This window comes from Microbacterium arborescens, from assembly GCF_049707515.1.
GTDB lineage: Bacteria > Actinomycetota > Actinomycetes > Actinomycetales > Microbacteriaceae > Microbacterium > Microbacterium arborescens_B.
In genome coordinates this window covers 170,008-280,593 of sequence record NZ_JBNAFI010000005.1, presented here as the reverse complement: position 1 = coordinate 280,593, position 110,586 = coordinate 170,008, and the positions used below count along the sequence as shown (strand labels likewise).

Genomic DNA, 110,586 nt, shown 5'->3' with positions numbered 1-110,586 from the left:
AGAAAACCGGCGACCGCAGCCGTCAGGAGACCGAGCATCTCGATGCCGATGTAAGCGGCGACCGAGCCGAGCAGCGCTCCGGTGCCGACGGTGTTGGCTGCGGCCGTCACCGTCGCCCCGAGATAGACACCGAGCAGCAGGCCCGACCCTGCGCTGAAGGTGCCGGCGGTCACGGCCCCGGCAGCGAGCGACGCAGCGACGGGAGCGTTCAGAGTCACGACGGCCAGGAACACCTCGCCGAACCCGTCCATCCCGGAAAGCCCGGCACGCTCGCCCGGGTCTCCCGGGACGGTGGCTCCGGAGACAGCCAGCGCTCCACCGAGAGCTCCACCGCCGACGATCGCCAGGATCAGCACCGCGACGAGGCCCGAGACGCGGGCGTCAGGCGGCGACATCCAGCGAGAGCGGGAAGAGAGTGACGCCCTCATCCGACCATGACGGTTTCGGGCGCAGCACGGCGCGCCGCCGTGCGAGCTGCGAGGTATCCGCTCGACGCGGGCAACCACGTGAGCACGACGGCGGCGAGAACGACGCCGAGACTGATGAGCGCGACAGCCGTCGGCGCCGCTGCAGCGGCGATCACCTGCAGACCGGCGAGGATCGTCAGAACGACGCGTATGTAACGGCGACCGGCGCGGAGCGAGAACGCGATCCAGAGCACGATGACGACGGAGACCAGAGCGAGGAAGGCCTGAATGGCCACGGCTGTCGTCTGAGAGACCGCGACGAGTGTGTCGGTGTCCAGTTCACCGACGTCCGCGCCCGGCGTCGCTTGCAAGCTCGCACGCAGCGCTGCCTCGCCATCGGGCGAGAAGACGGCGAGAGCCGCTGTGGCACTCGAGGCGACAGTGAGGCAGGCCGAAGCCAGGAGCAGCCAGAAGGCCAGCACGAGCGTCCGGGGACGAACGGGGGCAGCGTACGGCGTGATCGACATGTGTCCGCTTTCGGTCGAGAGGAATGGAGTGATAGGGGCCGACGCGCTCAGCCCGCCGGCCCCGACGGAACGTCGCTCAGGCGACGGCCGGCTCGACGGCCCAGTTGAAGACCAGCCACACGATGGTCGCGGTCAGCGCGGACGCGACACCTGCCCCAGCGACCGCCGCGATGATCGTGAACGCGTTCTTACCCGCCTTGATGGCGGCGACGATCTGCGTCGCGGCTGCCGCACTGATGCCGAGCGAACCGGCGATCCACATGGGGCTGAAGCCCGTCACGATCAGGCCGGTGATCGCAACGGCGAGAGCCACGCCGATGGCGGCCAGCTTCACGATCGAGGTGGATTGCTGCTCGCGGACGACGCCCGCCGTGGTTGCACTCATGTACCGCTTCTCCTTCACTGGCATCCCCTGGCCCGCCGGGTGCGGGTCTGGTCAATGGATGTGACAGCGAAGCTAGTGACGACACGGACATCAGCGCGTCGGCCTCAAGGCGATACCTGTGTCGCCTTTCGGCCAATTTCGGCAGGAAGTCGCTCTACCGGAAGCTGACGAGTCCGAACCGCGCCGCCGTGATGAGCACCTGCACCCGGTCGCGGGCGTTCCACTTCAGCATGATGTTGCTCAAGTGGGCTTTGACCGTTCCTTCGGATACGTGCATCGAACGCGCGATTTCGCCGTTGGACTGGCCCGCTGCCAGATATCGAACGATCTCCGCCTCGCGCGCCGACAGTTTCTCCGATTCGGTAGGCAGTCGCAATGCACCGGTTTCAGCTGTCTGCAGGGCTCGGATCAGCTGGCCGCTGACCGCGGGCGACAGCGCTCCGGTCCCGCGGTGCACGGCTCGGATAGCGTCGGTGATCTCGTCGGGGGACGAATCCTTCACCAGGTAACCGGCAGCTCCTGCTCTCAGGACCGGAATCACCGCTTCGGCCGTCGCCATCGTCGTGATACCGATCACCTTGGTGGCGGGACTCGACGACAAGATCGCGATGGTGGCTTCCAGACCTCCGACATGGGGCATGCGCAGATCGACGAGTGCGACATCGGCCGCGGAGCGAACCACCACATCGGCGGCCACGTCGCCGTCTTCCGCCTCACCGACCACGCGCATACCGTCCGCAGCTGTGATGTAGGCGCCCAGCGCGCGTCGGACCAGCGAATCGTCATCGACGATCACCACTCGGATCTCCCCCACACCGGGAGGCTATCGCAACGGCTCCGACAGCCCGGGGCAACCAAGACGAAAGTCGAGACGCCTCTGGACAGAAGTAGATGGCCCGTGGGACTAGGTCGTGTTGCGATCTAGTCATGGACGCAATCGACGGCATCAACGCGTCGCACCACGCCTCAACCTGGAACAGCGAATGGATGCGGGGCCTCCTCCCCCTCTTGGTGATGCGTTCGCTCCAGGACGGCGCGTCGTACGGGTACGCGATCAGCGCGACTCTTACCCGATCTGGATTCGGGGCGGTCAAGGGCGGGACCCTGTACCCATTGCTGGCTCGCTGTGAATCCGCGGGCCTGGTCACCACGCAATGGCGACCAGGAGACGGCGGCCCTGGCCGCAAGTACTTCGCGTTGACTCCGCATGGTCAAGCGGAACTCGTCCGACTGTCCGAAGAGTGGCAGCGCTTCGTCACCACCGTCAGCACATTCACCACCCTCGAAGGGACTCGCCGATGACCACGAACGAACGCTGGATCTCACTCTTCAGCACCGAGCTCGAGCGCCGTGACGTACCCGACGAACGCATTCGGGAGGAGGTCGAAACGGTGCGGGTTCATCTCCGAGACGGCGACGACGACGCCGCCGAGGATGCCTTCGGCGACCCGGTGGCTTATGCGGCTACACTCGCGTCGCCCGGTTCCGAGGATCTACCGTCGAGGACGACGATTCTCTCCCTCTTCGCGGCCATCGCGACGTTCATCGTCTTCGTGATCGCATCGGTGCGGTGGATAGATGGCGATGGCTCGGCGTCGCCGTGGTCGATCGTCGGGGGCGTCGGCCTTCTCATCGCCCTGGTGACGCTGTCCGTCTCTCTCACCCGGCGCGCCATCGCCGCAGCGCTGCGAGACGAGCTCGATCTGCACACTGAAGCGCAATGGGCCCGGGCATCCACGCTGCTCCTGCTCCTGCCCTGGACCTTCGTCGGCTTCGCAGGCTTGATCCTGGCGCTTGCCGCGCTTCTGTGACTTCTCGATCCACCCACCCCATCAACACGAAGGAACGACCCATGCGCATCTTCAGCATCCTGCCTACCGCGAGCCTGTGGACGACGATCTGCGAAATGCTCCGACTGTGTAAGTGATGCCAGCGCTCGGCGCCGACCGACACCCGTGAGTTACGTCGGCCAGTAGACCATGATGGACCGCATGGCAGAACGCGTACTCCTGCCGACGCGGCAATTGCGCGGCGTTATTCCGTCGGTACCGGCCCTCACAGGGATCGAACGTCGGGCGATTCTCTCCATCGTGGTCGTGGCCGTCGTCACCGGAATCCTGCTTGCCATCACCCGGGGCGGCGACGACGCGCTGCAAGCCACGTTCGAGGTCGTCGTCACAGCACTGTTCGCGGGATTCGTCATCAGCCCACCGGCGACGATCATCGCGTTCGCCGCGTCGATGGGGTTGTCTCTGCTGGTCGGATCCTCGACCGAGATGCTCCTCGCGCTCGCGGTCGCGACGGGGTTCGCAGCGCGCACCGCCGGAACCCGGCTGCTCGCGGCGTACGTCGGGCTCCTCCTGGTCTCCGTCGCCGCAGCGGTCTTCTCGGCGGCGTCCGACCAGCTGTCGACCATCGTGATCTACCTGCTGCTCGCGACGGTCTCAGGGGGGATCGGGCTCCTGCTCCGGTTCGCTCGGAGCCGCGAGCAGCGCCTCCGAGAGCAACTCGCCCGGCAGACGATCATCGAGCAGGAGGTGCGTCAGTCGGAACGGCTTCTCATCGCTGACGAACTCCACGATGTCGTGTCGAGGGATCTCACGGTCATCGTGATGCAGTCCGAGCTCATGTCGCTCGAGGCCGGGACCGTCTCGCTGCACGAATCGCAGGTCACCATCCGCGACGCGGCACGACGGGCACTCCGCGACCTGCATCGGCTCGTATCGCGCGTGCAGAACGAACGTGCCGATACGTCGACACCGGAGTCGCTCCGCGTCGCGTTACACGAGGCGGAGCGTGATCTGACGCGAGCTGGATTCCCGCATTCGATGTCCGTGGCGGATGGCGCCGACGAACTGCCTCAGATCATCGACACGACGGTGGCCCGCATGGTGCGCGAGAGCGTGACGAACATCCTGAAGCACGCGGCCCCGGGACCGGTCTCCGTCTCTGTAGACATCGTCGACGAGGTGGTCAGGTTGCACGTTCGCAGCACCCTCGGCCGACGGCGTGCCCTCACCCCGCTCCCCTCGAGTGGCTACGGCAGTATCCGCATGCGTGAGAGGGCGGCCCTCCTCGGTGGAGGTTTCGACTCCCGGCGTGAGGGGCGCGAATGGGTGGTGACGGCAGCCCTCCCCATCGCCTGACGTGCGGCCGCGGAAGGCCTCAGCGCGGGGCGATGGGCTGGTCGGGCAGCGGCGGAGGCGGCGGATAGTCCCCGTACCCGGGCTGGGCGTGGGTCGCCTGCTGCGCCGGGGCCACGTGCTGTACGGGGGCGGACTGCTGCGTCGGCGCGGGAGCCCCGGGGCCGTAACCCTGCGGGTAGGTGGGGCGCCCCGTGTAGTATGCCTGCCAGTCGGGCGATCCGTCGGCGAGGACGGGGAGAGGCGTCCGGCCATCGGCGTAGGTCGGCCATGCCGGGGCAGCCGGCTGAGGAGCGCGAGGCATCAGCAGCGCGTTCACGAGCGGCACGAGGGCCGTGCCCACGGCGGCGAGGATCGTCAGCGCGACGACGACGCGCCAGTAGATCGGCAGGAACGTGAACCATTCGCCGCCGACCAGCGGGACGATGAGCATGACCGCGACGATGGCGAGGAAGGAGATCGTCACGTACGTGACGATCGAGAGGAAGGTCGTGGGGTTGCGCGCGTACGCCTTCGTGAACAGGCGGAGGTGGATGAGGGCGAGCTGCAGGATGAGGAGGATCAGCAGGAATCGCAGGAACCGCTCGTAACCCCAGCCGAAGCTCTCGGTCGGCGAGGGAAGCCAGATCATGACCGCACCGACCAGCAGCGCGATCACCCACGTACCCATGCTCGTCAGGGCGAACCACGCGGGACGGCGGGCAGCGAGGTGCGACTCGAGGATGGCGATGCCCGCGAAACCCGCGAGCAGCAGCACCGTCATGAACGCGCGCGCGACGATGCCGGTGCCGGAGCCGATCAGCACCCACACGACGCACACGATCGCCGCGGCGATGAGCGCGCCGATCGCCACCCAGATCGCGGCGCGCAGCAGCTTGTTGGATTCCGGAGACGTGATGGGCTTGCTCATCGGCCGAGTTCCTTCCGCGGTGACTCATCTCATCCTGGCACGCGCGGGCCGGGCGTGCCGGGTAGAGAGGATGCTGTGGTGAACCGTGGCCAGCTGCCGGCTGGGGAGGCGCGAGCGCGCGGAGCTGGTGAAGGGCACACTGTTCGCAGGGGCGACGCCGCCCGGCGGATGGAACGTGCGCATCGCGACCCCGACCCACTCCAGCGCCTGACAGATCACCCGATAAGGAGAACGGTATGAATCGTGGGACCGAACGCATCCGCGTTCTGATCGCCGACGACAACCGTGCCGTGCGCCGAGGTCTCCGTGTGCAGCTCGACGGCGCTCCCGGCATCCACGTCGTCGGCGAGGTCTCGAACGGAATCGACGCGGTACACGTCGCCCGCGCTGAACGCGCGGACGTCGTGCTCATGGACATCCAGATGCCCAAGATGTCCGGGCTCACCGCGACCCGACTGCTGGCCCGCCCGGACGGCGGGCGCACTCCCGTCGCCGTCATCGTGATGACCAGCTTCGCCATCGACGGCTACGTCAGCGAAGCACTGGACTCGGGAGCCGTGGGATATCTCCTCAAGAGCCACGATTCGGATCAGCTGGTCGGCGCGATCTACGCCGCCTCGCGAGGCGAGGCGCTCGTGTCCTCGCGGGTCACGGCGCCCCTGCTGCGTGAGTTCGTGCGCCGCGGCGGGGCGCCGGAAGACCCCGAGGCGGGCGCAGTGCTGACCGCGGCCGAACGTCGCGTGATCTCCGTACTGGCCGGCGGTGTCACGAGCAACGAGGGAATCGCGGAGAAGCTGCAGGTGTCGGTGCACACCGTCCGCTCGCAGCTGCATTCCGCCCTGAGGAAGCTCGACCTGGACGACCGGACTCAGCTCGCGTTGTGGGGAGCACGCCACCGGGTGTGAGCTGCGCCTCACCCATCCGGATGAAAGTTCCGCACCGGTTTGACGCTGCGAGGGCGTGCCGGAGCCCGGCATCCGCGCTCCTGGGAGGTGGCGAAACGAAAGGCCCCCGTCGAGCGGGGGCCGTGTTCGTGGTGGCGAGTGAGGGATTCGAACCCCCGAATGCAATGCAGTCTGATTTACAGTCAGATCCCTTTGGCCGCTTGGGTAACTCGCCAGTGCGCACCCGCCCGGCTTGTGCAGTCGACCAGAGGCGCGAGAACCCATATTACCCCCCGTGACCCCGTGCTTCGAACCACGACGGCGACGGCGTCACCTCGACGTTTCGGCCCTCAGACCTCGCCGGCGATCGCAGGCTCGAGGACGCGCTCGACGAATGCCTCGGTCCGCTGCCGCGTGCCGTCGATGCGTCGATCGACGCTCGCGCGGATCTCGCTCGGGGCGAGCGGACCGGCGATGCGCACATTCTCGTGACAGCCGAGGTCGGCGCAGATGTAGGTGCCGATGCTGTCGCCGACCTCTCCGGCCCGGCCCGCCTTGCGCGCGTTGAAGAGCGTCACTTGATCGCCCGGCTGCATCGTGTGGCAGAGGTTGCACAGCGCCGACCGCGCCCGTGAACTTCCCGAAGCCGCGCGCAGGACCACGCCGACGGGCTCGCCCTCGCGCTGGGTGATGATGTAGCCCCGCTCGCGGGAGTTCGGGTCGCGCCAGGCGAGGAAGTCGAGGTGGTCCCAGTCGAGCAGCACGAAATCGATCGGCATGGCGGCGATCCGACGATCGTCGGCGGTCGCGTTCACGAACGAGGCGCGCACGTGTTCTTCGGTCAGAGCTTGCACGCTGTCTAGCCTACGAAGCCTCGGGCAGCCGCGGGCCGTAGTCGGGCCGCCCTGCTCACGCCGATCCGGGCGTCCCCGGGCATGCCGCGACAGGCGCGGCTAGAGTATCGGCATGGCAGATTCCTCGTTCGACATCGTCAGCAAGATCGATCGCCAGGAGGCCGACAACGCGTTGAACCAGGCCCGCAAGGAGGTCGAGCAGCGCTACGACTTCAAGGGCGCCGACGCATCCATCGAATGGTCGGGCGAGTCGATCCTCATCAAGGCCAACTCGGAGGAGCGCGCCAAGGCCGTGCTCGACGTCTTCCAGACGAAGCTCATCAAGCGGGGCATCTCGCTGAAGAGCCTCGACTCCGGCGAGCCCACCGCCTCGGGACGCGAGTACCGCATCGTCTCGACGCTGAAGGAGGGCATCTCGTCGGAGGATGCCAAGAAGATCAGCAAGATGATCCGCGACGAGGGCCCGAAGTCGGTCAAGTCGCAGATCCAGGGCGACGAGCTGCGCGTGCAGTCGAAGTCCCGCGACGACCTGCAGGAGATCCAGCGGATGCTGAAGGCAGCCGACCTCGACGTCGACCTCCAGTTCGTCAACTACCGCTGACCAGCCCCCTCGCCCACGGCGACCGGCCGGATGCCTGCGAGAATCGGCATCCGCGGTGAGAATCCGGCGCTGACGCTGAGTCTCGGCGGGGATGCCGATTCTCGGCGGCGGCGCCTCGGATCGGCGCGTCGGGTCAGAGGGCGCCCGAGAGGAACGAGACCAGGCGGGCGCCGGCCGCGGCGCGAGCGGGCTCGGACGAGAGGAAGACGTCGTGGAGCGCGCCGTCGATGCGCGCGATCGTGACGGTGGCGGCGATGCGGGTCGCAGCGCGGGCGATGTCGTCGACAACCAGCACCGAGTCGGTCGACGTCATCGCGTCGTTCCAGCGCAGCGGCGGGGTCGACCGGGCTGAGAGCAGCACGAGAGCCGGCGCGCCGACGTCGACGCCCGCCGCCACCCGCGCGTGCCCCGCGATGACCGCCGCGAGCCACGCCGGATGGGTCGGGAACCCCCGCTCGGGCCGCCAGCCGTCCGGCGCATCGGGCAGGCTTCCGACCTCGCGCTGGGCGCGCGTGTAGAAGCCGAGGTCGACGGCCGGGTGATTGCCGCGCGGATCGAACCGGGCGCGAACCTCGACGAGCGGTGCGACGGCCTGCCTGCCGAGCGGACCGAGTTGCAGCTCGAGCCACGGACTGTTCAGCACCACGGCCGACGCCCGGCCCGGGTGGCGCGCCGCCCAGAGTGTCAGCGTCAGGCCGCCGGTGCTGTGGCCCAGGAGCACCAGTCGCCGCCCCTGACGCTCCGTGTCCATGGCGACCAACGCCGCCTCGATGTCGTCGTCGTAGACCTCGAGCGATGTCACGTACCCGCGGGCCTGACCGGGACGGATGCTGCGCCCGTATTTCCTCAAGTCGAGGGCGTGGAAGCGTGCGCCGCGGTCGGTGAACAAACGGGCGAGGCCCGTCTGGAAGAAGTAGTCCGACCAGCCGTGGACGTAGAGCACATCGATGTCGCGCCAGGGCCCGAACAGGCGCAGGCCCGGGTGCGGCATCGAGCGCACGAGCGTCGCGACGACCTCGCCCTCGTCGTCCGAGCCCAGCGCGAGCGTCGTCTGCTCGAAACCGGCGCCCAGCAGGTCGGGGCTCCAGGTCACCTCATCCGGTCGCATAGCCCCACCCTAGGACGTGGACGTCCGGGGATGCCGGAGGCCGACGGGCCGCCGCTGTTCGCGGGCGTCATCCCCGAGCTTCGCGGTCTCTCGAGTACCGGCGACCGGCCAGCGGGGGAAAAGCGGGTCAGCGAGCGGCGACCGGACTCTCGATCTGCGCGGGATCGTCGCCCGCGAACGCGTGTGACTTCGTCTCGAGGAAGGCGCACAGGCTCGACACCATCGCGAGCTCGGTCGAAAGCGCGAGCGCGGCGCCGGCGCCCAGACGCAGGTCGGTCTCGCGGGCTTCGAAGGTGATGCGCCAGGTGTTGCCTCCGGGAACGTCCGGCTCGATGTACGTCACGGTCTGCGCGTTCATCATCGTGATCGCCACCAGGCCCGTGTCGCGGCCGAGACTCCCATCCTGCGGGATCACCTTCACCGCGAGGGAGTAGCCGAATCGCTGGAATTCTTCGATCCAGGCGTCGAGGGTCTGCTTACTGCGGAACGTCATCGCGCTCGCCTCACTCGCCACGCGAGACGGACACCATCTCGTCTCGGTCGACGACCTTCACACGCGCACGCTCGGCGGGTGCTCCCAGCGCGATCTCGTGCTCGTCGAGGCGATGCCAGCCCTCGAGGTCGGTCCATGCGACCCCGCGCTCGGCGAGCAGATCGATCACGCCCTGCTCGGAGGGGTCGACCGGCTGCCACCAGGAGCCCTGGTCGTTGATGACGTGACGCACGGTCTCCATGGCGTCGGACTTCGTGTGACCGATCAGACCGACGGGTCCGCGCTTGATCCAGCCCGTCGCGTACACGCCGGGCACGCGCTCGTTCGAGTCCTCGTGCAGCACCTGACCCTCGTGGTTGGGAATGACGCCGTGCGTGGCGTCGAAGGGCACGCCCGGCAGCGGCGACCCGAAATAGCCGACGGCGCGGTACAACCCCTGCAGAGCGACTTCGCGCATCTCACCGGTGCCCTCGACACCGCCCTCGCCGTCCGGGCGGGTCCGCTCGTAGACGAGCGCGGCGACCCGGCCGGCGGCATCCTTCTTGACCTCCACGGGCTTGGCGTAGAAGTGCAGGTGCAGACGACGCGAGGCCTCTCCCCCGGCGCCGTTGGCACCGGGGCGCTGACGCCACGACTGCAGCACGCGGTCGATGACCATGACCTGCTTGTTCGACGCGATGGCCGCCTTCGAGGTCTCGTCGTAGTCGAAGTCCTCGTCGTACACGACGAGGTCGACGTCGCGCAGATCGCCGAGTTCGCGCAGCTCGAGCGGCGTGAACTTCACCTGCGCGGGGCCGCGGCGCCCGAAGATGTGGACATCCGTCACGGCCGACGAACGCAGACCCTGGTACACGTTGTCGGGGATCTCGGTCACGAGCATGTCGTCGGCGTGCTTGGCGAGCACCCGGGCCACATCGAGGGCGACGTTGCCGTTTCCGATGACGCCGACGGATGCCGCATCCAGCGGCCACTCGCGCGGGAAGTCGGGGTGGCCGTCGTACCAGCTCACGAAATCCGCGGCACCGTACGAGCCGTCGGCGTCGATGCCGGGGATGTCGAGGTCTGCATCGCGCACCGCGCCCGTGGCGAAGATGACCGCGTTGTAGTGGTGCTTGAGGTCGTCGAGGGTGATGTCCTCGCCGAAGCGGACGTTGCCGAAGAGGCGGATGTCGCCGCTGTCGATGACATCGCGCAGGGCGTTGATGATGCCCTTGATGCGCGGGTGGTCGGGTGCGACGCCGTACCGGACGAGCCCGTACGGTGCCGGGAGGTGATCGAACAGGTCGATCGAGACGTCGAACTTGCGCTCGGCCTTCAGCAGCAGATCCGCGGCGTAGATGCCGGCGGGCCCGGCTCCGACGATGGCCAGCCTCAGCTTGGTCATGGGTGTTCCTCGTTCCTGGTCGCACCCGAGCGCGGGTGCAGCGGGGTCTGTCAGCTCGCGCGGTCGACGACGACCTCGGCGAACCGGGTCAGCGCGTCGCGCACGGCACCGGCGGGCAGCGGCGCGAGGGCCGCGACGGCGTCGTCGGCCCACTTCTCGGCGAGTCGGCGCGTCTGTGCCGTCACCTCGTGGTCGCGCAGACGCGCGAGCGGCTCGTCGAGGATCGCGGGATCGGCTCCCTCGGCGATCTCGGCGACGCCGCGGTCGATCGTCGCGGCGAGCTCGCGCGACGCAGCGTCGTCGGCTCGCGTCAGCAGCAGGTAGGGCATCGTGGGGACTCCGGCCCGGAGGTCGGTTCCCGGCACCTTGCCCGTGGCCTCGGGGTCGGCCGAGAGGTCGATGACGTCGTCGAGCAGCTGGAATGCGACACCGGCCTTCTCGCCGAAGGACAGCAGCGGCTCCGCGAGCTCCTCCGGTCCGCCTGAGAAGAGCACGCCGACCTGCGCGGCGGCGGCGATGAGCGACCCGGTCTTGTCGGCGAGCACCTGGATGTAGAAGTCCACGGGATCGTCGCCCGGCTGCGCTCCGATGGTCTCGTGCATCTGACCGAGGACGAGGCGTTCGAAGGTGTCGGCCTGCAGGCGGATGGCCCGCTCGCCGATCCGGGCCATCAGCTGGCTCGCGCGGGAGAAGAGGAGGTCGCCCGTGAGGATCGCGACGTTGTTGCCCCAGACCTCGTGGGCGCTCGGGACGCCGCGACGCTTGTCGGCGCCGTCCATGACGTCGTCGTGGTAGAGCGAGCCCAGGTGGGTCAGCTCGAGAGCGGCGGCACCGGCGATGACGTCATCCGTCGCGCCGTCGCCGAGCTGGGCGGTGAGCAGCGCGAGCATCGGACGCAGGCGTTTGCCGCCGGCCTCGTACAGGTAGCGGGTCTTGGCATCGACGAGCGCATCGCTGACCGTGAGCTCGTCGCCGAGGCGCGCCTCGACGCGCTCGAGCCCGGCTTCGACGGTCGCGAGCAGCTTGCGGGTCCGGGGTCCGGCGAAGATGCGCTCGGTCATCCCGAGATGCTTCGCCAGCCGCGGCGCGGAGGGGCTCGATGTCACGCGTCCAGCCTACCGGCCGGGCGACGGCACCGATCCGCCCGGGCGGCTTCAGGCCGCCGGCTTGACAGCGCGGTGCAGCGCGACGATGCCGAACGACAGATCGCGGTGCGACACCTCGTCCCATCCGGCCTCGCGGATCCAGCCGGCGAGCGTCCGCTGGTCGGGCCAGTCGCGGATCGACTCGTTGAGGTAGTCGTACGCTTCGGCGTTCGAGCTCACGAGGCGTGCCACCACCGGCAGCACCCGGTCGTTGTAGAAGCGGTAGAGCCCCGCGAACGCGCGCGACGGCGGCTGCGAGAACTCGCTGATGAGCAGGCGTCCGCCCGGCTTGGTCACTCGCAGCATCTCGGCGAGCGCCTTCTTGGGCTCATTGACGTTGCGCAGTCCGAACGAGATCGTGACGACGTCGAACTCGGCGTCCCCGAACGGCAGGTTCGTGGCATCCGCTTCGACGAACGACAGGTTCGGGATGCCGCCTCCCGGCGCTTGCTCGCCGTAGCGGCGAACGCCCTCGGCGATCATGCCGGGCGAGAAGTCGGCGGCGACGACCTCGGCTCCGCTGCGGGCCAACGAGACCGAGCTCGCGCCCGTCCCGGCCGCGAGGTCGAGAATGCGCTCGCCCGGCTTCGGGTCGATCGCGCGGGTCGCCGCGATGCGCCACAGGCGATCCTGGCCCAGGCTCAGGACGTCGTTGGTGCGGTCGTAGGCACCGGCCACCTGATCGAACATGCCGCTGACACGCGACGGATCCTTGCCGAGGTCGGCGCGGTTGGGCTCGCTGGTCACGCGTCCGAGTCTAGGCGCGCCGCTGCGCGCCCGTGCCCGCTCCGCGAGGTCCCACTTCGGCCGGGTATGAGCCGGTGTTTCCCGGCCGAAGTGGGACCTCGGCGGGCGAGACGGCCGAAGTGGGACCTCGGCGGGTGAGACGCGGGTCAGGGGGCCGGGGCCGGGAGGGAGGCCAGGACCCCGAGCCAACGGGCGGCCGTGACCTCGTCGAAGGGGGCGCGGTGCGCGGTGACGGCCGCCTCGAGCTCGACGGCGAGGCTCTCGAGCTCCGCGACGACGGGCTCGGGGTACCCGTAGCTGACGCGGTGCTCGTCCCACTCGTCGCGGTCGTCGATCCAGATGCCGCGAGACGCGGAGTCGACGACATCCAGGTCCATGTCGATGGCCGTCGGCTCGCCGCCGTCGTCCCACCGGGCGTCCCACGCGATGTCGATGTAGACGCGGGTCGGATGCGGCGGCGCGTTCATCGTCAGCACCCACTCGCCGACCGGGGGCAGGAGCATGACGCACGGATGCGCCGCGACGAAGTCGCGTCCCGGCCGGTTGCTGCGGTCGCCGGGGCGCTGACCGAACCAGTCGCCGTGCTCGTCGCTGCCGAGGTAGGTGCAGGAGTGCACCCAGTGAGTCCCGCCGTCCCACTTGCGCCAGCGGAAGGTCACGGCGGTACCCGGAGCGGGACGGAGCATCACCCGCCGAGTCTAGGCTGGTCTGGTGATCGATTCTGCGCCCGCCGTCCGGCTGCGCGTCGTCACCCGCGAGATCGAGGCACCGGACGAGCTGCTGCTGTTCGCCGACCCGCAGCACCCCACGGTCTGGTCACGCCGGGGCGACCTGCTCGTCGCTCGGGGCACGGCCGCGACGTTCACCTCCGCCGAGCAGAGCCCCGGCCCCCGTGACGTCGCCGACTGGTGGCGCAGCATCGTCGGCGCGGCCGAGATCGACGATGCGGTCGGCCTGCCCGGGTCGGGACTCGTCGCCTTCGGAGCCCTCCCCTTCGATCCCCGTCCCGAGACCCGCGCCGACGTCGCGAGCCCGCCCCTGCACTTCGCGGTGCCGCGCATCGTCGTCGGTCGGCGGGGCCCCCGCGCCTGGGTGACCTCGATCACCGCCGACGGCGCGGCCCCCGTGGCCGAGGGGCCCGCCGCGACCGGATTCGGACCGCACTGGTCGGCGACGGCCGGACCCGGGGCGCTCACGCCCGAGGGCTATCAGGAGATCGTCCGCGCCGGCGTCGACGCCATCAAGGCCGGCGGTCTGCAGAAGGTCGTGCTCGCCCGCGACCTCGCGGGGACCGTGCCGGCGGGAGCCGACCTGCGGCGGCTCGTGCGCGCCCTGTCGTCGGCCTACCCCGACACGTGGGCGTTCGCGGTCGACGGTCTCATCGGCGCGAGCCCGGAGACGCTCGTGACGGTCTCCGGCGGCACGGTCACCGCCCGCGTCCTCGCGGGCACGATCGCCCGCGGAGCCGACGCGGACGCCGACACAGCGGCATCTCTGAACCTCGCCACCAGCACGAAGGATCTCGACGAGCACGGCTACGCCGTGCGAAGCGTCCTCGACGCGCTCCGCCCGTCGACGTCCTCGCTCGTCGCGGGCGAGCAGCCCTTCATGCTGAAGCTGCCCAACGTCTGGCACCTCGCCACCGACGTCGAGGGCGAGCTCGCCGGGGATGCCTCCGCCCTCGACCTCGTCGCGGCGCTGCACCCCACCGCCGCGGTCGCCGGGACACCGACCGTCGTCGCGCTCGACGAGATCCGCCGGCTCGAGCCCTTCAGCCGCGGGCGGTACGCGGGCCCCGTGGGGTGGATCGATGCGAACGGCGACGGCGAGTGGGCCATCGCCCTGCGCTGCGCGCAGTTCCGTCCGGGCGACCGCGCCGGCGACGGCGTGTCGATGCCCTTCACCGCCTACGCGGGTGCCGGCATCGTCGGCGCGAGCGACCCCGAGTCGGAGATGCTCGAGACGCGCGTGAAATTCCGTCCGATCATCGACGCGCTCGCCTGACGCCCCGATCGTCCGACCGGTTCACCGCGTCAGCGGAACCTCGATGAGCTGCCGTCCGCCCACGGGCGAGGTGAGCACCTGGTCGAGCGCCGAGCGCGTCGTCACGCGGCGGTACTCCCAGCCGTAAGCGAGCGCCAGCTGCTCCAGACGCGTCTCGTGCGGGGTGAAGAGCACCCGGTCGGCGGCCTCGGGCGGTGCGGTGCGTGCGACCTCGAGACCGTCGAAGATCGTGCCCCCGCCGTCGTTGCCGACGATGACCTGGATGCGGGGCTCCGGCTCGGCGCCGGGCAGCAGCAGCGAACCGACATCGTGGAGCAGCGACAGGTCTCCGGTGAGCACACGCGTCACCCCGGCCCGGGCCTCGTCCTGGCTCGCCACGGCGATGCCCATCCCCGTCGCGATGATGCCGTCGATCCCGGCGAGCCCCCGGTTGGCGTGCACCGGCACCTTCTTGCCGCCGAGCACCGTGTCGGCGACCCGCACGAGCCGCGACGAGGCGAAGAGCAGCCGGTCGTGCGGCCAGCTCGCGCGCCAGACCGCGTCGACCAGCGCCGCGCGATCGATCGGAGCCCGCAGCACCGCCATCTCGGCTGAGATCGCGCCCAGCCGCTCCTGCGGCACCGTCGAGGCGAGGCCGTCGGCGTCGGGCGCCGCGGGGCTCAGGTCGACGGCGGCGTCGCGCGATGCGCGCATCCACTCCCCGAGCCACGCCCGATCCGTCTCGCCGGGTGCCACCGTGACAGCCGCGACCGCGGTCGTCGCGGCGTTGAGGTTGAGGTCTTCGCCGGGCCCGCGCACCGCCACCACCTCGACCTCGGGGCGGGACAGGAGAGCGGCCACCTCGCGGCTGAGCGTCGGATGCCCGAACACGACCACGCGTTCGACGGCTTCGGCGAGTCCTCCGGAGGCGAGCACGGCACGGTAGCCGTGCACGAGGTTGCGCCCGAAGCGCGCTCCGCTGACGATCTCGGCGATCAGCGGCCAGCCCCCGCGGTGCGCGAGGTCTTCCGCCGCGGGCCCGGCGTCGGCGCCCGCCACGACGAGGGTGCGCTGCCCACGGGCGAGCTCCACCGGCTCGACCTGCACCGCCGCCGCCTCGGCTTCGCCGATGCCGCCCCCGCCCTGATAGTGCGCGCCCGAGGTCGTCGCATCGGCATCCGCTCCGGCATCCGGGAATGCTTCGGCATCCGCGTCCGGACGGACGTCGGCCGTCTCGGACTCCGCGTCGATGAGCCACGGCGGCAGCGCACCCGAGAGCGGGTTGCGATACGGGAGGTTCAGGTGAACGGGCCCCGCGGGTCGCGACCGGTCGCCGCGCGCGGCAGCCAGGGCCGCCACGGCGATCCGCCCGAGCTCGGCCGACTGGACCGAAGTGGGATCGGCGTCGATGGCGTCGGGCGTCGGGGCGTCGAGCTCGAGCCGCACGAAGCCCGAGAACAGGCCCGGCTGACGCGTCGCCTGGTTGGCACCGATGCCGCGCAGCTCCGGCGGGCGGTCCGCCGTCAGCAGCATCAGCGGCACGCCGGCGTGGTGGGCCTCGAGCACGGCGGGCAAGAGGTTGGCGACGGCGGTGCCAGACGTGCAGACGACGGCGGCGGGCACGCCCGACTCACGGCCGATGCCGAGAGCGGTGAACGCCGCCACCCGTTCGTCGATGCGGACGTGCAGGCGGATGAGGCCGCGCCGCTCGAGCTCTGCGGCGACGAGGGCAAGGGCCTGCGAGCGCGACCCCGGACTCAGGACGACATGTCGCACCCCCGCGGCGACGAGCGCTCCGAGCAGCGCGGAAGCGGCATCGGTGGCGGGTGCCCGAACCGCCGGAGGCGTCGACGCGTCGTCGGTCGCGCGCATCGTCAGGCGAGCGGACCGCGTGAGCCGGTCGGCCCTTCGGCATCGTCGTCACTCTGCGAGGAGCGTGTCGGCGGGACGTCGCGGGGATCGTCGGCCTCGGCGTCGAGAGCGGCGAGCTCCTCTTCGAGGCGGCGGATGCGCTCGTCCTGATCACGCACCGACCCGAGGCTGCCGAGGAAGTCGGGATCGTCGTCGGGTGCGCGGCGCGCCGGGACGTTCGCGCGGCGGACTCGTCCGACGACGAACCACAGGATGCCGCCCAGCACCGGCAGCAGCACGACGATGAGGATCCACACCGGCTTGCTGACTCCGCGGTGACGCGTCGCGTCCTGCAGCGCGCAGTCGACGATGCTGTACACCCAGAAGGCGAGTGCCAGCAGCACACCGATGAGCAGGAGCCGCGCCATTCCCCCATCCTAGGCGTCCGGCGGGTCACCCGGCCCGGTCGTACACTGGTCGGATGAATGCGCGCTCGGCCGTCGTCTACTCCGTGCTGCGGCTGCTCGCCTTCCTGGTCCCGTTCGGCATCATGATGCTGTTCCCGATCATGCGCGAGTACTACTGGCTCGCCGCGATCTTCGCCGCCCTCATCGGCCTGAGCCTGTCGCTGATCTTCCTGCGCCGCCCGCTCGACGACGTCGCCTCGGGCCTGGCGGCCCGTCGGACGCGCCGACGCTCGGGCGAAGAGACCGACGCCGAAGCCGAGGACGCCGCTTCCTGACCCAGCGCCCGCGAGCGCTCGCGACCGCCCGCCAGCGCGCGCCCGTCAGCGTTAGAGGGTCAGCCGACGAAGGCCCAGAACAGGAACGCCCCGAACGCGACGGACGTCAGCGACGTCAGCGCGAGCGCGACGACGAGCTCGCGCGGCTGACGGTACGTCCACACGATGAGGATCGCCGAGAGGGCCGGGAGCAGCGCGAACAGGCTCAGCCACGCGATCGGATACACCAGCGCGAGCAGGACGGCGATCCCGAACGGCGCCAGGACGAACACCGTGAAGACGATGCGCGTTGCGGTGCGACCGATGAGCACGCTGAGGGTGCGCTTTCCGGCGATCCGGTCCTGATCGATGTCGCGCAGGTTGTTCGCCAGAAGCACGGCGCAGGCCAACAGACCTGCACCGACCGCGCCGAGCCAGCTCTCCTGCGGGACGGATCCCGCCTGGACGAACGTCGTCCCCACGGTCGCGACGAGCCCGAAGAACACGAAGACGAAGAGCTCACCGAGGCCGGCGTAACCGTACGGGCGTTTGCCGCCGGTGTAGAACCACGCGGCGACGACGCACGCCGCCCCGATCAGCAGCATCCACCAATGACCGGTCCGCACGATGATCGCGATGCCGGCGACGGCGGCGAGCCCGAAGAAGGCGAGCGCCACGGCGAGGACCGTCCGCGGGCGGGCGAGCCTGCCGCCGGTCAGGCGCGCGGGGCCCACCCGCACGTCATCGGTGCCGCGGATGCCGTCGCTGTAGTCGTTGGCGTAGTTGACGCCGATCTGCAGCGCCACTGCGACCACCAGGCAGCACAGCGCGATGACCCAGTGCAGCTGGCGGTCGACGAGCATCGCGGCTCCGGTCCCGATCAGCACCGGCGTGATCGCGAGCGGGAGCGTCCGCAGGCGTGCCGCGCCGATCCAGTCGCGAGCCGTCGCCGTCCGGGGCGGCGGGGCCGAGACGAGGCCGCGCTTGGCGGGGTTACCGCCGCGCGTCGCGGGACGGGACTTCGGGGAGCGAGACGAACGAGCCACGAGGGATCATCCTAGATCGCGAGCATGCGACGCACGGCCGCGCGGTCGGGTTTGCCGCTGTCGAGCAGCGGCATCCGCTCCATCGTGACGACGCGGGCGGGACGCGCCGGCTTGCCGAGGCGATCCGCGACGGCGGCCCGGATCAGCGGAAGAAGGCCGTCGGCATCGGCGCCGGCGTCGGCGAGCGCCGAGGCCGCGACGACGACGACGGATGCCTGGCCCCACCGCTCATCGGCGACGGGGACGAGGACCGCGGAGGCGAGACCCGTCAGCTCCCGGACGACCGCCTCGACCCGGTCGAGCGAGACGTTGACGCCGCCGGAGATGATCACATTGTCGATGCGGCCGGTCACCCGCAGCTCGTGGCCGTCGAACTCGCCCGCGTCGCCCGTGCGGTACCAGCGCGTCTCGCCGTCGACGATGAAGGATGCCGCCGTGCGCTCGGGCTCGCCGAGGTACCCGTCGGCCAGGACGGGGCCCGACAGCTGCACCTCGCCGTCTCGAACCCGCACATCGACCCCGGTCAACGGGATGCCGTCGTAGACGCATCCCCCGCTCGTCTCGGTCGACCCGTACGTGCGCACGATGCGCGCCCCGAGCGCCTCGGCCCGTTCGCGCTGCGTGAGCGGAAGCGCCTGCCCGCCCACGAGGATCGACTCGTACGCCCGCAGCGACGCCGCGACGGCGGCATCCGCCTCGGCCGCGTCGAGCAGATCCGACAGCTGCGCCGGCACCAGGGAGGTGTACATCCCCAGCCGGCGCCCGCCGATGCTCGAGTGCATCGATGCTGTCACCGCCGCGAAGGCGACGGGCGAGAACGACCCGGACAGCACGGCCGGCTCGTGTCCGGCGAACAGGCTCCGCACGAGCACCTGCAGGCCCGCGACGTAACCGGGCGAAAGGGCCAGCAGCCACCGGCCCCGACCGATGCGGTCGGCGGTCGCCGCAGCGCTGGCGATGAGGGCCGAGCGGCTGAGGACGACGCTCTTGGGCACGCCCGTCGAGCCCGACGTCGTCACGACGGCGACGGTGCCCGGCGGGGCCTCCGCCGACGAGCCGTTCGGGAACGGAGCGCCGAGCGCGAGTGCGGGCCCGGCCCCGTCGAGCGTCCGCCGGAGGGCTCGGAGCACCTCCCGGGGTTCGGATGCGACGGGGACGAGTTCGACCGGCATGTCAGAGGCGTGCCGGGTCAGAAGTGATACGGATAGGGCGACCAGTCGGGGTCGCGCTTCTGCAGGAACGCATCGCGCCCCTCGACAGCCTCGTCGGTGCCGTATGCGAGCCGGGTCGCCTCGCCGGCGAACACCTGCTGCCCCACCATGCCGTCGTCGATCGCGTTGAAGGCGAACTTCAGCATCCGGATCGCGGTCGGCGACTTGCCCAGGATCGTCCGCGCCATCGCGATGGCTTCCCGCTCGAGCTCGGCGTGCGGGACGACGCGATTGACCGCGCCCATCTCGTAGGCGCGCTGCGCGGAGTACTCCTCCGCGAGGAAGAACACCTCGCGCGCGACCTTCTGGCCGACCTGGCGGGCCATGTATGCCGAGCCGTAGCCGGCGTCGAACGAACCGACGTCGGCGTCGGTCTGCTTGAACCGGCCGTGTTCGGCCGAGGCGATGGAGAGATCGCACACGATGTGGAGCGAGTGCCCTCCTCCGGCAGCCCACCCGGGGATCACGGCGATGACGACCTTCGGCATGAACCGGATGAGACGCTGCACCTCGAGGATGTGCAGGCGTCCCGCGCGCGCGGGGTCGCCCACGGCGGTCTCGTCGTCGCTGTACTTGTACCCGTCGCGTCCGCGGATGCGCTGGTCGCCGCCCGAGCAGAAGGCCCAGCCGCCGTCCTTCGCGCTCGGGCCGTTGCCGGTCAGCAGCACGACACCGATCCGCGGGTCCTGCCGCGCGATGTCGAGGGCGCGGTACAGCTCGTCGACCGTGTGCGGCCGGAAGGCGTTGCGCACCTCGGGTCGGTCGAAGGCGATGCGCGCGATACGGCCGTCGGTCGAGACGTGGGCGGTGATGTCGGTGTACGCGTCGGCCCCCGGGGCGAGCGACCATTGCGCGGGATCGAACAAATCCGAGACCATGCCGCCAGCCTATGCCGCCGGTGGGAGGATGAACGCGTGGACGCCGCCCTGCCCCTCCCCGCCCTGGCCGACCTGCTCGACCGCGCGCACGTGGTGGCACTGCCGCTGACGACCCGCTTCCGCGGCGTCGACGTGCGCGAGGCGCTCCTGCTCGACGGACCGGCGGGCTGGAGCGAGTTCTCCCCCTTCACCGAGTACGCCGACGACGAGGCGGCCGTCTGGCTCGCCGCCGCCGTCGAGTTCGGCTGGATGCCGGCACCCGAGCCCGTCCGCGACCGGGTCGCCGTGAACGCGACGGTGCCCGCCGTCGCCGCGGACCGGGTCCTCGACGTGCTGTCGCGATACGACGGATGCCGCACGGTGAAGGTGAAGGTCGCCGAGCGTGGCCAGGTGCTGGCCGACGACGTCGCGCGCGTCCGTGCCGTGCGCGAGGCGCTCGGCCCCGAGGGTCGCCTGCGCATCGACGCGAACGGCGCATGGAACCTCGATGAGGCCGAGCACGCCCTCCACGCGCTCGCGGAGTTCGATCTGGAGTACGTCGAGCAGCCGTGCGCGAGCATCGACGAGCTCGCCGAGCTGCGCCGCCGCATCCACTACATGGGCATCCCGGTCGCCGCCGACGAGAGCGTCCGCAAGGCCGACGACCCCCTCGCGGTCGCGCGAGCGGGAGCCGCCGACATCCTCGTGATCAAGGCGCAGCCGCTCGGGGGCACGCGGCGCGCTCTGCGTCTCGTGGCCGAGGCCGGACTGCCCGCGGTCGTCTCGAGCGCGCTCGACACGAGCGTGGGGCTGTCGATGGGCGTCGCGCTCGCGGCCGCGCTGCCGCAGCTGGAGTACGACTGCGGACTCGGCACGGCCTCGCTGTTCGCAGCGGATGTCGCATCCCCCGCGCTCCGCCCCGTCTCGGGTGAGATCGCGGCGGGGCGCGTCGCGGTCGACCGGGATGCCGTCGCCGCCCTCGCCCCCTCCGCGGAACGGCAGCGGTGGTGGCGCGAACGCCTCGAGCGGTGTCACGCGGTGCTGGCATCCGGGCCTCGTCCCGAGGACGACTGAGCCGGCGGAGAACGCTCAGCTGTCGAGCAGCGCCGTCGCGAGAAGTCCGATGCGCTCGTGCAGCAGCCGCGTCGTCTCGGGCTCGCCGAGGCCCTCGATGGCCGCCCGCTCGCACGTGGCGTCGGCGAGGTCGACCATCAGTTGCGCGACCTCGGCCGTCGGCAGCCGGAACCGCAGCTCGTAGACGCTGCCGATGTCATCGACGATCGTCCGTACGCGCTCGACGATGCCCTCCTGCAGGCGCAGATAGGCCGCAGCCATCCGCTCGTCGCGGATCGCCTGGGCACGAAGCTCGGAGACGAGCCGCGGCTCCATGCCGGCGAGCGAGGCCCCCACGACCTGCGGCACGAGCGAACTGGGATCGGGCGTCGCGGTTCGATCGAGGGCTCGCACCCGGTCGGCGACGAGGTCGAGCTTCTGGCTCGAAGAGCGCTCGACGAGCGCGAGGAACAGCTCGCCCTTCGACGCGAAGTTGGAGTAGAAGGCGCCGCGCGAGAAGCCGGCACGGTCGCAGACGGCTTCGACCGACGCGGCGTCCAGGCCGACCTCGGCGAAGACCTCTGCGGCGGCGTCCAAGAGCCGTGCGCGGGTGTTCTCGCGGCTGCGGGTGGCCGGGCGGGCCTCGGCATCCATGGTGCTCCTCGTGTTCACACCGATCATCCAGCCGGACCGGTGAGGGATGAACCTAGGATACATTGGTGTATCGGATACAGCGCTGTATCGAACACCCGTGACGATCGACCATACCTGGAGCGCCCGTGTCCACACTGCTGTTCACCCTCGGCCGGTGGTCGTTCCGCCACCCCTGGCGGGTCCTCGTGTCGTGGCTGCTCATCCTGGTCATCGCGGGCGGTGGCGCACTGATGCTGAACAAGGGCACCGACAACTCCTTCTCGATCCCGGGGACCGAGGCGCAGGAGGGGCTCGAACTGCTCAACCGTACGTTCCCGCAAGCGAGCGGCACGAGCGCGCAGCTCGTCGTCGTCGCCCCCGAGGGCGACAGCGTGCGCGACGACCCGTTCGCAGGCGAGATCGCCGACAGCGTCACGGAGTTCGGCGATCTCGGCGACGACGTCCTGGCTGTGACCGACCCCTTCGACGAGACGGTGTCGGGCCTGATCTCCGAGGATGACCGCGCCGCGATCGTCCGGGTGCAGTTCGACGGCGAGTCGACCTCGGTGAGCACCGAGACGAAAGACTCGCTCACGGCCGTCGCCGACCGGATGCGCGCCGACCTGCCCTCCGGCACGCAGATCGCCCTCGGCGGCGACCTGTTCTCGACATCGATCCCGGCGCTGTCGATCGTCGAGGTCATCGGCGTGCTCGTGGCGCTGTTCGTCCTGATCATCACGTTCCGCTCGTTCGCGGTCTCGTGGTTCCCCCTCGTCAGCGCACTCATCGGCGTCGCCCTGGCGACCTCGATGATCTTCGTCGCGACCCAGTTCGCCTCCGTCTCGTCCACGACACCGCTGCTGTCGGTCATGCTCGGCCTCGCCGTCGGCATCGACTACTCCCTCTTCATCGCAGCCCGCCACCAGGATCAGGTGCGCGCCGGCATGGACCCCGAGGAGTCGGCGGCCCGTTCGACGGGAACGGCCGGATCGTCCGTCGCCTTCGCCGGAATCACGGTGCTCATCGCGCTCGTGGGCCTGAGCTTCGCCGGCATCCCGTTCCTGACGACCATGGGCATCGCCGCCGCGGTCGCCGTCGCGATCGCCGTCGTGGTCGCCGTCACCCTCACCCCCGCCCTCCTCGGGTTCGCCGGGCCGCGCGTCGCCGGGTGGCCGCGCCGGGCCCGGCGGTCGCGCAAGCGTCCCGCGACGCCCCGCCGGGGCTTCGCCGAGCGCTGGGTACGGGGCGTGACGCGGCGTCCGCTCGTCACCACGATCGCGGTGATCGCCGGGCTCGGCGTCGTCGCCATCCCGTCGGCGAGCCTGACGCTCGCCCTCCCCAACGCCGGCGTGCAGCCGCCCTCGAGCGAGGCGCGTCAGGCCTACGATCTCACCGCCGAGCACTTCGGGCCCGGGGCGAACGGTCCGCTCATCATGACCGGCACCATCGTCACCTCGACCGATCCGCTGACCCTCATGCAGGACATCGGCGATGACATCGCCACCATCCCCGGCGTCAAGGAGGTCGCGCTGGCGACCCCGAACGAGACCGCCGACACCGGGCTCGTGCAGATCGTCCCCGAGACCGCGCCCGACTCCCCCGAGACCGCCGACCTCGTGCGCGAGCTGCGCGCGCAGCACGATCGCATCCTCGACGAGTACGGCGTCGACCTCAAGGTCACCGGGTTCACCGCCGTCGGCATCGACATCTCCGATCGGCTGGGCGAAGCGCTCCTCCCCTTCGGCATCTTCGTCGTCGGCCTCTCGCTCATCCTGCTGACGATCGTCTTCCGCTCGATCTGGGTGCCGATCAAGGCCGCGCTCGGATACCTCCTCTCGGTGCTCGCCGCCTTCGGCGTGGTCGCGGCGGTCTTCGAATGGGGCTGGTTCGCCGACCTGCTCCACGTCACCCGCGAAGGGCCCGTGATCAGCTTCATGCCGATCATCCTCATGGGCGTGCTGTTCGGCCTCGCGATGGACTACGAGGTCTTCCTCGTCTCGCGCATGCGCGAAGACTACGTCCACGGACGGCGCGACCGGGGCGGCCGTGCCGACCGCCTCACCGCCGTCGGGGCCGTTCGCACCGGCTTCACCTCGTCGGCGCGCGTCGTCACAGCTGCGGCGGTCATCATGTTCGCCGTCTTCGCGGCGTTCGTTCCCGAGGGAGACTCCTCGATCAAGCCGATCGCCCTGGGACTCGCCGTCGGCATCGCGGTCGACGCCTTCCTCATCCGGATGACGCTGGTACCGGCGGTGATGGCCCTCCTCGGCGAGAAGGCGTGGTGGATGCCGCGCTGGCTCGACCGCATCCTCCCCCACTTCGACATCGAGGGCGAAGCGGTCGAGCGCGAGCTGTCGCTGCGCGACTGGCCCGAGCGCAACACCTCCGCGGCCCTGGTCGCCGAAGACGTCGCCGTCCACGCCGACGACGACGGCCACGTGCCGCTCTTCTCGGGCGCGACCTTCCGCGTCGAGCCCGGCGAATCGCTCGTCGTCTCGCACCCGGATCCGCGCATCGCCCGCGCCTTCGCGCTCACCGTCGCGGGACGCCTCCGGGTGGACGAGGGGCGGCTCCGCGTCGGCGGCCACCTCCTGCCCGAACGCGCGCCGTGGGTCCGCTCACACGTCGGTCTCGCGCTCCTCGAGGGTGCGGCCGACCCGATCGGCGAACTGCGCCGCGCCACGGCGGGCGGCACGACGATCGTCGTCGTGGACGGCCTCGACCTCCTGGCCGGTGCCGACCGCGATCAAGCCGCGGCGGTGCTCCGCGACGCGGCGTCGGACCTCGACGAGCGCCACGCGGGCGCCGGTGCCCTCACCGTGGTCGCCGTCGTCCGCCGCGAGCTCGCCGTGCTCGACATCCTCGCCGACGCCCATCGCGCCGCTCCTCGTACCCTCCCCCTGCACGGCGGTGCACCCGCGACGCCCGCATCCGAACCGTCGCACCCGAACACCGAGGTGATCTCGTCATGACCCTTCCCATCGAGCGCGCACGGTCGCGCAAGCCCGTCACCTGGCTCACCATCGTCGGCGTCATCCTGCTGCCCGTGCTCATCGGCGGCGTGCTGGTCGCCGCGCTCTACAACCCGGCCGAGCGACTCGACAACATGCGCGCCGCCATCGTGAACAACGATCAGGCGGTCGAGATCAACGGCCAGCTCGCCCCGCTCGGCCGGCAGCTGACCGCGGGCCTCGTCGCAGGCTCGGACGAGGTGCCGAGCAATCTCGACTGGGTCATCTCGAACGACGACGACGCCCGCGCCGGCCTCGCCGACGGCACCTACGACGCGGTCGTCACGATTCCGAGCGGCTTCTCGGCCGCGGCCACGTCGACCGCACCGGGCGGCACTCCCGAAAAGGCCACGATCCGCGTCGACACCGCTCCCGATGGTCTCGTGGTCGACGACGCGATCACGGCGCAGATCACGCAGGCGGCGACCTCGCTCATGGGCTCGCAGCTGTCGACCGTGTACCTCGAGAACGTCTTCCTCGGGTTCACGACCCTCGGCGATCAGCTCGGCGACGCCGCAGACGGCGCCCGTCAGCTCGCTGACGGCGGTCGGCAGGCGGCTGACGGCGCCACCCAGCTCGCCGATGGCGCCGGCGCACTGGCGAGCGGCGCCGGCACCCTCGCGGGTGGCGCGTCCGAGCTCGCCGGCGGTGCATCCGAGGTCGCGGGCGGCGCCGGCGACCTTGCGGGAGGGGCATCTCAGCTCGCCGCGGGCGCCGATGCGGCCGCCACCGGCCTCACTCAGTGGTCGGCGGGCGCACGGGTGATCGCCGAGAACGGTCGCACCCTCGCCGGTGGGCTGGGCGCCATCGCCGACGGCTTCACCGCGAGCCCCATCCCCGAGGTGCCGCAGAGCGTCGTGGATGCCGCGAAGGCGGTCGAAGCCGACCAGGCGAGCATCAACGCGAGCCTCACGCAGGCCGCCGGCACGCTGCAGGCGCTCGCGCAGCAATGCGCAGCATCCCCCGCCCCCGAGGACTGGTGCGCAGACGTGGCCGCGGCGTCGTCAGCCGTCGACGCGAACCTGGGATCGGTCCAGGGCATCGTCTCCAACGCCGGTGCGATCGCCACCGGCCTGCAGGCGCTTCCGGCGCTGGGATCCGGTATCGCCGAGCTGTCGTCCGGACTCGACGAGCTCTCGGGCGGCATCGATCAGCTGGCCGCCGGTGCGGACGCTGCGGCGACCGGCGTCGCTCAGCTGTCGGACGGTGCGGATCAGCTCGCCGGCGGTGCCGGGCAGCTCGCCGGCGGCGCCGGCCAGGTCGCCGACGGGGCCGGCCAGCTCTCCGACGGGGCGTCGCAGCTCTCGAGCGGCGCGGGTGAGCTGTCGACGGGCGCGGGCGACCTCGCATCCGGCGTGCAGACCGTCGCCGACGGCACCGGCACCCTCGCCGACGGGCTCGACACCGCCACGGCCGCGCTGCCGTCGTACACCGATCAGCAGGCGAGGGATCTGGCGAGCGTCGTCGCGGCGCCCGTCGAAGCGGAAGGCCTCGGCTCGGAACTGTTCGGCGCGTCGGCGATCCCGCTGCTGACGGGCCTCGCCCTCTGGCTCGGCGCGATCGGCTCGTTCATCGCGCTGCAGGCGATCCCCCGCAGCGCCCTGACCTCGCGACGTCCGTCGTTCGTGCTGGCGCTCCGCGCCTTCGCCCCCGCCGCCGTGATCGGGCTCGTCCAGGGCGTGCTCGTCGCCGTGGTGGTGCAGCTCGCCGCGTCGTACGACCCGTGGACCTGGGCGGCGTTCGCCGGGCTCTCCGCTCTCGCCGGCGTCGCGTTCGCAGCGGTGAACCAGGCGCTCGTGGCGCTCTTCGGCGGAGCGGGCCGCTGGGTCGCCGCCGGCGTCGCGGTGCTCGCGGTGGCGACGGGCGTCGTCTCCACCGTCCCCGGCGTGCTGTCGCAGATCGCAGCGCTGCTGCCCACGGCATCCGCCTACCAGGGTCTGCTCGCGGTGCTGACCTCGACCGGCGGCGCCGGCGCGGCCGTCGGCGCCCTGATCATCTGGCTGCTGCTGTCGCTGATCGTCACCGTGCTCGTCACCGCTCGCGCCCGCACCACCTCGGTGCGCGCCCTGCTGCGTCGCCCGGTCACCGCCTGACTCGCGTCCGCCCCCGCCTCCGCGTGAGGCGGGGGCGGAGCTTCTGCTGCCACGGCGGCCATTCGAATACCCTCAACGGGTGACCACGACGACCGAGGCATACGGCGCGCGTGCTGCGGAGTACACGGAGCTGCTCGGCACGATGTCAGCGGTGCATCCTTCCGACCGTCAGATCATCGAGTCATGGGCCCGGCGCCTGACAGGACGAGTCCTGGACGCGGGGTGCGGTCCCGGTCACTGGACGGACTACCTGACCCGACTCGGGCTCGACGCGCGCGGCATCGACCTCGTGCCTGCGTTCATCGATCACGCCCGGTCCACCTACCCCGGCATCCCGTTCGGCGTCGAGAGCATCGATGCCATCGACGAAGCCGATGGGGCACTCGCCGGCCTGCTCTCATGGTTCTCCACGATCCACTACGAGCCCGAAGCCGTCGCTGTGCCGATCGCCGAGTTCGCACGGGTTCTCCGCCCCGGCGGTGAACTGGTGATCGGGTTCTTCAGCGGGGACGCCGTCGAACCTTTCGATCACGCGGTGGTGCGGGCGTTTCGGTGGCCGGCCCGAGAACTGCAGCAGATCTTGACGGAGAGCGGATTCGATGTGCGGGAGACGCACGTCCGGGAAGCGCGCGACCAGCGGCCCGTGGGCGCGATCGTCTGCGAACGACGCGCCTGACGGCACCCCGAGGCCGCCGTTCGCGTGAGGATCAGCGGGTGCGGTGAGGATCGGCGGGAGACGCTGAGTCTCGGCGCTGAAGGCGATTCTCAGACGTACGCGCCGACCGCCGCGCGACGCTCAGCTCAGGCCGCTGTAGGCGTGCAGGCCCTTGAAGAACTGGTTGACGATGACGAAGTTGAACAGCACCGCCGAGAAGCCCACGATCGACAGCCACGCGCTGCGGTTTCCGCGCCAGCCGCGCGTCGCGCGCGCGTGGATGTAGCCGGCGTAGAGCACCCAGATGACGAAGGTCCAGACTTCCTTGGTGTCGAAGCCCCAGTAGCGACCCCACGCGTCGTTGGCCCAGATGGCACCAGCGATGAGCGTGAAGGTCCAGAAGATGAAGCCGATGATCGCGAAGCGGTAGGCCAGCGACTCAAGGGCGTCGGCGCTCGGCAGGGTGCGCAGGAACCGGGCGCCGTCGCGGGAGCGCGATGCGGATGCCGCGTCGTCGGCCGCGGCGCCGACGCGGGCGATCGCGCGGGTCTCACGTCGCGACTGCATGAGCTGCACGATCGAGAGGGCGAAGGCCAGCGCGAGGAAGGCCGAGGCGAGCGACGCGACGAACACGTGGATGACGAGCCAGACCGACTTCAGCGGGTCGGCGAGCGGCACGACCACGACGTAGAAGCTCGTGGCGGCGCCACCGAGCAGCACCACGACCAGACCCGTGATGAAGGTGCCGAGGAAGCGGAGGTCGTAGCGGAACAACACGACGAGGTACACCATGACGACGAGCACCGTGCCGGTCATCGCGAACTCGTACATGTTCGACCACGGCACACGCTCGGCGGCGATGCCGCGGAGCACGGTCGCACCGACGTGGAGCAGGAATCCGATCCACGTCAGGGTGGTGCCCATGCGAGCCCACAGCAGGCGCGGGCGGTCGCCGGGACGAGCGTTCAGGGCGAGCTCGGCCTCGGCTTCGGCGGCGCGGATCTCGCCGAGCGTCTGCCCGCCACCCGCAGCGACCAGAACGGGTGCGGCAGCGGTGGCAGGCGCGGCGTCCTTCGCCTTGAGGGCGAGGTCGGAACGACGAGCCAGATCGACCGCGTAGGCGATGAAGGCCAACGCGTAGACGGCCACCGCCGTCCACACGAGCAGGACCGAAACGGCATCCAGCGACAGGTCTTCGGGCATGGTCCTCAGTCTACGTCGGGCGCTTGCGCGCGGGCGGGGCGGGGCCGACGGGGGCGCTCGGCCTCCGCCGGCAGCTCGACCTCGTCGCGCCCGAGGGCGGCGAGGTGGGTGCGCGAGAGGTCGGCGACCGCCTGCGCGATGGCCGGGTCCTCGCCGCGGGCGAGGCCGGCGTACTCCACACGTACGGCGCCGTCGACCGGCGTCGCCTTGACCCAGACGCGCCGGCGCGGGACGAACAGCCCCGCGAGCAGGCCGAGGGTCGCGAGGATCGCGAACACCAGGACGAAGGGTGCGCCGACGTCGCGGTGGACCGACAGCGACACGTAGCGCTTGACCGACTCGTCGGCCCCGGCTGCGCGCTGATCCTCGAAGGTCACGGTTCCGAGTCCGTTCGGCAGGTCGACGGTCTGTCCGGGCTCGAGCTCGAGCGACGACAGGCCCGAGTCTCCCCCGGCGATCTGCTCCATGCCCGTCGGGTCGAGCGTGTACACCGAGCGGGGGGTGCCGTCGTCGATGCCGAGGTCACCCTGGTACACCCAGAACGTCACGAGCGGGTTGGTCAGGTCGCCGTAGGCCGAGCCGATCGCGCCGGTGTTCAGGGTCGCCGCGGTCGGATAGAAGAATCCGACGAGCCCGAGCTGCTCCGGCATCCCGTCGGCGATCTTGACGACGCCCTGCGAGGTCATGTTGTTGTCCTGCGGCAGGAAGGGGACGTCCTCGCTGAAGACGACGTCGCCGGCCGCATCGCGCACGGTGATGGTCGGGGCGTAACCGTTGCCCATCAGGTAGACGCGGTCGCCCTCGATCTCGTAGGGGTGGTTGACGCGCACCTCGCCGTCACGCGCCTGCTCGCCGGGCTCGCTCACGGTGAGGTGCGCGAGGAAGTCGCCGGCCATCCCGTGGCCCGGCTCGCCCGTGAACGGGCCGTACGTGACGTCGAACTCGTCGAGGGTCAGCGAGTACGGGGGCATCTGGTCGGTGTCGACGAAGCGTCCCGGGTTGAACGAGGTGTAGCCGAGGCCCAGCGAGTTCACGAACGTGTCGCCCTCGACGATCACGGTCTGGCCCGTGTAGGTCATGCCGCCGCCGATGCCGACCGAGATGAGCACGCCGACGAGCGCACCGTGGAAGACGAGGTTGCCCGTCTCGCGCAGATAGCCCCGCTCGGCCGACACGGATGCCGTCGACCCGGAGTCGTAACGCTCGACGCGGTAGCCAGACTTCCGCAGCTGGCGCTCCGCCTCGTCGACGGCGGACGATGCCACGGCCGCGGCATCCTCGCCCTCCTGCAGGGCGACGCCGGCGCTGCGGTGATCGGCCAGTCGCGACAGGCGCACGGGCGTGCGGGGCGGGCGCGACTTCAGGGCCTGCCAGTGATGCTTCGTGCGCGGGATGACACAACCGATGAGCGAGACGAACAGCAGGATGTAGATCGCCGAGAACCACACCGAGGTGTAGACGTCGAACAGCTGGAGCGCGTCGAGGATCGGGTAGAGGTCGGGGTTGTCGGCCCGCCACTGCGTGACGCCGTTGGGGTCGGCTCCGCGCTGCGGCACGATGGACCCCGGGATGGCGGCGATCGCGAGCAGGAGCAGCAGCACGAGCGCCGTCCGCATGCTCGTCAGCTGCCGCCAGCCCCACCGCAGCCAGCCGACGGCGCCGAGCTGGGGCTGCGTGATCGCCCGCTCGCCGTCCGCGGGGTCGACGGGCGCGTCGGAGTGGTCGCCCGGTCGCAGCGGCGCCGAGGGATCGGCCTGGTCAAAGGAAGGTCGGGACACCGGCCACCACTCCTTGGAAGACGGACATGATCGTGGTCCACACACCCGTGACCATCAGCAGGCCGAGGACGACCAGCAGCGCCCCGCCGACGATGTTGACGACACGGATGTGGCGACGGACGAACGCCACCGAGCGCGTCGCCCAGCTCGCGCCGAGCGCGAGGAGGATGAACGGGATGCCGAGACCGAGCGAGTACGCGACGGCGAGGATGCCGGCGCGCGCGGGGTCGGCCTGACTGTACGCGATCGAGAGGATGGCGGCGAGGGTCGGCCCGATGCACGGAGCCCAGCCGATGCCCATCGCGACGCCGAGCAGGGGCGCACCGGCAAGGCCCAGGTTCTGCCGGAGCTGCGGGCGGTAGGTGCGCTGAGCGACCCCGAAGACCCCGACGAAGACGAGTCCGAGCACGATCACGACGGCGCCGAGCACGCGCGTGATCACATCCTGGAACTCGAAGAAGACCCGGCCGATGGTGCCTGCGAAGACGCCCATCGCCAGGAAGACGACGGTGAATCCCGCGATGAACAGGCCCACGCCGAGCAGGAGTCGGCCCCGGCCGGGACCGGCGGGGACCGTCGCCTTCGCCATCGTCGGAGAATCCGTCGAAACGCGGACCGATCCGCCGGCATCCTCCGAGGTTCGCGCGATTCCCCGACTTGCATCACGGCCGGCGGCGGGCTCACGCGGCGTGACCGCGCTGCCGAGGAACCCGAGGTAGCCCGGCACCAGCGGCAGCACGCACGGCGAGAGGAACGACACGAGTCCCGCGAGCATCGCGATCGGCACCGCGAGCCACAGCGCCCCGCCGAAGACGATCTCGCCCGGGTTCACGACGCTCCTGCCGACGCCGCGTCCTCGACGAGGGTGCGGAGGATGCCGGCATCCCGCAGCTGCCCGACGATGCGGGCGGCGACGCGCCCCTCCGTGTCGAGGACGAGCGTCGTGGGCGCGGCCTGGACCGAAGCGGATGCCGCGAGCGCGAGCTTCAGCTCGCCGTCTCCCTGCATCAGCAGCGAGGGGTAGCTGATGCCGTAGGTCTGCTCGAAGGCTGCCGCCTGCTCGGGACCGTCGTAGATGTTGATACCCAGGAAGTCGGCGCCGACCGCCTGCGTGTCGGTGTAGACCTCTTCGAGCAGAGGCGCCTCGGCGCGGCAGGGGCCGCACTGGGCATACCAGAAGTTCAGGACGAGCGGCTTTCCGGCGTAGTCGGCGCTGGAGATCGTCGAGCCGTCGACGGCGGTGCCGGTGAACTCGATCGGAGCACCGCGCTCGGACTCGGGGATCTCGGTGGTCGTGCCGTCGCCGGAGATGAACCCCTTGTTGTCGCCGTTGCGGTACTGCCCCGCGAGGTCGTCGTTCGGACCCGAGCAGGCCGCGAGACCCGCCGCGAGGCCCAGGGCGAAGGCGGCGGCCATGAGGCGGCGCTTCATCAGACGGCTCCCACATCGACGGCGCCCGCGGTCGAGGCCGGTTCGGCGTAGGCGACCTCGCGCCAGGTGGCGTCCGCTCCGCCGTCGCCGAGCTCGAAGCTCGTCACGCTCGAAAGCGCGCAACGGCGTCGGCGCGGATCGTGCCGCAGCGGCTGTCCGGCGATCGCGAGGTGCGTGATCCAGATCGGCAGCTGGTGCGACACGATGACGGCGTCACCCGACTCCGTCGCCTGCCACAGGTCGCGCATCGCGGCATCCATGCGCGCGACGATCTCGATGTACGGCTCGCCCCAGCTGGGAGTGGCGGGCGTGCGCAGATGACGCCAGTTCAGCGGATTGACCATCGCGTGGCGCATCCGGCGCCCCTCGAACACGTTGTGGGGCTCGATGACCCGCTCGTCGATCACGGGGTCGAGGCCGAAGACCTCGGTGAAGGGCTCCGACGACTCGCGGGTGCGCTGCAGCGGCGATGAGACCAGCGCGGTGACGGGGCGATCGAGCGACGCGATGTGCTCGGCGGCCGAGCGTGCCATGCGACGGCCGTCCTCACTCAGCCCGAAGTGCGGCAGCCGTCCGTAGAGCACGCGCTGGGGGTTGTGGACCTCGCCGTGGCGCACGAGGTGGAGACGGGCTGCGGGCACGGTCTCCAGTCTACGGCGGCGACTCCTATGCGGACCCTGAGCGCGCGGTTATGCGGACCCCGTCCGTGCGGGTCAGGACCCCTCGACGGACGGCTCGTGTCCGCCGCCCGCGCCGGCGCGTCGATCGCGCCGGATGGCGCGCACCCGCGTCACGATGAACCACGCGATCAGCACCACGACGACGACGATCACGATCGTCTGGAAGATCTCGGCGTACTGCTCGACGATGTGCCAGTTCTCGCCCAGGAGGAAGCCCGCCATCACGAAGATCGAGTTCCAGATGAGGCTGCCGGCCGTGGTGAGGAGCCCGAACTTCCACCAGTGCATCCGCGCGACACCGGCGGGAATCGAGATGAGGCTGCGGAACAGCGGCACCATCCGGCCGAAGAAGACCGCGATCGAGCCGTGCTTCTCGAACCAGTGGACGGCGCGCACGACGTCGTCGCCGGTGACCAGCGGCATCCGGTCGGCGATGCGGCGCAGCCGGTCGGCGCCGAGCCAGCGACCGAGGAAGTAGAGGATGTAGGCGCCGAACACCGATCCGAAGGTCGTCCACAGGATCGCCTCGGCGAGCGTGAACGACCCGCGCGACGCCGCCAGCCCCGCCATCGGCAGCACCACCTCGCTGGGGATCGGCGGGAACAGGTTGTCCATCCCGACCGCGATCGCGGCGCCGGCCGGACCGATCGTGTCCATGAGTGAGACGGTCCAGTCGGCCAGGGTCGACAGCCACGATCCGCCCTCGTCGGCGGAAGTCTGCGACGCCACGGCGGATGCGGTGCGGGTCATGACGGTCATCGGGTGCCTTCGCGCTCGGTGATCGGATGCCCGAGCGGGCCCCGCGCACAGCCTAGGGCCGCGAACGTCCGAGATTCCTGGACGCGTAGACTCTCCCCTCGTGAGTGAACGCGTTCTCGTCCAGCAGCTGCAGGCCCGCCCCGACGGCCCCGTGTCGGTGTCCGGATGGGTCGAGACCGTCCGCGATCAGAAGAAGGTGCAGTTCGTCATCCTCCGCGATGAGACCGGCGCCGTGCAGCTGGTCAACCCCGCGACGCGCCCGGTCGAGGACGGCAGCGAGCAGGATGCCGCGGCCCTCGCGCTGACGGACCTGATCTCGAACCTGTCGACCGGCACCTTCCTCACCGTCACGGGCGAGCTCAAGCACGACGAGCGCGTCAAGCTCGGCGGCGTCGAGATCAAGATCGGCGCCCTCGAGATCGCTGCCGCGGCCCTTCCCGAGACGCCCATCGCCGCCGACTCGGGCCTCGACAAGCGCATGGACTGGCGCTTCCTCGACCTGCGTCAGCGCCGCAACAACCTCATCTTCCGCGTGCAGACCACCCTCGAGCACGCGATGCGCACGTATTGGATCGAGCGCGACTACATCGAGATCCACTCGCCGAAGCTCATGGCCTCGGCATCCGAATCGGCCGCCGAGCTGTTCGAAGTGCCCTACTTCGAAGACAAGACGGCCTACCTCGCGCAGAGCCCGCAGTTCTTCAAGCAGATGGCGCAGTCGGCCGGTTTCGGCAAGATCTTCGAGATCGGCGACGTCTTCCGCGCCGACCCCTCGTTCACGTCGCGCCACGCCACCGAGTTCACCTCGATCGACGCCGAGATCAGCTGGATCGACTCGCACGAGGACGTCGCGGCGATGCAGGAGGAGCTGCTGCAGTTCGCCTTCCAGGCTGTGAAGGACAAGCACGGCGCCGAGATCACCGAGCTGTTCGGTGTCGAGGTCCAGGTTCCGCAGACCCCGTTCCCGCGCATCCCGCTGGCGGAGGCCCGCGAGATCGTGGCAGCGCGCGGCTACGACATCCCACGCACCGACGGCGACCTCGACCCGGAGGGCGAGCGTCAGATCTCCGCTCACGTCCTGGAGACCTACGGGCACCAGTTCGTCTTCATCACCGACTACCACCCCGAGATCCGCGCGTTCTACCACATGCGCGACGAGGAGACCGGGCTGACGAAGTCGTACGACCTGCTCTTCAACGGTGTCGAGATCACCACGGGCGCGCAGCGCGAACACCGCGTCGACGTCCTCATCGAGCAGGCCAAGGAGAAGGGCCTCGAGCCCGAGCACCTCGACTTCTACCTCGACTTCTTCCGGTACGGCGCCCCGCCGCACGGCGGCTTCGGCATGGGCCTCGCGCGTGTGCTGATGCTGCTCCTGGGCGAGTCGTCAATCCGCGAGGTGACGTACCTCTTCCGCGGTCCCACGCGTCTGGCGCCGTAACACACCACGCCGCACACCCGGCAAGCGTTCAGGCGCCGCCGGTCGACGCCCGTATCGTGGCTTCTCCGCTGACGAGAGGAGCAAGACGCATGTGGGACGGCTGGATGGAGTTCGGCATCGCGGTGCTGGTGGGGATCACCGTCGCGGCGGTGATCGCGGTGGTCGCGCACGTCGCCCTGCGGGTGGCTTCGCGCCGCCAGCGGTGGGCCGAGGTCCTGCGTCGTCGCTCGCGCGCGCCGTTCCGCTCGCTCCTGAGCGCCATCGTCCTGTGGGCCGCGGTCCAGGCGGCCTTCCCCGATGAGCTGTGGCGATCGATCCTCGCCCAGCTCCTCACGATCCTGATCATCGGCGCGAGCGCGTGGCTGCTCGCCTCCCTCGTGCTCGTCGTGACCGACGTCGCCCTCGGTCGATACCGCATCGACGTGCCGGACAACCGGGTCGCGCGCCGCATCCGCACCCAGATGCTGATCGTCCGGCGCCTCGCCGTCGCGATCATCATCGTGATCGGCATCGGCGCCGCCCTGCTGACCTTCGACTCGGTGCGTGCGGTAGGCGCGAGCGTGCTGGCCTCGGCGGGCATCGCCTCGGTGGTCGCGGGACTGGCCGCGCAGTCGGTGCTCGCGAACGTGTTCGCGGGCCTGCAGATCGTCTTCAGCGACGCGTTGCGCGTCGACGATGTCGTCGTCGCCGACGGCGAATGGGGCCGGGTCGGTGAGATCACCCTGAGCTACGTCGTGCTCGACCTCTGGGATGACCGACGGCTCGTCCTGCCCTGCACCTACTTCACCACCACGCCGTTCGAGAACTGGACCCGGCGCGGCTCCGAGTTGCTCGGCGCCGTCGAGATGGACCTCGACTGGAACGTCTCCCCCACCGCGATGCGGGCTCATCTGCACGACGTCCTCGAGAAGACCGATCTGTGGGACGGCCGGGCCTCGGTGCTGCAGGTGACGGATGCCGTCGCCGGCTACGTGCGCGTGCGCATCCTCGTCACCGCCAAGGACGCACCCACGCTGTTCGACCTCCGCTGCCTCGTGCGCGAGGCGATGGTCACGTGGGTGCAGCGGACGATGCCGCAGGCCGTGCCCGTGCAGCGCATCGCGATGTCGGATGCCTCGGCCCCCGGTCCCGGCGCCGACCGGCACGTCACCCACGACCCGACCCCCACCAACGACGGGCTGTTCACGGGCAGTGCCGAGGCCGAGCGACGGGCGAGCACGTTCACGAACGCCATTCCTGTGGTCAGGGCCGACGATCGCGAGCAGCTCGACCGCCGCGACTGACGCGATCACGGGTCGCCGCGGCCACGCCGACAGGTCGGGCAACGGTCACCGTGCGTTCACCTGTTGAGGGGCGGTGCGACACCGGCCGCCCATAGGTTCCTTCCGTTCCCCCGCTTCCGGCGCTGCCCGTGCGTGCGGTCGGGGGCCACCCGAGAGGAACCCATGTCCCGCACCGTCCTGCGCCGCACCGGCGCCGTCGTCGCCCTCGCGACGGCATCCGCTCTCGTCCTCGCCGCGTGCGGCGGGACCGCCGAGGCCACCGACGCCGGCTCGTCCGACGCCGCGGCGGCCACCAGCCTCGCCGACTTCGGCACGTTCGCCGACCTCGAGGCAGCGGCCAAGGCCGAGGGTCGGCTCAACGTCATCGCGCTCCCCCGCGACTGGGCGAACTACGGCGAGATCATCGACCTGTTCACCGAGCGCTACCCCGAGATCACGGTCAACGAGCAGTCCCCCGACGTCTCGAGCGCGGAGGAGATCCAGGCTGCCGAGACGAACGAGGGCCTCGACACGGCGCCCGACGTCTTCGACCTCGGTCTCGCCGTCGCCCTCCAGAACACCGACCGCTTCGCCCCGTACCAGGTGCAGACGTGGGACGACATCCCCGACGCCCTCAAGGAGTCGACCGGCCTCTTTGTGGGCGACTACGGCGGGTACATGTCGGTCGGCTACGACTCGGCCCGTTTCCCCGAGCCGGCCGAGCTCAGCGACCTGCTCGGGGCGGACTTCCGTGGCGCCGTCGCCATCAACGGCGACCCCACCCAGGCCGGTGCGGCATTCGCGGCGGTGGGTCTGGCCACGGTTCAGTCCGGCGGTGAGCTCGACGACTTCCAGCCCGGGATCGACTTCTTCGGCGACCTGAACGCCGCGGGCAACATGCTCAAGCTCGACGTCACGAGCGCGACGGTCGCGAGCGGCGAGACGCCGGTCGTGTTCGACTGGGACTACCTCAACGCCACCCACGCGGAGAGCGTCCCGACCTGGAAGACGGTCGTCTTCCCGGGGACGGGCTACGCCGGGTACTACAACCAGGCGATCAACCGCGACGCGCCGAACCCCGCTGCCGCGCGTCTGTGGCAGGAGTTCCTCTACAGCGACGAGGTGCAGAACCTCTGGCTCGCCGGCGGTGCACGCCCCGCGCGCATGGAGGCGATGCTGGCAGCGGGCACGCTCGACGAGGCTCTCGCAGCGAAGCTGCCCGAGGCGCCCGCCGAGACGGTGGTGCCGACCGAGGAGCAGTCCACCGCCGCCGGCACGCTGCTCGGCGAGAAGTGGGCCGCAGCGGTCCAGTGACGACGAGCCCGGCTCCGCACGTCGCGCCGGGCGACTCCAGCACGACCGGTCGGGGCGCATCGCGTCCCGACTGGTCGTGGCTGGGGCTGCTCCCGTTCGCGGCTTACATCGCTCTGTTCCTCGCCCTTCCGACGGCCCTCGCACTGGCCACGGGTCTGGTCGACGGAGACGGCGCGTTCACCCTCGACAATCTCGCGGCCCTGGTCGATCCGGTCGTCCTCGCAACGTTCGCCAACTCGACCTGGGTCTCGCTGCTGACCGCCGGTATCGGCGCCGTCGTCGGTGCGCTCGTCTGCTGGGCGATGCTGGGTCTGCGCGACGGCGGTCTCGTCCGCACGACGGTGGATGCCGCATCCGGAGTGCTCGCGCAGTTCGGCGGCGTCATGCTCGCGTTCGTCATGATCGCCGCCATCGGCACACAGGGCATCGTGACGCGGTTCCTCGCCGACGTGCTCGGCATCGAGCTCTATGCCGAGAGCGCGTGGATCTACGCACTGCCCGGTCTCGTCCCCGCCTACATCGTCTTCCAGGTGCCGCTGATGATCATCACCTTCATGCCGGCGCTGTCGGCCCTCAAACCGCAGTGGGGTGAGGCCCATGTGACCCTCGGCGGCACCCGCGCGGGCTTCTGGCCGCACGTCGGCTTCCCCGTGCTCGCGCCCTCGTTCCTCGCCAGCTTCCTGCTGCTTTTCGCGAACGCGTTCTCCTCGTACGCCACAGCTGCGGCGTTGGCCAGCCAGGGGTCGCAGATCGTGCCGCTGCAGATCCGCGCGGCGCTCACGAGCGAGACCGTCCTCGGGCGCGAGAACCTCGCCGGCGCGCTCGCGTTCGGCATGATCGTCGTGGTCGCGGCCGTCATGGGCGGGTACACGCTCATCCAGCGGCGGGCGGCGCGGTGGCAGCGATGAGGAGCGTCCTCGCCCCCGCACCCGTGACGCGCTGGGTGATCGGCCTCGTGGTCGGCCTGGTCTTCGCCGTGCCGTTCATCGCGACGCTGCTGTTCACCCTCACGGGACCGGACGGCGGCTACTCCCTCGATCGCTGGGTCGCCCTGGCCGATCCGGCCAATTCGGCGCGCTACGCGCCCGTCTGGACGGGACTGCTCAATTCTCTCGTGCTCGCGGTCGTGACGGTCGGGATCGTGCTGTTCCTGTTCGCACCGACGATGGTGCTGGTGGCGCTGCGGTTCCCGAACCTGCGCCGGGGGTTCGAGTTCATCGCGCTGCTCCCGATCGCGATCCCCGCCATCGTCCTCGTGGTGGGGCTGGCTCCGATCTACCTGACGATCGGCCGATCCGTCGGGACCGGCGCCTGGACGCTCGCGTTCGCCTATGGCGTGCTCGTCCTGCCCTTCGCCTACCGGTCGATCCAGGCCTCGATCGACGCGGTCGACCTCCGCACCCTCACCGAGGCCGCACGCACGCTCGGCGCCGGATGGCCCAGCATCCTCGTCCGCGTCGTCGCCCCCAATCTGCGGTCCGGTCTCCTCGCGGCATCCCTCATCTCCGTGGCCGTCGTGCTCGGTGAGTTCACGATCGCGTCGCTGCTGAACCGGCCGGTGCTCCAGACGGGACTCGTCGTCGTGAACCGTCAGGATGCGTGGGCCGCCGCCATCTTCACCCTGCTCGCCCTCGCCTTCGCCTTCGTCCTGCTGCTCGTGATCGGGCGCATCGGACGCGTCGGCTCCGAAAGGAACGCCCCGTGACCGCGACCGAACCCGCGCTGCAGCCGATGCCGCGCACCTCCGAGAACACGCTCCTCTCGCGAGCGAGCGAGGGCACTAGCGTCGAGTTCCGCGGCGTCGTGAAGGACTACGGCGCGACGCGCGTGCTCCACGGCGTCGAGCTCGACGTCGCCCCCGGCGAGTTCGTGTCGCTCCTCGGCCCCTCGGGCTGCGGCAAGACGACGGCGCTCCGCGTGCTCGCCGGGCTCGAACGGGCGACGCAGGGCTCGGTCGTCGTCGGTGGCCGCGACATCTCGGCCGTCCCGACGAACAAGCGCGACCTCGGCATGGTGTTCCAGTCGTATTCGCTGTTCCCGCACCTCCGTGTCCGCGACAATGCGGCCTTCGGGCTGCGCCGCCGCGGAACCGGCCGCCGGGATGCCGCGCGGCGGGCCGGCGACGCGCTCGACCTCGTCGGACTCGGTCACCTCGCCGACCGGTATCCCCACCAGCTCTCCGGCGGTCAGCAGCAGCGGGTCGCCTTGGCACGCGCGCTCGTGACCGAGCCCCGGGTGCTGCTCCTCGACGAGCCGCTGTCGGCCCTCGACGCCAAGGTCCGGGTCCAGCTCCGCGACGAGATCCGCAGGATCCAGCTGCGGCTCGGGATGACGACCATCTTCGTCACGCACGACCAGGAAGAGGCTCTCGCCGTCTCGGATCGCATCGCGGTCATGAACACGGGTCGTGTCGAGCAGGTCGGCTCCCCGGAAGATCTCTATCTGCGACCGCAGACCGCGCACGTCGCCGCCTTCGTCGGGCTGAGCAGTGCCGTGCCCGGTGTGCGTCGCGGCGACGGGGTGTCGGTGTGGGGCACGCAGCTGCGCGTCCAGGGCGACGGGGTCGACGGCGAGGTCGAGGTTCTCGTGAGACCGGAGAACGTCCGACTGCATCCCTCGGCGGGTCCCGCCGAGGCGGGGCCTTCTCGCGGCATCGAAGCCGTCGTCGAGGAGAGCACGTTCCTCGGCAGCTACCGCCGGACGCTCGTCAGAACCACCGACGACGTTCTCGTGCGCGCACAGCACGCCGCCGGCGACCGTCTCGAGTACGGCGAGCGCGTACGCGTCACCTTCGCCGACGAGCCGGTCGTCGTGCGGGCGCGATGACCGCGCGACGGAGCGCGCGACGACCCTCTGCGGGTCAGACCTCGAAGTCGACCGCGATGCGGTCCGCGACGACACCGCGGACGTAGGCGACGACCTCCTGGTGGGCCGGGTGCACCTGGTACTCCTCGAGGCCGGCGAGGTCGTCGAAGTCGGCGACCACGGCGACGTCGCCGTTGACCTCCGGGTACGCGGTGTTCGGCCCGATGCTCAACGAGCGGATGGAGGGCACGACGCCGACGAGGGCCTGGATGCGGCGCGTCACCTCTGCGGCATGCTCGGCGCGGGTGGCCGGATCTTCTGCGGCGAGTTTCCAGGCGACGACGTGGCGAATGGTCATGCGGGCTCCTCGGTTCGGGGTGCGGCGGTCAGCGCGGCGCGCAACCGGTCGGCGGACACGCGCCAGTGCGCGTGGAGGCCGTCGTCGATCAGCACGACGGGGATCTTCTCCCACCACTGCTCGAAGAGCGACGGGTCGTCGAGGATCGACCTCTCCACGACCTCGACCTCCGTGTCTTCGGGCAGATCGGCCACGACCGTGTCGACGATCTCGCGCGCGACGTCGCAGAGGTGGCAGTCGGGCTTGGAGATGAGGGTCAGCGTGGTCATCGTCGGCCGCGCGGTTTCAGCGCTCGAGCTCGAAGCCGCGACCCGCCCATTCCCCGGTGCCGCCGGCGACGTTCGTGGCGTCGTAACCGCGTGCCTCGAGTGCCGCGACCACCTGGGCGGAACGTCCGCCGGCCTGGCAGATCACGTCGAAGGCGCCGTCGGGCAGCTCGCCGAGCCGATCACCGAGCTGCGACATCGGGATGCTGATCGCGCCGGGCACGCGCCCTGCGGCGAACTCGTGATCCTCTCGCACGTCGATGAGGGGGATGTCGCGGCCCGCGCGGAGCTCGTCGATGGTGATGGATTTCATGCTCGTTCCTCCGAGACCAGCCTAGGACGCTGGGACGACGCAGCGGCCACGCAGCGGGCACGCGCCCACGGCCGGTGGCCGCTCCCGGAAAGCACGAAGCGCCCCTCGGCCGGAGCCGGATGGGGCGCTCAGTGACGTCGCCGCGACTTACTTCTTGTTGCGGCGCTGGTGGCGAGTCTTGCGAAGCAGCTTGCGGTGCTTCTTCTTCGCCATGCGCTTGCGGCGCTTCTTGATGACAGAACCCACGGAAAACCTCACTATGTCAGGGTCTGGACGCATCTGATGTGCGTCCGGGAACAGGCATCTCGCGAAAAATGCCTCAGATCAGTCTAGCCGACGTCGGCGATCGGCCGTTGCACGGCGTCGCGCACCGCCGATTCGGGTACCCGGTAGCTCCGTCCGAAGCGGACGGCGGGCAGCTCTCCGGCGTGAACGAGGCGGTAGACGGTCATCTTCGACACCCGCATGATCTCGGCCACCTCCGCAACGGTCAGGAAGCGCACGTCGGGCAGCTCGGCCATCATCATCCCTTTCCCCGGATGCGAACACTCTAGGGGTCGGCTGGGACGCCTGTAAACCGGAGTGACGGCTGATGCCGACGGGCCGCGATGTGGCGGTGGCCGCGCCGGAGTCAGCGCGCGGAGCGCTTGCCGAAGACGCTCGTGACGGCGTGCTTCGCGGATGCGGCGGCTCGGCCCATCAGTTCCGCCGCGGCGACGGCCTGCTCGGGCAGGGCGGGGGCGGGCTCGGCGTCGTACGACTCCGCCGTGAGGAAGGGGACGAGCCAGTCGTCGACGACATCGAGCGGTTCGGGCGACAGGCTGTAGTAGCGGTGCTGGCCCTCTTCGCGCACGGTGACGAGCTCGGCCCCGCGCAGCACCTTCAGGTGCTTCGAGATCGTCGGCTGGCTCACGCCGAGCTCGTTGACGATGTGCGAGACGCTCGTGCCCGTGGAGCGCGGATCGGAATCGCGATCGAGCAGGAGCCGCAGGATGTCCCGACGGGTACCGTCGGCGATCACGTCGAAGATGTCCGCCATGCAATCAGGTTAGTCGGCGCGCGCGCCCGAGTACCATGACATCGGCGCCGACGTATCGCGGCGCCGGCAGCAACACGCGCGATCGTGGGGAGGAACACGCATGGCGGACAGGTCCGTCGGCGCGATCGTCCTCCACCGCCTCCGCGGTTTCGGGCGCAGCGCCTGGGATGCCGGGAGAGATCTCGCGACCGCCTCGCCCTCGCGGTTCGCGGTGCTGATCTTCTCGACGCTCATCCTCTTGTTCACGACGCTGTTCTCGCTGCCCGCGGCATCAGCCTCCGGACGCGCGACCCCGTTCGCCGACGCCCTGTTCACGGCGGTCTCGACGATCTGCGTCGCGGGCCTGGCCACCGTCGACATGGCGACGCACTGGTCGCCCTTCGGGCACGTGCTCATCTACATCGGCGTCAACGTCGGTGCCCTCGGTGTGCTGACGCTCGCGTCGATCCTCGGACTGGTCATCTCCAAGCGCCTCGGTCTTCGCGCGAAGCTCATCGCCGCGGGCGACAGCAACCCGATGCGCGCGCACGGCGGTCCCGTCAACGAGGGCCAGGCCGTCCGCCTCGGCGAGGTCGGCCTGCTGCTGCGCACGGTGGCGCTCTCGACGCTCGTCATCGAGGCGGTGCTCGCGGTGCTGCTGTACCCCTCGCTGCTGATCGGCGGGGTCGATCCGCTGACGGCGCTGTGGGAGGCGCCGTACTACGCCGCGATGGCCTTCACCAACACCGGCTTCTCACCCAACGCCGAGGGCCTGCTGCCGTTCGCGCAGGACTACGTGATGCTCACCGTCCTCATGGCGGGTGTGTTCCTCGGCTCGATCGGCTTCCCGGTGATCTTCACCCTCTGGCGTCACCAATGGCACGTGCGCTCCTGGTCGCTGCACGCCAAGCTCACGATCATCACCACGATCATCCTGTTCTTCGCCGGCGCGGGCGTCTTCCTGCTCCTCGAGTACGACAATCCGGCGACGTTCGGCTCGATGGAGGCGTGGGACACCACGTTCCAGGCCTTCTTCGTCTCGGCGATGACACGCTCCGGGGGCTTCTCGATCATCGATATGGGCGAGATGCACGGCTCCTCCCTCATCGTGGGATCGATGCTCATGTTCGTGGGCGGAGGGTCGGCGTCGACGGCCGGCGGCATCAAGGTCACCACCCTCGCCGTGCTCGCCCTGGCGGTCTGGTCCGAGGCCAAGGGTCGCCCCTCGGTGCAGGTGTTCGGCCGCCGGATCCCCAGCGACGTGCAGCGCGTCGCGCTCTCGGTCGTCGCGTGGAGCGCCACGATCGTCGCGGTCGGCACCGTCACCATCGCGCAGATCACCAAGGCCCCGGTCGACGAGGTGCTCTTCGACGTCATCTCCGGCTTCGCGACGGTGGGCCTGTCGACGGGCCTGACCGCCGAGCTTCCCGACCCGGCTGTCTACGTCATGGCCCTCGTCATGTTCATGGGCCGCGTTGGTACAGTGACACTCGCTGCAGCGGTGGCCGCGGCATCCCGTTCGCAGTTGTACGCCCTGCCCGTCGAAAGGCCGATCGTTGGTTGAGCAGATCCGAAGCGACGCGCCCGTGCTGGTCATCGGGCTGGGCCGTTTCGGCGCGGCCTGCGCCGGAGAGCTCGACCGCCTCGACCGCGAGGTGCTCGCGATCGACGACAGCCTCGAGCTGGTGCAGAAGTGGTCGGAGCGCGTGACGCACGCCGTGCAGGCCGACGCCCGCAACCTCGACGCCCTCAAGCAGATCGGCGCCCAGGACTTCCAGGTCGCCGTCGTCGCCGTGGGCTCGTCGATCGAGGCATCCGTGCTGATCACCGCCAACCTCGTCGACCTGAAGGTCCCGCAGATCTGGGCGAAGGCGGTGTCGCAGTCGCACGGCAAGATCCTCGCCCGCGTCGGCGCGAACCACGTCGTGTACCCCGAGCGCGAGGCCGGCGAGCGCGTGGCGCACCTCGTGAGCGGGCGCATGCTCGACTTCATCCGCTTCGACGACGACTTCGTGCTGGCGAAGATGTACCCGCCGAAGTTCATCCGCGGCGTCGGCCTGAACGAGTCGGGCGTCCGGACGAAGTACCGCGTGACGGTCGTCGGCGTGAAGAGTCCCGGCAAGCCCTTCCGCTACGCCGAGGCCAACACCGTCGTCACCAATCACGACCTCATCATCGTCTCGGGGACGAACTCCGACATCGAGCGCTTCGCCTCGCTCGACCGCTGAGCTCCCGTCCCGGTCTCCGTGTTCGAAGTCCCACTTCGGCCGGGAAAGCCATAGGGAAAGCCGGCCCAAGTGGGACCTCGGGATGACGTCGCGGGCTGTCTCCGGCCGGGATGCGGCTGAGACCCGCGCGGGCGTCAGGCGCCGGCGGCGAGCTCCCGGGCTCGGGCGAGCGCGGCGTCGGTCGCGCGAGCGAAGATGTCGCCCAGGCGGGCATCCTGCAGCACGGCGATCGCTCGCTCAGTCGTGCCCTTCGGGCTGGTGACGCGACGCCGCAGCTCGGCCGGGTCCTCGCCTGAGGCATCCAGCAGCGCGGCCGCACCGACGAAGGTCTGCTCCGCCATCACGCGGGCCTCGGCCTCGGTGAACCCCTTGCCCACGGCGGCTCGGGTGAGCTCCTCGACCAGCAGGAAGACGTAGGCCGGGCCCGAGCCCGAGATCGTCGAGAGGGCGTCGATCTGCTCTTCGGGCACCTCGACGACGACACCGCACGTCTCGAACAGCGCGCGGACGGTCGCCAGGTCGTCGGCGGATGCGGCGGGGCCGGCGGCCAGGCCGGTGACGGCTTTTCCGACCACGGCGGGGGTGTTCGGCATCGAACGGATGACCGCGACGTCCGGCCCCAGAATGCCGGCGAACGTGTCGATGGTGACGCCTGCCGCGAGGCTGACCACCACCGCCCCCGGACGTAGCGCCGGAGCTATCTCGCGCAGCAGGTCGGGCACCATCGCGGGCTTCACGCCGATGAGGACGATGTCGGCGGCGGCTGCGGCATCCGTGTTCCCGGAGGGCGTGTCTGCCAGCGCGATGCTCCGCACGCCCGGCGTGTCGGCGAGGGCCGCAGCCTTGTCCGCGGTGCGGTTGGTGACGGTCACCCCGCCGGCGGCCGCGCCCGAGGCGACGAGTCCCGACAGCACCGCACCGCCCATCGAACCGGCTCCGAGGATGGCGATCGGGGGCAGGGCGACGGCGTCGGGCATGTCGCCATCTTAAGTCCGGCCGTTTCCCAGCGGAGGAAACGGTCGAGAGGTAGAGTCGAAGCGTCCGCGGGCGCGGAGGCGCTCGCCGCGCAGAGCAGAGCGAAGGATTCCGCCATGCCCCTCTTCGACGGCATCACGCCACGCATCATCGAGACGTCGCGCCTGGCGGTGAACATCCTCGAACGCGCCGCCGACGACCGCGACACTCCCGCCGACCGCACGCTGGTGCTCCTGCACGCGGCACCCGGCTCGAGCCTGTTCTGGCAGGAGATCATCGAGGATCTCCCGAGCGACGTCCGCCCCATCGCGATCGACCTGCGCGGGTTCGGCGGCACCGAGCACCTCCCCGTCGATGCGACGCGCGGCGTGCGCGACTTCTCCGACGATGTGCGTGCGACCCTCGAGGCCCTGGGGCTCGATGCGGTCCACTTCGTCGGCTGGGGCCTGGGCGCGGCCGTCGCGATGCAGTACGCCCTCGATCACCGAGTGCTCTCGCTGAGCCTGCTCTCGCCGGTGTCGCCCTATGGGTTCGGCGGAACGCGTCTCGACGGCTCACGCCTCACCGACGATGACGCGGGATGCGGCGGAGGCGCCGTCAGCGCGTCCGTCGTCGAACGCCTCACCACGCGCGACTCCGGCGACGGCGAGGGCACGGCGCGCTCGATCTTCCGCACCACATTCGTCTCGCCCGATTACGAGTCCGACAACGAGGACACGTGGGTCGAGGCGATGCTCTCGACCTCGACCGCCGAGGGCAACTATCCGGGCGACAGCGTCGCCAGCGACAACTGGCCGGGCTTCGCCGCGGGCCGCCTCGGCGTGCAGAACGCCCTCGCACCGGGGCACTTCGACGTCTCGTCGATCGTCGGGCTCGCGGACGGTTACGACGCTCCCCCCATCCTCTGGGTGCGCGGCGGCTCGGATGTCGTCGTGGCCGACGGATCGTTCGCCGACAGCGGGCACCTCGGCGAGATCGGGGCTCTGCCGGGCTGGCCCGGCGTCGAGGTCGCACCCGCCCAGCAGATGGTCGCGCAGACCCGCGCCGTCTTCGACCGGTACCGCGAGGCGGGTGGTCAGGTGACCGAGGTGGTCATCGAGGGAGTCGGGCACGCCGTCCACCTCGAGCGCCCGGGCAAGGTCCGAACCGCGATCCTCTCCACCATCGGCTACCTCGGCACGCCCCTGTCGCCCGCTCCCCCGACCGAGGCGATCATCCTCAGCTCCTGGGACTGATCGCCGCGGTGCTCATCGCTGGCGCGCGAAGAAGGCGCGCAGCAGCGCCGACGACTCCGCGGACCGGACGCCGGCCACGACCTCGGCTCGCACCGGAAGGCGGCGGTCGCGCACGAGGTCGTACTGCGAGCCGGCCGCGCCCGCCTTGTCGTCCCACGCGCCGAACACCAGCCGCGAGACGTGCGCCTGCAGCATCGCGCCGGCGCACATCGCGCACGGCTCGAGCGTGACGGTGAGAGTGCACCCCGCGAGATTCCACGATCCGGTAGCGGCGGCCGCCGCTCGCAGCGCGACCACCTCGGCGTGCGCGGTCGGATCCCCCGTGGCCTCGCGCAGGTTCCGCCCTTCGCCCAGCACGGAGCCCGCAGCGTCGGTGACGACGGCTCCGACGGGGATGTCGCCCGCCGCGGCAGCATCCTGCGCGAGCGCGAGCGCCCGGGTCATGCTGCGGATGTCGCCAGCGGATGCCGTGAGGGTCACGGCATCCAGCGTAGGCCGAGGCGGCACGGGCCGTCCGCGTAGGATCATCACATGCGTGTTCACGTCGCCGATCACCCCCTGATCACCCACAAGCTCTCGGTCCTGCGCGACAAGAACACCACCTCGCCGGTGTTCCGCCAGCTGACGGAGGAACTGGTCACCCTGCTCGCGTACGAGGCCACGCGCAACGTCCGCACCGTGCAGGTCGAGATCGAGACTCCGGTGACCCGCACGACGGGTCTGTCGATCGCGAAGCCCCGCCCGCTCGTCGTGCCGATCCTCCGCGCCGGCCTGGGCATGCTCGAGGGCATGACCAAGCTGCTGCCGACCGCCGAGGTGGGCTTCCTCGGGATGGCGCGGAACGAGGTGACGTTCGAGCCCACGACCTACGCCGAGCGTCTGCCCGACGACCTCAGCGACCGGCAGTGCTTCGTCCTGGACCCGATGCTGGCCACCGGCGGATCGCTCGGCGCCGCGATCGACTTCATCTTCCAGCGCGGTGCGCAGGATGTCACCGCGATCTGCATCCTCGGCGCACCCGAGGGCCTGGCCGCGATCGAGAAGCAGGTCGGCGACCGCGACGTGACGCTCGTCCTGGGTGCGCTCGATGAGCGTCTCGATGAGCGCGGCTACATCGTTCCCGGTCTCGGCGACGCGGGCGACCGCCTCTACGGCACCGTCGACTGACCCGCGACCGCGACCCGCGTTCAGAGCGCACGTGCGCGGATGAAGCGCAGTTCGAACCGCGCCCGTCGCTGACAACTGCGCCCCATAGTGCGGGGCGCGCGGGTCAGACGGCGCCGACGAGCCGGGCGAAGGCACTCATCCGCGCGACGCCCTCGGGCGTGCGGGGCAGATCGTCGAGGATGCCGGTGCCGTAGACGACGTAGGCGGTGTGCTGCGCGCGTGACACCGCGACGTTGAGCCGGTTCTGCAGCAGCAGGAACTCCAGACCGCGCGGAGCGTCTCGACCCGAGGACGCCGCGAGCGACACGATCGCCACCGCGGCCTCCTGCCCCTGGAACCGGTCGACCGTCCCCACCGGCACCTCGCTGAAGCCCGCTGCGGTGAGCGCTTCTTCGACGAGGACCTGCTGGGCGTTGTACGGCGTGACCACGATGATGTCGCGCTGGGTGAGCGCCCGCGCCTCGCGCTCGGGGTCGGGCTGCCACCCGCGGCCGATGAGGTCTTCAACGAGTCGGACCACGACCTTGGCCTCCTCGGGCGAGGCTGTGGCGTTGCGCCGGTGCGGCACGGGGATCGGCTGCACCCCCGGCGCGATCCCGGAGAGGACCCGTTGCGCGGTCGATGCGTGCGCGGCGAGCCTGCCGTCGTACGCCAGCACGGAGACCGGCTCGGCGACCTCGGGCCGCATCCGCCGGGTCTCGGCGAGGAAGAACCCGCGGTCGTCGGGGATGACGTGAGCGCCGTCCATGATCCAGCCGAGGGCCGATGTGTCGACGGGCTCGGGATGCGTGCCCTGGCTGACCTGAGGCAGCTGCTGCGGATCTCCGAGCAGCAGCAGCCGCGAGGCCGCCACCGAGACCGCGATGGTCGACGCGAGCGAGAACTGCCCGGCCTCGTCGATCACGAGCAGATCGAGACTGCCGCGCGGGATGCGGCCGGCGTGCGTGAGGTCCCACGCGGTGCCGCCGATGACGTACCCGTTCGGGCGCTGCGCGGTGAAGTCGGCCACGCCGTTCTTCGCGATGACGGTGAAGGCCTCATCACCGGTCGGATCGCCCTTCACCGCCTTGGCGATCTGCTCGCGGGGCACGCCCGCGTCGGCGATCCGATCGAGCATGTTCTCCACGACGGCGTGCGACTGCGCGACGACCCCGACCCGGTACCCCCGCTCGGCGACCAGCCGCGCGACGACGTGGGAGCCGACGTAGGTCTTTCCGGTTCCGGGAGGACCCTGCACGGCCAGGTAGCTGCGGTCGAGGTCGAGGATCGCGCGCGAGATGTCGGCGATCACGTCGTGCCCGTCGCCGGCCAGCGCACCGGAGAGTGTGCGCGGCGGTCGGCGCAGCAGCAGGTCGGTGGCGGGATCGGCCCGAAGAGCCGGCGCCGCTTCGATGACGGCGTCGGCCCATGCGTCGATCGCGGCCTGCTGGCTCCCCGCTTGCGGCGGCGCCGCCGGCGTGAGGGCGATGGGCAGTTCGGACCACATGTACGCGCCGGCGGCGAGTTCCTCGACGATCGCGCCGTCGTCGAGCACCTCGACCACGCGCACGCGCCGGTCGGCATGGATGAAGCGGGGCCGGGGGTCGGTGGGGAACGGCGCCGGCGCCTCGTAGATCGCGAACGGCGACGAGTCCACACTCAGCCGCGTGCCCGGCGCGACATCGCCCCGCAGCTCGATGAGCCGCCGATCGGTGCGCGCCCCCTCGGGCCGGTGCCAGTCCTCCAGGACGCGACTGCGTTCGGCGGTGACGGCGACGACGTCGCGGGTGTCCTCCCACATCGAGAGGGGCTCGCGCAGGCGGAGGAAATGCGCCGCCCAGAACGACTTCGCCTCGCGAGGGTAGTAGTCGATCGCAGCCGCGCCGAGTCGGAGCGCCACCGCCGCCGGCGATTCGGATCCTGCCGGGTCGTCACCGGCAGCCGCATCCGCGAGTCGGGACAGGGTGAGGGCGCGCGGAGACGGCTCGTACGCGCGCTCTTCGGGCTCGACGTCGGCCGACGGGCGCAGCTGAGCCTCGCGCGCGCGGTCGACGAGCCAGTCGCGCAGCCGCCGGGTCGAGACGCAGTCGTACCGGTTGTAATCGGCCAGATCCTCGAGGATCGCGTCGGCACCCTCGGCATCCCCGGCCTCGGCGAGAGCCCGCGCCTCGACATACCGGACGATCGAGTCATCGCCCTTCTGCACGTCGCTCGTGCGGACCTCGGCGCCCATGTACAGCGGCTCGAGCTTCTTGATGGAGTACGACCGGGAACCGACGCGCAGTGCCCGGCGGACGATCGGATACAGATCGACGAAGACGCCGTCGCGCAGCAGACGGTCGACCTCCGCCTCGCCGACGCCGTAGCGGGCGGCCATGGCGAGCAGGTGCGTGGGCTCGTACGGCGCGTAGTGGTAGATGTGCATCGCCGGATGCGCCGCGCGTTGCGCCGCGACGACCCGCAGGAACGTCTGGAACGCCTCCTTCTCCTCGGCGAACGTGTGTGCCCACAGCGACGAGTACTGCTCACGGAGGTCGACCCACCCGAACAGGTAGTCGATGCCCCACTGGCGAGACGCACCCTCGGTGTAGAGCGGATCGCCCTCGAAGTCGAAGAAGAGGTCACCCAGATCGGGCCGGGGCAGCGCTCCGAGAGCCTTCGGGAAGACCACCTCGTACGTCGGCACGGGGGCAGCCTGCTCGGCGACGTCGCCAGCACCCTCGCCACGCTCGTCGCCGTCACCGTGGGCACCGCCATCGCCGTCGCCGTGAGCATCGCCATCACCAGCGGTGCGCGGTACGCCGCCAGCGGGACTGCCGAGCTGAAGACGCGCCTGCGTGCGCAGGCCCGCGAACGTGTCCCACGCCATCCGCCCGGGTGCCTCGCGCGCGGCGGCCAGGTCGTCGATCGTCATGACACCGGCAGCGCGCAGCCGCTCGCGCTGGATCGGGCGCATGCCCGCGACGAGAAGCAGATCGCGCGCGGTCACGACCTCCAGGTCGCATGTCGCACATCGGCCGCATGCCGCGACCCGGAGGTCTCCGCGGTCGTCTCCCCAGGCGATGGGCTCGCCCGCGGCTCCCGCCTCGACCTGGCGGTCGGCGATGAGGGTTCGCAGTCGCTGCCGACGCAGCACGAAGACCGGTGCGATGTCGGCACGGGCGTGCCGCGATACCGTGCCGTCACCGAGCAGCAGCTCGACGTGATCGGCCACCGGCGCGCCGGCACGATCGAGCTGTACCGCGTAGGCCTCGAGCTGCATGAGGGCGGTGACGCGCGCGTGCCGCGCGAGCTTGGTGTCCTGCACGATCCACCGGCCGTCGTCGCCGCGCAGCAGGAAATCGGCGAAGCCGACGAAGTCGGTGTCGGAGAACGCCGCCTGGTAGATCACGTGCGCATCCGACGTCAGGGCCTCGAGCGTCCGTGCAACCGCCTTCGCCAGGCCCGCGGCATCCGATGATCGCGTCTCGGGGATCTCCGTGACACCGTCACCGAACTCGGCACGGTAGGCCGCGAGCTGACGCTCCTCGTGGCGGTCGCCCAGACGTCCGGCGCGCTCGAGGGTCGGGTCGTCGGGCTCGTCGACAGCGGCCACGCGTCCGAGCTTCGCGTCGATCGCACGCAGCCAGGCGAACTCGCACTCGGCGGCCGCCTTCAGGTCGCTCGCGCTCCAGACGATCCGGCCTTCGTCCTCGATGTATCGCATGATCCCCTTTCGTTCAATGACCCTAACCGCGTGGTGCGACACCGCCGGCGCCGGTGCCAGACTCAGGAGGGTGAACGAGTCGCTCCCCTTCGCCAGCGCGTACGCCCACGGCTTCGCGCGGATCGCCGCCTGCACCATTCCGGTCGCCATCGCCGATCCCGCCACCAACGCCGAAGCCGTCCTCGCCGAGGCGCGCGCGTGCGACGCCGACTCGGTCGCCGTCGCCGTCTTCCCGGAGCTGTGCCTCACCGGCTACGCGATCGAGGACCTCGTCCTGCAGGACGCGGTGCTGGATGCCGTCGACGCGGCCATCGAGCGCATCGTCGAGGCATCCGTCGACCTCATGCCGGTGCTGGTGGTCGGGGCCCCGCTCCGGCACCGCAGCCGCCTCTACAACTGCGCCGTCGTCATCCACCGCGGCGAGATCCTCGGTGTCGCCCCCAAGGCTCATCTGCCCACGTACCGCGAGTTCTACGAGCGCCGCTGGTACGCCGCGGGCGAGGAATGGGACGGCGAGGGCATCCGCATCGGGGCGCACGAGACGGTGTTCGGCACGAACCTGCTCTTCGACGTCCGCGACGTCCCCGGGCTCGTCCTGCACGCCGAGGTGTGCGAGGACATGTGGGTTCCGGTGCCGCCCTCGTCGCGTGCAGCGCTGGCGGGCGCGACGGTGCTCGTGAACCTCTCGGGCTCGCCCATCACGATCGGGCGGGCCGACGACCGCCGCACGCTCGTGCAGTCCCAGTCGCTGCGGTGCCTGGCCGTCTACGCGTACGCAGCTGCCGGGCTCGGCGAGTCGACCAACGACGTCTCGTGGGACGGTCAGACCATGATCTACGAGGGCGGTTCGCTCCTCGCCGAGACCGAGCGCTTCCCCGACGGCCCGCGCCGCAGCATCGCCGACGTCGACCTCGACCGCGTGCGCCAGGACCGCTACCGCCAGGGCACCTTCGACGACAACCGGCGCACGACGGCCACCGACTTCCTCACGGTGGAGACCTTCCTCCAGCCGCCCACCGAGGACATCGGCCTGCGGCGCACGCTCGACCGCTTCCCCTTCGTCCCCGACGACCCTGCCCGTCTCGACCAGGACTGCTACGAGGCGTTCAACATCCAGGTGTCGGGCCTCGAGCAGCGGATGCGGGCGATCGGCGGGCCGCGCCCCGTCATCGGCGTCTCCGGAGGCCTGGATTCGACCCATGCGCTGCTGGTGGTCGCGCGCGCCATGGACCGCATGGGCCGCCCCCGCAGCGACATCCTGGCCTACACGATGCCCGGCTTCGCCACGAGCGACCACACGAAGTCCAACGCGGTCGCCCTGGCCGAGGCGATCGGCGCGACGATCGAGACGATCGACATCCGACCGGCGGCGAATGAGATCTTGCGCGGCATCGGGCACCCCTACGCCTCGGGTGAGCCGGTGTACGACGTCACGTTCGAGAACGTGCAGGCCGGTGTGCGCACCGACTTCCTCTTCCGCCTCGCCAACCGCCTGAACGGCATCGTCATCGGCACATCCGACCTCTCCGAGCTCGCCCTCGGCTGGGCCACGTACGGCGTCGGCGACCACATGAGCCACTACGCCGTGAACGTCGGGGTGCCCAAGACGCTCATGCAGCACCTCATCCGCTGGGTCATCGCGCACCGCGAAGGCACCGGCACCGACCTGTCCGACGAAGCCGTGGCGGTGCTGCAGTCGGTGCTCGACACCGAGATCAGCCCCGAGCTGGTCCCCGCGGGCGAAGACGGCAAGGTGCAGTCGACCGAGTCGACGATCGGCCCCTACGCCCTGCACGACTTCGCGCTCCACCACGTTCTGCGCTACGGCTTCCGCCCGTCCAAGATCGCCTTCCTCGCGCAGCACGCGTGGTCGGACGCGGATGCCGGCGACTGGCCGGTCGGCTTCCCCCGCGACAGCCGTTACGCCTACGATCTCGCCGAGATCGCGCACTGGCTCCAGGTCTTCATCAAGCGGTTCTTCGGCTTCGCGCAGTTCAAGCGCAGCGCGATCCCCAACGGTCCTAAGGTCGCCGCGGCGGGCTCGCTGTCGCCGCGCGGCGACTGGAGGGCCCCCTCCGACGGCAACCCCGAGGCCTGGCTGGCGGAGCTGCGCCGCGCGCTGCCCGACCTCGTCGACTGACCCGGGCGGGCCCGGTCAGCCCACCGGAAGCGTGCCGTAGGCGAGCGTGATGAGCCAACCGTCACGCGAGACGTCGACGAGGGTGTACTTCATCTTGCGATCGGGGATCCACCCGCGGTGACGGCCCGCGTCGAGGCGGACATGTTCAGGCGCGACGCGCACCCCGCGACCGTCGGCTTCGAGAACGGCCTGCACATGCACCCAATGGTCCACGAGGTCGCGCACGTCGGTCGAGGAGAACAGCCGGGAGTGCTTGCGCATGCGGGTGAGGTCTGCGGGCTCGGGGTGAGCGTCACGGATGTCGATCCCCAGGGGCAGGCCCGGATCGCTGACCGCCACGACGGTGGCCGCGCGGAAACTGGCGGTCGTGATCGCCAGCGGCACCTCGACGCCGTCGCGGGATGCGATGAGGCGGGTGTGATACCCGAAGCCACGAGGCGCCTCGCGCTCGATGCGCACGTCCTTCTCCTCGCAGCCGAGTGCCTGAGCGATCAGTTCGCGCGCGATCCTCCGGCGGCGATCGTGCACCGTGATGGCCGGGTCCCAGCCGAGTCGCGCCGTGATGCCCGCGGGCGTGTCGAGAAGTACCGTCTGCATGCCGTCGCTCCCGCCTGTCGATGGTCTGACCTCATTTCGAGTCTAGCGAGCGCCGCGTTTCGCGCGAGGGGCACAGCCGGGCATAATCGCGAGCCCGGTGCCACCTCGCTTAGGCTGGCCGGATGAGCCTCGACAACGGCGACGACAAGCGGCCCTCCTCTGCCCGTATCGCGATCTGGGTCGTGGTGGGCGGCATCGGCGCCTACCTGCTGATCTCCGGCATCCTCGGCATCATCGCTCGGGGCGGCGCCTGATCGTGCGGCGTCTCCTCGTCGTCGCCCATCGCGACGAGCTCACCGGCTTCCCCCCCGACATCCCGGGGTTCGACATCCTCCTCACCGGGCCGGGCAAACTGCTCGCCGCGCATGAGCTGACTCGCGCCCTCGATCGCGCGGTCTACGACGAGGTCGTCGTCGTCGGCACGGCCGGCGCGGTCGCCGGCGCCCTGGGTCCCGGCATCTACGAGATCGCCGACGCCGTTCAGCACGACGTCTTCGACCTCGCCGGTGTCCGCGGACGCCACGTCTCGATGCCCGAGCGCGTGGAGACCGGGGCAGCGGGGGTCCGCATCGCCACGGGCGACGTCTTCGTCGACGACGCAGAGGCGGTGGCGCTCATCCAGTCGCTCGGAGCTCAGCTCGTCGACATGGAGACCTACGTCTACATCTGGGTCGCGCAGCGGTTCGGCGTCCCCATCCGCGTGCTCAAGGCGGTGTCGGACGACGCGCAGGACGGGGCGACCACGGGCTGGGACGACGCCGTTTCCGCGTGCAGCGCGGCGCTGTACGAGCGGGTCCGCGCCGACTACGGCGTGTGATCGCCGCTGCGGGCGAACAGCCGACGCAGCACCAGGAACACCACGAGGGCGACGACCGCGATCAGCCCGAGCTTGACGGCGAAGACGGCGAGTCGCAGCACGACGTCGACGACCACCCAGGCGATGAGAATCGCGGCGATCACGCCGACGACGGTCCAGAAAGTCCTCACGGGTTCACCCTAGTCGCGCTCGCTGAGGGACTCCTGTCGGATGATGCTCGGCCCCTCCCGCGTCGCCTCCACGGTGATCTGCGCGGCGAGCTGCTCCTTCATCGCCTCGACGTGGCTGATCACGCCCACGGTGCGACCTCCCGCGCGCAGCTCGTCGAGGGTGCGCATCGCCAGTTCCAGTGTCTCGGGGTCGAGCGAGCCGAATCCCTCGTCGACGAAGAGGGTGTCGAGGCGGATGCCGCCGGCACGGCCCGTGACGACCTCGGCGAGCCCGAGGGCGAGCGCGAGCGAGGCCAGGAACGTCTCGCCTCCCGACAGGGACTGCGGCGAGCGCAGTCGTCCGGTGTGGGCATCGAGCACCTCGAGCCCCAATCCCGACGCCGCACCCCGCGCCTGGAGTGCGTCGCTGTGGTGCAGGGTGTATCGGCCCGAGGACATGTCGCGCAGACGCAGATTGGCCGCGGCGACGATCTCCTCGAGCTCGGCCGCGAGGACGAAGGTCTCCAGGTCCATCTTCCGCGTGTTGGGGGCCCGACCCGCGACGGTGTCAGCGAGACGGGTCACGGTCGCCGTCCGCTCGGCGAGGGCCGAGATCGTCGAGAAGGCCTCATCGATCCTGACGAGGAGCTCGCGCAGCCGTTCGACCGCGTTCAGCGCATCGCGGTGGGCGGCGATCGCGCTGCTGCGCGCGGCGTCGCCCTCGGCGACAGTCGCCGCGGATGCCGCGAGATCGGGCCGATCGTCGGCGACCCCCGCGGCGGCGAGCTCGAGCTCGAGCAGCCGCGCGCGCGTGGCCGCGACGTCGGCGGCGTACTCGGCCACACGCCGGGCGAGCGCGCTTCGCGCCGCATCGGAGAGCAGCGCCTCGCGGACCTCGTCTGCATCGGCGAAGACGGACACCTCGATGCGCTGCGCACGATCGGCTGCGGCGGCGGACGCCGCAGCCTCGCTGTGCACGAGTGCCGCACGGCTCTCGAGCGTCGCGCGTGCGAGATCGCGACGCGTGGCCGCGGCGTCGATGCGTTCGCCGACGCTGGCGAAGGGGCCACGCGCATCCGCGACCTCTTTCTCGATGCGCGCGAGGGTCGCCGCCGCGACAGCGGAACGCTCGCGCGCCTCCGCCACTGCGGCGACGAGCCGAGCGCGCTCCTCGGTCGCCTCGGCGTCGAGACGGTCGAGGACGTCGCGTTGCTCGCTCAGCGCGGCGACGCGCTCCCCCGCCCGCTCGGCCGCGGCGAGTTCCTCGCGTGCCGCGGTGAGAAGCGTCGTGAGCTCGTCGACGCCTCGGCCCGCGGCGCTGGCCGCGACCGTCGCGTGCTCGCGTCGAAGCTGCGCCGCGAGCTCGCCCGCCTCCCGCGCATCGACGGCGGCTGCGTCTCGGGTCGATTCCGCGGCAGCCAGGTCATCATCGGTGAGCCCGTGCTCGACCGGGGGCGCCGGATGCGGGTGATCGACCGATCCGCAGACCGGGCACGGCTCGCCGTCGACGAGGTCGGCGGCGAGCTCCCCCGCCCGATCCGCCAATCGCCGTCGAAGCAGCTCGGTCACAGCGGCAGCCGCCGCATCCGCCGCCGCACTCGTCCGCAGGTAGCGCTGCTCGGCCTCCGTGAGCTCGCTCGCGAGGCGATGCGCCTCGCGAGCAGCGTCCGTCTGGACGGCGAGTTCGCCGACCCGCGAGCGCTGCTCCTCGGTGCGTGCGGACTCCACCGTCGCCGCCGCGAGCTCGCGACCGAGGCGCTCGCGTTCCTCGGGCAGCATCGCATGCTGTTCGTCGAGAAGCGCCGCCTGCTCGGTGAGGAGCGTCAGCTCAGCGGCGCTCGCGTCCCGGTCGCTGATCGCGCGCGTGAGATCGCGCTCGCGCTCGAGAGCGTCCGACCAGCGCGCGATGTCGCCCGTGAGGGTCTCGACGATGGCGACGATGTCGTCATCGTCCTTCCCGCCGGCTTCGCTCCAGCGCGACTCGGCCCGCACGGCGGCGGCTCGGGCGGCAGCGGCCGCATCGGCTGCGCGGTCGGCCTGCTCGAGCGTCGCCCGCAGCGCTTCCGCCGCGCGGCCCCGTTCGAGGCGCTGCTCATCCGCCGCCACCTCGTCGCCGAGGGCGTCGAGGTCGGCCAGGCGCCGGCGAGCGGCCGCGAGCTCATCGAGCACACGAGCCCGCTCCACGAGCTCGGCGTGCGCCGCCACGAGGGCCGCTTGCCGGGACTCGGCCTGCTGGCGGAGCTCGTCGGTCTGCTCGACCCGGTACTCCGCGCGCCGCCGGGCGCGCTCCACGACGTCGCGGCGGGCGGCGAGATCGAGCGAAGCCGGTGGAGCTTCGTCGCCGATCGTGCTGTCGGCCTGCTGCCGCGCGGCTGCCTCGGCGAGGTCGAGCAGTGTCCGCACCTGCTCGCCCGCCGCGTCGAGCTCGCGCTGCGCGCTACGGCGCCGCTCCTCGAGATCGTCCTTGTACTGCTCGAAGCGCTTCGTGCCGAACAGGGTGCGCAGCAGCTGCTGCCGTTCGTCGTTGCGTGCCAACAGGAATCGCGAGAACTTGTTCTGCGCCAGCAGGATGACCTGCTGGAACTGCTGCGCGTTCAGCCCGAGCACGTCATCGAGCAGCAGCGCCACCTCGCGCGGCTTCGCGGCTCGACCGACCCAATCGCCGTCGACGAACTGCTCGAGCTCGGCACGCGCGATCTCGGTCGTCAGCTTGTCGCCGCGCTTGGCCGGCCGTTCGTACTCCGGCGCGCGCGAGACGCGCCACCGCTGTCCGCCGACCGTGAACTCCAGCCGCACCTGGGTGGGGTCGCCGAGAAAGCTGTGATCGCTGCGCAGCCGTCGCTCGCCGTTGTCGTAGCGCGGCACCGAGCCGTACAGCGCGAAGCTCACCCCGTCGAGGATGCTCGACTTGCCGGCGCCCGTCCGCCCCGAGATGAGGAACACACCGTCGCGATCGAACGCGTCGAAGTCGACGGTCTGCTTCTCGCGGAACGGACCGAAGCCGGTCAGTTCGAGGCGGTGGAGCTTCACGCCATCGCCTCGACGCGCATCCGTTCGTCGAGGACGTCGGCGAGGAGTTCGCGCTCGCCCGCGTCGGCCCCGGCACCCTCTCGCACGTGCACGAGGAAGGCTTCGACCAGCTCCGCGTCGCTGCGCGCGGCGCGGACGCGATCGACGTACGTCCGCCCCTCCCGCTGCGACGCGTCGGCGGGTGCGTGCACGACCTTCGCGCAGAAGCGGAAACGCTCCTGCAGCCGCCGCATGGGGTCACGCTCGGGAAGGGTGTCGGTGTACTCGACGCACACCCACGAATCGGCGTGCTCGTCGTACGCGGGATCGGCGAGCACATCGGCGAGGGCTCCGCGCAGCGTGACGACCCGGCGCGGAACCGGGAGTTCGAGCCACCGCGCATCGGAGAAGCCGTGGGCGTCGAGCTCGACCAGCCACGATCCGCGGGGCTTGTCGCCTTCGCCGAAGCTGTAGTGGAGGGGGGCGCCGGCGTACCGGACCGAGGGAGCGAGCTGCTGCCGTCCGTGGATGTGTCCGAGCGCCGTGTAGTCGACGCCCGCGAACGCGGCGAGCGGCACGACGTCGAGACCGCCCTGCTGGATGTCGCGCTCGAGGTGCGGCGTCGGCTCGACGCCGGCCGCGAAGCAGTGCGCGATGGCGACGGAGCGACCGCCCCGGCTCGCCAGATCGTCTCGGACGAGTCCCATGGCGCGGTCGATCACGGCCGCCTGCGAGCGCGCCTCGGGCCAGAGGTGCCGCAGCAGCGCGGGCTCGAGGTACGGGATGCCGTAGAAGTGCACGGGCCCATCGGCATCCGTGACGGTGACCGGCGTGCCCACGGAGGCCGGGTCGGTCAGGACGTGGATGCCCTCGCGCAGCAGCCCCGCCTGGAACCCCAACCGGGCGGCCGAGTCGTGGTTGCCGCTCGTGACGATGACGCAGGCTCCAGTGTCGGCGATGCCGCGCAGCGTGTCGGAGAGAAGGGCGTAGCACCCCGCCGCGGGCGCCGCGGAGTCGAACACGTCGCCGGCGACGACGACGACGTCGACCTCGTGTTCGCGCACCTGGTCGGTGAGGGTCTCGAGCACGCCCCGCAGCGCCTCGAGCGTTGAGTGACCGTGGAAGGTCCGCCCGATGTGCCAGTCGGAGGTGTGGAGGATCCGCATGCCGACCAGGGTAAGAGCAGGCTCCGACATCGCCCGTGCGCCCCGCGGGGAAGCGGCGACACTCAGGCCCGGCGGGCCCGTCGGCGCCGTGACGACAGGTCGGTCACGCCCAGCAGCAGGGCGACGGCCAGGAAGAGCCCGACGGAGATCATGCCGAGGCCATAGGCGTCGTGATACACGTCGATCGCCGGAGTCGCACCGTCGTCCTCGCGGTAGACCGTCGAGTAGAAGAGCGACAGCGCGACGGCGGTGCCGACCGCGGTGCCGATCCGCTGCACGAGCTGACCGACCGAGCCCGCGAGACCGCCCTGTCGCACCGGGATGTCCGCGAGCGTCAGCGTCTGGTTGGGAGAGATGACGAGGCCTCCCCCGAACCCGCCGACGGTGAGTACGGCGGCCATGGCGAACTCGACGATCCCCGGCGGCACGAAGTAGGCGACGAGGGCGAGCGCGACGACCGCCGAGAGCATGATCACCAGGCCCCACACGACGAGGGGGCGCCCGACGCGGGTCACCACCCGACCGCCGACGTACGACGCACCCGCACTGGCGACGGCGAACCCGATCGAGACCATCCCCGCGAACACCGGCGCGAGCCCGACTCCGAGCTGCAGGAAGAGCGTCGTGAGCAGGAACATCGCCGGCAGCGCCATGAAGTAGACGGCCTGGATGAGCGTGCCGTTTCGGTAGGACGAGACGGCGAAGAGCTCGAGGGGTACGAGCGGATGCTTGCCGGATGCCGCATACCGGCGCTCCCACCACACGAATGCCGCGGCGAACACCGCGAAGGCGACGAGCAGCCACCAGCGCTGCGGGTCGTCGTCGGGCGAGCCCGTCGTCATCAGGAACGGCGCCATGAGAGCGACGACCACGAGCCCGAACAGCAGCAGACCCACGGGATCCAGCTGCAGACGGGCCGGTCGCGATTCCCGTGTCTTCGGAAGCAGCCACAACACCCCGGCGAGGACGGCGAGGGTCAGCGGAACGTTCATCCAGAAGATGTAGCGCCAGCCGTCTTCCGCGCCGCCCAGCGCGATCATCAGGCCGCCGAGCGTCGGACCGAATGCCGTGGAGATGCCGATCGTCGCCCCGAATAGCCCGAAAGCCCTGCCACGCTCGGCCCCCTGGAACATCTCCTGTGCGAGCCCGATCACCTGCGGCATCTGGATGCCGGCTGCGACACCCTGCACGAGCCGCGCGGCCAGCAGGGTCTCGGTGTCGGGCGCCAGGGCGCAGACGATGCTCGTCACGGTGAACAGCGACAGCCCGATGACGAACAGTGCGCGCCGCGATCGCTGGTCGCCGATGCGTCCGGCCGGAACGAGCGTCAATCCGAAGGTGAGCACGTAGCCCGAGACGATGAGCTGCAGCTCGGTCGAACCGGCTCCGAAGGCCTGCTCGATCGAGGGCAGCGCGACGTTGACCTTCGTCAGGTCGAGGATGGTCAGTGCCGCCACGGCGACGCAGACCCAGAAGGCCCGCCACCGCTGGTGCACCGACAGCGGGATGGTTGCCGTGTCGCTCATCGAGGGACAGGGTATGCCCGCCCGGAGGTGACCGATCCACCCTTGCGCTTGCGGCCCGGTCGCCGTAGGCGCGCCGAGACGACAGCCCGAAGGGTGCATGACGGAATGCCCCGGGAAAAGAATCCCGGGGCATTCGGAAAGCCGTCAGTCGGTGGCGAGGTCGCCGACGATCCGCGAGATCTCGTCGTCGTCGACGTCGAGGCCGACCTCGGAGACGCGTTGCCGGACGTACTTGTCCACGGTCGCCCGGTTCTCGTCCGGAAGATCGGCGCGCAGCTGCGCGATGAGTCCGTCGAGACGCTCCTGGTCGTTCGTGTCGTGCATCGACAGTGCGGGGCCGTCCTGCACTCCGGGAGGCGAGACCGGCGTGTCCTCCTTCGGGGGCGTGACGTCACCCTCGGTGCCCGGCGACGTCGCCCGCGTTCCGCCGCGGCCCGTCTCGGGCGCATCCTGCGTCGCGGAGTCCGAGACGCTCGAGTCGATCTCGTCGGCCTGACCGCTCATCGCTGCTCCTCCTCGTCGGCCTGCTCGTCGGTGACGAGGTCGGGATCGAGCCCCTGCTGGATCTCAGCGCTCTCGACGAACCCGTCCGGGCTGTCGCCGTCGGGCATCTGCCGGGCGTCGGCGGGCGTGTCGGCGTCGCGGACGGCGTCGTCCTTCGCCTCGTTCGCTGCGAGCGAGGTGGCTTCGGCGCCGTCGGGATCGATGACGCCCTCGGGTAGATCGCGGTTCATGACTGTCTCCTTCGATCGATGGCTCCAGTCTGGCGCCCGCCTCCGGTCGTGATCACCGTCTTGACAGCCGCACCGCACTCGACCTACCGGCTCCGGCCGGTGCGCGGATCAGCGCTGCGACTGGAGGATGCCGGCGCGGTCGGGGTGCGCGTCGAACCAGTCGGCGACGTACCAGCAGACCGGGCTGATCGTGCGGTCCCCGAGCGCCTCGATTTCGGAGACGGCCCGCTCCACCACCTCCCCCGCGTAGCCGTGCCCACGGAACGTCGGGATCGTATACGCACGGGTCAGTGCCACGGTCCGTCCGTCGTCGCGGTAGTCGAGCACGCTGACGAGGTCGTCGCCACGGTGCAGCGCGTAGCGGGAAGCATCCTTCTCATGGGTGAAGGTCAGATCGCTCATGGCGCAACGCTACGCCCGGCCGCCGGCAGCGAGGCCAGCCAGGCGTCGATCTCGGAGCGATCACGCAGCCGCACGATCGAATCTCCGGCCGCGATGCGGGCGAGCATGCGCTCACGAGTGACGGGATGGTTGGTCCACGCCCAGCGCACGATGTTCTTCTCGGGGTTCCAGCGGAGGAGATTGCTCGCGCGCTCGCGGTTGCCGTGCCACAGCTGCTCGCGCCGCACTACGCGGCGCAGCGTGCGCCCGATCACCTGGCGCATCACGCGGCGGCGCGGCAGATCGAGCCACACCACCGTGTCGGCGCCGTCCGGCGAACCGGGGTCGAGCGCGTCGCCCAGACGCGAGGTCCAGTTACCGTCCGCGACCCAGCCCTCGGGATGCCGCCGCACGAACTCATGCACGCGTGCGCGCGCCTCATCGAGGTCGCGCATCTGCCAGTCGGCGTCCCAGAAGACAGCGTCGAGCTCGATCCGCGCGAGGCCCGTGCGCGCGGAGACACGGTCGGCGAGCACGCTCTTCCCCGAACCAGACGTGCCGACGATGCGGATGCGGGTGCCCACGATCGTGCACGGTACCGACGCCGGGGCGTTCTGTCACATTGCGTCATCGAACGTCGCGGGAGACCGGCGTGTTTGACACATCGGGACACGGATCGTCATAATCGAGCCCATGACTGACTTCGCACGCACTCTGTCCGCCCGGGAGGCGAACGGAACTGCCGGCATCATGATGATGTCGCAGCGTGCTGTCATGTGTTGCCGAATGTGCCGCTGACAGGTGAACCCCGCCTGATCCCCCGCCGCTTCTGAACGCGGCCGCGGATGCCCGAGTTCCGATGGTCCGGCCCACAACGCCGACATCCGGATGCTCGCTCACCGGCCCCCGCTGGGCCACACGCAACGCACATCCGAACCCGCCACCGGCTGCCAGCCCGGGTTCATGTTCCGAGGACGAACCTCCATGTCGAACACCGCTCTTCTCGCCCCCGCCGCCCCGACTCGCCACCTCCGCGCCGTCGAGACGCCTCCGCCGGCACCCGCTGCCGCCAGCTCCACCGCTCCGCGCGGATTCGCGCTCTACGTCGGCATCGACGAGGCCAAGGCCGCAGCGGACGGCGTCTCGCTCTCGACCCTCGTCGAGGCGCTCCGCCGCACGCTCGGCGAACTCGCCCCCCACGCCGAGACCTACGCGACCGTGGCGCTCGCCCCGGTCGGTGCCGGTGGACGTGACGTGGATGTCGTGCGCCTCGCGCTCCACGAGCCGAGCGCCGTCGCCCGAACGAAGCAGGACACCCCCGCCGAGGACCACGTCCCCGGCGGCGTGACCGTCGACATCTCGCGCAAGCGCGTCTTCATCGACGGCGAATCGGCCGCCTTCACCTTCAAGGAGTTCGAGCTGCTGCAGTACCTCGTGCTGCGCGAGGGCCGCACGATCGAACGCTCCGAGCTCGTCGACTCGCTCTGGAACAGCGGCGCCGACGAGGAGGCTCCCGGCGAGCGCACGATCGACGTCCACGTCCGGCGTCTGCGCGCCAAGCTCGGACGCTACGAGGACATCGTGCGCACGGTGCGCGGTGTCGGCTACCGGTTCGATCGACACGCCGACGTGGTCATCCGCTACGGTCACGGCACGCCCTCGCCCGACCGCTTCTGACCTTTCCACGCGCGGCTGGCGCTGCGTCGTCGACGACGGCATGTCGGAGGTTCCGACGTAGGGTGTCGGCATGAGCGCGGTGACGACCGGACGGACGCCGGGACGGATACCGGGTCGCCGCCGCGCGACCCGCGACCTTCCGGCACCACCCTCGTCCCCGCCGATCGAGACCGAGTACCGGCCGGCCTCGCCGATCGACATCGCGCGAGCCGTGCGCCACCAGCAGCACGGTGCGCACGACCCGACGATGACGACGGCGGGAGACGTGATCTGGCGTGCCAGCCGCACGCCGCACGGCGTCGCGACCCTGGCGTTGCGCGTGAGGCGTTCCTCGGTCAAGGCAGCGGCCTGGGGGCCGGGCGCTGCGTGGGCGATCGAGCAGCTGCCGCGCCTGTGCGGCGGACACGACGACCCGGACGGCTTCGACGGTTCACGGCATCCGCTCATCGCCGACATCCATCATCGGCATCCCGGCATCCGCCTGGGCGCGACCGACCTCGTCTTCGACGACCTCGCGAGCGCGATCTTCGAGCAGAAGGTGACGGGCCTGCAGGCTTTCGGCGCCTGGCGCGCCATCGTGACCTGGTACGGCGAGCGCGCCCCGGGCCCCACTCCCCGCCCGATGTTCGCGCCGCCCGCGGACTGGCACCTCATCCCCAGTTGGGCGTGGCATCGCGCCGGTCTGGAACCGCCGCAGTCGCGCACCGTCGTCGCGGCGGCTCGGCGCAGGGCGTCGATCGAGCGCGCCGTGGCTGCCGCCCCGCACGGCGACGAGCGCGAAGACATCCTGACGTCACTGCCCGGAATCGGACCGTGGACGTCGGCCGAGACGCGTATCCGCGCCTTCGGCGACTCGGATGCGGTGAGCGTCGGCGACTACCACCTGTGTCACACGGTCGGGTACGCCCTCACCGGTCATCGAGTGGACGACGATGCGATGCTCGAGCTGCTCGAGCCGTGGAAAGGGCACCGGCAGCGCGTCATCCGGCTCATCTACGCGGGCGGGGTGTTCGAGCCGCGGCGCGGACCGCGACTGCATCCCGAGGATCATCGCGATCGGTGAGGTCTACGCACGCCGACCCGCGCCGCGACGCTCGAGCGTCGTAGGCTCGGGACATGGCGAATCGAGGCTGGCAGCGCGGGCACACCTACTGGGCGCTCGGAGCCGCCCTCGTCTTCGTCCTCGGCATCGTCTTCGGCCTGGTGATGGACAATGTGTGGCTCGGCGTCGTGCTGGCCGCCGCGATCTCCGTCGGGTGGCTCATCGCCTACGAGTCGCGCCGCGGGCGCAACGAGGGCGTCTACGACCGGGATGACGACGGCGCGCAGCTCTGAACCATCCCCTCGCGGCCCTCGAGTCATGAACAGGCTCGCGGCACGGCTAGCATGAGCCGACGGATGACCGAGGGGTGCCGATGGGCGGATGGTGGCGGCGCGGCAGGACGCGCGCGATGTCGGCGGCAGCGATCCTCGGATTCGTTCTCGTGAGCGGCCTGACCGCCGCCGCTCCGCCCGCAGCCGCGGCGCCCTCGATCGTCGGATGGCTCTCGACGAAGGGCTCGTCCGTCGTCACCGCCTCCGGCGCGCCGCACACGATCAAGGCGGTGTCGTGGTTCGGCATGGAGACCTCGAACTGCGCGCCTCACGGGCTCTGGACGATCTCGCTCGACACGGGTCTCGCCGACATCGCGTCGATGGGTTTCAACACCATCCGCCTGCCGTTCTCGAACGAGTGCCTCGCGGCACGCGCGACCACCTCCATCGATGCCAACGCCAACCCCGACCTCGTCTCGCTCACCCCGTTGCAGCTCATGGACACGGTGATCGCGCGGGCCAAGGCGCGCGGGTTGTCGGTGATCCTCGACCGCCATCGCCCCGGCTCCGACGCGCAGAGCGAGCTGTGGTACACCGCCCGTTACAGCGAGCAGCGCTGGATCGACGACTGGAAGATGCTCGCGGCTCGCTACAAGAACGAGCCCGCCGTGGTCGGCGTCGACCTGCACAACGAGCCCCATGGTCCGGCGTGCTGGAACTGCGGCGACCCGGCGCGAGACTGGCGCGCCGCGGCGACGCGAGCGGGCAATGCCGTGCTGTCGGTGAACCCGCGCCTGCTCGTGATCGTCGAGGGCGTCGAACGTCAGGCGGACGGAACCTCGACCTGGTGGGGAGGCGGGCTGAAGGACGTTCGCAGCGCCCCTGTCCGGCTCTCGGTGGCCAATCGCGTCGTGTACTCACCGCACGAGTACCCCGCGTCGATCTTCGCGCAGTCGTGGTTCGCGGCGCGGGACTATCCGGAGAACCTGCCGGGGATCTGGGACGCCAATTGGGGGTACCTCGTCAAGCAGGGGATCGCGCCCGTCCTGGTCGGGGAATTCGGCACCAAGCTCGAGACCGACAGCGACCGCGCGTGGTTGAAGACCCTCGTGTCGTACCTCTCCTCGACGGGGATGAGCTTCGCGTACTGGTCGTACAACCCCAACAGCGGTGACACCGGCGGCCTGCTCGCCGACGACTGGCGCACACGGCAGCAGGCGAAACTCGACGCGCTCCGTCCCATCCTCACGCCCGTCGCCCAGCTCACCCCGAAGCCGACCGCGACCCCGAAGCCGACCGCCACGGCGACGCCCAAGCCGACCGCGACGCCCAAGCCCACCCCGAAGCCCACCGCGACAGCGACACCCAAGCCCACCCCGAAGCCCACCGCGACACCCAAGCCGACAGCGACACCCAAGCCGACAGCGACGCCCAAGCCCAGCGCCACACCGACCCCGGCGCCGGGCCGCGCCCCGGCCGCGACCTGGATCTTGCAGAGCTCCTGGGGCGAGGGATACGTCGCCGAGTTCGAGGTGACGGCATCCGTCGCGACGCGCGGGTGGACGCTGTCGTGGGACTCCCCCGGAGCGACCTCCGTGCCCAACGCCTGGGGTATGACGTGCGGGCTCAGCGGCTCGACGATCACCTGCACCGGCGCCGGATGGGCATCCGCGCTGGCGCCGGGTCAGACCGTGCGCGTCGGGCTGCAGGTGGCAGCACCGCGCGCCCCGTCGCAGCCGAAGGTGTCGGTCACGGCATCCTGAGCGGGCATCGCTCTCGCGCACGCCGCGTCACGGCGCTGGAGAACTCAGCGGAAGTAGACCGCGAGGGGATAGTCCCCGTCGTCGCGCACGGCGATCGGGGTCTGGAACACGGCCTCGAGCACGTCGGGACGCATGATCTCGGCGGGGGTTCCCGCGCACGCCAGCGTTCCGTCCGTCAGGGCGACGATGCGATCGGCGTACGCGGCGGCGAAGTTGATGTCGTGGATGACGACCACCACGGTCTTGCCGAGCTCGTCGGCGGCCCGCCGCAGCTGCTGCATCATCCCCACCGCGTGCCGCATGTCGAGGTTGTTGAGCGGCTCGTCGAGCAAAATGCAGTCGGTGTCCTGCGCGAGCACCATCGCGACGTAGGCGCGCTGGCGCTGCCCGCCGGAGAGTTGATCGAGGTAGCGATGCGAGAGGTCCTGGAGGTCGAGGAAGCGCAGTGCGTCGTCGACGTGACGACGATCCGAGTCGGTGAGGCGGCCCCCCGAGTGGGGGAAGCGTCCGAACCCCACGAGGTCGCGCACGGTGAGACGTGTGACGAAGTGGTTCTCCTGTCGCAGGATCGAGACGACCCGCGCGAGCTCGCGGCTGGGTGTGCCCGCGACGTCAAGGCCGCCGACCGTCACCGTGCCGGTCGTCGGCTCGGTCAGCCGGCCGACGATCGTGAGCAGCGTCGACTTGCCGGCGCCGTTCGGCCCGACCAGAGCCGTCACCCCGCCCGCCGGGATGTGCAGGTCGATGGGGCCGAGCACGCGTAGGCCGCCATAGCTCTTGGAGACATCGGTCAGGGTGATCACAGCGCGCCCTTTCGGAGCAGGTAGACGATGAAGAACAGTCCGCCCGCGAACTCGATGATGACCGTCAGCATCCCGGCGGCGTAGAAGACGTGGCGCAGGACGAAGTAGCCGCCGAGGAGGGTGGCCATGCCCAGCAGTCCGGCGAACGGCAGGACGACGGCGTGCCGGGTCGACCCCGCCAGCTGGTAGCTGAGGGTCGCGACGATGAACCCGAAGAAGGTCATCGGACCGACCAGGGTCGTCGAGACCGAGATCAGCACGGCCACGAGGATCAGCAGCACGGTGACCTCGCGCTTGTAGGCGATCCCGAGGTTCGTGGCGACGTCGCGACCGAGGGTGATGACGTCGAGGCGCCGACGGCGGTGCCACACGACCCCGATCACGATCGCCACGATCGCTGCGGCCCACGGCAGGTACTCCGGGTTGGAGTTGCTGAGGTTGCCGAACAGGCGTGCGGAGAGGAGGTCGAAGTCGCTCGGGGTCAGCAGGCGCTGCATGACGGTCGAGAGCGAGCTGAACCCGACACCCAGAACGATTCCGATGAGGAGCATGATGTGCAGGTTCCCGCGCCTGCCGGCGAACAGCCAGCCGTAGAGCAGCGTCGCGAACCCGACCATCAAAAGGCTCTGCAGGGCGACCTTGACGAGCCCGTCGGTCGCGGCGAGCGCCGCCCCGCCGAAGAAGAACACCAGCGCGGTCTGCATGACGACGTAGAGCGCATCGAATCCCATGATCGAGGGCGTGAGGATGCGGTTGCCCGTGGCGGTGTGGAACAGAACCGTCGCCACCGCCTGGCAGCACGCGACGATCGCCACCGTGACGACGGTGGTCACTCGTAGTTCCACCGCGAGCCAGTAGCCGCGCTGGCCGGGATCGAGCGGGATGCTCCACGTCAGCAGCATGACCGCCGCGACCACGACCACGACGGCGAGCAGCACGAACCGGAGCCACACCCGCGGCGGCCGCGCCGGGGCGGCCTCGGTCGGGTCGCCTACCGCGGTACGGACCGCCTCAGCCATGCGCGCGCTGCCGAAGGAGCAGGGAGATGAAGACCGCGGCGCCGAGCACCCCGAGGATCATCGAGACGGGCACTTCGAACGGCATCCGGATGACGCGGCCGACGATGTCGCAGACGACGATGATCGCCACCCCTCCCAGGCACACCCAGGGGAGGTTCGCCCGGAGGTTGTCACCGCGCCACATCGATACCAGGTTCGGCACGATGAGACCGAGGAAGGGCAGGAAGCCCACGACCACCGTGGTCACCCCGGTCGCGACGGCGACCAGGGCCGTGCCGAGCAGGAGCACCCGGTCGTAGTTCAGGCCGAGCGTCGTCGCGACGTCCTTCCCCAGGCTCGCAGCGGTGAGCCGATCGGCGAAGAGCGCGACGAGCACGACGACGACACCGACGACCCAGAGCACTTCGTAACGGCCGCGGACGACGGCGGTGAAGCTGCCCATGAACCAGGTGCCGAGCATCTGCAGCGCGTTGGTGCTGACGGCGAGATAGGTCGTGAACGACGAGACGACCGCCCCGAGCATGATCCCGATGAGAGGCACGACGAGCGACGAGCGCAACGGGATGCGGCGGAGGATCGCCAGGAAGACCATCGTGCCGACGAACGCTGCGATGCTGGCGAACAGCATGCGCACGACGAGCGGCGACTCGGGCACCAGCAGGACGGTCGCGAGCAGGCCGAGAGCTGCCCATTCGGTGGTCCCGGTCGTCGTCGGCTCGACGAAGCGGTTCTGGGTCAGCAACTGCATCACGAGGCCGGAGACGGCCATGGCGCAGCCGGCGAGGACGAGGGAGAGAGTGCGGGGAACGCGGGTGATCCAGAGCATCTCGGTACCGACGCCGTCGGCGGCGAGATCGTAGACGCCGACGAAGAGGGAGCACACGACGAGGCCGGCCACGACGAGGATCGCGGCAGGCAGAGCCAGGCGGTGCCGGGCACGGGCGGGAGCGGTGAGCGCAGTCATGATGCGATGCTTCGCCCCCGTCACGGGCGACGGGGGCGAAGCCGGAGCGATCAGTTCGCCGCAGCGAAGGCCGCCGCGATGTCGCTGTACAGCTTCGTGTACGCCTGGATGCCCTCGTCGAGGTAGAAGCTCGGTGCGAGGTAGATGATCTGATCCTTCTGCACGGCGGGGACGTTCTGCAGCGCCTCCGAGCCCTCGATGAGCTCCTCGGCCGAGACGTAGCCGTCCTCGCCGAACATGGCGTCGCGATCGAGGACGATCAGCCACTCGGGGTTCGCCGCGGCGATCGCCTCGACGCTGATGTCGTCTCCGTGCGAGGCATCCTCCGCAGCCTGGTCGATACCGGGGACCAGGCCGAGCGTCGGGAAGACGGCCCCCACCCCGCGCCCCTCGCCGGGTGCCGCGAAGGAGATCTTGCCGCCTGACGTGATGAGCCCGACGACGGTGTCGGTTCCGTTGTAGGCGGCCTTCGCGTCGGCGACGGCGGCATCGAGGGCATCGGCGAGCTGCTTCGCGTCGTCCTCGCGATCGAACACGCGACCGAGGATCTCGACCTGGCGCTTCAGCTCGGCGATCTGCTCCTCGCCATCGCGCGGGCTGGTCTCGATCGTGGCGGGCTGGATGGCCTTCAGATCGTCGTAGATCTCCCGGAATCGGTATCCGCCGACGATGAGGTCCGGCTGGGCCGAGATGACCGCTTCGAGATCGGGCTCGCGGTGCAGGCCCGCGTCGAGCACGTCGTCGCCGCCGGAGAGGTTGGGCCAGAGGTCGTACATCAGCGGCTTCGGCGCCGCCACCAGGTCGATGTCCCAGTCGCTGAGCGTCTGGAAGGTCGTGTTGTCGAGTGCGACGACTCGTTCGGGAGCCACCGGGACCTCGATCTCGCCGTGGTTGTCGGTCACGGCGACCGTGTCCGCGACGGTGGCTGCGGGGGTCTCGTCGGTCGACGGGCTCGCCGACGAGGCGCAGCCGGCGAGGCCGAGGGCGGCGGCGAGGGCGATCGAGACGAGCGCGGGACGGCGGAATGCAAGAGTCACGTGGGGGCTCCTGGTGCGATGCGGTGGGAATCGATGTCGTGCCGCGGGGCGCGGGTGTCGACAGAAGCCCGACCCGCGGCTGTGTAGGTTAGCCTAACCTTCGTGTCCACGACGAGCGCAACCCCGCCGTTCCAGATCGCTCGCCGCGGTCTCGAACTGCGATTCCGGACCGTCCGTCTCGCAGCGCGTCACTGGCTGACGCCGGCGTACGTGAGGGTGCGCGTCGAGGGCGCCGACCTGCGCGGGTTCGACTCCCCCGGCTGCGACGACCACATCCGCGTGTTCTTCCCCGACGGCGAGCCTGAGACCGTCGACGAGATGCGCGCGGCGCCGAGCCGCGAATTCACCCCGCTCGCCTGGGACCCTGACGGCTGCTGGCTCGACCTCGAGTTCGCCGTCCACGACGCCGGCGTCGCGGCCGAATGGGCCGCGACCGCCGAGATCGGTTCGACGATCGGAATCGGCGGTCCGCGCGGCTCGGCCGTGCTCACCGGACGACCCGATGCCTGGATGCTGGCGGGAGACGAGACCGCCGTTCCGGCGATGCGACGGTTCGCCCACCACATGGATGCCGCGGCTGTCGGGCGCATACTCATCGAAGTGCCCGACGCCGCTCATGAGCTGCCCATCGCGACGCCCCCGGGCGTCGACGTCGAGCAGATCCCTCGCGGCACCTCGCTCGCGGGAACGGCTCTCGCGGCACGGCTCGACGCGCTCGAGGCGAAGGACCGGCCGGGCGGCGACGTCTTCGGTTTCATCGCGGCGGAGCAGTCGATCGTCCGCGCCGGCCGGCGCCTGCTGCTCGACCGCTGGGGCCTCGATCCCGAACGAATCACGGTCAAGGGCTACTGGAAGCGCGGCGAGCCGGAATACCACGCGCCGCACTGAGCCCGGCGGGGCGGCGAACCCTGCGGTCCCGGTTCACCTGGCGGTGACCGCCGCTTCCGCGCGCGGGATGCGGCCACGATTGACAGACGAGAGAGCCTGTACCGCCCCGCAGCGCTCGGCTAGCATCGCGGGATGGAGGCCGACTCGACAGCACCGCTGCCGAACGCTTCGCTGTCCCAGGCCATGCGCCGTTTCGTCGCGCACGCCTTCCGGCTCCGCGGACGCGCGAGCCGAAGCGAGTACTGGTGGTGGATGGCCGTCGGGTTCGCCGCCGCCATGGTCTTCCTGCTCGTGATCCCGCGGATGCTGTCGGGACGGTGGCCGCAGCTCGACCTCGGCCTCCACCCGTTCGGCTGGTGGGGATGGCGCGGCACCGAGCTCTTCGGGCCGATCGCCCCGACCGGCCCTCTCTCCACCCTCGTGGCTGTCTACCTGTGGACCTCGACCGTGTGGGTCGCGGCGACCTTCGTGCCGGGTTTCACGGTCGCGGTGCGACGGCTGCACGATTCGAACCTGTCGGGATGGTGGGTGCTGCTGAACCTGATGCCGATCGGCGGGTTCGTGCTTCTCCTCCTCGCGCTGCGACGGTCGCGCTCGGCAGGCGCGCGTTTCGACGGGGATGCTGCTCTGCTCGAGCGCGCCGCCGGCTGGACGCGGACCGAGGCGGAGTGATGCCCGTCATCTCCGTGCTCCCGATGCTGCTGTCGGTCGTCGGCGCCCTGTCGCTGGGCGACTCGGGCGGGCTCGCGGCGGCGACCGCCGTCGCCCTCCTCGCGATCGCGATCGCCGTCGTCTCGATCTCGGCCGCGACCACGACGACCGGGGCCGCGGGCTCGCGGCGACCCCACCCGCGACGGTCGATTTCGCCGTCGACGCTGCTGGCGCAGAGCGACCCGGACGCTCCCGGTCGACGACGCCCCCGGGCCCCGGGCTACGCGGCCTCAGCCGCGTAGCCACGCCCGGAACGGCTCCACACCCATGCGCGCACCCGCGCGCCGGCGCCCCGCGCCGTCCGGCGTCCCTTCGCGGCTGATCCCTCGTGCTCAGCCTCGACGATCGGACTCCTCATGGACCTGTATTCCTTCCCGCCCATCGCCGCCGCGCTCGACGCGGTCGCCTCGATCCTCGCCGCGCTGACCGCGGCACTCGAACCCGCGCTCGGGGGCCTCGCCGCCGCGGCATCCGTCATCCTCATCACGGTCGCGGTGCGCACGGCGTTGATCCCTGCCGGGGTCGCCCAGGCACGCGCTGATCGTGCTCGGGCGCGGCTGGCACCCCGGCTGCGCGAGCTGCAGCGGCGCTACCGGGCCGACCGCGAGAGACTGCAGCGCGAGACCCTCAAGCTCTATCGCAACGAGAACGTCTCGCCGACGGCGGGCTGCCTGCCTCTGCTCGTCCAGGCACCCGTCGTGGGACTGCTCTACGGGGTCTTCATCCATCCCACGATCTCGGGCCATGCCAACGGGCTGCTCGCCGAGACGCTCGCCGGTGTTCCGCTCGGGTCGAGCCTCGCGGGCACCGTCGCGTCGGGGTCAGTGCCGCTCGCAGCCGCCCTGGTGTTCGGCGTCGTGATCGCCGCGATCGCGCTCGTCGGCGAGCTGACACGCCGGTCGTTCCGTATCACCGACGCGCCGGCGGCGGTCTCGGGCATGCTCGGTGCGGCACAGTTCGCGACGGCGGTGGTGGCGGTGTTCGTACCGCTCGCGGCGGGCCTGTACCTCGCGGTGACGGTGGCCTGGACGCTGGCGCAACGACTCATCCTCCGCCGCATCCTTCCTCCGCCGGCACCGTGAACCTCGACCCGACGGAAATGGTCCCCTCCCGAGCGAGGAAGGGACCATTTCGGTCGGTTGAGCGCCGCGACCGACGCACCGCTCAGGGGCGCGCGGGCAGATTCTCCTCGAGGAAGGCGAACACCGTCTCGTACCAGACGCGCGCGTTCTGCGGCGAGAGGATCCAGTGGTTCTCGTCCGGGTAGTACAGGAACCGGTGCGGGCTCGTGCCGTCCTCGGCCGCGTGGTGCTCGTTGAGGTCGGCCCACAGCCGCAAGCCCTCCCCGATCGGCACGCGATAGTCGCGGTCTCCGTGGATCACGAGCATCGGCGTCCGGATGTCGGCGACGAAGCGGTGCGGCGAGTTGGCGATGGCGCCCTCGGGGCTGAAGATGCTCTGCCAGTACGGAGCGAAGTCGGTCGTGCCGGCGAACTGGTCGAACGCCCACAGGCTCGCGTGGGTCACGATCGCATCGAACCGGTCGGTGTGACCCGCGACCCAGTTGGCCATGTAACCGCCGAACGAGCCGCCCATCGCGGCCGTGCGGGTCTCGTCGATGTCGTCGCGCGCGACGACGGCATCCGTGATGGCCATGAGGTCGGTGAAGGGCGCGGCGCCCCAGGCATCCCACCCCCGCGCGATGAAGTCGAGCCCATAGCCGGTCGAAAGCGCCGGGTCGGGCAGCAGCACAGCGTAGCCGCGGGCGGCGGCGAGCAGCGGGCTCCACCGCCAGCTCCACGCGTTCCAGCTGTTGAGCGGGCCGCCGTGGATCCAGAGCAGCAGGGGCGCGGGAGCTGCGGCATCCGCTCCCTCCGGCAGCACGAGCCATCCGCGCACGCGGGCTCCGTCATCGGCGGTGGTCTCGACCTCGACCATCGACGCGGTCGTGGCCGGCGAGGGCGCGGGGCTCACCAGGGGTGTCACGGTGCCGTCGGCGGCCACCCGGACGGGATGCGGCGGGGTCATCCAGTTCGAACGGAGCGCGATGACATCCGTCGTACCGGCGGCGAGCTCGACATGCGTATAGGCGAAGTCGTCGTGCGTCGTCTGCGTCACCGCACCCCCGTCGAGCGGGACGGAGAAGACCGGGCCGCGACCGTCGTCATCGGCGGTCACGACGAGCGCCGCATCGTCGCCGGCGAAGCGGATGCTGCTCGGCCAGCGGTCCCAACGCGCGGCCAGGCGCAGCGCTGCCCCGCCGTCGATCTCGCTGACCCAGAGCTCCTGATCGGCCGGACCCGCCGGCGTGGGCTTGTTCGAGCGGACGTAGGCGACGCGGCTGCCGTCGCGGCTGACCGCCGGCATCTCGACGTCGACGTCGACCTCGTCGCGCAGGATGCGCAGCTCGCCCGTCGTGGTGTCGATCGCGACGAGACGGTGGCGTGCGTCGCGCCCCACCGGCACCGGCATCGACGCGACCAGTGTCGCCCCGTCGGGGGTGAGCGCCATACCCGCCGTCGACGCGGCACGACCGCGGACGAGGATGCGGGGGCGTGGAAGACCGGCGGGGTAGGGCTCGTCGGCGGCGGCAGACTCGCCCGCCACCGCTGCGGCGACCTCGTCGACGGCTGCGTCGGCGGTCGCGACGACGGCGGGGGCGTCGGCGAGCTCGCCCAGGTCGAGGGCGAGAAGGGCGGGCTCGTGAGGACCGAGGTCGTGATCCCAGTACCGCACGGGATAGGTGTCGTGGACGATGGCCGAGACCTTGAGCTTCTTCCGCTCGGCGCGCAATCTCGCGTCGGCTTCGATCGTGGCCGCCTCGGGCAGGAGCGACGAGGCGATCACGACGCGGTCGGATTCGGGCGCCGTGACGACGGCCGAAACCCCGCCCGCCAGGCGGGTGACCGGACGCGCCTCGCCGCCGGCGGCCGGGAGCAGCCACAGCTGCGCGGGCGCGCCCTCATCGGCGTCGTTGTCGGGGCGCGCGGAGACGAACAGCAGGTCGCCTGCGGCGGTGAAGACGGCTCCCGACTCGCCCGTGGTCGATCGGGTCAGGCGTCGAGGCGCACCGCTGCCGTCGGCGGCGACCGACCAGAGCGAGCGCTCGTAGCCGGTGCGGTCCTTCGTGAGGGTCGCGACCGTCAGGACGACGCTCGCGCCGTCGGGCGAGGTCACCGCGGCGTCGATGCGGGGAAGGGCGTAGTAGTCGTCGAGGGAGTCGAACGGAGTCGTCGGCATGCCTCCACGCTATCCGGCGCGGCCTACATCTCCTCGTGCGTGTCCGGGTCACCGTCCCAGAGCCGGCCGCGTTCGAGGGCGCTGATCGCAGCGATCTCGTCATCCGAGAGCAGGAAGCCGAACACGTCGGCGTTCTCGCGCTGGCGGGCGGGGTCGGCCGACTTCGGGATGGGGGTCGACGACAGCTGCGTGTGCCAGCGCAGCACGACCTGCGTGCCGGTCACTCCGTGGGCATCGGCGATGTCGGTGACCACCCGCTCGCTCAGCAGCTCGCTGCGTCGCGCCAGCGGACTCCAGCTCTCGGTGCGGATGCCGCTCGCGGCATGGAAGGCCCGGAGCGCCGTCTGCGGGAAATAGGGGTGCATCTCGACCTGGTTCACGGCCGGCGCGACGCCGGTCTCGTCGATGAGGCGCGCGAGCATCGGTTCGGTGAAGTTCGACACCCCGACCGACCCGACCTGCCCCTCGTCGCGCAGCGCCAGCATCGCCCGGTAGGTCTCGAGCCACTTGCCCTGGCTGGGGTTCGGCCAATGGATGAGGTACAGGTCGATCTTCTCGACGCCGAGCCGCCCGAGCGACGCTTCCGCGCTGCGGATGGTCTCGTCGAAACCGTGGTCGCGACCGGGCACCTTGGTCGTGATGACGAGCTGATCGCGGATGCCGCTGCGGCGCACCGCCTCGCCGACCTCCGCCTCGTTCTCGTAGTTGACCGCGGTGTCGAGCAGCCGGTAGCCGGAGTCGATGGCGGCGACGATCGCTTCGACGCCATCGTCGCCGCGGAGGTTGTAGGTGCCGAGCCCGAGCTCGGGGAAGTCGGAGCCGTCGTTGAGGGTGACCGTGGGAATCGTGACCATGGCCGACACGCTACGCCGCCGCATCGACGCACGGCGCGGGCTTGCGCCGCGCGGTGCGGCGGGTCAGCGCGCCAGGAGCTCCTCGATGACCGTCAGCACGCCGCCCTCGGTGTGCGACGGCGCGCTGTAGCGCGCGGCCGCGGCGATGTCGGGGTGGGCCTCGGCCATCGCGTAGGAGTACCGCGCCTGCTCGAGCATCTCGAGATCGTTCAGGTAGTCGCCGAAGGCCATCGTCTGGTCGGGGCCGATCCCGAGCGTGTCCTGCAGCCGCGACAGCGCCCGTCCCTTGTTCACACCGGGGTTCATGATGTCGACCCAGTGCCGGCCCGACACCACCACCTGGTGAGTGTCGCGGAGGTCGAACAGCTCGGGCGCGACGGAGTCCTCGGCGAGGGCGAAGTCGAAGACGGCGAGCTTGAGAATCTCGTCGTCGACCCTGGTGAGGTCATCCACCACCGCGAGCTCCGCGTAGTACGTGTCGGCCTCGGCGAAGAACGCGTCGTCGCTGCGCTCGATGTAGGCCGACCGCTTGCCGCAGACGACGAGCCCGATGTCGAGGCGGTCGAGCTCGCGCACGCGCCGCACGACGGATGCCGCGAACGCGGGGTCGACGGCATCCGAGCTGACCTCGGCGCCGCCGCGCACGACGTAAGCGCCGTTCTCCGCGATGTAGTCGAGCTCGACCGGTGCGGGGGCGAACTGGCGGCGCAGGGTCGCGAGCTGCCGACCGCTCGCCGGGGCGAAGACGATCCCGCGGTCGCGCAGCCGCGGGAGCAGCCGCCACAGACCCTCGGGGATACGGCCGTCCGCGTCGAGCAGTGTCCCGTCCATGTCGACGGCGATGAGGCGGATGTCGGGAGAGGTCACCGTTCCATCCTCGCCGACCGGGCGGACCGACGCGGTCGCCCTCCGCCGGGGGTTAACCCGAACCCGAGTCTCCGGGCCGCTCGCCTGCGCCGCGGCGGCCGCGGTCCTAGCGTGGAGCCATGACCACCGCCGTCGCCAGCACCGCTGCCCCACCCCGCCTCGCACGACTCCTGCGTCCACTCGGAGCGCTCGCCCAGCTCGCGGCTCTCGGACTCGCGGGAACCGCCGTCTTCACGGTGATCCTGACGCTCCTGGCGGTGGGCATCGGCCTGACCCCGGCGCTGGGCCTCGGCCTCCCCCTCCTCGTGGCGTTCGTGTACGCCCTGTGGCTCACCAGCTGGCTGGAGTACGCCCGGGTCGACGGACTGTACGGCTGGGGGCTCCCGACGCTCACGGCGCGCAGCAGTGGCCGGGCCGGCTTCGGCGGGTGGCTCCGCACCGTCTGGCTGCAGTTCACCGATGGCAGGATGTGGCGCGGCGTGGCTCACGCCGCCATCTCGACCGTCCTGGGGCTCATCGTGCTGACCCTCGTCGGCCTCGTCGCCTCGGGCGCGGCCCTCATCTTCGCGCCTCTCTACGCCACCCGCGCCGTCACGGTCGCGTCGAGGTGGATCGAGGTGCCCGTCGAGACGGCGGTCGTGGTGGGCGTGCTGGCCGTCATCATCCCGGCGGCTCTGCTCGCGGGCATCGCGCTTCTGCACGGCATCATCGCCCGCGCCGTCCTCGTCCCCTCGCGCGAAGCGCAGCTGGTCGAGGCCGCCCGCACCGCCGGGGTGCAGCGCGAGGGCGCGGTGCGGGCCGGCGAGCTGGAGCGCACCCGCATCGAGCGCGACCTCCACGACGGGGTTCAGCCCCGCCTCGTGTCGGTCGGTATGACGCTGGGCCTCGCGCAGCAGAAGATCGACGACGACCCGGATGCCGCCAAGCAGCTGCTCGCCGAGGCGCACACCTCGACGAAGGCCGCCATCACCGAGCTCCGACAGCTCGCGCGCGGGATCCACGCCTCGGTGCTCGATGACCGCGGCCTCGACGCGGCGCTCTCCGCCCTGGCGGCGCGCTCGCACGTCCCCGTCAGCCTCGATGTGCGCGTCGACCAGCGGTGCAGCCGCACGGCCGAGGCCGCCGTCTACTTCGCGATCGCCGAGTCGCTCACCAACGCCGCCAAGCACTCCCGCGCCGGCGAGTGCCGCGTGGTCGTCCGCCACCGCGACGACCACACGCTGTGGGCACGGGTGGAGGACAACGGCGTCGGCGGGGCGCGCGTCATCGCCGGCGGCGGGCTCGACGGCATCATCAACCGCATCACGGCCGCGGGGGGCACCACGCGCCTCGACAGCCCGGCCGGCGGACCGACCGCTCTGGAGGTGAGCGTCCCGTGCGCATCCTGATCTGCGAGGACTCGACGCTGCTGCGGGAAGGTCTCGTGCGTCTGCTGTCCGACTCGGGGCACGAGGTCGTCGCCGCCCTCGCCGACGCCGACGCCATCGGTCGGCACGTGTCCGAGACGCGACCCGACATGTGCATCCTCGACGTGCGGTTGCCGCCGACCTTCACGGACGAGGGCATCCGTGCCGCTCTCGCCCTTCGCGCCGAGAACCCGAACCTGCCGATCCTCGTGCTGAGCCAGTACGTCGAAGAGCGCTACGCCAGCGAGCTCATCACCTCCCAGGGCGCGGCGCTGGGGTACCTCTTGAAAGACCGCGTCGCCGACGTCGGCGAGTTCCTCGAGACCGTCGCACGCATCGGCGCCGGCGCCACGGTGCTCGACCCCGAGGTCGTCGCCCAGCTGCTGACGCGCCGATCGCGCGACGAGCGCATGTCGCGCCTGACCGAGCGTGAGCGCACGGTGCTCGCGCTCATCGCCGAGGGGCGCAGCAACCAGGCGATCGCCGCGGCGATGTTCCTCAGCGAAGCGAGCGTCGAGAAGTACATCACCTCCCTCTTCCAGAAGCTCGACCTCGAGCAGGACGAGCACGGCAACCGCCGGGTGCTCGCCGCGCTCGTCCATCTCGAACACGGCGGCTCGCAGCCGCAGAACGGAGCAGTGCGATGAGCACGACCCTGACCCCGCCGCCGGCGACGCCCCCCGGCCCGCCCACCGAGCCGCCGGCGACCGGCGGTGACGGGACGACTCCGCCGACGTCGTCCCCGTCGTCAGCGGCCCGCGTCATCGCGGGGTTGACCGTCGCCGCGGGCGCCGTGACCATCCTTTTCACCGTCGGGACGAGTGTCGTGTCGACCGTCGTGAGCGGCGCGGTCGAGACGGCGACTCTCACAGCCCCGACCCGCGGGGTGAGCGCGCTGGAGATGGATGCGGCCGCCGCAGACGTCGAGGTCTCGTTCGGCGACGTCGCGGAGGCGACGTTGACGGTCACGGGCACAGGCGGCGCCAGCGCATGGGAGCTCTCCCGCGCCGGCGACCGGCTGGTGGTCGATTCCGACCGCGACTGGTGGAGCGGATGGCGGCTGTGGGGCGACTCGTCGCGAGCGACGCTCGTGCTCCCCGACGATCTCGCCGGCCTCGACGCCGAACTGAGCGTCGGTGCGGGATCACTGCGGGTGGACGGGGAGTTCGGAGCGCTCGGGCTGCAGGCGGATGCGGGTTCGGTCGACGCGGCCGGAACCGCGACCCGTCTGGATGCACGCGTCTCGGCCGGGCGCGTCTCGCTCGACCTCGACGGCGTCCGCGAGGCGGCGGTCGAGGTCAGTGCCGGGCGGGTGTCGGGAGAGCTCGGTGGCGCGCAGCCTGCATCGGTGACGATCGCCGCAGAGGCGGGCTCGGTGGATCTCGCCCTCCCCCGCGGCGGCTATGCCGTCAGTGCGACCGAGGATGCGGGCTCGTTCGTCAACGACCTCACTGAGGATCCCTCGTCGTCCAGCACCGTCGACGTCCGGGTCTCCGCAGGATCGGTCGCCCTGCGCGAGGGCCGCTGACGTTCCTGGAAGGTGCCTATGCACCACTGATGAACACCGTCATCCGATTGCATCCCGTTATCCGGCCGTTATAACTTCGTCTCACGCAGTTCCCCCCAACTGCGCGGTGTGATCTCTGGTGCAAGGGATGACAGGGCCGGTCGACGCTTCTGAGTCGACCGGCCCTCCTCACGTCCGGCGAGGAATGCCCGCGGTCGTAGGCTGACCGGGTGCGCGAGTTCACCGGTCATCTTCCCGGCTCGCCCGCCTACCGCCGGCTCATCGCGGGGCTCTTCTTCGCCGGCGTCGCGACCTTCGCGCAGCTGTACTCTCCGCAGGCGGTCCTCCCCTTCGTCGGGAACGAGTTCGGCGTGGACCCGGCGACGGCTGCTCTCGCGGTCTCGGTCTCGACGCTCGGCCTCGCCGTCAGCGTCATCCCCTGGTCGGTCGTCGCGGACCGGACCGGTCGCGTGCCGGCGATGGCGATCGGCGTCCTCGCCGCGACGGCCTTCGGCCTGCTCGCGCCGCTCGCCCCCACGCTGCCGCTGCTGCTCACGGCGCGGCTGCTCGAGGGCACGGCCCTCGGCGCGGTACCCGCCATCGCGCTCGCCTACCTCTCGGAAGAGGTCGACGCCGCGCACACCGCGACGGCAGCGGGCAGCTACATCGCCGGCACCACGATCGGCGGTCTGCTGGGGAGGCTCGTCGCGGGCCCGTTCGGCGACGTCGGCCTGTGGCGCGGCGGAGTCTTCGCGGTCGCGGTTCTCTGTGCCACCTCGGCAGCGTTGTTCCTCTGGCTGGCACCGAGCGCACAGGGTTTCACTCCCCGCCGCGCCGTCGAAACGCCGGGCCCGTCGCTGCTGGTGCGGCTGAGCACGAACCTGCGCGACCGGCGCCAACTCGCCCTCTACGCCCAGGGGTTCCTGCTCATGGGCGTGTTCGTCGCGGTGTACAACTACCTCGGTTTCCACCTCGTCGCGCCCCCGTTCTCGCTCCCGTTGTGGATCGTGAGCTTCCTCTTCCTCGCCTACCTCGCGGGGACGGTCGCCTCGCCCTGGGCGGGGTCGTTGGCCGGCCGCTTCGGGCGCCTGCCGGTGCTGCTCGCCTCGCTCGCCGTCATGGCGACCGGCGTCGTCGTGACCGCCGTGCCGCTCGTCTGGGCGGTGCTTGCCGGACTGCTCGTGCTCACCGCCGGGTTCTTCGCCGCGCACGCGATTGCCTCGGGATGGGCGCCCGCAGCGGCGCCACCGCAAACGAGAGCCCAGGCCGCGTCGCTGTACTACCTGGGGTACTACGGCGGCTCGAGTCTGTTCGGTTGGCTGCTGGGCTACGCGTTCCACGGCGTCGGCTGGATCGGGGTGGCCGGCTGCGGCCTCGTCATGGTCGCGCTCGCCGCCGTCGTCGCGGTACTCGGGCTCAGGTCGTCGGATCGGCCTGCTTCAGGGCGGGCTCGTCGCCGGCCGGTTCGGTGACGGCCGGTTCGGTGACGGCCGGTTCGGTGACGGCCGGTTCGGGCGCGGACGCGCTCGCGTAGGCACGGCTCAGCCGTCGGTACTGCGGTGACGCGAACGCGAGCAGCACCAGCACGAACATCAGCGCACTCGCGACGACGAAGGCCAGCGCGATGCCACGGGCCTCCCCGCCGCCGAGCAACCAACCGAAGGCACGGTCGCCGGCATCCGTCCTCATGAACGGAATGAGGCCGAACTGGGCGATCGGCCCGATCAGATAGGCCGAGATCGGCGACGCCGCCGACTCGACCGAGGCCGCGAACCCGAAGACGCGCCCCTGCGTTTCGAACGGTACGACGCGTTGGATCACCGTCTGCTCGGCGGCCTCGGCTGCGGGCATGAGCATCATGAAGACGAAGATGCCGAGGGCGTAGAGCCACCACCACTCGCGGATCGCGAAGGTCATCCCGAGCCCCGCGACGCCGACGTTGACCAGCAGCAGCGTGCGCACGGGATTGCGTCCGAGGCCGCGCGCAGCCACGAGCGCTCCCCCGACGATGAACCCCGTGCCCGTGACGGCCAGCACGATCCCCCAGGCCTCGACGCTGAAGAGGGTCAGCCCGTACGGGTCCATGAGGGCCATGAAGACGCCGCCGACGAGGTTGTTCAGGGTCGTGAAGAGGATCAGGGCCAGGAGGCCCGGAACCGACCGGATGGCGGGGATGACGCCGCGGAAGGTGAACGCGGGCATCGCGGAGTCGCCCGCGGATGCGACGCCGCGCTCAGGGATCCGCACGAACGTCAGGTGAGCCAGGGCCAGCGCCGTCGCGGCGACGGCGATGACGACGGTCCAGCCCATACCGAGGAGCCCGATCGAGAGCCCCGAGAAGACGCTCGTGACGATGAACGCCACCCCCTGGACGGTTCCGACGAGACCGTTGGCGCGGTCACGCCGGTCGCTCGGCACGAGAAGGGTCACGGTCGTCGACAGCGCGATGTTGCGCAGGTTCTCGACGACCCCGCCGACGAGGATGAGCGCGGCGAACACCCAGAACCACGGTCGTCCCCAGTCGACGAGGACCGACTCGGGGAAGAGGAGGTACACCGCGCCCGCACCGAGGTAGGTCCCGAGGGTGATGAGGCTCGAGAGCACCATCACCGCCTTCTTCTTCATATGGTCGACCAGGGCGCCGAAGACGACACCGAAGACGGCGACGAGAAGCATGTAGGACCCGCCGATGATCGAGGTCGCCAGCACGTTCTCGGTGGCGAGGTACGCCCAGAAGGTCAGGGCGAACCACAGGAAGCTCGAGGTGACGTTCGCGAGGAGCGTGTTGCCGAGCACCTGGTGGAATGCGCGCATGCGCGCAGTCTCCAGCGCGCTGAGCGGTGCGGTCATGCGACGAAGATTAGACCTCGCCGCCGACATCGAGAAGTGCCCCCGGGAGAAGTCCGATTCAGCGTCGGAGGGAGGGATCGGGCGTGGACCACTTCTGCGCCGTCTGCATCATCCAGAAGAGCACGAAGAGCCCCAGGGCGACGAGCTCGCCGACGAGCACGACGGGGAGATCGGCGACCACCCCGAACGCGAACGTCGCCGTCAGATCGATCAGCAGAGCGAGGGCGATGATCACGTATCCGATGCGCATCCGCCTCGCCGGCGGGTGGTCGGCCGAGGGGCGCACGGCCTCGGCGAGGGCGACGAGGGCGATCACGGCGAAGAAGCCGACGGCGGCGGCGACGTGCACCTGTCCGACGAGGATCCGGGGCGCGAGCGTCCAGAGGCCGGCTACCGCCGCGAGGACCGCCGCCGTGAGCGCGAGCGTGGGGCCGGTGTCGCGGAGGGCGACATCGCCCCGTCGAACCAGCACCAGACCGATCGCGACGACGACGGCGCCCACGGCGAGGTAGGTCGCCAGCGCGTTGTCCAGGTCGTCCGCGAACGGGACGGGCACGCACGGCGCGATGCAGTCGACGGCCACTCCGGGCACCTCGCCGGCTGAGATCGGGGTCGGCACGATCGCGACCAGCGGAGCGAGCAGGGCCGCGACATCCAGCAGCACGCGCTGGGGACCGCGCCCGGACAGCGCGACGAGACAGGCTGCCGCAGCGACGAGCGCGGCCGAGAAGACGGTGCGGGCCGACGTGTAGAAGTAGTGGCTGACGCTCGGCAGCACCCCTACGTCGGGGATCGCGAAGAGCACGGCGAGCATCATCGCGACGGGCGCTCCGGCCAGCGCGAGGCGCAGATATCGGTACGTGCGCTGCGAGGTCGAAACGGCCGGCACGACCACAGGCTAACCGGGGGGCGCGCACGTTCGCCGCATCCGATCCGAGGAGGAGCGGATGCGGCGAACGGTGCGTATCAGGAGATCGCGGCGATCTCGTTGGGCACGTGCGGCAGCTTCACCGTCTGCACGATCTCACCCGTGGTGAGGTCGACGGCGACGAGCTCGCTGTCCGCGGGGTCGGTGACGTAGGCGATGTCGCCGGCGACCTTGACGGCCGGATGCGGCGCCTGCCACTCGGCCGGGCCTTCCCACGGGTCGACGACGGGCAGCGACTTCGTGATGCCGCCCGTCGCCGGGTCGATCCAGTGCAGCGAGCCGTCGGTGCCGATGAGGACGGCCTCGGCGGCCGGTCCGCGCGCGACGCCGCGGAAGGTGTACTCCACGCCGGCGGGAAGGGCGACCTTCGTCAACGACTTCGCCTCGGTGTCGACGAGGGCGATATTGCGGAGCAGGTAGCCCTCGGCGTCGGGGTCGTCCTTGTAGTCCATGACGACGAGCGGGCTGTCCTCGGCCACGTAGGCGTTGCCGATGCGTCCGTACGAGTCGGGCGAGGTGACCTTCGTGATCTCGCCGCCGTCGTAGATGATGGCGCCGTTCTCGCAGCCGAACACGACACGCTCGCCCTCGGCGGTGCCTTCGCCGTGGACGCCCGGGCAGTCGGCGTTGGACGCGACCTCTTCGCCGTCGGCATCGAGCACGCGGATGCCGGTGCGCCCGGCCTCGCCGCCGACGGTGGTCAGCAGGGTGCCGTCCTCCAGCTCGACCGAGACACCGTGGTGGGCCTCGACGCCGGGGATGACCTCGGCCTCGGGCAGCTCGTCGCCGAGCGCGGCCAGGTCGGCGGACTCGAAGATCGTGGTGTCGCTCGTCGCGTCGTCGTAGAGCACGGTCTTGCCGCCGTGGACCACCACATGGCCCGCGGCAGCGGCCGGGACGACGAGGTCGGTCAGTTCAGGCTGCTGGACGTCCAGCAGCTGGAAGCCCTCGGAGGTCGTGACCATGACGTGACGGTCATCACCGGCGGGGTTGAGGCGGATGAAGTCCTCCGAGTCGAAGTCGCCGATCACCTCGAGCTCATCGCCGCCGAGGACCAGCACGCCGCCTTCGTAGCCGAGCGCGACACGGGGTCCCTCGGGTGCGGATGCCTGAGCGGTCGCATCGTCGGAGGGGCTCGATGCCGGGGCGGGCGACGACGAGCAGCCCGCCAGCACCAGGGCTGCGGCGCCGGCCAGGGCGCCGAACTGCAGGGTTCTCTTCATGGGGTGGGTTTCCTTTCCAGGGAAATGCCTCATCGGGTGAGGCCGTCGGTGATGCGCTGGAGGTTCTGGCGCATCATGTCGAGGTAGGTGTCGCCGGACTGCCCGGCCGGCGCGAGCGACTCGGTCAGAAGCGGCACGACCGACACGTCGCGCCCGGCTTCGTCGGCGAGCACCCGCATCAGCCGGTCGGGCTGCGACGAGTCGGCGAAGATCGTGCGGACGCCCGCGGAATCGATCGCGTCGACGAGCTCCTGCAGGTCGGACGCGCTCGGGGCTGCGAGGGTCGTGCCGCCCGGAACCGCTGCGCCGAGGATGCGCACGTCGTAGCGACGCGCGAGATAGCCGAAGACGTGGTGATTGGTCACGAGCGCTCGGTGTTCGGTGGGGATCGCGGCGAACCCCGCCGACATGTCGGCATCGACCGCCTCGAGCTCCGCGACGTAGGCGTCCGCCGCATCCGTCACGGCCTGCCCGCCGTCACCGGCCAGCTCGGCGAGCACAGGAGCGAGAGCGTCGACGACGCGCACGGTCTGAGTCGGGTCGGTCCAGAAGTGCGGATCGACGGCGTCGGAGTCGAGGTACCCCAGTGTCTCGACGTGGTTGCCCGCGACGAACTGGGCGACCCCGTCGTCGGCGCTGGCGTCGACGTGATGCTGCACACCCTCTTCGAGGCCGAGCCCGTTCGAGACGACGAGGTCGGCGCTGCGCATCGTCGCGGCATCCTGGGCCGACAGCTCGAACGAGTGGGGGTCGGCGTCGCGCGGCATGAAGGTCACGACGTCGAGGTGTTCGCCCGCCACCGTCTCGACGATGTCGCCGAGGATGTTTGTCGTGACGACGACCGTCGGCCGGTCGCTGCCACCGGCGGCGCACCCCGCGAGAGACGCGACGCCGACGATGAGACCCAGGGCGAGGGCTGCGCGCCTCATCGGCCGGTCTCCGTGAAGAGCGCCGGAGCGTGGTCTACGGCGAAGGTGCGGGCCACGCGTCCGCCATCTGCGGGGTCGAGCTCGAACAGTGTTCGCTCGGCCGGTCCGTTGAGGTACGTGCGGCGCTGATCGGCGACGAGGTCCACCCCGCCCGCGAGAGCAGGGTCGCCGAGCGATGCGGGCACGAGCGGTGCCGTTCGGGCGAGCCGCTCGCCGGTGGCACCCGAGAAGACGTTCACGGAGCCGTCGGCCGTCAGGGCGACGACGGTCTCATCGGCGTCGTCGATCGCCGTCACCCGGACGACGGGCTCACCCGCGTCGTGGGCCGTCCACGAGCGCTCTCGGGTGTCGAGCAGCCAGAAGGTCGACGAGTCGGTGTGGCCCGCCACCGTCGGGCGGCCCTCGCGGTTCGCGAACCCGAGCGCGCGGTTCGGTCCGTCTTCCGGGTACGGGATGCGCTCGAATGCCGTTCCCGCGGCATCCGAGACGGCCAGCACCGCGCCGTCCGCGCACCCGATGACGACGCCCACGTTCGTCGCGATTGAGCCGGCGGGCTCGACGCACGACGTGGTGCCGAGTTCGTCGCCGGAGGCATCGACGTGCCGGATCTCGCCCGACGCGGCATCCGCGATCAGCGCGCCCGACGGGATCGGCGCCACGAAGGAGCCGGGCGCGTCGAGGTCGAGCCGGAAGCTCTCGACGACGTCGCCCTTCTTCAGCGCGTCGAAGTCGAGCAGTACGGCCTCGCCGCCACCGCCGCTTTCACCGTCGCCGCCACCGCTGTCGTCGAAGTAGATGCCGACGCCGAGGTCGCTCGTCACCGTGTGCGGCGTCCCGGCGCCGGCCACCTCTCCAAGAATGCGCGCGGGGGCTTCGTAGTAGTGGAAGTGGTCGATGTGGTTCCACGTCCACACGCCGCTGTCGATGATCGAGACCTCGTCCTCGCGCCCGGCGAAGAGGAAGCGGCCCTCGCTGTCGACGGAGTCGGCCGGGGCAATCTCGCCGAGGGTCTCGGTCTGCTCGTCGATCAGGTCGAGGTGGTGCACGGCGCCGTCGGTGCCGATGCTCGTGAGGTGCAGGGCCGGCTCGGCCAGCTCGCGTGCCCCGGCGATCGCGCCGTGACCGTCGCCGACGGCATCGCCGAGGGAGGTGGGTTCGGCATCCGGTGCGGCGGACGCGTCGGAGGGGGTCGCCTGACAGCCCGCGAGCAGTGCGGCGCCTGCTGTCAGGGCGATGAGCGAGAGAGGGGCACGAGATCTCATGCGGTCCTTTCCGAGGTGTTCGGGATGACGGATGCCGGAGTGCGGCGTCCGTCCGGGCGGGTCAGGGCGCGGACGAGGGCGCGGATGCCGGTCGAGACGGCTCCCGAGCAGATCGCGGTGAAGGCGACGGTGGCGCCCGCCGCGGTGGCGGCATGCCACGACACGAGCAGGCCCACGGCGACCGACAGCGTGCCGATACCGGCCGCCAGCACCATGGTCGGGACGATGCGCCGCGTCCACTGGCCCGCCGCGACGGCCGGGCCGAGCAGCATGCCCACCACGAGGAGCGACCCGACGGCCTGATAGGCCGAGACGACGGCGAGGGTGACGAGTCCGACAAGCACGATGTGCGCGGCGCGCGGACGGAGCCCCAGCAGCTGCGCCTGACGCGGGTCGACGGTGAGCGCGACGAAGGAGCGATGCCCGAGGGCGGCGACGACGACGGTGACGACGAGCGCGGCGGCGAGCGCGACGAGTTCGGACGAGCCGATCGCCAGGATGTCGCCGAACAGGATCGCCGAAGCATCCGTCGCGAAGCTGCGGGATGCCGAGATGACGATGATCCCGAGCGAGAGACTCGCGACGAAGAGCAGCCCGATGCTCGTGTCGGCGGAGAGTCGGCCCCGACGCTGCAGCGCACCGACGCCGAGCGACATCGCCGCCGCGCTGACGGCGGCGCCGACCATCGGCGGGAACCCCGTGAGGGTTGCGACCGCGACGCCCGGAAGCATCCCGTGCGCCATCGCTTCGCCGAGGAAGGCCATGCCCCGCAGGACGACCCAGGTGCCGACGATGCCGCACACGATCGCGACGAGGGCGCCGCCGATGAAGGCGCGCTGGACGAAGGCCACAGCGAACGGGTCGAGGAGGAGGGACACAATCGATGACCCTACATGAAAGTGAGAACGGTTTTCATTTGCGATACTGGGCGGGTGTTCAGCTCGACAGTCATCCCGACCCGCCGTCGACTCGTCGCCGAACTGCGCGGGGTCACCGTCGCATTCGACGGCCACGTCGCCCTCCGCGGGATCGACCTCGACATCTCACGAGACGAGGTCCTCGCGATCGTGGGCGCCAACGGATCGGGCAAGTCGACACTGCTCGCCGTCGCCGCCGGGCTGCTGTCGCCGGCGTCGGGAACGGTCGACCGCGCACCCGGGACCCGCGTCGGGCTCGTGCCGCAGACCTCGAACGACGGAGCGCGCCTGCCCCTGACGGTGAGCGACCTCGTGGCGATGGGACGCTGGCGCGAGCGCGGCCCTTTCCTGCCGCTTCGACGCAGCGATCGCACCCGCATCGCCGACGCCATCGAGACGGTCGGGCTGACCCCTCTCTCACGCCGACCCCTGGGGCTGCTGTCCGGCGGGCAGCGTCAGCGGGCCCACATCGCTCAGGCGCTCGCGCAGGATGCCGATTTGCTGCTGCTCGACGAGCCGATGAGCGGACTCGATGCGGCATCCCGCGAAGCCGTGGCATCCGCTCTCGCGACAGTCGCGCGGACGGGTGTCGCGGTCGTCGCCGTCACGCACGATCTCGCCGAACTGGGCGAGGTCGACGCGGTGTGCCGCCTCGTCGACGGACGCATCGCCGAGGGTTCTTCCGCCGCGCCGCGTGGACGAGGACGCGACACCGGGGCTACCGTGAGAGCGTGACCGCTGCTCCCATCGATGCCACCACCACCGCCGCCTGGACCGACCTCGAGTCGCTGAAGAACGGCTTCACCCCCGACCTCCGCGGCTGGTTCGACAGCGACCCCGGTCGCGTCGAACGCCTGAGCCTGACGCTGGCCGATCTGCACGTCGACCTGTCGAAGAACCTCGTCACCGACGAGATCGTCGCCGCCCTCGTGCGCCTGGCCGAGCAGACCGGAGTCGCCGAGCGCTACGCAGCCATGGTCGCCGGTGAGCACATCAACACGAGCGAAGACCGCGCTGTGCTCCACACCGCGCTCCGCCGTCCGGCCGGCGCGTCGCCCGAGCTCGTCGTCGACGGGCAGGACATCGACACCGACGTTCAGGCCGTGCTCGAGAAGATGTCGGCCTTCGCCGATCGCGTCCGCTCGGGCGAGTGGAAGGGCGTGACGGGCAAGAAGGTCACGCACGTCGTCAACATCGGCATCGGCGGCTCCGACCTCGGCCCCGTCATGATCTCCGAGGCCCTGCGTCCGTACGCGACCGCCGGAATCCAGGCCCGGTTCGTCTCGAACATCGACCCGTTCGACATCGCGAACAAGACCGCCGACCTCGACCCCGAGACCACCCTGTTCATCGTCGCGTCGAAGACCTTCACGACGCTCGAGACGCTCACGAACGCCCGCCTCGCTCGCGATTGGCTGTGGACGGGACTCCAGGGCGTCGGCGCGATCGACGACAGCGAGGCGAAGAAGACGGATGCCGTCGCGCATCACTTCGTCGCCGTGTCGACCGCCCTTGACAAGGTCGAGGCTTTCGGCATCGACCCCGCCAACGCTTTCGGCTTCTGGGACTGGGTGGGTGGGCGCTACTCCGTCGACTCCGCGATCGGACTCTCGCTCGTGATCGAGCTCGGACCCGAGGCGTTCCGCGACCTGCTCGCCGGCTTCCACGCCGTCGACGAGCACGTGGCATCCGCCCCGCTCGCGCAGAACGTCCCGGTGCTCATGGGCCTGCTGAACGTCTGGTACACGAACTTCCTCGGCGCGCAGACCCACGCGGTGCTCCCCTACGCGCAGCAGCTGCACCGCTTCGCGGCCTACCTGCAGCAGCTCACGATGGAGTCCAACGGCAAGTCGGTGCGCTGGGACGGCACCCCCGTCACCTCCGACACCGGCGAGGTCTTCTGGGGCGAGCCCGGCACCAACGGCCAGCACGCGTTCTATCAGCTGATCCACCAGGGCACCCGCCTCATCCCGGCCGACTTCATCGCCTTCGTCAACCCCGCCCACCCCCTCACCGACGGCGGGCGCGACGTGCACGGCCTGTTCCTCGCGAACTTCCTGGCCCAGACGAAGGCGCTCGCCTTCGGCAAGACGGCTGAAGAGGTCGAGGCCGAGGGCACCACGGGGGCGCTCGTGGCGGCCCGGACCTTCGCCGGCAACCGGCCGACGACGTCGATCTTCGCCCCGGCGCTGACCCCGAAGGTACTCGGCGAGCTCATCGCACTCTACGAGCACATCACGTTCACGCAGGGCACGATCTGGGGCATCAACTCCTTCGACCAGTGGGGCGTCGAGCTCGGCAAGCAGCTGGCCCTGCAGATCGCCCCCGCGATCGAGGGCGACGAAGCCGCGGTTGAGACCCAGGACGCCTCGACCCGAGCCCTCCTGGCCTACTACCGGGAGCACCGCACGGTCTGAGCCCGGGGCGGCGCTGCAGAACTCCTGCGCTTCCGGCTCCACAGCAGCGGGGAGACCCGCTTTTCGAGCCGACCGCGGAGATCGTGCACGCCACCCGATCGGTCAGTCGCCCGCGACGTAGGTGTGCATGCGCTCGCCGGCGGCGTTGAAGATGCTGATGACCTCGGCGGGGCGCGTCCCGACCGCGCTGATGGAATGCGGGGTGCGGGTGTCGAACTCGACGGCCTCTCCCCGCGACAGCGTGAGCTCACGGTCGCCGAGCACGAGGCGGACGCGTCCGCTCAGCACGTAGAACCACTCGAACCCGTCGTGCACCCGCGGCTCGGGCGCCGCGTCGGCCGGGGGGAAGGTCACCTTGTAGGTCTGCACGGGCGAGCTCTCGCGCGTGAGGGGCGCGACGACATGCCCGTGGCGGGTCGTCGCGGGTCGTCGGACGCGCGGATCGGGATGCTCGGCGGGCACGAGATCGTCGATGCGGATGCCGAGCTCGCGTGTGAGCGGCACGAGCAGCTCGAGGCTCGCTTGGCGCTTTCCCGACTCCAGGCGCGACAGCGTGCTCGTCGACATGCCCGCCCGCCCGGCGAGCTCGTCGAGGGTCAGGCCGCGTTCCTGCCGTGCCGCGCGCAGGCGGGGGCCGATCTGTTCCAATCCGGTCATGTCCTCAGTTTGCCATTTCTGCAAACCGCTTTGCCATAGGCGCCTCCGACGCCGGATGCTGTCGTCATGCAGAACTTCGATCAGGATGTCGTCATCGTCGGCGCCGGCCCTGCCGGGCTGAGCGCCGCACAGATGCTCGGCCGCGCCCGCCGCCGCACTCTCGTGCTCGACTCGGACAGCCCGCGCAACCGCTTCGCGGAACACATGCACGCGGTCGTCGGCTTCGACGGCACCTCCCCCGCCGAGCTCCGCCGCCGTGGGCGCTCGGAGGCGGAGAAGTACGGTGTCGCCTTCCGCTCGGCGCGCGTGGAACGGGTCGGCGAGATCGAGGGCGGGCTCGAGATCGAGCTCGCGGGCGCCGAGCGCATCACGGCGCGGGCACTCCTGGTCGCAACCGGTGTGGCCGACCACCTGCCCGACGTGCCCGGTCTCGCCGCGCGCTGGGGTCGCACCGTGCTCCACTGCCCGTACTGCCACGGCTGGGAGGTGCGCGACCGCCGCATCGGCGTGCTGGCGACGTCGCCGATGAGCCTGCATCAGATCGAACTGGTGCGGCAGTGGAGTGCGGACGTGGTGGCGTTCACGGCCGCGGCCGGAGACCTCGGCGACGACGTCCGAGAGCGACTCGCGGCCCGCGGCATCCGCATCGTCGCCTCATCGGTCATCGGTGTCGTGGGCCCGGGTGACGGCATCGGTGACGATGCAGAGATCGGCGCCGTCGTCACGGCCGACGGCGAGCACATCGCGGTCGACGCGATCTTCACCGGCGGCCGCCTCGAGCCGCACGACGCCTTCCTCGCCGACCTCGACCTCGCGCGCGCCGACGGGCCGGTGGGCTCGTTCATCGCCGTCGACGCGGCGGGGGCGACGAGTCATCCGCTCGTCTGGGCTGCAGGCAACGTGGTGGTCCCGATGGCGAACGTCCCGCTCTCGATGGGCGCGGGCTCGATGGCGGGCGCCGCCGTCAACGCTGCGCTCGTCTTTCGCGACGCAGCAGCGGCGGTCGCCCGGCGCCGTGGTCACGCCGCCGACTGGGAGGCGCGGTACGCCGAGACGGATCGGGTGTGGTCCGGACGTGTGAACGAGACCACGTCGAGCGTGATCACCGAGCTCGAAGCCGCCGGTTCGCTCGTCCCGGGCACCGCGCTCGATCTGGCCTGCGGCGAGGGCGGCGACGCCCTCTGGCTCGCAGCACGGGGGTGGTCCGTCACGGGAGTGGACCTTTCACCGACGGCCATCTCGCGAGCGCAGGCCGCAGCACGGCAGGCTCGGCTCGACGCGACGTTCATCGCGGGAGAGATCGACGCCGTGGAGCTCGGCCTCTTCGACCTGGTGACGACGAGCTTCCTGCACTCGTGGGATCCGGAGTTCTCCCGTATCCCGCTGCTGCGCGAGGCGCTCCGGCGCGTCGCTCCCGGGGGCCGTCTGCTCGTGGTGTCGCACGTGAGCGCGCCGGCGTCCGCCGAGGCGCACGACCATCCGCCGTTCGCGGCTCCCGCCGAGGAGCGCGCTGCGCTCGGTCTCGACCCGGCGCAGTGGTCGGTCGAGCGCGAGGAGATCCGTGACCGCCCGGCTCCGTCCACCGGGCACCACGTCTCGGACGGCATCCTGCTGCTGCGCCGCCGCTCCTGAAACAGAACGTCGACTCGCCGGAATCGCGGATGCCGGAGGCCCGGCATCCGCGATTCGTGGCGAGTCGACGTTCGAAGGAGTGTTACTTCTCGACGATCAGGAGCGGGCTGCCGGCGGTCGTGGCGCCGAGGCCCACAGGGTCCACCGTCGCGAACGCGTCCGCGTTGAGGACGATGACCGGCGTGATCAGCGGGTAACCCGCCTTCTCGATCACCGAGCGGTCGAACGTCACCAGGGGTGTGCCCTGCTCGACGCGGTCGCCGGCCTTGACATGGACCTCGAACCCCTCGCCCTTCAGGTTGACGGTGTCGATGCCGACGTGGATCAGCAGCTCCACGCCGTTGTCGAGCTCGAGGCCGAACGCGTGTCCGGTGGGCTGGGCCGCCGCGACGGTTCCGGCACCGGGCGAGACGACGGTGTTGCCGGTCGGCTCGATCGCGACGCCCGGACCCATGACGCCGCCGCCGAAGACCGGGTCGGGCACGTCCGACAGTTCCACGACCGTGCCGTCGAGGGGCGAGGCGATCTCGAACGCGGCCGAGACCTCGTCGGTCGCGCCCGGCTTGTCGAGCGTCGCGGTCGCAGTCCCCTGCGCCGTCTGCGCCGGCGTGGAGGTCGACGACCCCGCTGCCGCCGTGGCGGTCGCGGTCGCGCCGGCCGTCGCGGCGGGCACTCCTGCCTTCGCCTCGGCCTTGTCGCGCTGCGCCTCGAACTCGGCGCGCTGTTCCGGCGTGCGGTAGTCGCTGATGATGACGAGCGCCATGGCGACGACGAAGGAGGCGAGAACGGCGATGCCGTACAGGATGACCGAGTCGAACGCCGGGATCGTCAGCAGCGACGTGAACACGAAGGCCTGCGTCTTCACGCCGCCGCCGATGCCGATGATGAGACCGCCGACGAGGCATCCCACGAGCATCCGCGGGTAGATGCGCTTGAACCGCAGGTGGATGCCGTAGAGCGAGGGCTCCGAGATGCCGCCGAGCAGGCCCGCCGCCAGAGCACCGGTCGCCGTCTGCCGCATCTGCTTGTCACGCGCGCGCCACGCGATCCACAGCACGCCGGCGGTTGCGCCGAAGCACGCGAAGTTCCACGCGCCCATGGGGCCCTGGATGAAGTCGTAGCCGAGGGTCTGGATGTTCAGCAGCATGATCGCGTTGATCGGCCAGTGCAGGCCCAGCGGCACCATGAACGGGTAGGCCAGCGGAATGACGATCGCGAAGATGAACGGCGAGAAGTCGTTGATCGAGCTGAGCAGGTTCGCCAGTCCCGCGCCGGCGTAGACGCCGATCGGGCCGATGAGGAAGGCGGTGAGCGGGATCATGACGAGCATCGCGATGAACGGCACGAAGATCAGCTGGATGTTCTCGGGGATGACCTTGCGCAGCCCCTTCCACAGCAGGCCGAGGGCTCCGGCCATGAGCAGCGGCGGGAAGACCTGCGAGCTGTAGTCGAAGATCGTCAGCGGCAGACCGAAGACCGAGATGGTCGTGATGTCCGAGCCGAGGAAGGTGATCTGCTGCGCGCCCTCCTGGTCGGCGAGCCCGGTGAAGCCCGGCAGCATCACGACCGCCATGATCGCGAAGCCGACCCACGGGTCGGCGCCGACCTTCTTGGCGGCGTTGTACGCGACCATCAGCGGCAGGAAGATGAAGACGCACTGCCACATCAGGTTGACGAACTGCCACGACGGCTCGAGCGTCACACCGGGAGCGTTCCAGGCCGGGATGACGCCGAGGGTCGCCATCAGCGCCATGAAGGTGATGAACAGCGAGGCGCCGAGCAGCGCGCCCAGGATCGGGCGGAACGAGTCGGAGAGGAACTCGAAGAGCGAGTCGAGCCAGGCGACCTTGCCGCGCGGGCCCTTCGCGCGCTCGCGCGCCTTCACCGAGTCCATGTCGTCCTCGTCGACGGCGCCACCGCCGGTCCCCGACATGGCCGGGAGCGCGTTGATGTCGTTGTAGACGTTCTGGACCGCGCCTCCGATGACGACCTGGTATCGGTTGCCTGCCTGAGGGACGGCTCCCATGACGCCCGGGATCGCCTCGACCGTCGATTGATCGACGTTCGAGGAATCGCGCAGTTGGAACCGCAGCCGCGTCGCGCAGTGCGTCAGACTCTCGATGTTTCCGGGACCGCCGACGGCGTCGACGATCGATTCAGCGGGGCTTGTCGCCATTGCTCTTCTCCTGTTCCCCGACGGATGGTCGAAGTTCTCCGCCCGGAACTCTACTCTGAGAATTCGCCGGGAACGAGGGGTTGACCGGTCGTGGCCTGACCACACTCCCTTCCGCTCCCCCGGATGAAGGATTCCGGGCACCGCGAGAGAGCGGTGCGGCAGAGGTCGCGAGCATCGCCGCGCGCCTCGCCGACGCGAAGGGAGCGCTGCTGACGGGAAAAGGTCCCGAACGAAACGGATCCGGTGCGGGTCACACTCCGACGCGCGAGAACGCGTCGAGGCTGATGCCCTGGTCGAGCACGGTCTTCGACCACTCGCGCGCCGAGTGCAGCGAGTGATCGCGGTAGTTGCCGCACTCCAGGGCAGAGACGCCGGGGATGTCGGACTCGACGGCCTCGTCGGCGATGAACCGCAGGCTGCCGGTGAGCGCGGCGACGACGTCGGCGACCTCGGGCTCGCCCCACATCAGCAGATGGAAACCGGTGCGGCATCCGAACGGGGAGATGTCGATGACGCCGTCGATGCGGTCGCGCAGCAGACCCGCCAGCATATGTTCGATGGTGTGTATACCCGCCGTGGGGATCTCGCCGGCGTTGGGCTGAACGAAACGGACATCGAAGTTCGTGATGGTTCCGCCGCCCGGTCCGTGCTCGACACCGATCCGACGGACGTACGGGGCGAGCACGGCGGTGTGGTCGAGCGTGAAGCTCTCGATCTCTGCCATCTTTTCCTCCTCGATTCGAGCGGATGCACGGGCAGCGCGGGCCGCCGTCCGGCCAGGGTATCCCGCCGCGGAGACGGTCCGGACGGTGGCCGCTCCCAGGTTACGTCCAGGGAGTGCCCGGGACTCGTCCAGACTGACGGCGCAGACTCGGGGAGTTTTGTGCGTCCGCCCGAGACGCCCGCCGCCTCGCGCGGTGCCCGCAACACCGAAGGACCGCCCCTGTTCGCATGACTTCTTCGTCGAGCCAGCCCACCCGCCGCGATCTGCGGCGATCCACCTCCGCAACCCGCCGCGTCCTCCGCCCGGCCGCCCTCACCCTCGGGCTGGCCGTCGGCCTCACCGCGGTGGTGGGAACGACGGCATCGGCGGCACTCCCCACGGCGTCGGGTGCGGCACCGGTCATGCAGCGCGCGGCGCTCGTGACCGCAGCCGCCACGTCGACCGCCGAGCCGCTGAGCGCGATCGAGCAGGCGACCTCCGACGCCGTCGCGGCCGCCGAGGCCTCGGTCGTCGAGGCGGCGACGGTGACCGGCGACGTCTCGGCGGCCGCTCTGCCCATCGAGGGCGAGACGACCATCGACACCGCGCAGCTGCGCGAGCGCATCGCGGGCCTCCAGGACACCGACGTCATCCCGACCCTCCTCCTCCCCGACCTGACCGAGAAGCTGGCCGACGAGGCTGACGACGTGCAGGCCGCCACGGCGGATCTGCGCGGCCGTCTCGAAGCCGCTCAGGCCCAGAAGGCCGCCGAAGAAGAGGCCGCGCGCATCGCCGCCGAGGAGGCCGCCGCAGCCGAGGCCGCCGCACAGGCGCAGGCCGAGGCGGATGCTGCAGCCGCTGCCGAGCGACAGAGCAGCTCGCGATCCACGTCTTCCTCCTCGTCGTCCTCGTCGTCCCCCGCGCCGACTGCCTCGGCGGTCGCGTCGACGGGCGACAACTCCCCCGGTGCCGCGCAGCAGGCCGCGAGCAACATGCTCGGCGACTTCGGCTGGGGCCAGGACCAGTTCTCGTGCCTCGTCTCGCTGTGGAACAAGGAGTCCGGCTGGAACTACCAGGCCTACAACAGCGGCAGCGGCGCCTTCGGCATCCCGCAGGCGCTCCCGGGCAGCAAGATGGCCTCTGCCGGTGGCGATTGGCGGACCAGCGCGGTCACGCAGGTCCGCTGGGGCCTCGGCTACATCTCCGGCCGCTACGGTTCGCCGTGCGGCGCGTGGGGTCACTCGCAGTCGGTCGGCTGGTACTGATCCTCACCGCGGACGCTGAACGAAAGCGCACGTCCGCACGGTCCGCTCACGCGGAGACCGTGCGGACGTGCGCTTTCGGCGTTCTGTGCCGGCTTTCAGTTCTCGTCGGGCTCGGTGGCGGCGAGGTGATCGGCGTCGATGCTCGACACCTGGGAGTCGTCGGCATCGCCGTCGAGGACGTCCTCGCCACCGACCTCTAGCGTCGGGGCCTCGTCGACCGGGTCGACGGGCATTGCGCCGGGGGCGACGAAGGGCACATTTCCGTTGAGGCTCATTCTGGTTCCTCCTTGTCCTGCGTGGAACGCCCACGCTAGGCCGACGCGCGGACGCGGTCAGCCCCGTTGTCGTGCGACGGAGGCGGGTGTAGCGGCTCGGTGTGCCGGTGTCGGTGGGTCGGAGTACCGTCGGTCGCGACGAGGAGGTCACCATGAACAGGCTCGGAAACATCACCTTCTACGCAGACGACCCGCGGGCGCTGTCGCACTTCTGGTCCGATGTCTTCGGCTATCCGCGACTCGACTGGCCCGACGACATCCGCCGGCAGCAGCTCGCAGCGGGTCTGACCGATGACGATCTCGACCGCCGCGGGCTCGCCGAAGACCCCGAGGGTCGCGGCCCGCGCCTCTACTTCCACCACGCGGACGGCGGAAAGCGGGGGCGCAACCGCCTGCACATCGACGTCACGGTCGCTCCCGCCGACGGCGAGCACCGCGCGACGTCCGCCGCCGTCGACGCCGAGAAGGACCGGCTGGTCGGCCTCGGGGCGAGCGTCGTCCGGCTCGTGGAGCAGCAGTGGGGTGCCTGGCCCGAGCGCTACTGGCAGATGCGCGACCCCGAAGGCAACGAGTTCTGCCTGCAGTGACCGCCCGACATAGGGTCGAGGGCATGGCCCCCCGCATCCTCGCCGTCGTGAACGGCCGTATCGTTCCCGTGTCCGCACCCGTCATCGAGGGCGGCACCGTGATCGTCACCGACGGAGTCATCACCGCGGTCGGCGGCGCCGAGACCACCGTCCCCGACGGCGCCGAGGTCGTGGATGCCGGCGGCCGCTGGGTGCTGCCCGGTTTCGTCGAGGCGCACGGCCACCTCGGCGTCCACGAAGACGGCGAGGGGTGGTCCGGCAACGACACCAACGAGATGACCGACCCGAACGGCGCGCGCTTCCGAGCGCTCGACGGCATCGACATCGACGAGGTCGGCTTCCGCGACGCACTGCGCGGCGGCGTCACCTCCGTCGTGATCAAGCCCGGGTCGGGCAACCCGATCGGCGGACGCACCGTCGCCATCAAGACGTGGGGCGGGCGCACGGTCGACGAGCAGGTCATCGCCGAGAACGTGTCGGTGAAGTCCGCGCTCGGCGAGAACCCCAAGCGGGTGTACGGCGACAAGAAGCAGACGCCCTCGACGCGGCTCGGTGTCGCCTCGGTGCTGCGCGACGCCTTCGTCGGCGCCCAGAATTACGTCGCCAAACGGGATGCCGCGGCCGCCAAGGGCGAGCCGTTCGAACGCGACCTCGGCAAGGAGACGCTCGCGGAGGTGCTCGACGGCACGCTGCTGTGGGATCAGCACAGCCATCGCCACGACGACATCGTGACCGCGATCCGTCTGGCGGAGGAGTTCGGCTACCGACTCGTCGTCAACCACGGCACCGAAGGGCACAAGATCGCCGACGTCCTGGCCGAGAAGGGCATTCCGGTCATCTTCGGCCCCATGCTCACCTCGCGCTCGAAGGTCGAGCTGCGCGACCGCGCCATCGGCGCCCTCGCCCTGATCGCCGCAGCGGGGGTGACGGTCGCCATCACGACCGACCACCCCGTGGTCCCGATCGACCAGATCCGCCTGCAGGCGATCCTCGCCGTGCGGGAAGGACTCCCGGCGGATGTCGCCCTGCAGGCCCTGACGACGAACCCCGCCGCCATCCTGCGGCTCGACGATCGCGTCGGCGCCCTCGAACCCGGGCGCGACGGTGACCTCGTCGTGTGGTCCGGCGACCCGCTGGCCGTCGAGTCCCGTGTCGAGCACGTGGTCATCGGTGGCACAACGGTGCTCGAGACGACGGCTGACGGTCAGGAGCACATCGTCGAACGGTGGGAGCGGTTCGGTCGCAGCAGCTGGCTGCGCTGAGCGCGGCGGCCGGTTCCGCGGAGTCGCTTCCCCCGCCGGCGCAAGAGGTACATCCACGCGCACGTTCGGGTGTGCACTGAGGGCATGTCCGCCCTGCCCCTCTGGCTGCTGCTCCTGATGTTCGCCGGCGCCGCCGCGATCGTGTGGGTCGCCGGCATCCAGCTGTCGAAAACCACGGATGTCCTCGACGCGCGCTGGCACATCGGCAGCGCGTTCGGCGGGCTCATCGTGCTCGCCGTCGCCACCAACCTGCCCGAGATCGCCATCACCGTCAGCGCTGCGGTGTCGGGAAACCTCGAGGTCGCCGTCGGGAACATCCTCGGTGGCATCGCCCTGCAGACGGTCGTGCTGGTGATCCTCGACGTGTTCGGCAAACGCGGGCGCGGAGTCCGACCGCTGACGTACCGCGCAGCATCCCTCGTGCTCGTCCTCGAGGCCGTCGTGGTCGTGGCGGTGCTGACCGTCGTCATGGTGGGCAGCCAGCTGCCGGGAGATCTCATCGTCGCCCGGCTCACCCCCGACGTCGTGCTGATCGCCGCGATCTGGCTGGTCGGGCTCGTCCTCGTCCAGCGCGCCGGAAAGCACCTCCCCTGGCACGAGAACGGCACCTCACCCGGAGCCGGCGAGCACGATCCGGGGCACCGCAGGACGAAGCCGCAGCATCCTCATCACTCGATGCGGACGGGCGCCGTCGTCGCGATCTTCGCCGTCGCTGCCCTCGCGACCCTCGGCGCCGGGGTCGTGCTCGAGCGCGTCGGCGATGCGATCGCCGACGGCATCGGGCTGTCGGGCGTTATCTTCGGCGCGACCGTGCTCGCGCTCGCGACCGCGCTTCCCGAGATCTCGACCGGGCTCCAGGCGATGCGGCAGGGCGACGACAACCTCGCGATGAGCGACATCTTCGGCGGCAACGCCTTCCTGCCCGTGCTGTTCCTGGTGGCCACGCTCATCTCGGGTCAAGCGGTGCTGCCGCAGGCGAACGGCGCCGACATCTACCTCACCGCCCTGGCGGCGCTGCTGACCCTCGTCTACGTCGTCGGCCTGATCTTCCGACCTGCGAAGCGGATCGCCGGCATGGGCATCGATTCGCTGACCGTGCTGCTCCTCTACGCCGCGGGCATCGCCGGGCTCTTCGCCGTCACAGGCTGAGCACGCCTCGTTCGCTGAGGACGTCGCCGCCGGAGGGCCGCCGGGCTGCCACCGGGCGGAACGCTCAGACCTCGTCGGGCCGAGGCGACCGCACGGCCCACCCGACACGGCGCAGAGCGTCGGCGAGGCGCGCAGCCTCGGTCGCGGCGACGTCCCACGACACGTCCGAGCACACATCGACGGCGAGCGGAGGCGGATCGGCGAACCTCGGGATCTGCACCTCGGCCCAGACGCCTCGCCCCAGCCCGACGCGCGGATAGGCCGTGCCCGCGTTCTCGATGGCGCCGTCCGAGACGAAGGCGATCGTCTCGAGCGCGTCGGGTTTCGCGATGGGCAGATCGACGACGAGCGTGACCACGAAGGGTCCGCCGGCGGTGTCTCGACCGTGTGCGTGCACGCGCTCATCCTGACAGACCGGTGACGCGCGAGGGCCGGGACGCTGAGGCACCGGCGACTCGGGTCGATGTTGCCGATGATTACGAAGAGATAACGGAAAACCCTTGCTCGTCGTTATCTCGCCGTTATGGAGTGCTCGCACGGTAGCTGTTTTGCTGTGGCAGCCACCGGCATGTGATTGCAGGAAACTCTTGGTGCAAAGGGACGAGGGTCCGACCGAATGCCTCTTCGGTCGGACCCTCAACTGCGTCCGGAGCGTGTGTCGACCGGGCGCGTGACGACCGGTCAGGTCCCGCCGCCACCACCACCGCCGCCTCCCCCGCCGGCCGACCCGCCGCCGCTCGACCCGCCCGACGTCGACGACGACGATGAGGCGCTGGACGACAGGGTGCCGATCCCCGCCGCGAACGACGAGGCGTCGAAGGCTCCGGAACCGGCGTACCAGATCGGGGCCGCCACGCCCGCGGCCGCGTAGAGAGCGGTCAGGTGCCGCGACCACTCCTTCTCCAGCCCGAACACCACGGCGTAAGGAAGGAGCCGCTCGTAAAGATGCAGCATCTGCCGGGGGTCGTCGGTGTCGACCTGCCGCCGCTCGGCGCCCCGTGGCGACTGGAGGGCACGGATGCGGTCCTCCTCGGCCCAAGCGATGAAGGTCTTCAATCCGGCGAGGTGGTCCCGGAGCTCGGCGCCGCGAGCGGACAGCGGCACCGCGGCCATCGCGAATAGCACGACGAAGAACGACGCGAACGCGAGCACCAGCAGAGCGACGGGAACCGCGGGGTGCACGAAGCTCGTCAACGCGAGCACGCCGAACACGACGACCAGCAACACGGCGACCGACCATGCGGCGATCGGCCACGCGCGTGCACCCGCCGCGACAGGTCGGTACATCCCCCGCTGTTTGAGGTCGTCGCCGGCGGCCTTGAGGATCTTCTGGGCGACGGTCGAGAAGCGCGTGTCCGACGACCCGAACTCATACTCGTCGCCGGGTTCACCCGCAGGGAACAGCCCGTCGAGCAGCATCCTCCCGTCGTGATCCGCGAGGGAGGGATCGACGAGCTGGGCTCGGAGCTTCGCGGCGCCCCACCGGGGCTTCTCACCCTCCACGATGCGGATGGACCCCACGATCGCCTGCTCGAGCACCTCAGCCGGGATGGCCTTCGAGGTCTGCCCGAGCAGCACTGCGGATTCGAGGGCATCGAGGCCATCCGGCGGCGTGTACTCCGCGACGATCGTCGGCCGTCCCGGCTCATGGCGCAGGTGGCGTCGCCGGTTCCGGACGGCCCATCCCGTCGCCCCGGTCAGCAGCGCGGCCGCACCCGCCTGGAGCCAGCCGAACGGTGATGCGAGGAACGACGTGTCGTACGTCTCGAATGCGCCCGCTTCGAAGCCGACCGCGAGGGTCAGCGTCTCGTGCGGGGCGAGATCGCTCGCCGATGCCACGATCGTCGCGCCGTCGGCCGACGCGGCGATGTTCGCGCAGGCGGTCGTGGCGCCCTCCTTGCCGGCGTAGCAGGCCTGACGTCCGGCGAGGGACTCCGCGAGCGCTGGATCGAGACGCAGCGTGGCTGTCACCTCTCGAAAGGGCTGGTTCCAGTCGGTGCCGTTGACGTCCCAGAAGAACTCGAGCCCGGTGTCCGGAAAGTCCCAGACGACGTTCTCGAGGTCGTAGGTGAAGACGAAGGTGTTGAGCCCGTGGAGGTAGGCCGAGTCGCGGGTCAGGATGCCGAACGTGCCGTCCTCGCTGTCCGTCTCGACCGGGCGCGGCTGACCCCGCTCGTCAGTGACCGATATGAGGCGAGGATGCAGCGGCTGCCCGTTGTACGTGTCGGGGATGAGTCGACGCATGCCCCGGTTCTGATCCACCTGCGGGAAGTCCGCGACGAACGTCTCGACCACGCGCATGCGCGCGGTGCCGTCGTCGTCGCGGGAGAGGGTGTAATCGACGGTGAGCGAGTCGAAGACGAACGCGTCGAGATCCGTGGTCTCGTCCGCTGACGCCGCGGCGGGACCGGCGACGCCGAAGAAATATCCGATCAGCGCGAGGATGAGTACCACGAACGCCGCTCGCGTGCGCCGGATCATGCCGACCAGCATAGGCGGGCAGTAAAGTTGTCGCCATGAGCGATCGTCGTCGTGCCGTGGCGGCCTGGGAGAGCCTCTTCCGTGCGCAACACGAGATCTTCGACGACATCAGCAACGACTTCATGAGCGACGAGCTCAGTCAGGCGGAGTACGACGTCCTGCTGACGGTCACGCGCGGCGCGGGTCACCGCGCACGACTGAGGGACGTGACCGCCAACATGCTCATCAGCCAACCGAGCGTGTCTCGACTGGTCGACAAGATGGTCTCGCGCGGCCTCATCACGAAGTGCGGCGATCCGACCGACGGGCGCGGCGCGATGCTCACCGCGACGCCGGAGGGCGTCTCGGCCTTCCGCCGGCTCGCGGCCGCGCACGGTCGGTCGATCGCCGAGCGCATGTCGGTGTTGTCGACGGACGAGCTCGAGCAGCTCGAGCAGCTCACGACGAAGCTGCGCCGCTCGTCCTGACGCCTCGCGTCCTGACGCCTCGCGCGGGTCGGACGTCTCGCGGGTCTCGCGGGGTCTCGATTCCTTCCCGACAGAGCGCTGTTTCGAGTCATCCCCATGCGTACATAGTTTCGATCCCAATGTCGTACCCCAGTGTCATGATGGGAACATGTCATCGAGGGGCAGTGACAGGTCCGGGGTCGGCAGCGGCCCGGGTGGGTCGCCGCATGCCGAGGCGTTCTCCGTATTCACCGAAGCGTTGGACCTGGTTCACGCTGCTGACATCGCGCGGATGCGGGCACTCGCGGAACTGGGCCGGTCGGCGTTGCGCGAAGCGCGCCGCGAGGGCGTGCGGGGCATGGCGTCCGACATGGAGCTGCGATCGGTCGCCGCGGAAGCCGCAGGGATCGCCCGGTCGACAGATCGTCGCTTGCAGTTCGAAATCGACCACACGATGACCGTTGTCGACGACTACGCGGCGGTGTTCGCGGCGTGGGTGGCGCGGCGCATCGAGCGTGGGCACGTGGATGTGATCGTGCGCGCCGGCGCGGGGGTGCCCGAGGACGTGCGGACCGAGTTCCAGCAGGCGGCGATCGCTGTGTGCGAACGAGACGTGCCCTCGCGCGTGAGGGGCGCGCTCGAAGCATTGGCGGCACGGCTCGTCCCGCGGACCTTCACCGAACGGCATAGGGCGGCCGCCGCGGAGCGGTGCGTGCGGCTGTTCCACGGGGCCGACGGGATGTCGAGCCTCGTCGCCAACCTGCCGACCGTCATCGCGGCCGGGATGCTCGATCGACTGACGCAGATGGGACAGTCGGTGAGGGACGCGCGGGCGAATGCTGCGGGGGCGGGTAGCGCCGGGCTGAGCGGGACGACTGCGGTTGCGACCGCGGGCTCCAGCGACGCGGGCGCTGGCGAGGTGGGCACGGGCGAGGCGCCGGATGTGCGGACGATGGATCAGCTGCGCGCCGACATCCTCAGCGACCTCCTGCTCGGTGGGGCGCCCGTTGTCGACCCCACGTATGGGAGTGATCGGGCGGGCGGGCTCGGTGCGATCCGCGGGCGGGTGCAGGTCGCTGTCACCGCCGAGACGTTGGTGGGGAAGGACGAGCACCCCGCCGAGGCGGTGGGGGCCGCGCTGATCGACGCCGACACGGCGCGTCAGCTCGCGGGGCAGGTGTCCGAGTGGGACCGGCTCTTCATCGACCCCTCACCCGCACCCCCGTCGAGGTCGACACCTACCGGCCGACCGCGTCGATGAAGAAGCTCCTCACCGCCCGAGACCAGCACTGCCGGTTCCCCGGATGCCGGCGGGCGGCGATCCGGTGCGAGATCGACCACACCATCGACTACGCCAAGGGCGGCCACACCCACATCTTCAACCTCGCCCACCTCTGCCAACGACACCACTCCATGAAGCAATTCACGAAGTGGGAGGTCCGGCAGATCGGCGGCGGGGTCCTGGAATGGACCTCACCCCTGGGCCGGGTCTACCGCGAAGACGTCCCGATACCGGCGGTGTGCTTCACCATCGACACCGCGGATCCTCCACCGGGTGGCGACATCGGCGGGGCGTCGCCGGATGGCGGGCCGCCTTTCTGAATCACGACCACGCAAGAGGGCGGCCGCCGCCCCCGAAGGAGCTGCGGCCGCCCGTTGCGCAGCGCGATCAGTTCTCGATCGGCACCACCGGCGCGGCGGCGTCGGTCGTGACCTCGACCTTGCGCGGCTTGGCCTTCTCGCTGACGGGGATCGTCACCGTGAGCACACCGTTGTTGTACGTCGCGGCGATGCCCTCGGTGTCGACGCCCTGGCCGAGGTTCAGCTGGCGCAGGAAGCTCGCGGCCTCGCGCTCGCGCGTGATCCACTTGACGCCATCGCCGCTCGCGAGCGTGCGCTCAGCGCGGATGGTCAGCAGCTGGCCGTCGACGTCGATGTCGACCGAGCCCGGGTCGATGCCCGGCAGGTCGGCGGTCATGACGTAGTGGTCGCCGTCACGGTAGAGATCCATCGGCATGCGGCGAGGACCGCGGCGCGTGTCGAAGAGGCTCGAGGCGATGCGGTCGAGGTCGCGGAACGGGTCGTAAGAAGCCATCGTTCTTTCCCTTCTCTGGTTGTTCGTGTTGAGATCTGAAAGTTGAGTCTTAGCGGCTCAACTGCATCCAGATTAGCACTCTGCCCCATCGAGTGCCAACGGTTCACGCACGGCGAACATCGCCCCGATATCGGGGCGCACGAGCGGCGATCAGCACTCGACGACGTTGACCGCGAGACCGCCCTCGCTCGTCTCCTTGTACTTGTGCGACATGTCGACGCCCGTCTGACGCATCGTCTCGACGACGGCGTCGAGCGACACGTAGTGCCGCCCGTCGCCCCGCAGGGCGAGGCGGGCGGCGGTGACAGCCGTCGACGCCGCGATGGCGTTCCGCTCGATGCACGGGATCTGAACGAGCCCTCCTACCGGGTCGCACGTCAGCCCCAGGTGATGCTCCATCGCGATCTCCGCGGCGTTCTCGATCTGGGCGTTGGTACCGCCCATGACGGCCGTCAGACCTCCCGCCGCCATCGCGCACGCCGAGCCGACCTCCGCCTGGCAACCGCCCTCCGCTCCCGAGATCGAGGCGTTGGCCTTGAACAGCGACCCGAGCGCCGTCGCCGTCAGCAGGAACCTCCGGATGCCGCGACGCCGGTCGAGGTGTTCGGGCGCGAGCATCGATTCCGCTGCGAAGCGCCACCAGTACATCGCCACCGCCGGCAGGATGCCGGCCGCCCCGTTCGTCGGCGCGGTGACGACGCGTCCCCCCGATGCGTTCTCCTCGTTGACGGCGAGCGCGAAGGCCCCGAGCCACTCTCCCGGCAGCTCCCGCCCGCCCGCAGCCTCGGCAGCTTCGAGCTGAGCACGCATCGCGCCGGCCCGGCGCCGCACCTGCAGCATCCCGGGAAGCGTGCCCTCGGCACGCAGCCCCGCCTCGACGCACTCCGTCATGGCATCCCAGATCGCGTCGAGCCCCGCAGCGACCTCGGACTCAGGTCTGAGCGCCTCCTCATTGCGTCGCGCGAGCCCCGCGATGCTGAGCTGCTCTCGTTCGCACAGCGCCAACAGCTCGGCGGCGCTCCCGAACCGGTAAGGCCACACGGCACCACCATCACGTCCGCTCCCCGCGCCGGCATCGCCGTCGCCGGCCCGCCGGATGAAGCCGCCCCCGACCGAGAAGTACGTCTCGCTCGCCACGACCACGCCCGCGGCATCCCAGGCGGTCAGCGTCATCGCGTTCGGATGCTGCGGCAGCCGCGTGCGCGGCTCGAGCGTCACGTCGCTCCGGGAGAAGGCGACCGGATGCACGCCCGCGAGCAGCAGCGGCGCGCCGTCGGGCCAGCCCGTCCACGCCCCGCGGACGGCGTCGGGGTCGACCGTCTCGGGCACATGACCCTGCAAACCCGCAACCACGGCGTCCGGCGTGCCGTGACCGATACCGGTCGCGCCGAGCGACCCGAACAGCACGCAGCCGACGCGGGCGACCTCGCCGAGGCGCCCCGCCCTCTGCAGCGCATCGACGAAGGTTCGAGCCGCGCGCAGCGGTCCGACCGTATGGGAGCTCGAGGGTCCTACACCGATGGAGAACAGCTCGAACGCCGAGACGTAAGCGCTCACGCATCGAGGGTACGTCAGCAATTGCCGCGCGCGGTCGGTCGCGTCAAGGGCATGCCGCGGGAACAGCCGCGGGCCTATCGTTTCGGTCGATGACCACCGCACCTCACCCCCGTCTGGCGTCGCTCAAGACTGCGGCGCGAACTGCCGGCGGGGAGGCCTTCGCCGTCTCCCGCCTCCTGCTCGCCGGCAAGGCTGCTCTCGCTGCCGCCATCGCGTGGTATCTCGCCCCGTACGTGCCGTTCGCGCACGACGAGTACTCGTACTACGCCCCGCTCGGCGTGCTCGTGAGCATGTACCCCACGATCGCCGACTCGGCCAAGGCCGGACTCCAAGCGGTCGCCGGGCTGGCCATCGGCATCGCCATCGGGCTCGCCGGGCTGTGGATCGTCTCGGGTTCGAGCCCGCGGATCGCCGGGGTCGCGATCGTCGTCGGCGTCGGGGTCGCGATCGGCGGCATTCGCGCGCTCGGCGCCGGCAAGGACTGGATCGCGATCGCCGCCCTGTTCGTCCTGCTCCTCGGCGCCAACGACGCGAGCGGCTTCTCCGTCTCGTACCTCGTGACGATGGCGTTCGGCGTGATCATCGGCGTCGCCGTCAACCTCGCGATCGTCCCGCCCCTGTACCTGCGTCGCGCGTCCACCCGTCTGTCGCAGCTGCGCGACGCCGTGTCGGACCGCCTCGAGATGCTCGCGACGTCGGTCGCGGACGGAGCGCCGACCGACCCGACCGGTCAGAACTACCTCGAGGAGATCCTCGAGGCCGTCTCGACCGACGTCCGTGAGGCCGCTCGCAGTCGCAAGGCCCACCCGCTCGCCCGCCGCCGCCGCGGAATCGAGACCGAGAACAACCGGCGTCTGAAGGCACTCGAGAACACGGTCCGCCAGACCATCGAACTCGCCGCGGGCATCGACGCCCTCCCCACGACCCCCGACGCCGCACCCGTGCGCGCCGAGCTCGCCGAGGCCGTCCGCGCCACCGCACGGGCAGTGGCGAGCCCGCTCGGCGATCCCGCCACCGCAGAATCCGTCGAGGAAGCCGAGAACGCTCTCGCTCGCGTCGTCGAGATCGTGCCGCCCCGCCACGACGGCCGCATCTCGCCGTGGACGCGGACCGCTGTCGACCTGAGCCGCATCATTGAGGCCGCGCGCCCGTTCGATGCGCCCTGACCCCGTGCCGCGTCCGGCTCCAGGTCCGGGTCCGACATCCGCCTCTCCCAGCGTTCTCCCATCGAACCGGACGATCCATCTCGGGTGCTGCTCCGAATAGACCCTCGTGCCGCTGGTGCGTGCACTTCGCCACCGCCCCGACGGGTCTTGGGGGCCGGTTCCCTCTGCTGGGGAGCAGAGGCGACAACGGGGCTGCCGCGCGGCTCGGGCGGGGCGTGCGCACCGGCGGCCGACGGGCGGCACCGCGATCGGGCCGTGTTCAGAGAGCGGGAATGCCCAGCACCCGCTCGAGATACGGGCCCGAGAACTTCCCGCCCGGATCGACGCGGGCCACGAGCTCGCGGAAGCCCTCGAGGTGGGGCAACGAGTCGCCGATGGGCATCGAGAAGACCTTGCCCCAGTGCGGGCGCGGGTCGAACGGCGCGAGGACCCGCTCCACGTGCGAGATCGCGGTGCGCACCGCATCCGGCTCGTTCTTCCAGGTGAAGTGGATGCAGACGCTGTCTCGCCCGAATCCGGGCGAGAGCCACAGCTCATCAGCTGCCACGGTACGCAGCTCGGTGACCAGGAGCGCAGGCTCGACCCGGTCGGCGATCGAGCGCACCGCCGCGATCGCCTCGACAGCGGTGGCACGGTCGACCCAGTACTCCGTCTGGATCTCGTCTCCGTTGGACGGCGTCGCATCGATGCGGAAGTGCGGCAGGCGCTCGCACCAGTCCCCCGGGATGCCGCCCTGTTCGGTGGTGTTGTCGACCCCGTCGGCAGCCGGCGAGTCGGCCTTGGCCGAGACCCGGCGCGCACTGAGCAGCCGGTCGGCCATCTCGGGGGCGGAAGCGTCGTCGAGACGCTCCTTGACCCAGACCTCCCCGACGTCGGGCGTGTTCCAGCGGGTGAAGACGCTGACGCTGTACCCGGATGCCGTCACGTCGTCGAAACGCTCGAACAGGTCGTCCCACGTCAGCCCGGTGTAGGTGTCTTGGCGCACCTGGTAGGTCGGCTCGATCGCCAGGGTGAGCCGCGTGACGGGCCCCAGCGCACCGAGGTGCACGACGCTCCCGGGGAAGTCCGCGTCACCCGCCGACACCGTGCGGAGATCGCCCGCCGGGCCGATGAACGTCAGCGCGCGCACGGCGGTCGCGAGCGAGCCGTTGCGGTCCCCCGAGCCGTGCGTCGACGTCGCGGTGGCACCGCCCACGGAGATGTGCGGCAACGACCCCATATTGTGCAGTCCCCAGCCGTGGTCGGCGAGGTGGCGCGCCACGACGGCGTAGCGCGTGCCGGCTCCGACGGTGACGATGCGCGCGTGCTCGTCGATCACGATGTCGGGATCGATCGCGGTGAGATCGAGCAGGACGCCCCGCGTGTCGGCGAGGTCGTTGAACGAGTGCCGCGTCCCGAGCGACCGGACCCGTTCGTGGGAGGCGACGATGTCTTGCGCCTCGGCGATCGTGGTCGGCGTGATCACTCCGTCAGCACTGAAGGTGTGTGTTCCGGCCCAGTTTCGTTCGGTCACGGGATCACGCTACGCGATACCGGACGGAAATGTCCACAACCACAACAAAAGCGCCCGAGCGCGAGACGGAAAGAGACGAGTCGAGAAAAACAAAGAAGCCCCCGCAGAGCGGAGGCCTCTCGTTCACTGTCTCAACACAGTGTGCGCCCGAAGGGACTCGAACCCCTAACCTTCTGATCCGTAGTCAGATGCTCTATCCATTGAGCTACGGGCGCATGGCCGGGAATCTCTCCCGGGCCGTCGTCAAGCATAGCCCGCTCTCGCACAAAGAGCGAATCGAGCGCGGTAGGGCTAGTCGATCACCGGCGTCGCCGCCGAATCGACGGTGTCATCACGGTCGGCGGCCTGCCGCTGGACGTTGCGGCGCTGAGAGCGCAGCCGCGGCAGGTCGACCATCCGGAGGGCCTGCATGCGCGCCGTACGCATGCGCTCGTAGTCGGGCTCGAGGTCGGGCCGTGCCGCCTCGATGCGCAGCGTCCGGTCGATGTTGCCCGCGACCTCGCTCCAGGCCGCCTCTCGCGCATCCGCGATGAGCTTGCGCAGCTCGGCCTCGTCGGCGGCGCGCTCCCGCAACTCCTTCGCGATGCGCAATGACTGCTTGCGCCGCCACCTCAGGTTGGAGACGTCGCGGCTGCGGTAATCGTGCGTGCCGCCCGAGTCGCTGTACCGGCCACTTGCCGCCTTGCGCTCGCGGTGCGTCCGCTCGGCGTCGGCCTCCGCTTCCTCGGCCAGCGAGATCAGGGCATCTCGAGCGTCGCCGAGAAAGTGATCGGCGTGGAAGTCTCGCCCACCCGCCAGAATGTCGACGAGGATGGCGTTCTTGAGGGCGAGGCGGGTCGCCGCGGAGGCGATGTACAGCCCTTCGGCGACGATCTCCGAGCTCTTGGTACGCGCATGACGGGTGGCC

At 70.6% G+C, this 110,586-nt stretch carries 112 protein-coding genes and 2 tRNA genes (2 of these 114 cut by a window edge); 47 read left to right on the top strand and 67 right to left on the bottom strand.

All coding sequences use genetic code 11. The features are described from left to right. The 4 genes from ACPYN5_RS12000 to ACPYN5_RS11985 form a co-directional block, all read right to left on the bottom strand. A protein-coding gene (locus ACPYN5_RS12000) for a hypothetical protein (protein WP_424449215.1) crosses the window boundary here: on the bottom strand, window positions 1-395 show its 5' portion. 175 nt of this gene lie to the left of the window's left edge; the window shows 395 of its 570 coding nt (coding positions 1-395); its start codon is at window positions 393-395; its stop codon lies off the left edge, out of view. A 29-nt stretch (window positions 396-424) separates the two neighbouring features. Continuing rightward, complete coding sequence (locus tag ACPYN5_RS11995) at window positions 425-934, bottom strand: hypothetical protein (RefSeq protein WP_424449214.1); 510 nt, start codon at window positions 932-934, stop codon at window positions 425-427. A gap of 76 nt (window positions 935-1,010) precedes the next feature. Continuing rightward, window positions 1,011-1,319 (bottom strand): hypothetical protein, encoded by a 309-nt coding sequence (locus tag ACPYN5_RS11990; RefSeq protein WP_114588132.1) that lies wholly within the window; start codon window positions 1,317-1,319, stop codon window positions 1,011-1,013. Between the two features lie 154 nt (window positions 1,320-1,473). Continuing rightward, window positions 1,474-2,118, bottom strand: a complete 645-nt coding sequence (locus tag ACPYN5_RS11985) for a response regulator (RefSeq protein WP_162815437.1) — start codon at window positions 2,116-2,118, stop codon at window positions 1,474-1,476. A gap of 128 nt (window positions 2,119-2,246) precedes the next feature. Between ACPYN5_RS11985 and ACPYN5_RS11980 the strand changes: the two genes are divergently transcribed. From ACPYN5_RS11980 to ACPYN5_RS11970, 3 genes are all read left to right on the top strand, one after another. Further along, window positions 2,247-2,621, top strand: coding sequence for a PadR family transcriptional regulator (locus ACPYN5_RS11980; RefSeq protein ID WP_424449213.1), 375 nt, complete (start codon window positions 2,247-2,249; stop codon window positions 2,619-2,621). Beyond that, window positions 2,618-3,130, top strand: a complete 513-nt coding sequence (locus ACPYN5_RS11975) for a hypothetical protein (RefSeq protein WP_424449212.1) — start codon at window positions 2,618-2,620, stop codon at window positions 3,128-3,130. The genes ACPYN5_RS11980 and ACPYN5_RS11975 overlap by 4 nt, the downstream gene beginning before the upstream one ends. A 180-nt stretch (window positions 3,131-3,310) precedes the next feature. Continuing rightward, a complete protein-coding gene (locus ACPYN5_RS11970) occupies window positions 3,311-4,465 on the top strand; it encodes a sensor histidine kinase (RefSeq protein WP_424449211.1) in 1,155 nt (384 codons plus the stop codon). A 19-nt stretch (window positions 4,466-4,484) separates the two neighbouring features. Here ACPYN5_RS11970 and ACPYN5_RS11965 read toward each other — a convergent pair whose 3' ends face one another. Next, window positions 4,485-5,372, bottom strand: coding sequence for a hypothetical protein (locus ACPYN5_RS11965; RefSeq protein WP_424449210.1), 888 nt, complete (start codon window positions 5,370-5,372; stop codon window positions 4,485-4,487). Between the two features lie 236 nt (window positions 5,373-5,608). Between ACPYN5_RS11965 and ACPYN5_RS11960 the strand changes: the two genes are divergently transcribed. Next, window positions 5,609-6,277, top strand: coding sequence for a response regulator transcription factor (locus tag ACPYN5_RS11960; protein WP_424449209.1), 669 nt, complete (start codon window positions 5,609-5,611; stop codon window positions 6,275-6,277). 129 nt (window positions 6,278-6,406) lie between these two features. Here the strand turns inward: ACPYN5_RS11960 and ACPYN5_RS11955 are convergent. Both ACPYN5_RS11955 and ACPYN5_RS11950 read right to left on the bottom strand, forming a co-directional pair. Further along, window positions 6,407-6,491: transfer RNA gene (locus tag ACPYN5_RS11955), tRNA-Tyr, on the bottom strand. A 115-nt stretch (window positions 6,492-6,606) separates the two neighbouring features. Further along, window positions 6,607-7,110 (bottom strand): FBP domain-containing protein, encoded by a 504-nt coding sequence (locus ACPYN5_RS11950; RefSeq protein WP_424449208.1) that lies wholly within the window; start codon window positions 7,108-7,110, stop codon window positions 6,607-6,609. 112 nt (window positions 7,111-7,222) lie between these two features. On the opposite strand from ACPYN5_RS11950, the gene ACPYN5_RS11945 reads away from it, so the two are divergent. After that, a complete protein-coding gene (locus tag ACPYN5_RS11945) occupies window positions 7,223-7,711 on the top strand; it encodes a YajQ family cyclic di-GMP-binding protein (protein WP_424449207.1) in 489 nt (162 codons plus the stop codon). 133 nt (window positions 7,712-7,844) lie between these two features. Here ACPYN5_RS11945 and ACPYN5_RS11940 read toward each other — a convergent pair whose 3' ends face one another. The 6 genes from ACPYN5_RS11940 to ACPYN5_RS11915 all read right to left on the bottom strand — a co-directional run bounded on the left by ACPYN5_RS11940 (window position 7,845) and on the right by ACPYN5_RS11915 (window position 13,274). Continuing rightward, window positions 7,845-8,819, bottom strand: coding sequence for an alpha/beta hydrolase (locus tag ACPYN5_RS11940; protein ID WP_424449206.1), 975 nt, complete (start codon window positions 8,817-8,819; stop codon window positions 7,845-7,847). Between the two features lie 127 nt (window positions 8,820-8,946). Continuing rightward, window positions 8,947-9,312: a hypothetical protein gene (locus ACPYN5_RS11935; protein ID WP_424449205.1), complete on the bottom strand. Its 366-nt coding sequence runs from the start codon at window positions 9,310-9,312 to the stop codon at window positions 8,947-8,949. 10 nt (window positions 9,313-9,322) lie between these two features. After that, on the bottom strand, window positions 9,323-10,696 hold the full coding sequence (locus ACPYN5_RS11930; protein WP_424449204.1) for an FAD-dependent oxidoreductase: 1,374 nt from the start codon (window positions 10,694-10,696) through the stop codon (window positions 9,323-9,325). 50 nt (window positions 10,697-10,746) lie between these two features. Next, window positions 10,747-11,757 carry a polyprenyl synthetase family protein gene (locus ACPYN5_RS11925; protein WP_424449203.1) on the bottom strand — a complete coding sequence of 337 codons (1,011 nt, stop codon included), beginning with the start codon at window positions 11,755-11,757 and terminating at the stop codon, window positions 10,747-10,749. 93 nt (window positions 11,758-11,850) lie between these two features. Further along, a complete protein-coding gene (gene ubiE, locus ACPYN5_RS11920) occupies window positions 11,851-12,588 on the bottom strand; it encodes a bifunctional demethylmenaquinone methyltransferase/2-methoxy-6-polyprenyl-1,4-benzoquinol methylase UbiE (RefSeq protein WP_424449202.1) in 738 nt (245 codons plus the stop codon). Between the two features lie 146 nt (window positions 12,589-12,734). Beyond that, entirely contained in the window at window positions 12,735-13,274 is a 540-nt protein-coding gene (locus ACPYN5_RS11915) for a DUF402 domain-containing protein (RefSeq protein ID WP_424449228.1), read from the bottom strand. Window positions 13,275-13,302: 28 nt separating this feature from the next. Between ACPYN5_RS11915 and ACPYN5_RS11910 the strand changes: the two genes are divergently transcribed. Continuing rightward, window positions 13,303-14,592, top strand: coding sequence for an isochorismate synthase (locus ACPYN5_RS11910; RefSeq protein ID WP_424449227.1), 1,290 nt, complete (start codon window positions 13,303-13,305; stop codon window positions 14,590-14,592). 21 nt (window positions 14,593-14,613) lie between these two features. Here ACPYN5_RS11910 and menD read toward each other — a convergent pair whose 3' ends face one another. Then, window positions 14,614-16,443: a 2-succinyl-5-enolpyruvyl-6-hydroxy-3-cyclohexene-1-carboxylic-acid synthase gene (gene menD, locus ACPYN5_RS11905; protein WP_424449201.1), complete on the bottom strand. Its 1,830-nt coding sequence runs from the start codon at window positions 16,441-16,443 to the stop codon at window positions 14,614-14,616. Window positions 16,444-16,445: 2 nt separating this feature from the next. Further along, complete coding sequence (locus ACPYN5_RS11900; RefSeq protein ID WP_424449200.1) at window positions 16,446-16,850, bottom strand: PLD nuclease N-terminal domain-containing protein; 405 nt, start codon at window positions 16,848-16,850, stop codon at window positions 16,446-16,448. Between the two features lie 53 nt (window positions 16,851-16,903). Here ACPYN5_RS11900 and ACPYN5_RS11895 point away from each other — a divergent pair, with 53 nt between their 5' ends. Continuing rightward, window positions 16,904-17,164 (top strand): DUF4229 domain-containing protein, encoded by a 261-nt coding sequence (locus ACPYN5_RS11895; RefSeq protein ID WP_424449199.1) that lies wholly within the window; start codon window positions 16,904-16,906, stop codon window positions 17,162-17,164. Window positions 17,165-17,223: 59 nt separating this feature from the next. Here the strand turns inward: ACPYN5_RS11895 and ACPYN5_RS11890 are convergent, their stop codons facing one another. The 3 genes from ACPYN5_RS11890 to ACPYN5_RS11880 are packed head-to-tail and all read right to left on the bottom strand — an operon-like array spanning window position 17,224 to window position 20,278. Then, window positions 17,224-18,189 (bottom strand): 1,4-dihydroxy-2-naphthoate polyprenyltransferase, encoded by a 966-nt coding sequence (locus tag ACPYN5_RS11890; protein WP_424449198.1) that lies wholly within the window; start codon window positions 18,187-18,189, stop codon window positions 17,224-17,226. Between the two features lie 11 nt (window positions 18,190-18,200). Continuing rightward, complete coding sequence (locus tag ACPYN5_RS11885; protein ID WP_424449197.1) at window positions 18,201-19,361, bottom strand: AMP-binding protein; 1,161 nt, start codon at window positions 19,359-19,361, stop codon at window positions 18,201-18,203. A 17-nt stretch (window positions 19,362-19,378) separates the two neighbouring features. Next, window positions 19,379-20,278 (bottom strand): 1,4-dihydroxy-2-naphthoyl-CoA synthase, encoded by a 900-nt coding sequence (locus ACPYN5_RS11880; protein WP_424449196.1) that lies wholly within the window; start codon window positions 20,276-20,278, stop codon window positions 19,379-19,381. Window positions 20,279-20,326: 48 nt separating this feature from the next. On the opposite strand from ACPYN5_RS11880, the gene ACPYN5_RS11875 reads away from it, so the two are divergent. After that, window positions 20,327-21,331 carry an o-succinylbenzoate synthase gene (locus tag ACPYN5_RS11875; protein ID WP_424449226.1) on the top strand — a complete coding sequence of 335 codons (1,005 nt, stop codon included), beginning with the start codon at window positions 20,327-20,329 and terminating at the stop codon, window positions 21,329-21,331. 15 nt (window positions 21,332-21,346) lie between these two features. Here ACPYN5_RS11875 and ACPYN5_RS11870 read toward each other — a convergent pair whose 3' ends face one another. After that, window positions 21,347-21,982: a TetR/AcrR family transcriptional regulator gene (locus ACPYN5_RS11870; RefSeq protein ID WP_424449195.1), complete on the bottom strand. Its 636-nt coding sequence runs from the start codon at window positions 21,980-21,982 to the stop codon at window positions 21,347-21,349. 107 nt (window positions 21,983-22,089) lie between these two features. On the opposite strand from ACPYN5_RS11870, the gene ACPYN5_RS11865 reads away from it, so the two are divergent. From ACPYN5_RS11865 to ACPYN5_RS11855, 3 genes are all read left to right on the top strand, one after another. Next, on the top strand, window positions 22,090-24,915 hold the full coding sequence (locus ACPYN5_RS11865; RefSeq protein WP_424449194.1) for an MMPL family transporter: 2,826 nt from the start codon (window positions 22,090-22,092) through the stop codon (window positions 24,913-24,915). Next, entirely contained in the window at window positions 24,912-27,047 is a 2,136-nt protein-coding gene (locus ACPYN5_RS11860; RefSeq protein WP_424449193.1) for a YhgE/Pip family protein, read from the top strand. The genes ACPYN5_RS11865 and ACPYN5_RS11860 overlap by 4 nt, the downstream gene beginning before the upstream one ends. A gap of 79 nt (window positions 27,048-27,126) precedes the next feature. Next, window positions 27,127-27,723: a class I SAM-dependent methyltransferase gene (locus ACPYN5_RS11855; protein WP_424449192.1), complete on the top strand. Its 597-nt coding sequence runs from the start codon at window positions 27,127-27,129 to the stop codon at window positions 27,721-27,723. A 120-nt stretch (window positions 27,724-27,843) separates the two neighbouring features. Here the strand turns inward: ACPYN5_RS11855 and ccsB are convergent, their stop codons facing one another. From ccsB to ACPYN5_RS11825, 6 genes are all read right to left on the bottom strand, one after another. Then, entirely contained in the window at window positions 27,844-28,905 is a 1,062-nt protein-coding gene (ccsB, locus tag ACPYN5_RS11850) for a c-type cytochrome biogenesis protein CcsB (RefSeq protein WP_424449191.1), read from the bottom strand. 5 nt (window positions 28,906-28,910) lie between these two features. Then, window positions 28,911-30,683, bottom strand: a complete 1,773-nt coding sequence (gene resB / locus ACPYN5_RS11845) for a cytochrome c biogenesis protein ResB (RefSeq protein ID WP_424449190.1) — start codon at window positions 30,681-30,683, stop codon at window positions 28,911-28,913. Next, window positions 30,664-31,515 (bottom strand): cytochrome c biogenesis CcdA family protein, encoded by an 852-nt coding sequence (locus ACPYN5_RS11840; protein ID WP_424449189.1) that lies wholly within the window; start codon window positions 31,513-31,515, stop codon window positions 30,664-30,666. The genes resB and ACPYN5_RS11840 overlap by 20 nt, the downstream gene beginning before the upstream one ends. Continuing rightward, a complete protein-coding gene (locus ACPYN5_RS11835) occupies window positions 31,512-32,114 on the bottom strand; it encodes a TlpA family protein disulfide reductase (protein ID WP_424449188.1) in 603 nt (200 codons plus the stop codon). Before ACPYN5_RS11835 ends, ACPYN5_RS11840 begins: the two co-directional genes overlap by 4 nt. Then, complete coding sequence (locus ACPYN5_RS11830; protein ID WP_424449187.1) at window positions 32,114-32,755, bottom strand: histidine phosphatase family protein; 642 nt, start codon at window positions 32,753-32,755, stop codon at window positions 32,114-32,116. The genes ACPYN5_RS11835 and ACPYN5_RS11830 overlap by 1 nt, the downstream gene beginning before the upstream one ends. A 72-nt stretch (window positions 32,756-32,827) precedes the next feature. Beyond that, window positions 32,828-33,553 carry a DedA family protein gene (locus tag ACPYN5_RS11825; RefSeq protein ID WP_424449186.1) on the bottom strand — a complete coding sequence of 242 codons (726 nt, stop codon included), beginning with the start codon at window positions 33,551-33,553 and terminating at the stop codon, window positions 32,828-32,830. Between the two features lie 100 nt (window positions 33,554-33,653). Here ACPYN5_RS11825 and aspS point away from each other — a divergent pair, with 100 nt between their 5' ends. From aspS to ACPYN5_RS11795, 6 genes are all read left to right on the top strand, one after another. Next, window positions 33,654-34,994 (top strand): aspartate--tRNA(Asn) ligase, encoded by a 1,341-nt coding sequence (gene aspS / locus ACPYN5_RS11820; protein ID WP_424449185.1) that lies wholly within the window; start codon window positions 33,654-33,656, stop codon window positions 34,992-34,994. Window positions 34,995-35,083: 89 nt separating this feature from the next. Then, a complete protein-coding gene (locus tag ACPYN5_RS11815; protein WP_424449184.1) occupies window positions 35,084-36,277 on the top strand; it encodes a mechanosensitive ion channel family protein in 1,194 nt (397 codons plus the stop codon). Between the two features lie 162 nt (window positions 36,278-36,439). Then, window positions 36,440-37,570, top strand: a complete 1,131-nt coding sequence (locus tag ACPYN5_RS11810; RefSeq protein ID WP_424449183.1) for an ABC transporter substrate-binding protein — start codon at window positions 36,440-36,442, stop codon at window positions 37,568-37,570. Next, window positions 37,567-38,478 (top strand): ABC transporter permease, encoded by a 912-nt coding sequence (locus ACPYN5_RS11805; protein ID WP_424449182.1) that lies wholly within the window; start codon window positions 37,567-37,569, stop codon window positions 38,476-38,478. The genes ACPYN5_RS11810 and ACPYN5_RS11805 overlap by 4 nt, the downstream gene beginning before the upstream one ends. After that, on the top strand, window positions 38,475-39,275 hold the full coding sequence (locus tag ACPYN5_RS11800; RefSeq protein ID WP_424449181.1) for an ABC transporter permease: 801 nt from the start codon (window positions 38,475-38,477) through the stop codon (window positions 39,273-39,275). The genes ACPYN5_RS11805 and ACPYN5_RS11800 overlap by 4 nt, the downstream gene beginning before the upstream one ends. Window positions 39,276-39,301: 26 nt before the next feature. Beyond that, the gene (locus ACPYN5_RS11795; protein ID WP_424449225.1) at window positions 39,302-40,396 is read left to right on the top strand and encodes an ABC transporter ATP-binding protein; all 1,095 of its coding nucleotides are present in this window, start codon (window positions 39,302-39,304) and stop codon (window positions 40,394-40,396) included. A gap of 34 nt (window positions 40,397-40,430) precedes the next feature. Here ACPYN5_RS11795 and ACPYN5_RS11790 read toward each other — a convergent pair whose 3' ends face one another. The 6 genes from ACPYN5_RS11790 to ACPYN5_RS11765 all read right to left on the bottom strand — a co-directional run bounded on the left by ACPYN5_RS11790 (window position 40,431) and on the right by ACPYN5_RS11765 (window position 42,351). After that, complete coding sequence (locus ACPYN5_RS11790; RefSeq protein WP_424449180.1) at window positions 40,431-40,733, bottom strand: Dabb family protein; 303 nt, start codon at window positions 40,731-40,733, stop codon at window positions 40,431-40,433. Next, a complete protein-coding gene (locus tag ACPYN5_RS11785; RefSeq protein ID WP_424449179.1) occupies window positions 40,730-41,002 on the bottom strand; it encodes a glutaredoxin family protein in 273 nt (90 codons plus the stop codon). The genes ACPYN5_RS11790 and ACPYN5_RS11785 overlap by 4 nt, the downstream gene beginning before the upstream one ends. Window positions 41,003-41,018: 16 nt before the next feature. Further along, the gene (locus tag ACPYN5_RS11780) at window positions 41,019-41,312 is read right to left on the bottom strand and encodes a rhodanese-like domain-containing protein (protein ID WP_424449178.1); all 294 of its coding nucleotides are present in this window, start codon (window positions 41,310-41,312) and stop codon (window positions 41,019-41,021) included. A 147-nt stretch (window positions 41,313-41,459) separates the two neighbouring features. Next, window positions 41,460-41,558, bottom strand: a complete 99-nt coding sequence (locus ACPYN5_RS11775) for a 30S ribosomal protein bS22 (protein WP_003792170.1) — start codon at window positions 41,556-41,558, stop codon at window positions 41,460-41,462. An 83-nt stretch (window positions 41,559-41,641) separates the two neighbouring features. Continuing rightward, window positions 41,642-41,833, bottom strand: a complete 192-nt coding sequence (locus tag ACPYN5_RS11770; RefSeq protein ID WP_424449177.1) for a helix-turn-helix domain-containing protein — start codon at window positions 41,831-41,833, stop codon at window positions 41,642-41,644. 110 nt (window positions 41,834-41,943) lie between these two features. Then, complete coding sequence (locus ACPYN5_RS11765; protein WP_424449176.1) at window positions 41,944-42,351, bottom strand: ArsR/SmtB family transcription factor; 408 nt, start codon at window positions 42,349-42,351, stop codon at window positions 41,944-41,946. 100 nt (window positions 42,352-42,451) lie between these two features. On the opposite strand from ACPYN5_RS11765, the gene ACPYN5_RS11760 reads away from it, so the two are divergent. Further along, window positions 42,452-43,894: a TrkH family potassium uptake protein gene (locus tag ACPYN5_RS11760; protein WP_424449175.1), complete on the top strand. Its 1,443-nt coding sequence runs from the start codon at window positions 42,452-42,454 to the stop codon at window positions 43,892-43,894. Further along, window positions 43,887-44,558 (top strand): potassium channel family protein, encoded by a 672-nt coding sequence (locus ACPYN5_RS11755; RefSeq protein WP_424449174.1) that lies wholly within the window; start codon window positions 43,887-43,889, stop codon window positions 44,556-44,558. Before ACPYN5_RS11760 ends, ACPYN5_RS11755 begins: the two co-directional genes overlap by 8 nt. Before the next feature lie 134 nt (window positions 44,559-44,692). On the opposite strand, the gene proC is transcribed toward ACPYN5_RS11755, so the two are convergent. Further along, entirely contained in the window at window positions 44,693-45,535 is an 843-nt protein-coding gene (gene proC, locus ACPYN5_RS11750; RefSeq protein WP_424449173.1) for a pyrroline-5-carboxylate reductase, read from the bottom strand. Between the two features lie 114 nt (window positions 45,536-45,649). Here proC and ACPYN5_RS11745 point away from each other — a divergent pair, with 114 nt between their 5' ends. Beyond that, complete coding sequence (locus tag ACPYN5_RS11745) at window positions 45,650-46,768, top strand: alpha/beta fold hydrolase (protein ID WP_424449172.1); 1,119 nt, start codon at window positions 45,650-45,652, stop codon at window positions 46,766-46,768. 12 nt (window positions 46,769-46,780) lie between these two features. On the opposite strand, the gene ACPYN5_RS11740 is transcribed toward ACPYN5_RS11745, so the two are convergent. Further along, complete coding sequence (locus tag ACPYN5_RS11740; RefSeq protein ID WP_424449224.1) at window positions 46,781-47,212, bottom strand: nucleoside deaminase; 432 nt, start codon at window positions 47,210-47,212, stop codon at window positions 46,781-46,783. 87 nt (window positions 47,213-47,299) lie between these two features. Between ACPYN5_RS11740 and upp the strand changes: the two genes are divergently transcribed. Further along, complete coding sequence (gene upp, locus ACPYN5_RS11735; protein ID WP_424449171.1) at window positions 47,300-47,935, top strand: uracil phosphoribosyltransferase; 636 nt, start codon at window positions 47,300-47,302, stop codon at window positions 47,933-47,935. Between the two features lie 103 nt (window positions 47,936-48,038). Here upp and ACPYN5_RS11730 read toward each other — a convergent pair whose 3' ends face one another. Beyond that, window positions 48,039-51,620 (bottom strand): TM0106 family RecB-like putative nuclease, encoded by a 3,582-nt coding sequence (locus ACPYN5_RS11730; RefSeq protein WP_424449170.1) that lies wholly within the window; start codon window positions 51,618-51,620, stop codon window positions 48,039-48,041. A 70-nt stretch (window positions 51,621-51,690) separates the two neighbouring features. On the opposite strand from ACPYN5_RS11730, the gene ACPYN5_RS11725 reads away from it, so the two are divergent. Then, on the top strand, window positions 51,691-53,760 hold the full coding sequence (locus ACPYN5_RS11725; protein WP_424449169.1) for an NAD(+) synthase: 2,070 nt from the start codon (window positions 51,691-51,693) through the stop codon (window positions 53,758-53,760). Window positions 53,761-53,775: 15 nt separating this feature from the next. Here ACPYN5_RS11725 and ACPYN5_RS11720 read toward each other — a convergent pair whose 3' ends face one another. Then, window positions 53,776-54,357: a hypothetical protein gene (locus ACPYN5_RS11720; protein ID WP_424449168.1), complete on the bottom strand. Its 582-nt coding sequence runs from the start codon at window positions 54,355-54,357 to the stop codon at window positions 53,776-53,778. A 122-nt stretch (window positions 54,358-54,479) separates the two neighbouring features. Here ACPYN5_RS11720 and ACPYN5_RS11715 point away from each other — a divergent pair, with 122 nt between their 5' ends. Both ACPYN5_RS11715 and ACPYN5_RS11710 read left to right on the top strand, forming a co-directional pair. Next, window positions 54,480-54,611: a hypothetical protein gene (locus tag ACPYN5_RS11715; RefSeq protein WP_258524632.1), complete on the top strand. Its 132-nt coding sequence runs from the start codon at window positions 54,480-54,482 to the stop codon at window positions 54,609-54,611. A gap of 2 nt (window positions 54,612-54,613) precedes the next feature. Further along, the gene (locus ACPYN5_RS11710) at window positions 54,614-55,174 is read left to right on the top strand and encodes a phosphorylase family protein (RefSeq protein WP_424449167.1); all 561 of its coding nucleotides are present in this window, start codon (window positions 54,614-54,616) and stop codon (window positions 55,172-55,174) included. Here the strand turns inward: ACPYN5_RS11710 and ACPYN5_RS11705 are convergent. From ACPYN5_RS11705 to ACPYN5_RS11670, 8 genes are all read right to left on the bottom strand, one after another. Continuing rightward, window positions 55,162-55,344, bottom strand: a complete 183-nt coding sequence (locus ACPYN5_RS11705) for a hypothetical protein (protein ID WP_424449166.1) — start codon at window positions 55,342-55,344, stop codon at window positions 55,162-55,164. The two genes, ACPYN5_RS11710 and ACPYN5_RS11705, sit on opposite strands and share 13 nt — an antisense overlap. Before the next feature lie 9 nt (window positions 55,345-55,353). Then, complete coding sequence (locus tag ACPYN5_RS11700; RefSeq protein ID WP_424449165.1) at window positions 55,354-58,353, bottom strand: AAA family ATPase; 3,000 nt, start codon at window positions 58,351-58,353, stop codon at window positions 55,354-55,356. Continuing rightward, on the bottom strand, window positions 58,350-59,498 hold the full coding sequence (locus ACPYN5_RS11695; protein WP_424449164.1) for an exonuclease SbcCD subunit D: 1,149 nt from the start codon (window positions 59,496-59,498) through the stop codon (window positions 58,350-58,352). The genes ACPYN5_RS11700 and ACPYN5_RS11695 overlap by 4 nt, the downstream gene beginning before the upstream one ends. 62 nt (window positions 59,499-59,560) lie before the next feature. Further along, complete coding sequence (locus tag ACPYN5_RS11690; RefSeq protein WP_424449163.1) at window positions 59,561-61,024, bottom strand: MFS transporter; 1,464 nt, start codon at window positions 61,022-61,024, stop codon at window positions 59,561-59,563. A 144-nt stretch (window positions 61,025-61,168) separates the two neighbouring features. Then, complete coding sequence (locus ACPYN5_RS11685; protein ID WP_424449162.1) at window positions 61,169-61,528, bottom strand: hypothetical protein; 360 nt, start codon at window positions 61,526-61,528, stop codon at window positions 61,169-61,171. After that, window positions 61,525-61,758, bottom strand: coding sequence for a hypothetical protein (locus tag ACPYN5_RS11680; protein WP_424449161.1), 234 nt, complete (start codon window positions 61,756-61,758; stop codon window positions 61,525-61,527). The genes ACPYN5_RS11685 and ACPYN5_RS11680 overlap by 4 nt, the downstream gene beginning before the upstream one ends. 108 nt (window positions 61,759-61,866) lie before the next feature. Beyond that, window positions 61,867-62,160: a GNAT family N-acetyltransferase gene (locus ACPYN5_RS11675; RefSeq protein WP_424449160.1), complete on the bottom strand. Its 294-nt coding sequence runs from the start codon at window positions 62,158-62,160 to the stop codon at window positions 61,867-61,869. Continuing rightward, on the bottom strand, window positions 62,157-62,723 hold the full coding sequence (locus ACPYN5_RS11670; RefSeq protein ID WP_424449159.1) for a P-loop NTPase family protein: 567 nt from the start codon (window positions 62,721-62,723) through the stop codon (window positions 62,157-62,159). The genes ACPYN5_RS11675 and ACPYN5_RS11670 overlap by 4 nt, the downstream gene beginning before the upstream one ends. A 400-nt stretch (window positions 62,724-63,123) precedes the next feature. On the opposite strand from ACPYN5_RS11670, the gene ACPYN5_RS11665 reads away from it, so the two are divergent. The 4 genes from ACPYN5_RS11665 to ACPYN5_RS11650 all read left to right on the top strand — a co-directional run bounded on the left by ACPYN5_RS11665 (window position 63,124) and on the right by ACPYN5_RS11650 (window position 66,893). After that, window positions 63,124-63,816 carry a winged helix-turn-helix domain-containing protein gene (locus ACPYN5_RS11665; protein WP_424449158.1) on the top strand — a complete coding sequence of 231 codons (693 nt, stop codon included), beginning with the start codon at window positions 63,124-63,126 and terminating at the stop codon, window positions 63,814-63,816. Window positions 63,817-63,886: 70 nt separating this feature from the next. Beyond that, window positions 63,887-64,879 (top strand): DNA-3-methyladenine glycosylase family protein, encoded by a 993-nt coding sequence (locus tag ACPYN5_RS11660; protein ID WP_424449157.1) that lies wholly within the window; start codon window positions 63,887-63,889, stop codon window positions 64,877-64,879. A gap of 53 nt (window positions 64,880-64,932) precedes the next feature. Next, window positions 64,933-65,151, top strand: a complete 219-nt coding sequence (locus ACPYN5_RS11655; RefSeq protein ID WP_424449156.1) for a hypothetical protein — start codon at window positions 64,933-64,935, stop codon at window positions 65,149-65,151. Between the two features lie 80 nt (window positions 65,152-65,231). After that, window positions 65,232-66,893, top strand: coding sequence for a cellulase family glycosylhydrolase (locus ACPYN5_RS11650; protein WP_424449155.1), 1,662 nt, complete (start codon window positions 65,232-65,234; stop codon window positions 66,891-66,893). Between the two features lie 44 nt (window positions 66,894-66,937). Here ACPYN5_RS11650 and ACPYN5_RS11645 read toward each other — a convergent pair whose 3' ends face one another. Genes ACPYN5_RS11645 through ACPYN5_RS11630 form a run of 4 tightly spaced genes read right to left on the bottom strand, consistent with a single transcriptional unit; the run spans window position 66,938 to window position 70,716 of the window. Next, the gene (locus tag ACPYN5_RS11645; protein ID WP_424449154.1) at window positions 66,938-67,696 is read right to left on the bottom strand and encodes an iron ABC transporter ATP-binding protein; all 759 of its coding nucleotides are present in this window, start codon (window positions 67,694-67,696) and stop codon (window positions 66,938-66,940) included. Beyond that, a complete protein-coding gene (locus tag ACPYN5_RS11640; protein ID WP_424449153.1) occupies window positions 67,693-68,715 on the bottom strand; it encodes an iron chelate uptake ABC transporter family permease subunit in 1,023 nt (340 codons plus the stop codon). The genes ACPYN5_RS11645 and ACPYN5_RS11640 overlap by 4 nt, the downstream gene beginning before the upstream one ends. After that, complete coding sequence (locus tag ACPYN5_RS11635) at window positions 68,708-69,679, bottom strand: ABC transporter permease (RefSeq protein ID WP_424449152.1); 972 nt, start codon at window positions 69,677-69,679, stop codon at window positions 68,708-68,710. The genes ACPYN5_RS11640 and ACPYN5_RS11635 overlap by 8 nt, the downstream gene beginning before the upstream one ends. Window positions 69,680-69,729: 50 nt before the next feature. Continuing rightward, window positions 69,730-70,716, bottom strand: a complete 987-nt coding sequence (locus ACPYN5_RS11630; protein ID WP_424449151.1) for a siderophore ABC transporter substrate-binding protein — start codon at window positions 70,714-70,716, stop codon at window positions 69,730-69,732. A 102-nt stretch (window positions 70,717-70,818) separates the two neighbouring features. Between ACPYN5_RS11630 and ACPYN5_RS11625 the strand changes: the two genes are divergently transcribed. From ACPYN5_RS11625 to ACPYN5_RS11610, 4 genes are all read left to right on the top strand, one after another. Then, window positions 70,819-71,604: a siderophore-interacting protein gene (locus tag ACPYN5_RS11625; RefSeq protein ID WP_424449150.1), complete on the top strand. Its 786-nt coding sequence runs from the start codon at window positions 70,819-70,821 to the stop codon at window positions 71,602-71,604. A gap of 132 nt (window positions 71,605-71,736) precedes the next feature. Next, window positions 71,737-72,276 (top strand): DUF805 domain-containing protein, encoded by a 540-nt coding sequence (locus ACPYN5_RS11620; RefSeq protein WP_424449149.1) that lies wholly within the window; start codon window positions 71,737-71,739, stop codon window positions 72,274-72,276. Then, on the top strand, window positions 72,276-72,557 hold the full coding sequence (locus tag ACPYN5_RS11615; protein WP_424449148.1) for a DUF6412 domain-containing protein: 282 nt from the start codon (window positions 72,276-72,278) through the stop codon (window positions 72,555-72,557). The genes ACPYN5_RS11620 and ACPYN5_RS11615 overlap by 1 nt, the downstream gene beginning before the upstream one ends. A gap of 114 nt (window positions 72,558-72,671) precedes the next feature. Then, window positions 72,672-73,397 (top strand): YidC/Oxa1 family membrane protein insertase, encoded by a 726-nt coding sequence (locus tag ACPYN5_RS11610; RefSeq protein WP_424449147.1) that lies wholly within the window; start codon window positions 72,672-72,674, stop codon window positions 73,395-73,397. A gap of 82 nt (window positions 73,398-73,479) precedes the next feature. Here ACPYN5_RS11610 and ACPYN5_RS11605 read toward each other — a convergent pair whose 3' ends face one another. From ACPYN5_RS11605 to ACPYN5_RS11595, 3 genes are all read right to left on the bottom strand, one after another. After that, window positions 73,480-75,555, bottom strand: coding sequence for a S9 family peptidase (locus ACPYN5_RS11605; protein WP_424449146.1), 2,076 nt, complete (start codon window positions 75,553-75,555; stop codon window positions 73,480-73,482). Between the two features lie 23 nt (window positions 75,556-75,578). Further along, window positions 75,579-76,409, bottom strand: a complete 831-nt coding sequence (locus ACPYN5_RS11600) for an aldo/keto reductase (RefSeq protein ID WP_424449145.1) — start codon at window positions 76,407-76,409, stop codon at window positions 75,579-75,581. A gap of 63 nt (window positions 76,410-76,472) precedes the next feature. Continuing rightward, the gene (locus tag ACPYN5_RS11595; RefSeq protein WP_424449144.1) at window positions 76,473-77,276 is read right to left on the bottom strand and encodes a Cof-type HAD-IIB family hydrolase; all 804 of its coding nucleotides are present in this window, start codon (window positions 77,274-77,276) and stop codon (window positions 76,473-76,475) included. 119 nt (window positions 77,277-77,395) lie between these two features. On the opposite strand from ACPYN5_RS11595, the gene ACPYN5_RS11590 reads away from it, so the two are divergent. From ACPYN5_RS11590 to ACPYN5_RS11575, 4 genes are all read left to right on the top strand, one after another. Next, complete coding sequence (locus tag ACPYN5_RS11590) at window positions 77,396-78,664, top strand: sensor histidine kinase (RefSeq protein WP_424449143.1); 1,269 nt, start codon at window positions 77,396-77,398, stop codon at window positions 78,662-78,664. Continuing rightward, entirely contained in the window at window positions 78,652-79,329 is a 678-nt protein-coding gene (locus ACPYN5_RS11585) for a response regulator (protein ID WP_424449142.1), read from the top strand. The genes ACPYN5_RS11590 and ACPYN5_RS11585 overlap by 13 nt, the downstream gene beginning before the upstream one ends. Then, window positions 79,326-80,210 (top strand): hypothetical protein, encoded by an 885-nt coding sequence (locus ACPYN5_RS11580; protein ID WP_424449141.1) that lies wholly within the window; start codon window positions 79,326-79,328, stop codon window positions 80,208-80,210. The genes ACPYN5_RS11585 and ACPYN5_RS11580 overlap by 4 nt, the downstream gene beginning before the upstream one ends. Window positions 80,211-80,419: 209 nt before the next feature. After that, window positions 80,420-81,661, top strand: coding sequence for an MFS transporter (locus ACPYN5_RS11575; protein WP_424449140.1), 1,242 nt, complete (start codon window positions 80,420-80,422; stop codon window positions 81,659-81,661). Here the strand turns inward: ACPYN5_RS11575 and ACPYN5_RS11570 are convergent. The 6 genes from ACPYN5_RS11570 to aztB all read right to left on the bottom strand — a co-directional run bounded on the left by ACPYN5_RS11570 (window position 81,606) and on the right by aztB (window position 88,259). Then, window positions 81,606-83,039 (bottom strand): MFS transporter, encoded by a 1,434-nt coding sequence (locus ACPYN5_RS11570; protein WP_424449139.1) that lies wholly within the window; start codon window positions 83,037-83,039, stop codon window positions 81,606-81,608. The two genes, ACPYN5_RS11575 and ACPYN5_RS11570, sit on opposite strands and share 56 nt — an antisense overlap. A 58-nt stretch (window positions 83,040-83,097) precedes the next feature. Further along, window positions 83,098-83,928 carry a hypothetical protein gene (locus ACPYN5_RS11565; protein ID WP_424449138.1) on the bottom strand — a complete coding sequence of 277 codons (831 nt, stop codon included), beginning with the start codon at window positions 83,926-83,928 and terminating at the stop codon, window positions 83,098-83,100. A gap of 77 nt (window positions 83,929-84,005) precedes the next feature. Continuing rightward, complete coding sequence (gene aztD / locus ACPYN5_RS11560) at window positions 84,006-85,190, bottom strand: zinc metallochaperone AztD (protein ID WP_424449137.1); 1,185 nt, start codon at window positions 85,188-85,190, stop codon at window positions 84,006-84,008. Between the two features lie 29 nt (window positions 85,191-85,219). Then, entirely contained in the window at window positions 85,220-86,119 is a 900-nt protein-coding gene (locus tag ACPYN5_RS11555) for a metal ABC transporter solute-binding protein, Zn/Mn family (protein WP_424449136.1), read from the bottom strand. Beyond that, the gene (locus ACPYN5_RS11550; protein WP_424449135.1) at window positions 86,116-87,381 is read right to left on the bottom strand and encodes a hypothetical protein; all 1,266 of its coding nucleotides are present in this window, start codon (window positions 87,379-87,381) and stop codon (window positions 86,116-86,118) included. Before ACPYN5_RS11550 ends, ACPYN5_RS11555 begins: the two co-directional genes overlap by 4 nt. After that, window positions 87,378-88,259 (bottom strand): zinc ABC transporter permease AztB, encoded by an 882-nt coding sequence (gene aztB / locus ACPYN5_RS11545; protein ID WP_424449134.1) that lies wholly within the window; start codon window positions 88,257-88,259, stop codon window positions 87,378-87,380. Before aztB ends, ACPYN5_RS11550 begins: the two co-directional genes overlap by 4 nt. 54 nt (window positions 88,260-88,313) lie before the next feature. On the opposite strand from aztB, the gene aztA reads away from it, so the two are divergent. Beyond that, the gene (gene aztA, locus ACPYN5_RS11540) at window positions 88,314-89,033 is read left to right on the top strand and encodes a zinc ABC transporter ATP-binding protein AztA (protein ID WP_424449133.1); all 720 of its coding nucleotides are present in this window, start codon (window positions 88,314-88,316) and stop codon (window positions 89,031-89,033) included. After that, window positions 89,030-90,715: a glucose-6-phosphate isomerase gene (gene pgi, locus ACPYN5_RS11535; protein WP_424449132.1), complete on the top strand. Its 1,686-nt coding sequence runs from the start codon at window positions 89,030-89,032 to the stop codon at window positions 90,713-90,715. Before aztA ends, pgi begins: the two co-directional genes overlap by 4 nt. 102 nt (window positions 90,716-90,817) lie before the next feature. Here pgi and ACPYN5_RS11530 read toward each other — a convergent pair whose 3' ends face one another. Then, window positions 90,818-91,372, bottom strand: a complete 555-nt coding sequence (locus ACPYN5_RS11530; protein ID WP_424449131.1) for a helix-turn-helix domain-containing protein — start codon at window positions 91,370-91,372, stop codon at window positions 90,818-90,820. Between the two features lie 66 nt (window positions 91,373-91,438). On the opposite strand from ACPYN5_RS11530, the gene ACPYN5_RS11525 reads away from it, so the two are divergent. Beyond that, entirely contained in the window at window positions 91,439-93,004 is a 1,566-nt protein-coding gene (locus tag ACPYN5_RS11525; RefSeq protein ID WP_424449130.1) for an FAD-dependent oxidoreductase, read from the top strand. Window positions 93,005-93,086: 82 nt separating this feature from the next. Here the strand turns inward: ACPYN5_RS11525 and ACPYN5_RS11520 are convergent, their stop codons facing one another. Both ACPYN5_RS11520 and ACPYN5_RS11515 read right to left on the bottom strand, forming a co-directional pair. Continuing rightward, complete coding sequence (locus tag ACPYN5_RS11520; RefSeq protein ID WP_424449129.1) at window positions 93,087-95,180, bottom strand: glucose PTS transporter subunit IIA; 2,094 nt, start codon at window positions 95,178-95,180, stop codon at window positions 93,087-93,089. A 250-nt stretch (window positions 95,181-95,430) separates the two neighbouring features. Then, complete coding sequence (locus ACPYN5_RS11515; protein WP_094262278.1) at window positions 95,431-95,904, bottom strand: S-ribosylhomocysteine lyase; 474 nt, start codon at window positions 95,902-95,904, stop codon at window positions 95,431-95,433. 227 nt (window positions 95,905-96,131) lie between these two features. Here ACPYN5_RS11515 and ACPYN5_RS11510 point away from each other — a divergent pair, with 227 nt between their 5' ends. Beyond that, entirely contained in the window at window positions 96,132-97,148 is a 1,017-nt protein-coding gene (locus ACPYN5_RS11510; RefSeq protein ID WP_424449128.1) for an aggregation-promoting factor C-terminal-like domain-containing protein, read from the top strand. Between the two features lie 95 nt (window positions 97,149-97,243). Here the strand turns inward: ACPYN5_RS11510 and ACPYN5_RS11505 are convergent, their stop codons facing one another. Beyond that, window positions 97,244-97,423, bottom strand: a complete 180-nt coding sequence (locus ACPYN5_RS11505) for a hypothetical protein (RefSeq protein ID WP_424449127.1) — start codon at window positions 97,421-97,423, stop codon at window positions 97,244-97,246. A 152-nt stretch (window positions 97,424-97,575) separates the two neighbouring features. Between ACPYN5_RS11505 and ACPYN5_RS11500 the strand changes: the two genes are divergently transcribed. The 3 genes from ACPYN5_RS11500 to ACPYN5_RS11490 all read left to right on the top strand — a co-directional run bounded on the left by ACPYN5_RS11500 (window position 97,576) and on the right by ACPYN5_RS11490 (window position 100,421). After that, entirely contained in the window at window positions 97,576-98,010 is a 435-nt protein-coding gene (locus ACPYN5_RS11500; protein ID WP_424449126.1) for a VOC family protein, read from the top strand. A 23-nt stretch (window positions 98,011-98,033) separates the two neighbouring features. After that, window positions 98,034-99,272 (top strand): amidohydrolase, encoded by a 1,239-nt coding sequence (locus ACPYN5_RS11495; RefSeq protein ID WP_424449125.1) that lies wholly within the window; start codon window positions 98,034-98,036, stop codon window positions 99,270-99,272. Between the two features lie 84 nt (window positions 99,273-99,356). Beyond that, window positions 99,357-100,421 carry a sodium:calcium antiporter gene (locus ACPYN5_RS11490; protein WP_424449124.1) on the top strand — a complete coding sequence of 355 codons (1,065 nt, stop codon included), beginning with the start codon at window positions 99,357-99,359 and terminating at the stop codon, window positions 100,419-100,421. Between the two features lie 64 nt (window positions 100,422-100,485). Here the strand turns inward: ACPYN5_RS11490 and ACPYN5_RS11485 are convergent, their stop codons facing one another. Together ACPYN5_RS11485 and ACPYN5_RS11480 are read right to left on the bottom strand one after the other, a co-directional pair. Beyond that, the gene (locus ACPYN5_RS11485; RefSeq protein WP_424449123.1) at window positions 100,486-100,818 is read right to left on the bottom strand and encodes a hypothetical protein; all 333 of its coding nucleotides are present in this window, start codon (window positions 100,816-100,818) and stop codon (window positions 100,486-100,488) included. Between the two features lie 284 nt (window positions 100,819-101,102). Continuing rightward, complete coding sequence (locus ACPYN5_RS11480; RefSeq protein ID WP_424449122.1) at window positions 101,103-102,902, bottom strand: DUF2207 domain-containing protein; 1,800 nt, start codon at window positions 102,900-102,902, stop codon at window positions 101,103-101,105. A 35-nt stretch (window positions 102,903-102,937) separates the two neighbouring features. Between ACPYN5_RS11480 and ACPYN5_RS11475 the strand changes: the two genes are divergently transcribed. From ACPYN5_RS11475 to ACPYN5_RS11465, 3 genes are all read left to right on the top strand, one after another. Next, complete coding sequence (locus ACPYN5_RS11475) at window positions 102,938-103,369, top strand: MarR family winged helix-turn-helix transcriptional regulator (protein ID WP_424449121.1); 432 nt, start codon at window positions 102,938-102,940, stop codon at window positions 103,367-103,369. A 271-nt stretch (window positions 103,370-103,640) separates the two neighbouring features. Next, a complete protein-coding gene (locus tag ACPYN5_RS11470) occupies window positions 103,641-104,609 on the top strand; it encodes a 13E12 repeat family protein (RefSeq protein ID WP_424449120.1) in 969 nt (322 codons plus the stop codon). After that, window positions 104,606-104,950: an HNH endonuclease signature motif containing protein gene (locus ACPYN5_RS11465; RefSeq protein WP_424449119.1), complete on the top strand. Its 345-nt coding sequence runs from the start codon at window positions 104,606-104,608 to the stop codon at window positions 104,948-104,950. The genes ACPYN5_RS11470 and ACPYN5_RS11465 overlap by 4 nt, the downstream gene beginning before the upstream one ends. Window positions 104,951-105,017: 67 nt before the next feature. Here the strand turns inward: ACPYN5_RS11465 and ACPYN5_RS11460 are convergent, their stop codons facing one another. After that, a complete protein-coding gene (locus tag ACPYN5_RS11460) occupies window positions 105,018-105,443 on the bottom strand; it encodes an Hsp20/alpha crystallin family protein (RefSeq protein ID WP_424449118.1) in 426 nt (141 codons plus the stop codon). A gap of 150 nt (window positions 105,444-105,593) precedes the next feature. Then, on the bottom strand, window positions 105,594-107,000 hold the full coding sequence (locus ACPYN5_RS11455) for an L-serine ammonia-lyase (protein ID WP_424449117.1): 1,407 nt from the start codon (window positions 106,998-107,000) through the stop codon (window positions 105,594-105,596). Window positions 107,001-107,089: 89 nt separating this feature from the next. Between ACPYN5_RS11455 and ACPYN5_RS11450 the strand changes: the two genes are divergently transcribed. Continuing rightward, window positions 107,090-108,166, top strand: coding sequence for an FUSC family protein (locus tag ACPYN5_RS11450; RefSeq protein ID WP_424449116.1), 1,077 nt, complete (start codon window positions 107,090-107,092; stop codon window positions 108,164-108,166). Window positions 108,167-108,425: 259 nt separating this feature from the next. On the opposite strand, the gene ACPYN5_RS11445 is transcribed toward ACPYN5_RS11450, so the two are convergent. The 3 genes from ACPYN5_RS11445 to ACPYN5_RS11435 form a co-directional block, all read right to left on the bottom strand. Then, a complete protein-coding gene (locus tag ACPYN5_RS11445; protein ID WP_424449115.1) occupies window positions 108,426-109,679 on the bottom strand; it encodes an FAD-binding protein in 1,254 nt (417 codons plus the stop codon). 142 nt (window positions 109,680-109,821) lie between these two features. Continuing rightward, window positions 109,822-109,894: transfer RNA gene (locus ACPYN5_RS11440), tRNA-Arg, on the bottom strand. A gap of 76 nt (window positions 109,895-109,970) precedes the next feature. After that, window positions 109,971-110,586, bottom strand: the 3' portion of a protein-coding gene (locus tag ACPYN5_RS11435) for an asparagine synthase (protein ID WP_424449114.1). Its footprint extends 2 nt past the window's final position; 616 of the gene's 618 nt are visible here — the last part of the coding sequence; only part of the start codon is in view: it crosses the right edge, with 1 base visible at window position 110,586; its stop codon occupies window positions 109,971-109,973.

Coding starts and splice junctions, on each gene's coding strand:
- ACPYN5_RS11965 (WP_424449210.1), bottom strand. CDS start 5,372: ATGAGCAAGCCCATCACGTCTCCGGAATCCAACAAGCTGCTGCGCGCC.
- ACPYN5_RS11555 (WP_424449136.1), bottom strand. CDS start 86,119: ATGAGGCGCGCAGCCCTCGCCCTGGGTCTCATCGTCGGCGTCGCGTCT.
- ACPYN5_RS11475 (WP_424449121.1), top strand. CDS start 102,938: ATGAGCGATCGTCGTCGTGCCGTGGCGGCCTGGGAGAGCCTCTTCCGT.
- ACPYN5_RS11525 (WP_424449130.1), top strand. CDS start 91,439: ATGCAGAACTTCGATCAGGATGTCGTCATCGTCGGCGCCGGCCCTGCC.
- ACPYN5_RS11770 (WP_424449177.1), bottom strand. CDS start 41,833: ATGGCCGAGCTGCCCGACGTGCGCTTCCTGACCGTTGCGGAGGTGGCC.
- ACPYN5_RS11460 (WP_424449118.1), bottom strand. CDS start 105,443: ATGGCTTCTTACGACCCGTTCCGCGACCTCGACCGCATCGCCTCGAGC.
- ACPYN5_RS11520 (WP_424449129.1), bottom strand. CDS start 95,180: ATGGCGACAAGCCCCGCTGAATCGATCGTCGACGCCGTCGGCGGTCCC.
- ACPYN5_RS11685 (WP_424449162.1), bottom strand. CDS start 61,528: ATGAGCGGTCAGGCCGACGAGATCGACTCGAGCGTCTCGGACTCCGCG.
- ACPYN5_RS11945 (WP_424449207.1), top strand. CDS start 7,223: ATGGCAGATTCCTCGTTCGACATCGTCAGCAAGATCGATCGCCAGGAG.
- ACPYN5_RS11880 (WP_424449196.1), bottom strand. CDS start 20,278: ATGGTCTCGGATTTGTTCGATCCCGCGCAATGGTCGCTCGCCCCGGGG.
- ACPYN5_RS11610 (WP_424449147.1), top strand. CDS start 72,672: ATGGACCTGTATTCCTTCCCGCCCATCGCCGCCGCGCTCGACGCGGTC.
- ACPYN5_RS11495 (WP_424449125.1), top strand. CDS start 98,034: ATGGCCCCCCGCATCCTCGCCGTCGTGAACGGCCGTATCGTTCCCGTG.
- ACPYN5_RS11675 (WP_424449160.1), bottom strand. CDS start 62,160: ATGAGCGATCTGACCTTCACCCATGAGAAGGATGCTTCCCGCTACGCG.
- ACPYN5_RS11530 (WP_424449131.1), bottom strand. CDS start 91,372: ATGACCGGATTGGAACAGATCGGCCCCCGCCTGCGCGCGGCACGGCAG.
- ACPYN5_RS11505 (WP_424449127.1), bottom strand. CDS start 97,423: ATGAGCCTCAACGGAAATGTGCCCTTCGTCGCCCCCGGCGCAATGCCC.
- ACPYN5_RS11860 (WP_424449193.1), top strand. CDS start 24,912: ATGACCCTTCCCATCGAGCGCGCACGGTCGCGCAAGCCCGTCACCTGG.
- ACPYN5_RS11740 (WP_424449224.1), bottom strand. CDS start 47,212: ATGACCCGGGCGCTCGCGCTCGCGCAGGATGCTGCCGCGGCGGGCGAC.
- ACPYN5_RS11490 (WP_424449124.1), top strand. CDS start 99,357: ATGTCCGCCCTGCCCCTCTGGCTGCTGCTCCTGATGTTCGCCGGCGCC.
- ACPYN5_RS11655 (WP_424449156.1), top strand. CDS start 64,933: ATGGCGAATCGAGGCTGGCAGCGCGGGCACACCTACTGGGCGCTCGGA.
- ACPYN5_RS11900 (WP_424449200.1), bottom strand. CDS start 16,850: ATGGCGCGGCTCCTGCTCATCGGTGTGCTGCTGGCACTCGCCTTCTGG.
- ACPYN5_RS11580 (WP_424449141.1), top strand. CDS start 79,326: ATGAGCACGACCCTGACCCCGCCGCCGGCGACGCCCCCCGGCCCGCCC.
- ACPYN5_RS11635 (WP_424449152.1), bottom strand. CDS start 69,679: ATGACTGCGCTCACCGCTCCCGCCCGTGCCCGGCACCGCCTGGCTCTG.
- ACPYN5_RS11760 (WP_424449175.1), top strand. CDS start 42,452: ATGGCGGACAGGTCCGTCGGCGCGATCGTCCTCCACCGCCTCCGCGGT.
- ACPYN5_RS11930 (WP_424449204.1), bottom strand. CDS start 10,696: ATGACCAAGCTGAGGCTGGCCATCGTCGGAGCCGGGCCCGCCGGCATC.
- ACPYN5_RS11915 (WP_424449228.1), bottom strand. CDS start 13,274: ATGCTCCGTCCCGCTCCGGGTACCGCCGTGACCTTCCGCTGGCGCAAG.
- ACPYN5_RS11810 (WP_424449183.1), top strand. CDS start 36,440: ATGTCCCGCACCGTCCTGCGCCGCACCGGCGCCGTCGTCGCCCTCGCG.
- ACPYN5_RS11515 (WP_094262278.1), bottom strand. CDS start 95,904: ATGGCAGAGATCGAGAGCTTCACGCTCGACCACACCGCCGTGCTCGCC.
- ACPYN5_RS11800 (WP_424449181.1), top strand. CDS start 38,475: ATGAGGAGCGTCCTCGCCCCCGCACCCGTGACGCGCTGGGTGATCGGC.
- ACPYN5_RS11835 (WP_424449188.1), bottom strand. CDS start 32,114: ATGAAGCGCCGCCTCATGGCCGCCGCCTTCGCCCTGGGCCTCGCGGCG.
- ACPYN5_RS11615 (WP_424449148.1), top strand. CDS start 72,276: ATGCCCGTCATCTCCGTGCTCCCGATGCTGCTGTCGGTCGTCGGCGCC.
- ACPYN5_RS11500 (WP_424449126.1), top strand. CDS start 97,576: ATGAACAGGCTCGGAAACATCACCTTCTACGCAGACGACCCGCGGGCG.
- proC (WP_424449173.1), bottom strand. CDS start 45,535: ATGCCCGACGCCGTCGCCCTGCCCCCGATCGCCATCCTCGGAGCCGGT.
- ACPYN5_RS11600 (WP_424449145.1), bottom strand. CDS start 76,409: ATGGTCACGATTCCCACGGTCACCCTCAACGACGGCTCCGACTTCCCC.
- ACPYN5_RS11745 (WP_424449172.1), top strand. CDS start 45,650: ATGCCCCTCTTCGACGGCATCACGCCACGCATCATCGAGACGTCGCGC.
- ACPYN5_RS11815 (WP_424449184.1), top strand. CDS start 35,084: ATGTGGGACGGCTGGATGGAGTTCGGCATCGCGGTGCTGGTGGGGATC.
- ACPYN5_RS11895 (WP_424449199.1), top strand. CDS start 16,904: ATGAATGCGCGCTCGGCCGTCGTCTACTCCGTGCTGCGGCTGCTCGCC.
- ACPYN5_RS11940 (WP_424449206.1), bottom strand. CDS start 8,819: ATGCGACCGGATGAGGTGACCTGGAGCCCCGACCTGCTGGGCGCCGGT.
- ACPYN5_RS11605 (WP_424449146.1), bottom strand. CDS start 75,555: ATGCCGACGACTCCGTTCGACTCCCTCGACGACTACTACGCCCTTCCC.
- ACPYN5_RS11470 (WP_424449120.1), top strand. CDS start 103,641: ATGCGGGCACTCGCGGAACTGGGCCGGTCGGCGTTGCGCGAAGCGCGC.
- aztD (WP_424449137.1), bottom strand. CDS start 85,190: ATGAAGAGAACCCTGCAGTTCGGCGCCCTGGCCGGCGCCGCAGCCCTG.
- ACPYN5_RS11780 (WP_424449178.1), bottom strand. CDS start 41,312: ATGAAATCCATCACCATCGACGAGCTCCGCGCGGGCCGCGACATCCCC.
- ACPYN5_RS11510 (WP_424449128.1), top strand. CDS start 96,132: ATGACTTCTTCGTCGAGCCAGCCCACCCGCCGCGATCTGCGGCGATCC.
- ACPYN5_RS11550 (WP_424449135.1), bottom strand. CDS start 87,381: ATGAGATCTCGTGCCCCTCTCTCGCTCATCGCCCTGACAGCAGGCGCC.
- ACPYN5_RS11665 (WP_424449158.1), top strand. CDS start 63,124: ATGTCGAACACCGCTCTTCTCGCCCCCGCCGCCCCGACTCGCCACCTC.
- ACPYN5_RS11975 (WP_424449212.1), top strand. CDS start 2,618: ATGACCACGAACGAACGCTGGATCTCACTCTTCAGCACCGAGCTCGAG.
- ACPYN5_RS11990 (WP_114588132.1), bottom strand. CDS start 1,319: ATGAGTGCAACCACGGCGGGCGTCGTCCGCGAGCAGCAATCCACCTCG.
- ACPYN5_RS11730 (WP_424449170.1), bottom strand. CDS start 51,620: ATGCGATACATCGAGGACGAAGGCCGGATCGTCTGGAGCGCGAGCGAC.
- ACPYN5_RS11995 (WP_424449214.1), bottom strand. CDS start 934: ATGTCGATCACGCCGTACGCTGCCCCCGTTCGTCCCCGGACGCTCGTG.
- ACPYN5_RS11970 (WP_424449211.1), top strand. CDS start 3,311: ATGGCAGAACGCGTACTCCTGCCGACGCGGCAATTGCGCGGCGTTATT.
- ACPYN5_RS11680 (WP_424449161.1), bottom strand. CDS start 61,758: ATGAACCGCGATCTACCCGAGGGCGTCATCGATCCCGACGGCGCCGAA.
- ACPYN5_RS11935 (WP_424449205.1), bottom strand. CDS start 9,312: ATGACGTTCCGCAGTAAGCAGACCCTCGACGCCTGGATCGAAGAATTC.
- ACPYN5_RS11720 (WP_424449168.1), bottom strand. CDS start 54,357: ATGCAGACGGTACTTCTCGACACGCCCGCGGGCATCACGGCGCGACTC.
- ACPYN5_RS11480 (WP_424449122.1), bottom strand. CDS start 102,902: ATGATCCGGCGCACGCGAGCGGCGTTCGTGGTACTCATCCTCGCGCTG.
- menD (WP_424449201.1), bottom strand. CDS start 16,443: ATGCGCGCGACCGACGACGCGTCGACGCCTCCGGCGGTTCGGGCACCC.
- ACPYN5_RS11925 (WP_424449203.1), bottom strand. CDS start 11,757: ATGACCGAGCGCATCTTCGCCGGACCCCGGACCCGCAAGCTGCTCGCG.
- ACPYN5_RS11690 (WP_424449163.1), bottom strand. CDS start 61,024: ATGAGCGACACGGCAACCATCCCGCTGTCGGTGCACCAGCGGTGGCGG.
- ACPYN5_RS11825 (WP_424449186.1), bottom strand. CDS start 33,553: ATGACCGTCATGACCCGCACCGCATCCGCCGTGGCGTCGCAGACTTCC.
- ACPYN5_RS11795 (WP_424449225.1), top strand. CDS start 39,302: ATGCCGCGCACCTCCGAGAACACGCTCCTCTCGCGAGCGAGCGAGGGC.
- ACPYN5_RS11570 (WP_424449139.1), bottom strand. CDS start 83,039: ATGACCGCACCGCTCAGCGCGCTGGAGACTGCGCGCATGCGCGCATTC.
- ACPYN5_RS11590 (WP_424449143.1), top strand. CDS start 77,396: ATGACCACCGCCGTCGCCAGCACCGCTGCCCCACCCCGCCTCGCACGA.
- ACPYN5_RS11640 (WP_424449153.1), bottom strand. CDS start 68,715: ATGGCTGAGGCGGTCCGTACCGCGGTAGGCGACCCGACCGAGGCCGCC.
- ACPYN5_RS11465 (WP_424449119.1), top strand. CDS start 104,606: ATGAAGAAGCTCCTCACCGCCCGAGACCAGCACTGCCGGTTCCCCGGA.
- ACPYN5_RS11980 (WP_424449213.1), top strand. CDS start 2,247: ATGGACGCAATCGACGGCATCAACGCGTCGCACCACGCCTCAACCTGG.
- ACPYN5_RS11885 (WP_424449197.1), bottom strand. CDS start 19,361: ATGCCGGTCGAACTCGTCCCCGTCGCATCCGAACCCCGGGAGGTGCTC.
- ACPYN5_RS11715 (WP_258524632.1), top strand. CDS start 54,480: ATGAGCCTCGACAACGGCGACGACAAGCGGCCCTCCTCTGCCCGTATC.
- ACPYN5_RS11960 (WP_424449209.1), top strand. CDS start 5,609: ATGAATCGTGGGACCGAACGCATCCGCGTTCTGATCGCCGACGACAAC.
- ACPYN5_RS11785 (WP_424449179.1), bottom strand. CDS start 41,002: ATGACCACGCTGACCCTCATCTCCAAGCCCGACTGCCACCTCTGCGAC.
- ACPYN5_RS11790 (WP_424449180.1), bottom strand. CDS start 40,733: ATGACCATTCGCCACGTCGTCGCCTGGAAACTCGCCGCAGAAGATCCG.
- ACPYN5_RS11620 (WP_424449149.1), top strand. CDS start 71,737: ATGGAGGCCGACTCGACAGCACCGCTGCCGAACGCTTCGCTGTCCCAG.
- ACPYN5_RS11660 (WP_424449157.1), top strand. CDS start 63,887: ATGAGCGCGGTGACGACCGGACGGACGCCGGGACGGATACCGGGTCGC.
- ACPYN5_RS11650 (WP_424449155.1), top strand. CDS start 65,232: ATGGGCGGATGGTGGCGGCGCGGCAGGACGCGCGCGATGTCGGCGGCA.
- ACPYN5_RS11450 (WP_424449116.1), top strand. CDS start 107,090: ATGACCACCGCACCTCACCCCCGTCTGGCGTCGCTCAAGACTGCGGCG.
- ACPYN5_RS11765 (WP_424449176.1), bottom strand. CDS start 42,351: ATGGCGGACATCTTCGACGTGATCGCCGACGGTACCCGTCGGGACATC.
- upp (WP_424449171.1), top strand. CDS start 47,300: ATGCGTGTTCACGTCGCCGATCACCCCCTGATCACCCACAAGCTCTCG.
- ACPYN5_RS11695 (WP_424449164.1), bottom strand. CDS start 59,498: ATGCGGATCCTCCACACCTCCGACTGGCACATCGGGCGGACCTTCCAC.
- ccsB (WP_424449191.1), bottom strand. CDS start 28,905: ATGCCCGAAGACCTGTCGCTGGATGCCGTTTCGGTCCTGCTCGTGTGG.